A 112,643-nucleotide genomic window follows, 5' to 3' on the forward strand; every position below is an offset into this window, starting at 1 on the left:
GCGCGACAAGAAGACCGGCGTCCCGCACATCTCCGGGACGACCCGCTACGGCACGGAGTTCGGCGCCGGGTACGCCGCGGCGCAGGACCGCCTGTGGATGATGGACCTGTTCCGGCACGTCGGCCGCGGCCAGCTGACCTCGTTCGCCGGCGGCGCGCTCGCCAACCAGGGCCTGGAGCAGCAGTTCTGGCGGGCCGCCCCCTACACCGAGGCCGATCTGCAGACCCAGATCGACTGGATCGCCTCCCACAACGGCGCCCGCGGCCAGCAGGCCTACGCCGACGTCACCGCGTACGTCGACGGCGTCAACGCCTACATCGCCGCCTCCGACAGCGGCCGCTACTTCCCCGGTGAGTACGTGCTGACCGGCCACAAGGACGCGATCACCAACGCCGGCACCATCGAGAAGTTCAAGCCCACCGACCTGGTGGCGCTCGCCTCCGTCATCGGCGCCCTCTTCGGCACGGGCGGGGGCGGCGAGGTGACCAACGCGCTGTCGCTGCTGGCGGCCCAGGAGAAGTACGGCGTCGAGGAGGGCACCCGGGTCTGGGAGTCCTTCCGCGAGCGCGACGACCCCGAGGCGGCGCTCACCGTCCACAACGGCGAGAGCTTCCCGTACGCCGTGCGCCCCGACAGCCCGCGCGGCACGGCGATGCCCGACGCCGGCTCGGTGACCGAGGAGCCCCTGGTCTACGACCGCACCGGCACCGGCGCGACCGCCAAGGCCGCCGCCGCGTCGAAGAGCGCCGCCCGGACGGCCCTGTCGGCCAACACCCGGGGCATGTCCAACGCCCTGCTCGTCAGCGGCGCGCACACCGCCAGCGGCCACCCGGTCGCCGTCTTCGGCCCGCAGACCGGCTACTTCGCGCCGCAGCTGCTGATGCTCCAGGAGATCCAGGGCCCCGGCATCAGCGCCCGCGGCGCCTCCTTCGCGGGCTTGAGCATGTACGTGGAGCTGGGCCGCGGCCCGGACTTCGCGTGGAGCGCGACGACCTCCGCGCAGGACATCACGGACACCTACGCCGTCGAGCTGTGCCAGGACGACGTGCACTACCTCTACCACGGCACCTGCACGCCCATGGAGAAGCTGGAGCGCAGCAACTCCTGGACGCCGACGACCGCCGACGGCACGGCCGCCGGCTCGTACCGGATGCAGGTCTACCGGACCAAGTACGGCACCGTGGAGTACCGCGGGACCGTCGGCGGCAAGAAGGTGGCGTTCACCAGCCTGCGCAGCTCCTACATGCACGAGGCCGACTCGGTGGTCGGCTTCCAGATGCTCAACGACCCGTCCGCGGTCACCGGGCCCGCCTCCTTCGAGGAGGCCGTGCAGCACATCAACTACACGTTCAACTGGTTCTACGCCGACTCCCAGCACACGGCGTACTACAACAGCGGCGACAACCCGGTCCGGCAGCCCGGTGTCGACGCGACCTTCCCGGTGCGCGCCGAGAGCGCGTACGAGTGGCAGGGCTTCGACCCGGCGCACAACACGGCCGACTGGACGCCGCCCGCCGAGCACCCGCAGTCCGTCGACCAGGACTACTACGTCTCCTGGAACAACCGGCAGGCCAAGGGGTACGACGCGGCCGGCTTCGGCAACGGGTCCGTGCACCGCGGCGACCTGCTCGACGACCGGGTGAAGCAACTCGTCGCCGCGGGCGGGGTCACCCGGGCGCAGCTCACCCGGGCGATGGCGGACGCGGCCCTCACCGATCTGCGCGGCGAGGACGTGCTGCCCAACCTGCTGAAGGTGATCCGCAGCAGCGCCGTCTCCGACCCCGCGGCGGCGGCCGCCGTCACGAAGCTGGGCGACTGGGTGACCGCGGGCGCCAAGCGCAAGGAGACCTCGGCGGGTTCGCACACCTACGCCAACGCCGACGCGGTGCGCATCATGGACGCCTGGTGGCCGCTGCTGGTGAAGGCCGAGTTCGAACCGGGCCTCGGCAGCGGGCTGTACGCGGCGCTCACCGCCAACCTGACCGTCGACGAGTCCCCTTCGGCCGGGCACGGGCCGACCGGCGCACACGCCGGGAGCGCCTTCCAGTACGGCTGGTGGTCCTATGTCGACAAGGACATCCGCGCGGTCCTCGGTGAGCCCGTCCAGGGCGGACTGGCCAGGAACTACTGCGGCGGCGGCTCGCTGAGCGGGTGCCGGGACATCCTGATCACCACCTTGAAGCAGGCCGCCGCGAGGACCGCCGCCCAGGTCTACCCGGGCGACGAGAACTGCTCGGCCGGTGACCAGTGGTGTGCCGACACGGTGATCCAGCGGCCGCTGGGCGGCATCAAGCACGGCAAGATCAGCTGGCAGAACCGCCCGACCTACCAGCAGGTCGTGGAGTTCGCCGCGCACCGCTGAGCGGTGACGACCACCCGTACGCGATCCGGGGCCCGGCCGTTTCGGCCGGGCCCCGGCCCGTGCGCGCCGCGGGAGCCGGCTGCGCCGCTCGGGCGATGTCCGGTGCTGCCGCGGGCTTGACCTTCCCTCTCTGTGACCGACCGCTTAGTATGCGAGGGAGCCGTACGAGTCGAAGGAGACGCGATGGAAGCGCTGCGCGATGCCCGGGTGGTCGTCACCGGTGCGGGAGGCGGGATCGGTGCGGCGCTCGCCCGCAGATTCGCCTCGGAGGGCGCTCGTGTCGTCGTCAACGACCTGAACAAGGCCGCCGCCGAGGCCGTCGCCGAGGAGATCGGCGGCAGCTGCGTGGTCGGTGACGCCTCCGGCGTGGTCGGGCCCGCCCGCGAGGCGCTGGGCGGCCGCATCGACCTGTTCTGCGCCAACGCCGGCACCGGCGCCATGGCCGGCCCCGAGGCCGACGACGAGGTCTGGCAGCGGGTCTGGGACGTCAACGTCATGGCCCACGTCCGGGCGGCGCGCGAACTGCTCCCCGAGTGGCTGGAGCGCGGCGAGGGCCGCTTCGTGGCCACCGTCTCCGCCGCCGGACTGCTCACCATGGTCGGAGACGCGGCGTACTCCGTCACCAAGCACGGCGCCCTCGCCTTCGCCGAGTGGCTGGCCGTCACCTACCGTCACCGCGGCGTCCGCGTCCACGCCGTCTGTCCGCAGGGCGTGCGCACCGACATGCTGCGCTCGGCCGGCCCCGTGGGCGAACTCGTCCTCGCGCCCGGCGCCATCGAGCCGGAGCAGGTCGCGGACGCTGTGCTCCAGGGCATCGCGGACGAGCGCTTCCTGATCCTGCCGCACCCCGAGGCCGCCGGGTACTACGCCGCCCGGGCCGGGGACACCGACCACTGGATCGACGCCATGAACCGGGTGCAGCGCAAGGTGGAGGAGGGCGGCGCGGCATGACCTCGTACGACAGCAAGCCCTGGCTCCAGCACTTCCGGGAGGAGCTGCGCGCCCTCCCCGACCCGCCGCCGACGCTGCTGCACGCCTTCCGCGCCACCGTGGACCGCGTGCCCGGCCGCACCGCGCTCGCGTACTTCGACGCCCGGATCGCCTACCGCGAGCTCGACGAGCTCTCCGACGGACTCGCCCGGCACCTCGTCGGACGCGGCTTCGTGCGCGGCGACCGGCTCGCGATCGTCCTCCAGAACATCCCGCAGTTCGCCGTCGCCCTGCTCGCCGCCTGGAAGGCCGGCGGCAGCGTCGTCCCGGTCAACCCGATGTACAAGGAGCACGAGCTCGGCCACATCCTGCGGGACGCCGAGGTGGCCGCGCTGGTGTGCTCCGAGCGGGCCTGGGACGCGTACATCCGCGAGACGGCCGCCGACTCCCCGGTGCGCATCGCCCTGACCACCAGCGAGCTCGACCTGCAGACACGCGACGACCACCGGGTCCTGCCGAAGCAGCGGTACGCCGCCGAGGACGCAGAGGACCTGCTCTCCGCCGCCCACGCCGGCACCGTCGGCCCCGCCCTGCCCGATCCCGGGCTCACCGGCGAGGACATCGCGCTGATCAGCTACACCTCGGGGACCAGCGGCGTCCCCAAGGGCGCGATGAACACCCACGGCAACATCAGCTTCAACGCCGACCGGCAGCGCGCCCACAGCGTGCTGCCGGACGGCGCGACGATCTTCGCGCTGGCGCCGCTGTTCCACATCACCGGCATGGTCTGCCAGCTCGCCGCCGGCATCGCCGCGGGCGCGACGGTCGCCCTCGCGTACCGCTTCGAGGCGGGCGTCGTCCTCGACGCGCTCCGCGAGCACCGCCCCGCCTACATGGTCGGGCCGTCCACCGCTTACATGGCGCTCATGGCCCACCCGGACGCCGTGCCCGAGGACTTCGCCTCCTTCCAGCTGCTGTACTCCGGCGGCGCGCCGCTGCCGCCGGCCCTGGTGGAGGCCTTCCGGGCGCGCTTCGGCCACTACCTGCGCAACGGCTACGGCCTCACCGAGTGCACCGCCCCGGCCACCAGCACCCCGCCCGGCCTGGAGGCCCCGGTCGACCCCGTCTCCGGCACGCTCTCGGTCGGCGTCCCCGGTCCCGACACCCTCGTGCGGATCGTCGACGACCAGGGCGCGGACGTGCCGTTCGGCGAGCACGGCGAGATCGCGGTGCGCGGCCCCATGGTCGTCCCCGGGTACTGGCGGCTCCCCGAGGCCTCCGCCGCGGCCCTGCCCGGCGGCGAACTGCGCACCGGCGACATCGGCTTCATGGACGAGGACGGCTGGGTCTACGTCGTCGACCGCAAGAAGGACATGATCAACGCCTCCGGCTTCAAGGTGTGGCCGCGCGAGGTCGAGGACGCGCTCTACACGCACCCCGCGGTGCGCGAGGCCGCCGTCGTGGGCGTCCCCGACACCTACCGCGGCGAGTCGGTGAAGGCGTACGTCAGCCTGCGCCCGGACGCCGCCGCCTCGGCGGAGGAGCTGATCGCGCACTGCAAGGACCGGCTCGCGGCGTACAAGTACCCCCGCACCGTCGAGGTCCTTCCCGAGCTGCCCAAGACCGCCACGGGCAAGATCCTGCGCCGGGAGTTGCGGGCACGCGCGGACTGACGACATACCGCTCGGTACGCTGTCCCGCGCACCGGAACGGAGAAAGGGCAGGCCATGGCACGGAGTACGACACCACCCAAGGCGGCCGCCACCGCCGTCCCGCAGCGGCTGCTCGCCGAGGCCACCCGGCTCTTCGCCGAGCGCGGCTACGACCGGACGTCCGTGCAGGAGATCGTCGAGGCCGCCGGGGTGACCAAGGGCGCGCTCTACCACTACTTCGGTAGCAAGGACGACCTCCTGCACGAGATCTACGGCCGGGTGCTGCGGCTGCAGATGGAGCGCCTGGAGTCGATCGCCGACCGCGACGAGCCGGTGCAGCGGCGCCTGGTCGAGGCCGCCGCCGACGTCGTCGTCACCAGCATCCAGAACCTCGACGACACCAAGATCTTCTTCCGGTCCATCCACCAGCTGAGCCCGGAGAAGCAGAAGGCGGTGCGCGCCGACCGCCGCCGCTACCACGAGAAGTTCCGCGCCCTGGTGGAGGAGGGACAGCGCGAGGGGGTGTTCCGGGCGGAGGCCCGGCCCGACCTCGTCGTCGACTTCTTCTTCGGCGCGGTGCACCACCTCGGCACCTGGTACCGCGAGGACGGACCGCTGTCCGCCGACCAGGTCGCCGCCGATTTCGCCGACATGCTGCTGCACTCCGTGCGGCAGCCCTGAACAGGAGCCGGGAGCCGACCGCATGAAGGCATGGCGAGTGCACGAGAACGGGGAGCCGCGCGATGCGATGCGCCTCGAGGACGTCCCCGGCCCGCAGCCCGGCCCCGGCGAGCTGCTGCTCACGGTGCGCGCGGCCGCCGTCAACTTCCCCGACGCGCTGCTGTGCCGCGGCCACTACCAGGTGCGCCCGCCGCTGCCGTTCACCCCCGGCGTCGAGTTCTGCGGCGAGATAGCTGCCGTCGGTGAGGGTGTGGAAGGACACCGCGCCGGCGACCGGGTCATCACCCCGGCGGCGCTGCCCGGCGGAGCCTTCGCCGAGCGGGCCGTCGTCCCCGCGGCCGGCGTGCTGCCCGCGCCGGAGGCGCTGGACGACGCGGAGGCCGCCGCCCTCCACATCGGCTACCAGACCGGCTGGTTCGGCCTGCACCGGCGCGCCGCGCTCCGGGCCGGCGAGACCCTGCTCGTGCACGCCGCGGCGGGCGGCGTGGGCAGTGCCGCCGTCCAGCTCGGCAAGGCGGCGGGCGCCACCGTGATCGGTGTCGTCGGCGGCCCGGAGAAGGCCAAGACCGCCCGGGAACTCGGCGCCGACGTCGTCGTCGACCGGCACAGCGAGGACTTCGTGGCCGTCGTCAAGGAGGCCACCGGAGGCCGCGGCGCCGACGTGGTGTACGACCCGGTCGGCGGCGACGCGTACACCCGCTCCACCAAATGCATCGCCTTCGAGGGCCGCATCGTCGTCGTCGGCTTCACCAGCGGCACCATCCCCAGCCCCGGGCTCAACCACGCCCTGGTGAAGAACTACTCGGTCGTCGGCCTGCATTGGGGCCTGTACAACACCCACGACCCGGCCGCCGTCCGGCGCTGCCACGAGGAACTGACCCGGCTGGCCGCCGAGGGCGCGATCAGGCCCCTGGTGAGCGAGCGCGTCCCGCTGACCGGCGCCGCCGACGCCGTGCAGCGCGTCGCGGACGGGACGACCACGGGACGACTGGTGGTCGTCAACAACTGATTACCGCCGGGCAACCTCTGCGTCGTTTCCATCGTCTCTTCTCCAGAGGCCGGACCGCCGAACAGGGGAGAAACGAAACGATGCGGTGGTGCCTTGACGCACGCGGGCAGTGGACGGCCTGGGCGGTGACCCGGCTGCTGCTCGTGGGGGCGTCGCTGCGCCTCGGCCCGTTCAGCGGCCTCGGAGACCTCGACCCGTCGGTCTCGCAGGTCTACACGGGCTGGTACGCGGTGCTGCGCACCGGAGTCTTCCCCGTCGCCGACGTCACCTGGCAGTACCCGCCCGGCGCCGCGCTGCCGCTGCTCGCGCCGAGCCTGGTGCCGGTGCTGGACTACGGCCACGCGTTCATCGTGTGCTGCGCGCTGTGCGACGCCGCCGTGACCGCCGTGCTGCTCCGCAAGGGGCCGGGCACGGCGGCCGCGTGGCTGTGGATCGGCGGCCTGCCGCTGCTGATCACCCTGCCCTGGAGCCGCTTCGACGTCTTCGTGACCGCCATGGCCATGGGCGCGCTGATAGCCGCGGGCACCCGGCGCCGCTGGGCCGACCTCGCCTTCGGCGTGCTCGTCGGGCTCGGCGCCATGGTCAAGGCCTGGCCGCTGCTGCTGCTCAGCGGATTGCGGGCCGGCCCGCGCGCCCGCACCGCGCTGCTCACGGCGGCCGCCACCGCCGCGGCCGTCGCGCTCGGCTTCGCCGTCGCCATGCCCGGGGCCTTCGACTTCCTGGCCGCGCAGCGCGAACGCGGCATCGAGGTCGAGGCGACGGCGGCGCTGCCGTTCCACATCGCCCGGCACTTCGGCTGGTCGGGCCAGTGGATGCCGCGTGACGGCTCCATGGAGTTCGTCGGCCCGTGGATCCGCGAGGCGGTCTGGGTCAGCGAGGCATGCTCGGTCCTCGCCTTCTGCTGGCTGCTGTGGTGGTGGCGGCGGGCCGACCGCAGGGCGCCGTGGGTGCTGCCCGACGCCGCGCTGACGGCGGTGCTGCTCTTCGTCGTCACCAGCCGCGTCCTGAGCCCGCAGTACCTGATCTGGCTGATCGGCCTGGCCTCCGTCTGCCTGCTGCACCGCGGCACCTCGCAGCGGCCGGTCGCCGTCCTCCTGGTCGCCGCGACCGTGCTGACGACGCTGGACTTCCCGCTGCTCTTCCGCGACCTGCTCGACGGCTCCGCCCTGGCGATCGCGGTGCTGACCGCGCGCAACCTGCTGCTGGTGGCCGCCACCGTGCTCTCGGCGACCCGCCTGCTGCGCGCCACCCGCCGCGCCGGTCCCGGCACCGGCGAGGTCCGCCTCATCCCGGAGGCCGAACCGGTCGGCGCGGGCACCCGCGCCGCGTAGCCCGACAGGGCCCCCGTGGCGGGCCCGGCGGGTCCGGTCCGGTGGGTTCCTGATGGTGTGGGGCGAGGACGCTGAAAACGGCCGGGCTTGGGCACCCGGGGCGCGTGGACCGGTCGACCCGGTCGCGGGCTCGGCGGGTTCGGTCCGGCCGGTCCACGACGGCGTGTCGTCCGCACTCCGCGCGAGCGCGTTCCGGCGTGCCGACCCGCGGGCTTGGCCCCTCGGGCAGGCGCACCTCCCCGCAGGGGACAGGAACGTCTCGGTCGGCTCACCCCTGACGCGGTGGCGGGAGAGCGGGAGAGTCGGCCGGTCGCCACAGCCCCGGCGTTCTCCGGGACGGAAATCCGGGGTGAGGCGGCCACGCCGCCCGACGTCAGGCACCGTTCCACGTCCGCAGCCGGCACACGGCCCCGGCCGAAGCCGTACGTCCGCCGGTCCCGACCGGGGGACCGGCGAACGCGTCGACCGGTGTGCGTCGGGCCGCCGGCGGACCGCCGGGGGAACCCCGGACCTCACTGCCGGGGGATGATCGGCCCGAGCCACAGCCCGCCGCAGACGTCGATGCGCTGGCCGGTGACGTAGGCGCCGTCCGGGCCGGCCAGGAAGGCCACCGTGCGGGCCACGTCCTCGGGTTCGCCGAGGCGGCCGAGGGCGGTGATCGCGGCGAGCTGGGCGGCGGCCTCCGGGACCGCGGTGTGCCCTGCCGTCATGTCGGTGCGGATCACGCCGGGCGCGACGGTGTTCACGGTGATGCCGCGGCCGCCCAGTTCGTTCGCCAGCGACGGGGTCATGCTCTCCAGCGCCGCCTTGGCCATGGTGTACGCGATCTGTGTGGAGACCGCGACGCGGGTGGCGGTGGAGGCGATGGTGACGATGCGGCCGCCGTCGTTGAGCAGGGGGATCGCGCGCCGGGTCACCAGGAACGGGGTGCGGACGTTGATCGTGAAGAGGCGGTCGAACTCCTCCTCGGTGACGGCGGCGATCGGGCTGGTGGACGCGATGCCCGCGTTGCCGACCAGGATGTCGAGCCCGCGCTCGCCCAGCCCCGCGGCCAGTTGGCCGAAGAGGCGGTCCGCCGCGTCGGCGGAGGCGAAGTCGGCGCCGACCGGGAACGCCCGGCCCCCGGCCTCGTTGATCAGGGCCACCGTCTCGTCGGCGGCCTCCTTGCCGGTGCCGTAGTGGACGGCGACCAGGGCGCCCTCGGCGGCAAGGCGGCGTGCCACGGCGCGGCCGATGCCGCGCGAACCCCCGGTCACCAGTGCCGTCTTGCCGCTCAGGGCGGTGGAGGCAAGGGATGCGGTCGATGCAGTCATGTCGGGCTCCTCGGTCCGCGGTGCCGGGCCCCTGCGGCCCGTCCGTGGGAACACCGTCGCGTTCCGCGCTGACCGGCCGCGCACCGGCGGCGCACCGCTCCCGCACACGGGGGCGCCCCCGGGTACGGGACCCGGGGGCGCCTCGCCGTCGGTGTGCCGCTCAGCCCTCCTGGGGGGCGTACCGCTTGAGTTCGCGGCGCGCGAGCGACCGCTTGTGCACCTCGTCGGGCCCGTCGGCCAGGCGCAGCGTGCGGGCCGCCGCGTACAGTTCGGCGAGCGGGAAGTCCTGGCTGACGCCGCCCGCGCCGTGCACCTGGATGGCGCGGTCGAGGATCAGGCCCACCTTCGCCGGGGTGGCGATCTTGATGGACTGGATCTCGGTGTGCGCGCCGCGGTTGCCGACGGTGTCCATCAGCCAGGCGGTCTTGAGCACCAGCAGCCGCAGTTGCTCGATCTCCACACGGGCCTCGGCGATCCACTCCTGGACGACGCCCTGCGCGGCCAGCGGCTTGCCGAACGCGACGCGCCCGGTGGCACGCCGGCACATCAGCTCCACCGCGCGCTCGGCCATGCCGATCAGTCGCATGCAGTGGTGGATCCGGCCCGGCCCGAGCCGGGCCTGCGCGATGGCGAAGCCGCCGCCCTCCTCGCCGACCAGGTTCTCCGCGGGCACGCGCACGTCGTGGAAGACCACCTCGGCGTGGCCGCCGTGGTCCCCGTCGTCGTAGCCGAACACCCGCATGCCGCGCCGCACTTCGAGGCCGGGCGTGTCACGCGGCACGAGGATCATGCTCTGCCGGCGGTGCCGGTCGGCGGTGGGATCGGTCTTGCCCATGACGATGAAGATCGCGCACAGCGGGTTCATCGCGCCGGAGATGTACCACTTGCGGCCGTTGATGACGTAGTCGCCGCCGTCCCGCACGATTCGGGTCTCGATGTTCGTCGCGTCCGAGGAGGCCACGTCCGGCTCGGTCATCGCGAAGGCCGAGCGGATCTCCCCGGCGAGCAGCGGCTCCAGCCAGGTCTTGCGCTGCTCCTCGGTGCCGAACTCGCTGAGCACCTCCATGTTCCCGGTGTCCGGCGCGGCGCAGTTGAGGGCGGGCGGGGCCAGGTGCGGGCTGCGGCCGGTGATCTCGGCCAGCGGCGCGTACTGGAGGTTGGTCAGTCCGGCGCCGCGCTCACCGGGCAGGAAGAGGTTCCACAGGCCCAGCTCCCGCGCCTTCGCCTTGAGTTCCCCGACGACCGGGGGCGCCGACCAGACCGCGTCGCCCTCGGCCTCCTCGCGCTGCCGGTGGAAGACCGGCTCGGCGGGGTACACGTGCTCGTCCATGAAGGCGAGCAGCCGCTCGCGCAGTTCCTCGGTCCTGGCGTCGTACGCGAAGTCCATGGTCAGCCTTCCTGAAGGGTGCGCAGGCCGTTGTCGATGAAGGTCGGGACGATGGCGCCGATCCGGTCGAAGCCGGCGCCGACGGTCTGGCCGAGGGTGTAGCGGTAGTGGATGCCCTCCAGGATCACGGCGAGCTTGAAGTACGCGAAGGCCGTGTACCAGGCCACCGACGACACATCGCGCCCCGATCCGGCGGCGTAGCGCTCCAGCAGCTCGGCGGCGGAGGGGTGGCCCGGGGCGCCGCCGGTGACGGACACCGGCGTGCCGGGGGTGGGGCGCAGCTCGCCGTACATCAGCAGCAGGCCGAGGTCGGTGAGCGGGTCGCCGAGGGTGGACATCTCCCAGTCGAGGACGGCTCCGATGGTGTCGTCGGAGCCGACCAGCACGTTGTCGAGCCGGTAGTCGCCGTGCACGACCGCGGGCGGTCCGGAGGCGGGCAGCCGCGCGCCCAGGGCGGCGGCGAGCTCGTCGATGCGGGGCAGGTCGCGGCTGCGCGAGGCGTCGAGCTGCTTGCCCCAGCGGCGCAGCTGGCGCTCCAGGAACCCGTCGGGGCGGCCGAAGTCCCCGAGCCCGGCCGCACCGGGATCGACGGCGTGCAGGGCGACGAGGGTGTCCACCAGGGCCAGCACGATGGCGCGGGTGCGCTCGGGGCCGAGCGCGGTGAGCTGCTTCTCGGTGCGGTACGGCGTGCCCTCGACGAAGTCCATGACGTAGAAGGGCGCGCCCAGGACCTCCGGGTCCTCGCAGAGGATCACGGTGCCGGGGACGGGCACGGGGGTGTCGCGCAGGGCGCTGATCACGCGGTGCTCGCGGCCCATGTCGTGCGCGGTCGCCAGCACGTGGCCGAGCGGGGGCCGCCGGACCACCCAGCGCGCGGTGCCGTCGCCGACGGCGTACGTCAGGTTGGACCGCCCGCCCTCGATCAGCTCGCCGCCGAGCGGGCCGCGCAGCAGGCCGGGCCGCTGCGCGTCCAGGTACCGCCGCAGCCGGTCCAGGTCGAGCCCCGGTGGGTTCTCCGTACCGCTCATCATGCTCCTCGCCACTGCCGTCCCTGTCCCCGACATCATGCCGACCAGTCGGTATGTCGTCCAGTCCGCCGCCGGAACCGGCAGGCGCGCACGCGGGCGCCCGCACCCGGCGCCGCTGCGGGGCTCGCAGCCATGATCCCGCCCACCGCGCCCGGCCGCCCCGCGATCCGTGTCCGGACCTGTGCGTTCTTGACGACTTTGGGGAGGGGACCTAGGGTCCGATTCTGGTAGACGCATCTCAAACATGTATGTGAACGACGAGGGTGGGCGTTGATGACACACCGCAGGGACCTGACGATCACGGACGTACGACTCACCCCCGTCCTGGTCTCCGACCCGCCGATCCTCAACACCCAAGGCGTTCACCAGCCGTTCACGCCCCGGTTGATCATCGAGGTGACCACCGAGAGCGGCGTCACCGGCATCGGCGAGACCTACGGCGACGCCCGCTACCTGGAGCCCGCCCGGCAGCTCGCCGACGCGCTGCCCGGATGCGAGGTCAGCGACCTGAACAACCTGTCGCCGCTTGCGGGACTGGTGTGCGCGCCGCCGCAGGACACCTCGGACGCCGTGGACGCCGGCGGACTGCGCGGCGTGCTGACCGCGGACAAGGTGCTGCTGTCGGTGGTCTCCGGCTTCGAGGTGGCCTGCCTGGACGCGCTCGGCAAGGTGCTCGGGCTCCCCGTGCACGCGCTGCTCGGCGGCAAGGTGCGCGACACCGTCGACTACAGCGCCTACCTCTTCTACCGCTGGGCCGAGCACCCGGACGGGCAGGGCCTCAAGGACGACTGGGGCGCGGCGCTCGACCCGGCCGGCATCGTGGCGCAGGCCCGGCGCTTCGTCCGCGAGTACGGCTTCACGTCGTTCAAGCTCAAGGGCGGCGTCTTCCCGCCCGACGAGGAGATCGCCGCGATCCGGGCGCTGGCCGCGGCCTTCCCCGGCATGCCGCTGCGCCTGGACCCCAACGGCGCCTGGTCGGTGGAGACCTCGCTGCGCGTCGCCGACGCGCTCGGGGACGTCCTGGAGTACCTGGAGGACCCCACCTCCACCACCGCCCGCATGGCCGAGGTCGCCGCCCGCACCGACCTGCCGCTGGCCACCAACATGTGCGTCACCACCTTCGGGGAGATCCCCGACGCCTTCGCCCAGGACGCCGTCCAGGTCGTGCTCTCCGACCACCACTACTGGGGCGGGCTGCGCAACACCCGTGAACTCGCCGCGATCTGCCGCACGTTCGGGGTGGGCGTGTCGATGCACTCCAACACCCACCTCGGCATCAGCCTCGCCGCGATGACGCATGTCGCCGCCACGGTGCCCAATCTGCACCACGCCTGCGACTCGCACTACCCGTGGCAGACCGAGGACGTCATCACCCTGCGCCACGAGTTCCGCGGCGGCCGGCTGGCGGTGTCCGACGCCCCCGGCCTCGGCGTGGAACTGGACCGGACGGCCCTGGAGACCCTGCACCGCCGCTGGCTCGACGACGACGGCGGCCTGCGCGACCGCGACGACGCCAAGGCCATGCGCCGTGCCGAGCCCGGCTGGGTCACCCCCGCCATTCCGCGCTGGTGAGCCCGGGCCTCAGGCCAGGCACTCCGGGACCCGGCCGCCGTTCAGCACCGCCATGTCGGTGATGATCCGCACCAGGTCCAGCGGCGAGCCGGGCGGCAGCCCGTCCAGCTCCGCGTACGCGCGGTGCAGATTGGCGACCAGCCGCTCCGGCTCGCGCAGCGACGCGAACTCGCCGGGATCGGCGGCCCGCGCGACCTCCAGCGGTTCCCGGCCGGCCTTGTGGCCGTCCGCCGCGAGCTCCGTCACGAAGCGCAGGTAGCCCTCGGTCGTGTCGTACACCGACGGGTCGCAGACCTGCCCGTGGCCCGGCACGACGACCTCGGCGTCCAGCGACCGCAGCAGTTCGAGCCCGCGCAGCGAGCCCGCGAGCGAACCCATCGGGACGAAGGGCGCCCCGCCGTTGAAGACCAGGTCGCCGGTGAAGACCACCCGCGGGCCGGGCAGCCACACCACGGTGTCGCCGAGCGTGTGGGCGACCCCGGGGTGCAGCAGCCGCACCTCCTCCTCGCCGACGTGCAGGGTCAGCTCGTCCTCGTAGGTCACCGTGGCGGGGGTGACGGGCACCTCGCCGTAGTCCACGTCCGGCCAGATGGCGTGCAGTTGGAGCCCGGCGGCCAGCTGCTCCTTGACGCACGCCGTGTGGCCGACGATGCGGGCGCCCGGGGTGAACACGCTGTTGCCGTAGGTGTGGTCGCCGTGGTGGTGGGTGTTGACCACGTGGTCGGGCTGCGGCACACCCGCCGCGGTCAGCGCGTCGCGCAGCAGCAGGGCGCGCCGCTCGGTGGCGGCGGTGTCCACCAGCAGGGTCGTGCGGCCGTCGCTGATGAACCCGGCGTTGTTCAGGCACCACCCGCCGTCCGGCTGGACGTAGGCGTGCACGCCCGGCGCGAGCCGGGAGGTGTACGGAGCGTCGGTCTGCGACGGTGACGGAGATGACATGGTTGTGCCCTTTCCTGGTGGTCCGCGAGGAACCTAACAGGGAAGGGCACAGGCCGGACGGGGTGGGGCAGCCCCCGGCGGGGCGGCTACAGGACCAGCGACAGCAGCAGGACGAAGACGATCGCGACCACCGAGATGACGGTCTCCATCGCCGACCACGACTTGAGGGTCTTCGGGACGCTCATCCCGAAGTACTCCTTGACCAGCCAGAACCCCGCGTCGTTGACGTGCGAGAAGAACAGCGACCCGGCGCCGACGGCCAGCACCAGCAGCGCGGAGTGGGTGGAGGTCATGCCCTCGGCGAGCGGTGCGACCAGGCCCGCTGCGGAGATCGTGGCCACCGTGGCGGAGCCGGTGGCCACCCGGATCAGGACGGCGATCAGCCAGGCCAGCAGCAGCGGCGAGATGTGCCAGCCGTCCGACCAGCCGAGGATCATGTCGCCGATGCCGGCGTCGATGAGGGTCTGCTTGAAGCCGCCGCCCGCGCCGACGATCAGCAGGATGCCCGCGATCGGGCCGAGGGACTTCTCGACGGTGGCCGAGATCCGCTCCTTGGTGAAGCCGGCCGCCCGGCCGAGGGTGAACATGGCGAGCACGACGGCGGACAGCAGCGCGATCAGCGGCGAGCCGATGACGTCGAAGATCCGGAAGACCAGGCTGCCCTGGTCGTCGACCAGCACGTCCACCAGGGCCTTGCCGAGCATGAGCACGACCGGCAGCAGCATGGTGGCCACGGTCGGGACGAAGCCGGGCCGCCGGTCCAGTTCGTCCGAGGCCCGGGTGGGGGTGAGGTGCTCGGGCGGCGTGACCTGCACCCAGCGGTCCACGAAGCGCCCGAAGAGCGGGCCGGCTATCGCGACGGTGGGCAGGGCGACGAGGACGCCGAGCGCGAGGGTGGTGCCGAGGTCGGCGTGGATGGCGTCGATCGCGGCGAGCGGGCCGGGGTGCGGCGGGACGAGACCGTGCATGACCGACAGGCCCGCCAGCGCCGGGATGCCGATCCGCATCAGGGAGTGGTTGCCGCGGCGGGCCACCAGGAGCACGACCGGGATCAGCAGCACGATGCCGACCTCGAAGAACAGCGGCAGGCCGATGAGCCCGGCGATCAGCGCCATCGCCCACGGCAGCCGGCGCTCACCGGTCCGCGCGAGGATCGTGTCGACGATCTGGTCCGCGCCGCCGGAGTCGGCCAGCAGCTTGCCGAGGATCGCGCCGAGCGCGATGAGCACGCCGACGCCCGCGACGGTGGTGCCGAGCCCGGTGGTGAAGCTGGTGATCGTCTTCGCGAGCGGCGCGCCGGCGACGGCGCCGAGGACGCCGGTGCCGATGGTCAGGGCCAGGAAGGCATGCATCTTCCAGCGGGTGATCAGCAGGACGATCACCGCGATGCCGACGAGTGCGGCGACGGCGAGCCGGGTGTCACCGGCGCCGGTGATCGGCTCGGTCGCGGCCGGCGCGGCGGCCAGCAACTCGGCGCTGAGTGCGGACACGTTCGTACTCCGTTGTCAGTGGGGGGAGTGGGGGGAGCGGGGGGAGGGGCGCGGCGGGGGAACGGCTCAGTGGGGGAGGGCCGCCAGGGCGCGCTCGGTGATCTGCTGCGGGCCGCCGTCGATCGCCACGACCGCCCCGGCCTCGTCGGGTTCGAGCGGTTCCAGCGCATCGAACTGCGAGTGCAGCAGCCCGGCCGGCATGAAGTGCTGCATCCGCGCGGCCAGGCGGGCGGCGATCAGCTCCTCGGAACCGTCGAGGTGGAGGAAGAACAGGCCGGGCGCGTCCCGGCGGAGCCGGTCGCGGTAGCGGCGGCGCAGGGCGGAGCAGCTGACGACGCCGCCGTGCCCGCCGCGCCCGGTGATCCAGGCCGCTATGGCGTCCAGCCAGGGGGCGCGGTCCTCGTCGTCCAGCGGATGCCCGGCCGACATCTTGGCGATGTTGGCCGGCGGGTGGAAGTCGTCGGCCTCGGCGTACGGGACGCCGAGCCGCCCGGCGAGCAGTCCGCCGACGGTGGACTTGCCCGATCCGGAGACCCCCATGACCACCACCAGGGGGAGACGCGGGCCGTCCTCGGTCATCACTGCTACCTCCTTGTGCGGGTGACGGCCTTCAGGAAACGCCATAGGTACTACTTATTCAAGAGGCCGACATCAAATCGTCATACGAAGCGATGCGACATAGGCTGTCGGCCATGGATCGGCAGGGAGAGAACGGCGGCCTGCACGCCCGGGTCCTGGCGGAACTCGGCCCCGCCATCGCGTCCGGCGTCCACCCGCCCGGCACGGTGCTGCGCATCGACGCGCTCGAGCGCGACTTCGGCGTCTCCCGCACCGTCGTCCGCGAGGCCGTCAGGGTGCTGGAGGCCATGCACCTGGTCGAGTCCCGGCGCCGGGTCGGCATCACGGTGCGCCCCACCGAGGAGTGGAACGTCTTCGACCCCGCCGTCATCCGCTGGCGCCTGGCCGGCGCTGACCGGCCCCGCCAGTTGCGCTCGCTGACCACGCTGCGCACCGCCGTGGAGCCGGTCGCCGCCGGGCTCGCGGCGGTGGCCGCCGACCCGGCCCAGTGCCGCGAACTCACCGTCCTCGCCGCCGAGATGGCGGCGGCCGGCCGCGCGGCCGACCTGGACGCGTACCTCGTCCACGACATCGCGTTCCACCGCACGATCCTCCAGGCCTCCGGCAACGAGATGTTCGCCCGGCTCGGGGACGTGGTCGCCGAGGTCCTGACCGGCCGCACCGAGCACCACCTGATGTTCAGCGCCCCCGACCCCGAGGCGGTCACCCTCCACGTCCGGGTCGCCGAGGCCGTCCGCTCCCGGGACGCCGAGGCCGCCGAGCGGCTCATGCGGGAGATCTGCGTGGGCGCCCTGCGCGAACTGGACATCCTCGCGCCCTGAGACTGCCAGAGGGCTCAGCCCGTGGGCCCGGCATGGCGCAGGATCGTGTCGACGGTCTGCTCCGGGGTCTGCTCGCCGGTGTCCAGCCACAGGCCGATCCGCGGCGTGCCCGAGCGCAGCGCGCGGTCCAGCCGGGCGGGGGTGACGACGTCGTCGTAGACCCGCTTGGCGCGCGCGGCCTCCCGCGCGGCGACCGTGCCCGGAGGCGGGACGAGGACGACGACATGCAGCGGCCTGGTGCGCAGCAGCGCGATCGTGCGCGGCAGTTCGTCGCCGAGGATCACGTCCTGGAGCACGGGCGTGAAACCGGCGGCGGCGTACGCGTCGGCGCTCGCCGCGGCCAGGGTGTGCCGCAGCCGCAGTTGCCGCAGTGTCTCCTCGCCGGGGCCCTCGTCGTCGTGGTCCGCGGGGACCGGTTCCGCGCGGCCGCCCACGATCATCCGCCGGAAGGCCTCCCCGCGGACGTGCGCCGACCTCGGCAGCCGCTCGGCCAGTGCCTGCGCCACGGTGGACTTTCCCGACGCCGGGATGCCGGTGATCAGGAACATGCCCCGCACCGCCGCCCCCGGCGGCCGGCCGGCCACGCGTCGCTCGTCCGATGACGGATCGTCATCAGGGCTTCCTCTCCCGGGCATTGATGTGTCGGAAGCGAATCTACGGTCGTGTGCGGCGGCAGCGGAATCCCCGGTACCGGACGAAGGGAAAACCGGATGACCGGCCGGGCCGGGACATGGTCGACTGGCCGGCATGACCTCACCGCCCGGCGCACGTCCCGCACCGCCGCAGCCCTACCGCTGGACGCTGTCGCGGGCCCGCGACGGACGCCGCCCGGACCGCCTGGGCGCGCTGACCGACGGGGCCGAGCCGCCCCGGCTGTGGTTCCTGCCCGAGCTGACGGACTGCGCCGGCAAGGTGCTGGCCCGCTCCGGCGGCGCCGATCTGTGCTTCGTCGGGCGCTCCCTGGACAGCATGTACGACCTGCTCAGCGGCGCCTTCGAGGGCTCCTCCTGGGACGGGCGGCTGCTGCGCCTCCCGCTGTCGCTGTCCTCGGCCCGTTGGGGCACGGCGCACACCCGCCGGCTGCGTGAGCACTTGGCGGCCGCCGGACTCGCCCCGTACGACCTGGCCCGCCGCACACGGCCGGTCGCACTGGTCGATGTCGTGCACGAGGGCACGACGTACGACGTGCTGCACGGCGCGCTCGCCGCTTGGGCGGCCGAGAGCCGCGAGCCCTGGCCGGTGATCCGCCGCAAGCTGCGCTTCGTCGGCGTGACGATCCGCGAGCGGACCAGCCCGAAGACGTGGCGCTGGCAGCAGCACAGCGAAGGCGGCTGGGCCCGCGCCCTGCCCGCCGGGCACGCCGCGAGCGTGTCACTGGACGGCTGGGTCTGGGCCTACCTCGGCAACGACCAGGACAAGCTGCAGCCCTGCTTCCCGCCGCGGCGGTGGTTCGACGAGTGGGCCGCCGAGCCCTGGCACCGCCCGGGGCTGCCGGCGGCGCTGGCCGAGTCGCTCGCACTCGTCGAGGCGGGCCGCGGCCGTGCGGTGCGCGAGGGCCTGATCCGCGTCATCGGCGCGGAGCCCGGCTTCGCCGACCGCGATGTGCGGGCGCTGGTCGCGCCGCTGCGACGTCAGCCGCGGGCGCGGTCCTCCATGACGGGGCGCAGCCGTTCCAGCAGGCCGTAGAGCGCCTCCCGCTCCCCGGCGTCGAGGACGTCGAGGGCCCCGTGGGTGGCCTGCATCTCGTCGCGTACCCGGCGCATCGTCTCGCGGCCCAGATCGGTGGCGACCACGTTCTTCACCCGGCGGTCGGCGGGGCTCACCTCGCGGCGCACGAACCCGTGGGCCTCGAGGCGGTCGACGATGCCGGTGATGTTGGACGCGTCGCACACCAGCCGCTCGGCGAGACCGCGCATCGGGACCGGGCCGTGCAACTGGGAGAGCACCTTCGCCTGCATGGACGTCAGCCCGTGCCGTGCCGCCGCCGCGGCGAAGTCCTGCCACTGGGCGGTACCGATGACCGCGAGCAGTTCCAGCAGCTGGATCTTCGAGGGCGGATTCGCAGTCGGCGACGTCGGCGAAGTCGGGGCGGTCGGGGCGTTCCGGGCGCTCATGCAGCGAGTGTACTCAGGTACTTGACAATGTGAACCATTTGCTTGATGTGCCCAAGCTTCCGCGTGCGCTGCCGCGCCGCCTCACAGGAACAGCAGCGCCGCCCCGAAGAGGGCCAGGGCCACGACGCACAGCACGGCCCCGGCCGCCCACGGCCCGGTCAGCACCGGCGGCCGGGCGTCGTCCAGCACGGCGATCCTGCGCTGCGCGACCGCCGTGAAGGCCAGCCACACCAGCGCGCACAGCGCCAACCCGCCGATCACGACCGCCGAGACGCCGTGCAGCACCGCCTCGCGCCCGGCCAGGAGCGCCGCCACGGCGAAGGAGAGCGTCGTCCGCCGCCACGCCAGCCGGGTCCGTTCCGGCTGCAACCCGGGATCGCGCTCCGGGGTGTCGCCGGCGTCCATCAGCCGGCCCGCCCCAGCACGGCGGTGAGCAGCAGCGCCACCGCCATCGCGGCGACCACCACCGCCAGCAGCGCCGGGAACCGGGAGACCGGCAGGTCGTCCCCGCGCCGCATCGCCCGCTCGCAGCGCACCCAGTGGTTCACCGCGCGCACCGCGCACATCGCCCCGCCCACGACCAGCACGACGGCGAGCGTCAGCCGGACGGGACGCTGCAGGTCCCGCAGGAACTGGTCCACGGCGAAGCCGCCGCCCACCAGTGCCAGCGCCGTGCGCAGCCAGGCCAGGAACGTCCGCTCGTTCGCCAGCGAGAACCGGTAGTCGGGCGTCGTGCCCTCCGCTCGCACCCGTTCCGGGGCGAACCACAGGCCGATCGCCCGCGCGGTGTTCCGGACAGCGTCGATCACACCGCTCACCCTACCCACGCCGGGACAACCGCCGGCGTCCACCGGCTTCCGCCCGGGCGAGGGGTGCGTGACGCCCGCGAGCGTGGCACCGTACGGGGATCACCGGGGACGGCACGGCGGAGGGCGCTCGATGGACGGCACGGACGGCACGGACAGCAGTGACGACAGGGACACCCCACCGCGCCCGGCCGACGAACTGCTGGACATCGTGGACGAGCACGACCGGGTCGTCGGCCGGGCGACCCGCGGGGAGGCGACCGCCCGCGGACTGCGGCACCGCTGCGTGTTCATCCTGGCCAGGGATGCCGAGGGGCGGATCTTCGTGCACCGCAGGACGCCGCAGAAGCTGGTGTTCCCGTCCCTGTACGACATGTTTGTCGGCGGTGTCGTCGGCGCCGGCGAGGCATACGACGACGCCGCCCTGCGCGAGGCCGAGGAGGAGCTGGGCGTCAGCGGCCTGCCGCGCCCGACCCCGTTGTTCGGCTTCCTCTACGAGGGGACCGGAGCGGCCGCCGGCCACACCTGGTGGTCCCGGGTCTACGAGGTGCGCTGCGACCTGCCGGTCGCCCCGCAGGTGGAAGAGGTGGCCTGGCACGCCTTCCTCACCGAGGAGGAGCTGGAGGACCGGCTGCCCCGCCTCGCGTGGGTCCCCGACGGCCTGGAGGCCTACCACCGGCTGCTCGCCCGGCGCCGCACCGCGGGCTGACCACCGCACACGCGACGGGGGCGCCGGGCTCTTCTGCTCCACCGGTCGCGGCCGGTAGCGTGCCGCTCGCCCGCCCCGGTGTTCCGTTCGCGCCGGGACGGGGCCTGTGCGAGCGTGGCCGGAGGCGTACACGCACACGCCGCGGGTAGGGAATCGGGCCCGAACGGTCCCACGGGAGGCGAGTGATGAACCGACCCAGGATCCTGGTCGTCGGCGGTGGCTTCGCGGGCATGGAGTGCGCGCACCGTCTGGAGCGCCGGCTGTCGCCGGACGAGGCCGACATCAGCCTGGTGACGCCCTGGAGCCACCAGCTCTATCTGCCCCTGCTGCCGCACGTCGCCGCGGGTGTCCTCACCCCGCAGGCGGTCGCGGTCCCGCTGCGCCGCATGCTGCACCGGACCGCCGTGATCCCCGGGCGGGCGATCGGCGTGGACCCGGCGGCCAAGGCGGTGGTCATCAAGAAGATCACCGACGAGGAGCTGGTGGAGGAGTACGACTACCTCGTCCTGGCCCCGGGCAGCGTCACCCGCACCTTCGACATCCCCGGACTCACCGAGTACGGCCGGGGCATGAAGACCCTCGCCGAGGCGGCGTACATCCGCGACCACGTCATCGCCCAGCTGGACCTGGCCTCCGCCACCACCGACCGGGCCGAGCGCGAGTCGCGCCTGCAGTTCGTGGTGGTCGGCGGCGGCTACGCCGGCACCGAGACCGCCGCCGTCCTGCAGCGGCTCACCACGGCCGCCGCCAAGCGCTACCCGCGCCTGGACCCGACGCTCATCAAGTGGCACCTGATCGACATCGCCCCCCGGCTGATGCCCGAGCTCGGCGAGAAGCTCGGCCTGAAGGCGCTCCAGATCATGCGCGAGCGCGGGGTCGACGTGTCGCTGGGCGTGTCCGTCGCCGAGGTCACCCCCGACACCGTCACCTTCACCGACGGCCGCAAGCTGCCCTGCCGCACCCTGATCTGGACCGCGGGCGTCGTCTCCAGCCCGCTGGTGACCACGCTCGGCACGGAGACCGTCAAGGGCCGGCTCGTCACCGACGCCGAGATGCGCATCCCCGGCGCCGACGGGGTGTTCGCGCTCGGCGACTCCGCGGCGGTGCCGGACCTCGTGACCGGCGGCGGCGCCGTGTGCCCGCCCACCGCCCAGCACGCCATGCGGCAGGGCAAGGCCGTCGCGGAGAACGTGGTCGCGGCCCTGCGCGGCCGCCCGCTGGAGGAGTACCGGCACAAGGACCTGGGACTGGTCGTGGACCTCGGCGGTATCGAGGCGGTCTCCAAGCCGCTGGGCGTGCCGCTCAGCGGGCTGCCCGCGCAGGTCGTGGCCCGCGGCTACCACCTCGGCGCGCTGCGCACCTTCCCCGCCCGCTTCCGGGCGGCGGCGGGCTGGTTCCTCAACGCCGTCGCCGGCGACGACTTCGTGCGCACCGGCTTCCAGGCGCGCCGGCCGGCCGCCCTGAAGGACTTCGAGGTCACCGACATCTACCTGTCGCCGGAGGAGATCCGCCGCCACGTGGACTCCCTGCGCGCGACCGCCGCCTGACCGCTCGCCCCGCACCGCACCCCCGCACCACCGCGTTCACCACACCTGAAGACAGACACCGCCGACGGCGAGGGACATGACCCAGCGACGAGACACCCTGCGGATCGCCAACTGCTCCGGCTTCTACGGGGACCGCCTCGCGGCCGCCCGCGAGATGGTCGAGGGCGGCCCCATCGACGTGCTGACCGGCGACTACCTCGCCGAGCTCACGATGCTGCTGCTGTGGAAGGCCCGGCAGCGGGACCCGGCGGGCGGGTACGCGGTCTCGTTCCTCGCCCAGATGGGGGACGTCCTCGGCACCTGCCTGGAGCGCGGCATCAAGGTCGTCGTCAACGCGGGCGGCCTCAACCCGGCCGGCCTGGCCGCCAAGCTCGGCGAACTGGCCGCCCTCGCCGGGCTGAACCCGTCGGTGGCGTACGTCGAGGGCGACGACCTCATCGGGCGCCTGCCCGAACTCCAGGCGCAGGGCCACCGGTTCGCGCACCTCGCCACCGGCCGCAGCCTCGCCGACGCCGGCGTCCGGCCCGTCACCGCCAACGCGTACCTCGGCGCGTGGGGCATCACACAGGCGCTGCGCGCCGGCGCCGACGTGGTGATCTGCGGACGCGTCACGGACGCCTCCCTGGTGGTCGGCCCCGCGGCGTGGGCCTTCGACTGGGCGCCCGGCGACTGGGACCGCCTGGCGGGGGCCGTCACCGCGGGGCACATCATCGAGTGCGGCGCCCAGGCGACCGGCGGCAACTACTCCTTCTTCACCGAGATCGAGCGCCCCGTGCACCCCGGCTTCCCCATCGCCGAGATGCGCCCCGACGGCTCCGCCGTCATCACCAAGCACGAGGGCACCGCCGGCGCCGTCACCGTCGAGACGGTCACCGCGCAGCTGCTGTACGAGATCGACCGCCCCGCCTACCTCAACCCGGACGTCGTCACCCGCTTCGACACCGTCACCCTCGAACAACTCGGCCCCGACCGGGTCCTGGTGAGCGGCGCCCGCGGCGAGCCCGCCCCCGACACCCTCAAGGTGTGCGTCAACCACCACGGCGGCTACCGCAACACGGCGACCTTCGTGCTGACCGGTCCCGACATCGAGGCCAAGGCCCGGTTCGCGGAGGCGTCCCTGCTGGACGCCACCGGCGGGCCCGAGCGGTTCGGGACGTACGACGTCCACCTGGAGCCGACCGCGTCCGGCGCCCGGCTCACCCTCACCGTCAAGGACGCCGACAAGGACAAGGCCGGCCGCGCCCTGTTCTCCGCGGTGGTCGGCACCGGCCTGTCGACGGCACCCGGCCTGCACATGGAGCACTTCTCGCCCAAGGCCACCGAGTACGGCGTGCACTGGCCCGCCCTGGTCCCGGCCGAGGCGGTCCGGCACGAGGTGGTGCTCCACGACGGCACCCGCGTCCCCGTGCCGCGCCCGCCGTCGTCCGCCGCCGCGCCGGAGCCGGTCGCGGTTCCCGCGCCCGCCGTGCCCGCGCCGGGCGGGCCCACCGTACGCGCCCCCCTGGGCCTGCTCGTCGGGGCCCGCTCCGGCGACAAGGGCGGCGACGCCAACGTCGGCCTGTGGGCCCGCAGCGACGCCGCGTACGCCTGGCTGCGGGACTGGCTCGACGTCGAACGGCTCCGCGCGCTCGTGCCGGAGGCCGCCGGGCTCCGCGTGAGCCGCTGGGAGCTGGCCAATCTGCGCGCGCTCAACTTCGTCGTCCACGGCCTGCTCGGGGAGGGCGTCGCCGCGTCCACCCGTCCCGACCCGCAGGCCAAGGGGCTCGGGGAGCACCTGCGCGCCCTGGAGGCCGACATCCCGGCCGCACTGCTCCCGGCGCCGCGCCGGGAGGAGTGATCAGCCTGGACCGAGCGCCACGGCCGAACGCGCCTTCCGGAGCGCTTCCAGAGCCCCCGGCCCGGGGGGCAACGCTCGCGCCCCCGCGAGGCCTCACACCCGGAAGACCGAGCCGACGAACTCCGTCAGCAGCCGCTCCTTGAGCCGGCCCGGCAGGGCGTCGAGCAGCATCAGCACCGGTGCCGTCCGGCGCGGCAGGCCCGTACCGCCGCCGAGGCCCGCGAAGGCCAGGACCCCCGCGACCTCCTCCGGTCCCAGGGTGTCCGGGTCGAGTCCGGCCGCGAACTGCGCGAGCGCCGGGTCCACGGTCACCGGGGCCAGGGCCCGCGCCGCCTTCAGGGCCGCGTCCAGGTCGGCGAGCAGGGCGTCGACCAGCCCGGCCGACGCCGGGGTCAGGGTGAGGTGCAGATTCGGCGGGAGCCCGTCGAACGACAACTGGGGCTGGAGGTACCAGCCGCGGTCGCGCATCTCGTCGGCCAGGTGCAGCAGCAGGCTCAGATCGGGCGCGCCGTCCGCCCCCAGCAGGGTGAACGCGACCAGTGCGGCCCGCGGTTCGCCCAGGACTCGTACGCCCTCCACGGCGCGCAGCCCCGGCAGCAGCCGGTCGCCCGCCTGGGCGGTCCGTTCGGCGAGCTCCCGGTAGCCGTCCTCACCGATGTGCCGCTGCACCGCCCACGCCTGTGCCAGCAGACCGGCCGACTTGGTGCCCTGCACCGTCGGGTTGACCACGGGGTAACCCGGCCAGCCCGCGTGCGCGAAGTACTGGTGGCGGCGCAGCTCGGCGTCCCGGTACAGCACCACGGACGCGCCCTTGTCGGCGTAGCCGTACTTGTGGAGGTCCACCGACAGCGAGGTCACCCCGGGCACCGACAGGTCGAACGGCGGCACGTCCCGCCCCGCCCGCCGCAGATGGGGCAGCAGCCAGCCGCCGATGCAGGCGTCCACGTGGCAGAGCACCCCGCGCATTGCCGCCGCGGCGGCGATCTCCGGCACCGGGTCGACCACCCCGTGCGCGTACGAGGGCGCCGAGGCCACGACGAGCGCGGTACGGCCGGTGATCGCGGCGGCCATGGCCGCCGGGTCGGCCCGCAGGCTCTCCCGGTCCACGGGAACGGTCACCGTCTCCAGGCCCAGGTAGGAGGCGGCCTTGTGGAACGCGGCGTGCGCGGTCGAGGGCAGCAGGAGCTGGGGCTCCGTCACCTGGCGCACGGCGCGGGCGTGGTCGCGGGCGGTCTTCACGGCCAGCAGGATCGACTCGGTGCCCCCGCTGGTGAAGCTGCCCTGCGCGCCGGGTGCGCCCAGCAGGACCACGGCCGCGCCGACGACGTCGTTCTCCAGCCGGGCCACGCTGGGGAAGACGGTCATGTCCAGGCCGTTGACGGTGGCGAACTCCGCGTACGCCGCCGCGGCGAGCCCGTCGACCCCGGCCAGCCCGGAGTCGTAGACATAGGCGAACGTGCGCCCGCCGCGGGTCGGGGCGTCCTGGGCGCGCAGGGCCCGCAGTGCGGACAGCACCTCCCCGGCGGGCCGGCCGGACGGGAGCGCGGGGGAGGGAACGGGCTCAGTGGGCATGGTCGTTCGTGTCCTCTGACGGCTCGGCGGATCGGTCGGGTTCGGGCGCGGCAACTGACGGGACCGGGGGCTCCTCGCGGTAGCCGCGCAGGAGCCACAGGCTTGCCGCGGCGAGCACGGCGGGCAGCAGGCTCATGCCCCACGAGATGCCGGTCAAGGCGGCGGCGGGCTGGTCGACGCGGTGGGCGGCGTCCGAGGAACGGAACCCGGTCACCGCCAGGACCAGGGCGAAGACCCCGGCCCCCAGGGCGAGCGCCAGGGTCTCGGCGGCGGTCCACAGGCCCGTGAAGGTCGCGGCCCGGCGCCGCCCGGTCCGTGCCGCGTCGGCGGCCAGGGTGTCGGCCAGCATCGTCAGCGGCAGCAACTGCAGCCCCGCGTAGGCGATCCCCACGGCCGCCACCGCCGGATATCCCAGCGCCGGACCCGCCAACGGGGTCAGCGCGAGCAGCGCCGCCGCGCCGGCGAACAGCACCGAGGCGCACACTTGCGCGTACTTCGCGCCGCGCGCCCGTGCCAGCCGGTTCCACAACGGCATCACCAGCACCAACGGGCCGATCATGCAGGCGAACAGCGGGGTGACGGCGCCCGCCGCGCCGAGGGTGTACGTGGCGAAGTACTGCACCCCCGCCAGCATGGTCCCGACGGCGAGCGCCTGCAGCGCCCACATCCCCACCAGGAAGCCGAACGCCCGGTTCTCCCGGGCGACCGCCAACTGCGCCCGCAGGGAGGGCTCCGCGGCGCTGCGGGCGACCGAAGGGGCCCGCCGCGTGAAGTGCCAGGCGCCGAGCGTCCCGGCCAGGAGCAGCAGCGCCACCACGACCCCCATCAGCCGGTAGCTCCCCGGGGTGTCGCCCCTCTCGTGCGCGATCGCGGGGGCCAGCGCGCCCGACAGCAGGATCGCCACGCCCAGGAACCCCACCCGCCAGCCCAGCACGCGGGCCCGTTCGCCGGTGTCCTCGGTCATCTCGGCGGGCATGGTCACGTACGGGACCTGGAAGACCGCGTAGGCGGTCGCGGCCAGCAGGAAGAACACCGCCACGTACCCGGCCGCGGCCGCGCCCCGCAGCGGCGGCGCCGCGAAGACCAGCGCGAACAGCGGCGGCAGGGTCAGCGCCCCGGCCAGCAGGAACGGCCGCCGTGAACCCCCTTGCAGCCGGCTGCGGTCGGCGGCCGCCCCCACCAGCGGGTTGATCAGCACGTCCCACGCCTTGGGCAGGAAGACCGCCGCGCCCGCCACCGCCGCCGGCACGGCCAGCACGTTCGTCAGGTAGTACAGCAGGATCAGCCCCGGCACCGTGCCGAACGCGCCCGTGCCCAGGGACCCCAGGCCGTACCCGATCCGCACCGCGCGCGGCAGCGGCGCGGCGGGCACGCGACCGGTGTCCCCCAAGGGGGCGGCGGGCGGCGTCTCGGGCATGGGTTCCCTGCGGGGCCGGGGTGCGGACGGCGGAGCGACAGGGTCAGGAGATCACAGCGGCCCGGCGCACCGACAGATCCCGGAACGGCCCAATTCCCGCCCGCCGCCGAGGCCTTACCGCGACGTCGGCGCGGCCGCCACCCGGCCCGTCACCTCGCCGAAGCCGATCCGCGTGCCGTCCGGCCCGGGAGCGGTCGCCGTGATCACGACCTCGTCGCCGTCCTCCAGGAAGCTCCGCCGCGTCCCGTCGGCGAGCACCAGCGGCTCCTCGCCGTTCCACGACAGCTCGATCAGCGCGCCGCGCTGCGCCCGCTCGGGCCCGCTGACGGTGCCCGAGGCGAAGAGGTCCCCGGCCCGCAGGGAGGCGCCGTTCACCGTCATGTGGGCGAGCATCTGCGCGTACGTCCAGTACATCGTGGCGAACGGCGGACGCGAGACCACCTCCCCGCGCAGCCGCACCTCCAGCGCGATGTCCAGGCCGCGCGGCGGGGCGGAACCGTCCTGGTCGTCGAGGTAGGGCAGCAGCGCCGCGTCACGGACCGGCGGGGCGACGCGCGCCACGTCGAGGGCGTCGAGGGGGACGACCCAGGGCGAGACGGAGGTCGCGAAGGACTTGCCGAGGAACGGGCCCAGCGGCACGTACTCCCACGCCTGGATGTCGCGCGCCGACCAGTCGTTGACCAGGCAGACGCCGAAGACGTGCTCCTCCGCGTCGGCGAGCGGCACGGGCGAGCCCTGCGCGGTCGGACCCCCGACGACGAAGCCGATCTCCGCCTCGACGTCCAGCCGCCGCGTCGGGCCGAAGTCCGGGACCGCCTCGCCCGGCGCCCGCCGCTGGCCGCTCGGCCGTACGACGGGCGTGCCGGACACCACCACCGTGCCGCTGCGGCCGTGGTAACCGATCGGCAGGTGCTTCCAGTTGGGCGGCAGCGCCGCGCCGTCCGGCCGGAAGATCCGGCCGACGTTGGTCGCGTGGTGCTCCGAGGCGTAGAAGTCGACGTAGTCCGCCACCTCGAACGGCAGATGCAGCGTCACCTCCGGCCGCGGCAGCAGGTGCGGCTCGACCGCGGGCCGGTGGGCCGGGTCGGTCAGCCACGCGGTGAGCAGCGCACGCACCGCCGTCCACGCGGGCCGCCCCGCCGCCAGCAGCGCGTTGAGCGACGGCGCCGCCAGCAGCGCTGCCATGTCGTCCCCGGCCTGCCCGGCCGCCACCGCGCCGGCGTCGAGCACGTGATCGCCGATCGCCACACCGATCCGCCGCTCGCCCGGCCGGTCCCCGGTGGTGAACACCCCGTACGGCAGGTTGTGCACGCCGAAGAGGGAGTCGTCCGGCACGGCGACCCAGGTGGGGGCGGCCATGGCACCTCCATACGCGTCAGGGCCGCGCCTCCTCGCGCGGCCGGCCCACCCTAGCGCCCAGCGTGCCTGAGGCCGCCGGACGGCTCGCGTCGGTAGTGTCGCAAACGCCGCATTCAACGCAAACGGCGCACGGCAACGAGAGGGGAAGGCGATCTCCGGGACCGCGAACCAGCCGCAGGAAGCCGACCAGTTGCGGACCCTGCTGCGCCAGCCGCACTACCGCAGGGCGCTGTTGTCCTCCGCCGTGCTCGGCATCCCCGTGTCCTTCCTCGCTTTCTGGTTCCTCGTCGCCCTCCACGAACTGCAGAAACTGGTCTGGCAGGACTGGCCGCGGCACCTGGGCCACGCCCAGCCGCCCTGGTGGTGGCCGATCCCGCTGCTGGCCGTCGCCGGCCTGGTCGTCGGCCTGGTCGTCACGCGGCTCCCGGGCGGCGGCGGCCACATCCCGGCGTCCGGCCTGCACTCGGGCGGCGCCACCGCCGCGGCGGTGCCCGGGGTCGTCGTGGCCGCCGTCGCGAGCCTGCCGCTGGGCGCCGTCCTCGGTCCCGAGGCACCGCTCATCGCCTTCGGCGGCGGCATCGCGCTGGTCTTCCGCAACCTCGTCCGCGCGTCCCCCACCCCGACCGGCAACGTGCTGCTGGGCGCCGCCGGGTCCGCCGCCGCCATCGCGACGATCTTCGGCAACCCGCTCGTGGCGGCCGTCCTGCTCATGGAGGTCGCCGGCGTCGGCGGACCGCAGCTGTTCGCCGTCATGCTGCCCGCCCTGCTCGCCGCCGGCGTCGGCGACATCGTCTTCACCGGGTTCGGACGCTGGACCGGCCTCAAGACCGGCAGCCTGGACATCGGACTGCCCCGGCCGCCCGCGCTTGACGTCGGCGACGTCGTGTGGGGCGTCCTCATGGGCCTGGTCGTCGGGATCGCCGTCCACTGGATCGTCGTCGGCGGCCGGCACGCGGCGGTCTTCGTCTCCCGCCGCCCCCTGCGCAACACCGTCGCCTGCGCGGTCGCCGCGGGCGTCTGCGTCGCCGCCTACGCCCTGCTGACCGGCCGTTCACCCGCCGAGGCGGCGCTGTCCGGGCAGAGCACACTGCAGCAGCTCGCCTCGGACCCCCACGCGTGGCCCGTCACCGCCCTGATCGCCGTACTGGTCCTCAAGTCCCTCGCGTACGCCCTCTGCCTGGGCAGCCTGCGCGGCGGCCCCATCTTCCCCTCCCTCTTCCTCGGCGGCGCCTGCGGCGCACTCCTGGCCCCCCTCCCGGGCTTCGGCCTCGTGCCCGCCATGGCCGCGGGAATGGCCGCCTCCTGCGCCGCGGCGATGCGGCTGCCCGTCAGCACGGTCGTGCTCGTCGTCCTGCTCCTGGGCAACGCCGACACGGTGCCGGTCGTCGTCCTGGCCGCCGTCGTCGCCTTCGTCACCACCGAACTGCTCCCGCAGGGCCCTGACATCCCGGCCTTCGGCCGCGTCGACTGAGGGGCCCGCGGGCGGCGGGGCGCAGCCGGGGCTCGGCGGGCATCAGCAGGCCCGTGGCGCGCTCCAGGCGGTCGATCTCGCCGAGGGGGCGCAACTGGCGGGCGGCGGTGGGAGTGAGCGTGACGGCCACCCGCCGGCCGCGGGCGAGGGCGGGCAGCACGAGTCCGTCGCGCAGGGACTCGACGCCGCCGGCGGCCGAGCCGACGACGGCGAGGACTCCGCGGGCCGGTTGAGGGGGCATGGACGGGGGCCAGGATTTCCGAGCGTTCGGCCGCCTGGACTGAGGGGCCCGCGGGGCGTTCCGGCGGTCCGGCCGGAGCGGCGCCGGGCGTCAGCGGTCGTCCGTAGGGCCCGGTCCTCCGGGCGTCCGGCCGGGTCGGCTGAGCGGATCGCGCGCGGTCCCGGCGGTCCGGCCGAAGCGGCGCCGGGCACCTCGGTGTTCGGCCGCGTCCGCCCGGAGTGGCGCCGGGCGTCGGTGGTGGCCGCCGTCGTGGCCGTGGTTGTCGGCGAGTTGCTGCCGCGAGGTCCGGACGTCCGGGCGTTCGGCGGTGCCGACTCAGCGGATGGGGCGGCCCGGCCGGTCCGGCTGGTGCCGGGCCGGGCGTCAGGCGGCCGGCTGGGCAGTGCGGGGTCGGTACCGGTGGCCGTACGGCCCATGTCGTCGCCTCGTCAGCGCCGAAGTGCTTCCGCAGGGCCCGGACAACCCGGCGCTCGGCCGCGTTCGGCCGTGTCCGGCCGGCGCGGTGCCGGGCGTCGGTGGGCGTGCCCCGGGCCCGAACATCCCCGCCTTCGGCCGCGCCGACGGGGCGTTCCGGCACACCGCCCCGCCGGGCCTCAGGCGGACCGTGTGGTGACGCGGCCGGTGCGTGCCGCGTCCAGGAGGGCCTGGTGGTCGCGCTCGTTCTGGTCGGCGTACCGCTCGGCGAACTCCGCCAGCGCCCGGTCGAAGACGTCGCCCCCGCCCAGATAGGCCGCGATCGCGATCCGGTCCCCCGAGCGGGCGTGCGCCCGGGCCAGCGTGGCGCCGCACACGCGGCCGAAGACGCCCATCACCTCGGGCGACATCGTCTCGGCCACCACGATGCCCTTCCAGTCGCGCAGTTGGCGCACATAGAAGTCCCGCCGGCGGCCGTCGATGCCGTGGACGCGTTCCCAGCCCAGGAAGATGTCGCTCGTGGCCTGCATCAGCCGCTGCCCGGCCACCACCCGCTCGCCCTGCGTCCGCTGGAGGCACGCGCCCACGTGCCGGGCCAGCACCGACTCGTCGGCCTCCTTGGCCTGGAGGAACAGCGGGTCCTCGTCGTCCTTGCCGAGCAGCAGGACGATCCAGCAGCGCGTCCCCACGCTGCCCACTCCCACCACCTTGCGGGCGATGTCGGCGACCCGGTACTGCTCCAGCAGCGTGCGGCGGTCGGACTGCAGGGTGTGGCCGTAGCGCTCCATCAGCCGTGCCAGTTCGCGCTCCACCCCGGCGTCCAGCGCCTCCGGCAGGTCGCGAAGCGGCGTCAGCAGCGGCGGATCGGCCGCGATGCGCCGCCGGCCGTCCACCACGTGCGTGAGTTTCTCGAACGCCTGGAGCGTGTCGTGCGACCGTGCCCGTTCCTGCGAACGCTCCCAGCGCGCCCGGTCCCGCGCGCCGAGCAGGGGCGCGAACCGCTCCTGCAGCCGGTCCGCCTCGAAGTGGGCGTACCAGACGTCGAGATCGCCCATCCGGGCGAAGCGGCGCATGTACGCGCGGTAGCCCCCGACGGCCGCCAGGACGGTCGCCGTCCGCTCCCCGGCGGAGAAGCCGGCCGCCCGGCCCGCGATCACGAGGCTGGCGGCCAGCCGTTTGACGTCCCACTCCCACGGGCCGGGCAGCGTCTCGTCGAAGTCGTTGATGTCGAACATCAGCCGCCGCTCGGGCGAGGCGAGCAGCCGGAAGTTGAGCATGTGCGCGTCCCCGCAGAGCTGGGCGCGCAGCCCCGTCACCGGCGTGCCCGCGAGATCGGCCGCCATGACGGCCGCCGCGCCGCGGTAGAAGCGGAACGGCGACTCGGACATCCGGCCGTACCGGATCGGGACCAGTTCGGGCACCCGGCGGGCGGACTGCTCCTCGATCACGTCGACCGGGTCGGCCCGCAGCGGCGAGGGCGCCCACTCCGCGTGCCGCGACCGGGGCGTGGTCCGCCGTGCGGCCCTGCCGAGCGCGGCCCGCTCCCGCGGCGTGCGGTACGCGCGCCCGCCGGGCACCGCGGCCGGGTCGTCCTTCCCGTCCGTCATGGCGGCCGTCCCTGGTGCTAGTGGCTTCCGCCGACCACGGTGAAGCTCTTCCAGGGAGCCTGGCCGGGCACACCCGGGTCGCTGGTCTGCGAGGACAGGTAGAACTCGCTGGTCCCGGTGAGGTTGTGGCAGTCCTCGCGGGTGTAGAGGATCACGTCGTTGACGGTGTTGTTGTCGACCGACTTCGCGCCGGGGGCCGTCAGCGGGTGGCAGCCGTCGACCGAGGGGCTCTCGATCTGCTGCGGTTTGCCGTCGGTGGTGGTGTAGACCAGGTTGCCCACGGCCTGATGGGTCATACCGGAGCACGCCGCGGTGCCGAGGAGCAGGAGCAGGGCGCCGGCGTGGAGGCCGGGCCGGCAAAGAGCGGCCATGGTGAGCGTCCTCGTCTGTACGGGGGACCGGTACTGAGGGCAACGCTGCCGCCTGCGCCGCCCCCTGTCACCCGCAGCGCGACCAGTCGGCTGAATCGGCGGCGCCATTCACACCGCCGCGGGCCTGCGCCCCGGGGCGGTGCACAGGGCCCACAGGGCGACGCCGTCGAGGAGGATCATCGCCAGCGCCCAGAAGGGGATGTACGGCAGCCACATGAAGTTCGCCAGCATGGCGAGCCCGACGAGCGCCACGCCCACCTTGCGCGCCCACAGCGCGCCCCGCAGGAGCAGCAGCCCGACGAGCACGATCAGCACCCCGAGCACGAGATGGATCCAGCCCCAGGCGCTCAGGTCGAACCGGAAGGTGTAGTTGCCGGTCACGACGAAGACGGTGTCCTTGGCGATCGCGGAGGCGCCCTGGAGGATCGCCGAGATGCCACCGAAGATCATCAGAACGGCGGCGAGGACGATCCGTCCGGAAGCCGCGGAGCCGTCCGTTCGCGAAGTGGCCATGGTGGGCTCCTTACTCTTCGGAACCAGCGTGCCACGGTCCGCAGCGGACGGCATGCGGAGCGCCCGGGAGTTCAGGACCCGAACGCGCCGGCGCCCGCAAACGCCGATGGGCGGTACCGCCGTACTCCGGCCGTACCGCCCACAGGCTTCACATGGTGTCCGAGGGGGGACTTGAACCCCCACGCCCGATAAAGGGCACTAGCACCTCAAGCTAGCGCGTCTGCCATTCCGCCACCCGGACAAGGTGTCCGCCGCCTGGCTCTCGGGCCCGGCGACGTGGAAAACAATAGCAAACATCCGGGGCCCCTCGATCAACCCGCCCGCCGGGGCCCTCGTGACGCCCGTGGGAACCGTGCGAAGGGGGCCCGGGGGGCCTCGCGGCCCGGTGGGGGAGCGGGGGAGGATGGGGAGATCGACCAACGAAGGAGACAGCGTGAGCGAGTCGAGCTCGGACGCCCGTACGACCACCGGTGAGGACGAGGTCGCCGGCCTCTGCCGCGACCTCATCCGGATCGACACCAGCAACTACGGCGACCACTCGGGTCCCGGCGAGCGGGCCGCCGCGGAGTACATCGCCGAGAAGCTCGCCGAGGTCGGCCTCGAACCACAGATCTTCGAGTCGCACCAGGGCCGGGCCTCCACCGTCGCCCGCATCGCCGGCGAGGACCCGTCGCGGCCCGCGCTGCTCATCCACGGCCACACCGACGTCGTGCCCGCCAACGCCGCCGACTGGACGCACCACCCGTTCTCCGGCGAGATCGCCGACGGCTGCGTGTGGGGCCGCGGCGCGGTCGACATGAAGGACATGGACGCGATGACCCTGGCGGTCGTGCGCGACATGCTCCGCAGCGGGCGCCGCCCGCCGCGCGACATCGTGCTCGCCTTCCTCGCCGACGAGGAGGCCGGCGGCGTGTACGGCGCCCGCTACCTGGTCGACAAGCACCCCGAGCTCTTCGAGGGCGTCACGGAGGCGATCGGCGAGGTCGGCGGCTTCTCGTTCACGGTCAACGAGGACGTGCGGCTCTACCTGATCGAGACCGCCCAGAAGGGCATGCACTGGATGCGGCTCACCGTGGACGGCACCGCCGGCCACGGCTCCATGACCAACACCGACAACGCGATCACCGAGCTGTGCGAGGCGGTCGGCCGGCTCGGACGGCACCAGTTCCCGGTGCGGGTCACCAAGTCCGTCCGCGGCTTCCTCGACGAGCTGGGCGACGCCCTCGGGATCGAACTCGACCCCGAGGACATGGAGACGACGCTGGCCAAGCTGGGCGGCATCGCGAAGCTGATCGGGGCCACGCTGCGCAACACCGCCGCACCGACCATGCTGGGCGCCGGCTACAAGGTCAACGTGATCCCCGGCCAGGCCACCGCGCACGTCGACGGCCGCTTCCTGCCCGGCTACGAGGAGGAGTTCCTGGCCGACCTCGACCGCATCCTCGGCCCCCGGGTCAGGCGCGAGAACGTGCACGCCGACAAGGCGCTGGAGACGACCTTCGACGGCGCGCTCGTCGAGGCCATGCAGGCCGCGCTGAAGGCCGAGGACCCGATCGCGCGGGCCGTGCCGTACTGCCTGTCCGGTGGGACCGACGCCAAGTCCTTCGACGACCTGGGCATCCGCTGCTTCGGCTTCGCGCCGCTGCAGCTGCCGCCGGACCTCGATTTCGCCGGGATGTTCCACGGTGTCGACGAGCGGGTGCCGGTGGACGGTCTCAAGTTCGGCGTGCGCGTGCTCGACCGCTTCCTCGCGAGCAGTTGAAACGACTCGCCAATTATCGACATTTCCTGCCGCTTAGCCGAAAAGAGTGAATGAATCCCAGCGGCAGTAGCGCGCCTTGTGTCCACTCGTTGGTTCCTGTGCGGTCCGAAGTTGGGGCCGTTTTGCCAACGAGGAGGAAAAATGATCAAGAAGGTCGTCGCTGCTGCCGTGGTCACCGGTGGGCTCGTGGCTGCGGGTGCCGGCGTGGCCGTCGCCGACTCCGGAGCTCAGGGTGCCGCTGTCGGCTCCCCGGGCGTGCTGTCGGGCAACGTGATCCAGGTTCCGGTGAACATCCCGATCAACCTGTGCGGCAACACGATCAACGTCGTGGGCCTGCTGAACCCCGCCGTCGGCAACGTCTGCTTCAACAGGTGACATCGCGTCGGGCCCTCTCCAGGGCCTGACCCGGCCGGCCCCGTGAAGCCCTGAACGGGCTTCGGGGCCGCCCCGGCTGGGGGAGTGCCGGTTTTCATCTCCGGGGGGCACTCATTCCCCCGGCGGGTACCGCCCGCCGGTTTCCGTATCCGGAAAAGCAAGGCAAGGAAACTCAATGCGACAGGTTGCAAAGAAGGCGCTGATCACTGCGGTTGCGGCCGGCGGTGCGCTCGCCGTCACCGGCGGCATGGCCCACGCGGACTCCCACGCGTCCGGCGTGGCCGCCGGTTCGCCGGGCGTGCTGTCCGGGAACCTGATCCAGGTCCCGGTGAACATCCCGGTCAACCTCTGCGGCAACACCATCAACGTGGTGGGCCTCCTCAACCCGGCGGCGGGCAACGTCTGCATCAACGGGTCCTTCGGGCACCGTGAGGTCCGGGTCTACAAGAAGGGTGGCTTCCACAAGGCCATCGGTGGCTACCGCGACAAGGACGGCTACGCCGACAAGGACGGCAAGTGACGTTCTCTCAGGCCTCTTCCGAGGCCTGAAACCGGTCGGCCCCGGAAATGCCCTGTGCGCTTCCGGGGCCGCCCCGGCTAGGGGGAGGCAAAAGTTCTGACGTCCGGGGGGGCGACCATTCCCCCGGCGGGCTCTGCCCGCCGGTTTCCGTATCTGGAAAAGCAAGGCAGGGACAATCCATGCGACAAGTCGCGAAAAAGGGGCTGCTCACCGCGGTCGCGACCGGCGGCGTGCTCGCCGTGACCGGCGGTATGGCCGCCTACGCGGACTCCAACGCGTCCGGCGTCGCCGCCGGTTCGCCGGGCATCGCGTCCGGCAACGCGATCCAGGTTCCCGTGAACATCCCGGTGAACGTCTGCGGCAACACCATCAACGTGGTGGGCCTGCTGAACCCGGCGGCCGGCAACACCTGCGTCAACGGCTCCCCCGGCCACCGCGAGGTCAAGGTCTACAAGAAGGGCTTCCGCAAGCCCGTCGGCGGCGGCTACCGCGACAAGGACGGCGGCGGCCGCGGCGGCTCCACCCGCGGTGTCGACTCGGCGTTCGGCAGCCGCGGCAACGACGGCGGTCACGGCTTCGGCGGCAACGACGGGGGCCGCGGCTTCGGCGGCGACCGTGACGGGCGCGGCTACGGGCACGGCGGCGCGTCGGCCCACGGCGCGGCTGTCGGCTCGCCCGGCATCCTCTCCGGGAACGCGATTCAGGCGCCGGTGAACATTCCGGTCAACGCCTGCGGCAACTCCGTCAACGTCATCGGCCTGCTCAACCCGGCCGTCGGCAACACGTGCGTGAACGCCGGCGGCTACGGCGGCGGCCACCACTACGGCGGTGGCGGCAAGGGCCACGGGCACCACCCGCGCCCGCCGCACCGCAACGTGCCGCGTGACCACGACAACTACCCGGAGCACAACAACCCGGAGCCGGCCGGCGTGCCGGGCGGTGGCGGCCCCAGTCTGGCCCAGACCGGTACCGAGGACCTCGGCACCGCGCTGCTCACCAGCGCCGGCCTGCTGCTCGGCGGTGCCGTGCTCTTCCGCCGCGCCCGCGCGGTCCGTCGCTGAACGCCTCTGTCTCCCCCATGGGGCGGCGTATGAGGAAAGGGGCCCCGCCGATGCGGGGCCCCGCTTCATGTGTGGCGTACGTCACCATGTGGCGCGGACCTGGCGGATGATTCTTCGGCGCAGCCGTACCCGGCGGCTGCCGTCCGGGTAGAGGCGGAGACGGTCCAACTCCCAATGCCCGTACTCCGCGTGGTCGGTCAGAAGCCGCTGGGCCTCCTTGCGGGAGACGCCCCGAGGCACGTACACATCTCTGAATTCGTATTCAGGCATCGCATCTATTGTGCGGGGAGCGCCCCAGTACGGATAGCGTCTTCCGCATGTCTGATGCCGCGCAGCCCACTGTTGCCGAGGTACGAGCCGCCGTCGAGGCGGTGAAGGCCGCTCTGGACCGCCACCTGGCCGCCGTCGAGCACCGGACCGGGGAGGACGATCCCGCGGTCTACCAGGCCTTCGAGGCCCTCGCCTCGGCCGCCGAGGCCTACGACGAACTGCTCTACGACACCTATGACGAGGTCACCCCCTTCGAGGTGCCGCTCGGGGACACGCTTCCCGAGTACAACGGTCCCGAGGAGCCGGAGGCGATCAGCGTCCTGATCCGCCGCGACTACACCGTGGGCGATCCGGAGCGGCTGGTGCAGCAGGCGGAACGCGTCGCCGACGCGGGGCAGGAGGCCGGCACCGATGTCGCGGCCGCGATCGGGGCGCTGTTCGGGGAGTACGAGCCCGACGAGATCGCCGAGCGGCACAAGGAGTTCGGCCTGGAGGAGGGCGACTCCACGGTCTGGGTGACCGCGGTGGAGGCGGCCGAGCCGGGGGAGTGGCTGGCCACCCCCTTCGAGCAGGCCGATCCGCGCCACCTCATCTGCCGGTTCGACGTCAGCGCGGTCTTCGACGACGAGAGCGACGCGCTCGGCGAGGAACGCGATCAGGCATGACGCCCCGCACGGGGGCCCGGCACCTCCGGGCCCCCGTGCCGTGCGCTACTGCGCCGAAGCCGATGCCGCCTGCTCGCGCAGGATGTCGCGCAGCCGCGTGGTGCGGTCCCGCGCCGGGACCTCGGCGACGGCGTGGGGCAGCGCCTGGTCGACGCCGTGCACGACGGAGAGGTGCCGCTCGCCGCGGCCGAAGGCGGTGTAGACCCAGGCCCGGGTCAGGGTCTGCGCGGCGTCCCCCGGCAGCACGACAACGGCGGCCGGCCAGCGGCGGCCGGCGGCCTGGTGGGCGGTGACCGCCCAGCCGTGGCGCACCTGCGCGGCGACGGCGTCGGGCGCGACGACGACGGCGGTCCCGTCGCAGTCCACGTGCAGCCCCTCGTCCCCGCCACCGGTCACCGTGCCCGGCACGGCAGTGCCGGGGCCGGGGCCCACGAGCACACGGTCGCCGGGGTCGAAACCGCCGAAGCGGCCGGGGCCGGGGTTCAGCCGTTCCTTGAGCGCCGCGTTGAGCACCCGGGTACCGGCGGCGCCGCCGTGGCCCGGGGTGATGACCTGGGTGCTGCCGGCGGGCACCCCGATGACCCGGGGCACGGAGTCCGCGACCAGCTGCACCGTGCGGTGGACCGCCTCGCCGGCGTCCCGCACCGGGACGATCACGACCTCCTTCTCCGGTGCCTCCACCTGCGCGAGCTCACCGATGCCGATCCCGGAGACCAGCTCGCCGATCGGCCCCGGGTCCGGTGTGCGCGAGGCGACCTGCGGGCACACCTTGGCGGCCGCCAGGTCGGCGAAGACCCGCCCGGGTCCGGCGGACCACAGCGCCATCGGGTCACCGGAGAGGACCAGCCGCGCGCCGTCGGGCACGGCCTCGACGAGCGTGGCGGCCGTCTCCACGTCCAGCAGGGGCGCGTCCAGGACCGCCAGCAGGTCGAGCGCCAGCGTCCCGTCCTCGTCCCGTCCGGGCCCCTCCTGGCCGGCGAGCAGGCCCGCGACGGTGGCCACCGCGTCCTCGCCCGCGCCCGCCGCGACCAGCCGCCTGCGGCCGTCCTCGGTGGCCGCGGCGGCGTAGGCGCGCAGGCCCAGCGTCCGGGCGGCCGCCACGAGGGCGGCCGGTTCGGCACGGGCCTCCTCGGCGCCCTGGTGCACCACGAGTCCGCTCTCCGCGGCGGCGCGCACGAGGGCGCCGGCGGACGGCGAGGGCGCCGCGGCGGCCGCGCCCTCCCAGTCCGGCCCCTCGTCGGGGGAGAAGGTGTTGAGCAGCCGCATGAGGCCGTCGGCGAGGCTCTCCTCCGCCATCGCCCACCGGTCCAGCCCCAGCAGCAGCCGCACCGGCTGCTCGGCGTCCTCGTCGGCGTCGCTGTCGCCGCCCGTGGCGCGGGCCGGTCCGGCGCTGTCGTCGGGAACGTGGAAGAGCAGCGCCACACCGTCGGTGACGGCCGCCTTGAGCGCGTCGTCGGCGGCCGTGACCGCGTGCCGGCCCAGGGCCGCGCCGAGCACGGACCATTCCACCGCGGTGTGCCCCTGCTCGGCCGCCTGCTCCAGCAGCCGGACGACCAGGGCGCGCACCCGGCGCTCGTCCTCCGGGCCGGCGGCGCCGCCCAGCAGGGCCTTGGCGAAGCCGTCGGCCTGGTCCACCCGCACGCCGGGCACCGACAGCACCTGCCACGGGTCGTCGCGCAGCGCCTCGCCGGCCCGCTCCCCGAGGGCCGCCACGGCCGCCTCCGCCAGCCCCTCCGGTGCGCCGCCCGCGGCGAGCACCGTGCGCGCCGCGGCCACCGCGTCGCCGCTCAGCAGGGCGGGCACGGGCGCCGGTGCCATCGCGGCGGGGGCCGGCGCGGGCACGGCTGGGCGCTCCGGAGCGGGCCGCGCCGGGGAGGTGCGGTCCCGGGGCACGGCCGCCGGACGCTCACCGCGCTCGATGGCCCGCACCGCGGCCGCCAGGTCCGTCAGCTCATCGGGCAGCTGCGAGCCGACGCCCTCGGTGGACGGGCGCGGGCGCCGGGGCCGCGGCGCGTCCTCGCCGGGTTCGTCCGCGGCACCGGCGGACTGCTCCGGCGCCGCGTCGGCACCGGGCGGCGTCCCCGCTCCGCTGCGGTCCTCGCGGTCGCGGTCGTCGCGGTCCTCGGTCACGGTGGCCTCCGTAGGTGGGCGGACTACCGCCGGAGGACGCTCACAGCGTGCTCCAGTCGTGGTCCGGATAGCGGTGCAGCGGCGCCGAAACGTCGTCCAGCGCCTGGCAGATCTCTTCCGGAAGACTAAGGGCCTCCACTGACAACGCCGCCGCCAGCTGCTGGGCGTTGCGCGCACCGACGATGGGCGCGGCGACGCCGGGGCGGTCCCGCACCCAGGCCAGGGCCACTTGGAGGGGCGAGGCGGCCAGTCCGTCGGCCGCTATGGCCAGCGCGTCCACGATGAGCCGGGCCGTCTCGTCGAGGTAGGGCGCGACGAAGGGCGCCATGTCCTCCGACCCGCCCCGCGAGTCCGCCGGGGTGCCGTGCCGGTACTTGCCGGTCAGCACGCCCCGTCCGAGCGGGGAGGAGGGCAGCAGGCCCACCCCGAGGTCCAGCGCGGCGGGCAGCACCTCGCGTTCGATGCCGCGCTGCAGCAGCGAGTACTCCATCTGCGTACTGGACAGCGGCGTGCGGGTCTGCACGGCCCGCTGCCAGGTGGCGGCCTTGGCGAGCTGCCAGCCGCAGAAGTTGGAGACGCCGACGTAGCGGGCGCGGCCCGAGGTGACGGCGAGGTCGAGGGCCTGCAGGGTCTCGTCGAGCGGTGTCGTGGGGTCGTACGCGTGCACCTGCCACAGGTCCACGTAGTCCGTCCCGAGCCGCTGCAACGAGGCGTCCAGAGCGGCCAGGAGATGACCGCGGGAGGCGTCGAAGCGCCGGTCGGGGTCGGGGACGCTGCCGGCCTTGGTGGCGATCACCAGGTCCGCGCGCGGCACCAGGTCCTCGACCAGCCGGCCGAGCAGGTACTCCGCGCCGCCGTCGCCGTACACGTCGGCCGTGTCGACGAGCGTGCCGCCGGCCTCCCAGAAGGCCTTGAGCTGGTCCGCGGCGTCGAGTTCGCCCGTGTCGCGTCCCCACGTCAGCGTGCCGAGCCCGAGCCGGGACACACGCAGTCCGGTACGGCCGAGGTGCCTTTGCTCCATGAGGGGTGAGATTACTGGTCAACGGCAGTATTTGGGCCCGAGTGACGTACCCGACAGGCGCCGTGCCGCCGTCAGGGCGATATGGTCCGGGGAACAAGGACGTTACTCGTTGGTAAGGGGAGCGCTATGCGGCTCGGGATCAACCTCGGCTACTGGGGCGCCGGGATGGACTCTGACAACCTCGCCGTCGCGCGGGAGGCGGACCGCCTCGGGTACTCGGTGTGCTGGGCGGCCGAGGCCTACGGCTCGGACGCGCCCACCGTCCTGGCCTGGGTGGCCGCCCAGACCGAGCGCATCGACGTCGGTTCGGCCATCTTCCAGATCCCGGCCCGCACGCCCGCGATGACGGCCATGACCGCGGCCACCCTCGACTCGCTGTCGGGCGGCCGCTTCCGCCTCGGCCTCGGCGTCTCCGGGCCGCAGGTCTCCGAGGGCTGGTACGGCGTCAGGTTCGACAAGCCGCTGGCCCGCACCCGCGAGTACGTGGAGATCATCCGCAAGGCGATGTCCCGCGAGCGGCTGACCCACGAGGGCGAGCACTGGACGCTGCCGCTGCCGGACGGCCCCGGCAAGGCCCTCAAGCTGACCGTGCACCCCGTCCGCGAGCACATCCCGCTGTACATCGCGGCCATCGGCCCGAAGAACCTGGAGCAGACCGGCGAACTGGCCGACGGCGCCCTGCTGATCTTCCCCTCGGCCGAGCACCTGGAGGAGACGGCCCTGCGCCCCATCCGGGCGGGCCGCGAGAAGGCCGGGAAGACGATGGAGGGCTTCGACGTCTGCCCGACCGTCCCGGTCGCCCTCGGTGAGGACGTCGACGCGCTGGCCGACATCTTCCGCCCCTACACCGCGCTGTACGTCGGCGGTATGGGCAGCCGCAAGCAGAACTTCTACAACAAGCTGGCGCAGCGCATGGGGTACGAGAAGGAGGCCGCCGAGATCCAGGACAAGTACCTGGCCGGCGACAAGGACGGCGCCGCGGCCGCGGTCCCGCGCGAGCTGATCGACTCCACCACCCTGCTCGGGCCGGTGGAGCGCATCGCCGACCGCATGCAGGCGTACGCCGAGGCCGGCGTGACCACGCTGACCCTCGCCCCGGCGGGCTTCACCCTGGACGAGCGGATCGCGGCCCTGCGCGCCGGCGTCGAGGCCCTGGAGCGGGCGGGGCTGGCCGACTAGACCCGGCAGGCACCGCGCGGCGGCGGCCGGTTCCGGCTCAGCCCGGGACCAGCCGCCCCAGCAGCCGTCCGAAGGCGGTCAGGCGCGCTATCTGCCCCGGGCCGCCGTCCTCCAGGGACTTGCTGAAGCGGAAGGCCTCCGGCCGGAACCGGGCCGAGGCGATCGTCCCGTCGGCGTCCCCGCGGACCGCGCTCAGCTCGTGCGGCATGGCGGTCGCCAGCACCACGTACACCCCGCGGTCGACGCGCCGCCCCTCCTCGTCGTGGCCCACCAGGGTGCGCATCCCGACGTGGCCGATGGTCTCCAGGGGGAGCACCTGCACGGAGGAGTCCAGGACCCGGCCGCCGGGGGCGTCCTCGTCGGCGACCTCCTCGCTGTGCCAGAGGATCAGCCGCCGCCCGTCGCAGACCGCGGCCTCCTGCCACACCGAGGTCCCGGCCTCCGTGAGGTCCACCACGCGTTCGAGGGTGAAGCCGCGTACCCGGCGCCGGCCCAGGACCCCGCCGATCGCCTCCAGGGCCACGTCGGCATGGAGGAAGTAGGCGTGCGCCGCGTCGTCCAGGCGCGCATAAGGGGCCCAGTCAGAACCCGCGGGGCCCGCTGGACGCACCGTCGAGCGGCTCCGCGTCGCCTTGCTGAACATGTCTAGGTAGTGACCCCTCCGAGGGGCTATGAAATCACGAGCACCCGGTCCGGCCGCAGGACCCCTCGGTTTTCGCGGCCGTGGTGGGGGCTCGGGGGTCTTCCCCGCCACGGCCGTCAGCAAACTCAACGCGGGGAAGCGCCAAGGGTTACGCACCCCTCACCCGTTCGTCCTCATCCGTTCGGCCGAGTTGACGCGCGGGCCTGTTGCCACCGGCTTTCCGGGGCATTTGACTCTTCATTTACGCATGGTCGATTTATTGAGTTATCCGGTGGTCCATCCGGTTCGCGCAGGAGGTTCCCGCATGCTCTCCGCCCGGAGTCTGTTCCAGGAGATCCTCGACCACGACGAGTCCTTCCGGCTCTTCTGCTCGATCGCCGCCAGCGGCGAGGCCCAGGGCGGCTGGGAGAACGGCCGCATCGCCGCCCTCGTCCCCGAGCAGGAGCGCGCCCTGGCCCCCAAGATCGCCCGGCACGGCGCCGACGAGGACAAGCACGGGCGGATCTTCAACGCCCTGCTGCGCAGGCGCGGCCTGGACCCCGTGCCCGTGCCCGCGGACACCGACTACACGATGCTGCTGGAGCGCGGCGGCATCGGCCTCGCCCACGACAAGCTCCGCCGCGACGAGCCGCTGACCGTCGGGGACGTCGTCACCTACCTCGCCCACAGCCGCGTCACCGAGCAGCGCGCCTCCGAGCAGATGGCCCTGCTCGCCCGGCACTTCGCCGGCCACCCCGACATCGGCCGCGCCGTCCGCATGATCTCCCAGGACGAGGACAACCACCTCGCCTACTGCCACGAGGAGCTGCTGCGCCTGGCCGCCGCCGGGCACGGCCGCGCCATCCGGCACACCCTGCGCGTCTGCGCGCTGGCCGAGATCCGCGTCCACCGCGACGTCAGCCTCGCCGTCATGGCCCACATGGGACGCGCCCTCGGGTGGTCCGGGGGCCGGTCCGCGCTGCTGCGTGCGGGCATCCACGCCGTGTACGTCTACGAGCGCCTGGGCGGCTGGCGGCGCATGGTGCGGCTGTCCATGCCGCAGCGGCGCGACGCCCTCGGCGGGCCGGCCACCGCGGCCGAGGCCGCGGTCTAGACGCGGCAGGGCCGGGCGGGGGCGTCGCGGCGGGCCGTCACAGCCAGCCGTGCCGCTTGAACGTCCGGTAGAGCAGGATCTCGGCCACCACGATCACCGCCAGGACCGCGGGATAGCCCCACACCTGGCGCAGTTCCGGCATGTGCTCGAAGTTCATCCCGTACACGCCGGTGATCATGGTCGGCACGGCGGCCATGGCGGCCCAGGACGAGATCTTGCGCATGTCGTCGTTCTGCCGCACGCCGACCTGGGTCAGATGGGCGCCGAGGATGTCGCTGAGCAGCCGGTCGAGGCCGTCCACCAGTTCGTTGGCCCGGGTGAGGTGGTCGGCGACGTCCCGGAAGAACGGCTGCGTGCTGGACGCCACATGCGGCACCGTGCCCGCGGACAGCCGGATCATCGGCTGCGTCAGCGGCGAGGCCGCCCGGCGGAACTCCAGCAACTGGCGCTTGAACCCGTAGATCCGGCTGGCCGTGCTCTCCGCGCCGCGCCGGGCGGCCGTCCGCCGCAGCTCGGGCGCGAACACCTCCGTCTCCAGCTCCTCCAGGTCGGCCTGGAGATCGGCCGCCACCACGATGTAGTCGTCCACCACGGTGTCGCTGATGGCGTACATCACAGCGCCCGGACCGTGCTTGAGCACCTCGTGCTCGGCCTCCAGCCGGTGCCGGATCTCCCCGGGGGCGATGCCCTCGCCATGGCGCACGGTGACGACGAAGTCCTTCCCGACGAACACCATCAGCTCGCTCGCGGTGACCGTGTCCCGCGCGTCGTCGTACGCCACCGGCTTCAGCACCAGGAACAGCGAGCCCTCGTAGACCTCCAGTTTGGGGCGCTGATGCGCGCTGAGGGCGTCCTCCACCGCCAGCGGATGAAGGGTGAACTCGCGGCTGACGAGGTCGAACTCCTTCTCCGTGGGCTCGTACAGGCCGATCCACACAAAGGCGCCGTCCATCGCCCGCGCGGTCTCCAGGGCCTCGGCCACGTCGGTGGGGGTCGCCGCTCGCTCGCCGTCTCGGTACACGGCACAGTCCACGATCACGTATGTCTCTTTCCGCGAATCGCCGCCGACACACCGGTCCCGCGGCGGCCGTATGGTGGCGGTCATGTCCACCGTGATCCTGGTCCGGCACGGCCGGTCCACCGCCAATTCCGAGAACGTGCTGGCCGGACGGCTCCCCGGAGTCGCCCTCGACGAGACCGGCCGCGACCAGGCGGCGGACCTCGCCGCGCGGCTCGCCGCCCTGCCGCCCGCCGCCGTCGTCACCAGCCCGCTGCAGCGCTGCCGCGAGACGGTCCAGCCGCTGCTGGACGTACTGCCCGACGTGCCCCTGCACGTCGAGGAGCGAGTCTCGGAGTGCGCGTACGGCGACTGGAGCGGCCGCAAGCTCGCCGAACTCGCCGACGAGCCCATGTGGGGCGTCGTGCAGCGCTATCCGTCGGGCGCCGTCTTCCCCGGCGAGGGCGGCGAGTCGATGCGCGCCATGCAGATCCGCGCGGTCGACGCCGTACGCGAGTGGAACGCCCGCATGGAGGAGGCCCACGGGCCCGACGCGCTGTGGGTGCTGTGCTCGCACGGCGACGTCATCAAGGCGATCGTCGCCGACGCGCTCGGCATGCACCTCGACCTCTTCCAGCGCATCGCCGTCGACCCCTGCTCCGTGACGGCCATCCGCTACACCTCGGAACGGCCCTTCCTGCTCCGCCTCGGGGACACCGGCAGCCTCGACGGGCTCCGCCCGCGGGAGAAGCCCACGGCCGCCCCGGGGGACGCGGAGGTCGGTGGTGGTGCGGGCGCACCGTGATCAGCTTCCGCAGTAGGGTGGACCGGACCTCCACGACACCGAGCAAACGGAGCAGGACGTGCCTCGTCAGGTGTTCCTCTACGACAAGCCCGATCGCTTTGTCGCAGGCACCGTTGGCCAGCCAGGACAACGCACCTTCTTCCTGCAGGCCAGCGCGGCCGGCCGGACCACCAGTGTCGCCCTGGAGAAGACCCAGGTCGAGGCGCTGGCGGAACGCATCGACGAACTCCTGGACGAGGTCGTCCGCCGCACCGGCGGCGCCGCGCCCGTGCCCGCCGTGGCCCCCAGCGAGCTGGCGGACAACGCACCTCTCCAGGCCCCGGTCGAGGAGGAGTTCCGCGTCGGCACCATGGCCCTGGCCTGGGACGGCGCCGAGGAGCGCATGATCCTGGAGGCGCAGGCCCTCGTCGAGATCGAGGCGGACGACGAGGACGACCTCGAGGCCGCGGAGGAGATGCTCCTCCAGGACGAGGAGAACGGGCCGCCGCTGCTGCGGGTGCGCCTGACCGGCGCCCAGGCCCGCACCTTCGCCAAGCGCGCCCTGGACGTGGTGGCCGCGGGCCGGCCCCCGTGCCCCCTGTGCAGTCTGCCCCTGGACCCGGAAGGACACGTATGCCCGCGTCAGAACGGGTACCGGCGATCGGCGACGGCCTGAGCGGCGACGCCGTCGGCGGCATAACCGGGGCGGAACTGCTGACGCACGGCGAACTGACCGTGCTCGGGCGGCTGCGCGACGCCTCCAACGCCGTGCTCTACTGCGAGATCGCCCACGAGGGCGTCACCGCGCACTGCGTCTACAAGCCGGTCGCCGGCGAGCGGCCGCTGTGGGACTTCCCCGACGGCACGCTGGCCCAGCGCGAAGTGGCCGCCTACCTGGTCTCCGAGGCGACCGGCTGGGGCCTGGTGCCGCCCACCGTCCTGCGCGACGGGCCGTACGGCGAGGGCATGTGCCAGCTGTGGATCGACACCCCCGGCGAGGACGGTGAGGACGCTGACGACGGGGACGGCCTGCTCGCCCTTGTCGACGCGGAGGAGCCGGCGCCCGGCTGGAAGGCCGTCGGCTTCGCGGAGGTCGGCGAGGGCCGCACCGCGCTGCTGGTGCACGCGGACGACGAGCGGCTGCGGCGGCTCGCGGTGCTCGACGCCGTGATCAACAACGCGGACCGCAAGGGCGGCCACCTGCTGCCGGCGGCACAGGGCGGCCTCTACGCCATCGACCACGGTGTGACGTTCAACGCGGAGAACAAGCTGCGGACCCTTCTGTGGGGATGGGCGGGGGAGCCGCTGACCGAGGAGGCCGTGGAGGTCCTCGGCAAGCTGGCGGCCGAGCTCGGCGACGGCGGCCTCGGGGCGAGGCTGGCCGGGTTGATCACCGCCGCGGAACTGGCCGCGTTGCGCGAGCGGGTGGCGGACCTGCTGCGCACGGGACGGCACCCGGAGCCCTCCGGGGAGTGGCCGGCCATCCCGTGGCCCCCGATCTGAGGCGGGCGAGAGGGCCCCGGCCCCGCGGCAAGCTGGCGGCCGAGCTCGGGGACGGCGGCCTCGGGGCGAGGCTGGCCGGGTTGATCACCGCCGCGGAACTGGCCGCGTTGCGCGAGCGGGTGGCGGACCTGCTGCGCACGGGACGGCACCCGGAGCCCTCCGGGGAGTGGCCGGCCATCCCGTGGCCCCCGATCTGAGGCGGGCGAGAGGGCCCCGGCCCCGCTGAATGCTCCGGCGTCCCCGCCCTTCCGGGCACGGGGACGCGATCCTCGTCCCCACGACGCCGCGACGGGTGGCCCCTTCACCCCGGGCCCGGTCCGGTCGCCCGCATCGCCGTCCGAGGGGCCCCGGGCAGGTCCGCCGGGGCGCCGCAGTGGGCGATGGCACAGTCCCGGGGGACCCCAGCGGTCGTTTGCCGATCACCCGGGCGGTTAATCTCATGACATGCATGCCTGGCCCGCTTCCGACGTCCCCGCCCTCCCGGGCACAGGACGCGATCTTCGTCTCCACGACACCGCGACCGGTGGCCCGGTAACCCTGGACCCCGGTCCGGTCGCCCGCATCTACGTCTGCGGGATCACCCCCTACGACGCCACCCACATGGGGCACGCGGCCACCTACAACGCGTTCGACCTCGTGCAGCGCGTGTGGCTCGACACGAAGCGCCAGGTCCACTACGTCCAGAACGTCACCGACGTGGACGACCCGCTGCTGGAGCGTGCCGAGGCCACCGGCCAGGACTGGACGGCCCTCGCCGAGCGCGAGACCACCCTGTTCCGCGAGGACATGACCGCCCTGCGGATGCTCCCGCCCGCCCACTACATCGGCGCGGTCGAGGCCATCCCCGGGATCGTCCCGCTCGTCGAGCGGCTGCTCGAGGCGGGCGCCGCCTACGAGCTCGACGGCGACATCTACTTCCACGTCGAGGCCGACCCGCACTTCGGCAGCGTCTCCCACCTCGACGCGGCCGCCATGCGCGCGCTGTCCGCCGAGCGCGGCGGCGACCCGGACCGCCCCGGCAAGAAGAACCCCCTCGACCCCATCCTGTGGCTCTCGGCCCGCGAAGGGGAGCCCAGCTGGGACGGCGGCAGCCTCGGCCGGGGACGGCCCGGATGGCACATCGAGTGCGTCGCCATCGCGCTGGACCACCTCGGCATGGGCTTCGACGTCCAGGGCGGCGGCTCCGACCTCGCCTTCCCGCACCACGAGATGGGCGCCTCCCACGCCCAGGTGCTCACCGGCGAGTTCCCGATGGCCAAGGCCTACGTGCACGCCGGCATGGTCGCGCTCCACGGCGAGAAGATGTCGAAGTCCAAGGGCAACCTGGTCTTCGTCTCGCAGCTGCGGCGGGACGGCGTCGACCCGGCCGCCATACGCCTCAGCCTGCTGGCCCACCACTACCGCTCGGACTGGGAGTGGACGGACGCCGTGCTGGAGCGCGCCGTCGAGCGGCTCGGCGAGTGGCGCGCGGCCGTGTCGCGCCCCGACGGGCCGTCCGCCGACGCGCTGGTCGAGGAGATCCGCGAAGCACTGGCCGACGACCTCGACGCGCCCGCGGCGCTCGCCGCGGTGGACCGCTGGGCGGCGCTCCAGGCCGCCGAGGGCGGCACCGACACCGGCGCCCCGGGGCTGGTGTCGCGTGCGGTGAACGCCCTGCTCGGCGTGGCGCTGTGAGCTGACCCCGGCAACGCCGAAGGCCGTTGCCCCCCGCGGGGGGCAACGGCCTTCGGCATTCGTGCGGCGCCCGGCTCACTCGTCGTTGTCGGTGTTCCCGGTGTCCTCGGTGTTCTCGCCGTCGGTGTCGGCCGCGCGGTCCTTCCCCGCCTCGTCCCGGTCGGCCCTCGGCAGACCGCCGCCGGTGCCGCCGCCGCCGGCGGTGCCGGTGTCCGGCTTCGGCGAGGTCTCCCGCAGGTACGGGCCGGCGGCGTCCTGGTCGCCCGCCTGCGGGTCGCGGCGCCGCAGGTAGCGCTCGAACTCGCGGGCGATGGCCTCGCCGGAGGCCTCCGGCAGTTCGGCCGTGTCGCGGGCCTCCTCCAGGGTCTGCACGTACTCGGAGACCTCGCTGTCCTCGGCCGCGAGCTCGTCCACCCCGACCTGCCAGGCGCGGGCGTCCTCGGGCAGCTCACCCAGCGGGATGCGCAGGTCGAGCAGGTCCTCCAAGCGGTTGAGCAGCGCCAGCGTGGCCTTCGGGTTGGGCGGCTGCGAGACGTAGTGCGGCACGGCGGCCCACAGGCTCACCGCCGGGATGCCCGCGTGGGTGCAGGCCTCCTGGAGGATGCCGACGATGCCGGTCGGGCCCTCGTAGCGGGACTCCTCCAGGCTGAGCGCGGTCGCCAGGTCCGGGTCCGAGGTCACCGCGGTGACCGGGACCGGACGCGTGTGCGGCGTGTCGCCGAGCAGGGCGCCCATCACCACGACCATCTCGACACCGAGCTCGTGGGCGAAGCCCAGGATCTCGTTGCAGAACGAACGCCAGCGCATGCTGGGCTCGATGCCCCGGATCAGGACCAGGTCGCGCGGCTTGGGGGTCTCGATGCGGACGACGGACAGCCGGGTCGTGGGCCAGGTGATCTGGCGTACGCCGCCGTCCATCCACACCGTGGGACGGTTGACCTGGAAGTCGTAGTAGTCCTCGGCGTCCAGCGCCGCGAACACCTCACCCTTGAACTCCCGGTCCAGATGCCCGACCGCGGCGGAGGCGGCGTCCCCGGCGTCGTTCCAGCCCTCGAACGCGGCCACCATGACCGGGTCGATCAGCTCGGGAACTCCCTCGAGCTCGATCACCCAGCGCCTCCTTCCGGCCGGAAGGGAGATGGTGTCACCCCCGCCGGCTGCCGTTCCTTCGCGTGCTGCACCAGCCTACGGCTTCACGGGACAGGTGCCGCCGCCTTCGTAGGGGGATGATCCCCACCGTCACCGGTCGTACGCGTCCCGTCGTCCTCCGGCCCCCACGCGGAGCGGAACGCGGCCCAGTCGTCCGCGGTGGCGTGGAAGTCGACGTACAGGGCCAGCCCGAAGCGCTCGCGGGCCGGATCGTGCCGGGCCAGGCCCAGCCGCGCGCCGCGGGCGGCGGCCGCGACGGTCTCGGCCCACGCGTGGTGGCCCAGGTTGTTGGTGTGGTAGCCGGGCAGCCCGATCAGCAGGTCGGTGGACGGCGGGGTCACCTCCAGGGCCAGCGCGGTCTGCTGCGCCACGTATCCGCCGAAGAGGCTCTCCAGCGGCATGGCGGTGTCGTAGGCCATGACCGCGACCTGGTCGACCCGGCGGGCGACCTCCCCGAAGTAGGCCTGCGACCACCACTTGGGGTGGTGGAACAGCGCGCCGGCCGGCACGTGCAGGGACGGCAGCGGGTCGATCTGGTGCGTCGCGACGGACAGGACGGCGCCCCGCCGGGCCGTCAGCACGCGCACGGAGTCCAGGACGTCGAGGAAGCCGCGGTCGCCGGAGTACATCGGCTCCAGGTCCAGGTGCACCCCGTCGAAGCCCGCCGCCAGCGCCTGCCCGGCGCTCGCCCCGATCCGGGCCCGCGTCGCCGGGTCGTCCAGATGCAGCCCCTGTTCGCCGTGGTGCGAGACCACCTGTCCCAGCCACGCCTGCACCCGCACCCCGGGCAGCGCGCGGTGCGCCTCCCGCACCAGCGACGCGGCCCCCGGGTACAGCCCCGGATCCAGACTGCCGTCGAACTCCAGCGGACCGGTGTGCACATACAGGTCACGGGTGCCGCTGCCGCGCAGCTGCCGGCCGAGCGCGGCCAGGTCGGCCGCGTCCCGGCGGCCGTCGACCCAGGCGTGGCCGAGCCAGACCGCGTTGCGGCCGCGGTCGGGGCCCGAGCCGGAGGGGTCGCCGGCGAACTCCAGGCGCAGCGCGACGCCGGCGGCCAGCACCGGCAGCAGCACGGCGAGCGCGACCACGAGGGCGCCGCGCCGCAACGTGCGGCGGGAGGGGCGGCGGAGCCGGAGGCGCGGACGGGGCCCCGGGGTCGCGCGGACAGGGCGGCCCGTGCGGGCAGCCGGGCGGGAGAGCAGGCGTGGGCGTGGATTCATCCGATCCCTTTTGTCGATCACTTCTTCGAAGGATCGGACGCGCGCGGGGCCGTCCCCGGTTCGCAGCCGGACGGCCACTCAGAGTGTCGAGCGCAGCCACTGCTCGACGCTGGCGACATGCACCGTCGCCCACGACCGGGCCGCCTCGGCGTCGCGGTCGCGCAGCGCGCCCAGGATCGCCCGGTGCTCGTGCAGGGTGCGGCTGACCGCGTCCTCCTGGGTCAGCCCGCGCCAGATCCGCGCCCGCGTGGTGGGCCCGGACAGCCCGTCGAGCAGCGAGCACAGCACCGAGTTGCCGGCCGCCTGCACGATGCCGCGGTGGAACTCCAGGTCGCACGCGACCAGTTCCTCGACCGACGGGTCCGTGCCCAGCGCCGCCAACTGGCCCTCCAGGGCGTCCAGCTGGGACTCGGGGATGATCGCGGCCGCCATGGCCGTCGCCGCGGGCTCCAGTATGCGGCGCACGGCCAGGAACTCCAGCACGGTGTCGTCGCGGTGGAAGTCCACCACGAAGCTCATGGCCTCCAGCAGGAGTTGGGGGTCCAGGCTGGTGACGTACGTGCCGTCGCCCTGCCGCACGTCCAGGATGCGGATCAGCGAGAGCGCGCGCACCGCCTCGCGCAGCGAGTTGCGCGACAGTCCGAGGTCCGCCGCCAGTTCGCTCTCCTTGGGGAGCCGGTCCCCGGGGCGCAGCGCACCGGAGACGATCATCCCCTTGATCTTCTCGATCGCCTCGTCGGTGACTGCCATGACCGCCCTCGCCTCCAGGACATCCGATGTATCGGGCCATTATGCCCGCACCACCCGGAGCGGGAGCCGCTCTCGCGAGGTCCGGTCCCCGGCAACCCTGAGCAAGCGGCGGGCCACTGGGCAGACTGCCCTTGGTGCGAGGGCAGTTCGGTCCGAGGGGCTGCGGTGTGCGACGCCCCGTCACCGTCCGCGACCGGCTCCGGGGAGGGGCTGATGTCCGTGCGACGGCTGAGGAGGCGGCTTCCCGCCCACGTCCCGCTGCCGGATCCCGTCACGACGGAGGAGTGCGCGATGCGAGCTGTGCCCGACGCACGAAGGCCTTGCCCCACCGGAGTGGAGCAAGGCCCTGAGCTGCGGATACGTTCGCAAGCACCGTCGGGACGACAGGATTTGAACCTGCGACCCCTTGACCCCCAGTCAAGTGCGCTACCAAGCTGCGCCACGTCCCGGTGCGGACCGGCCGGGGCGGTGCCCCGGAAGATCACGTAAAGAGGAGAATACCCGAAGGTCGCTGATCAGCCGAATCGCTCGATGCGGATCCGCCCGGCCGGCTGCCCGCCGTCCACCAGGAGCCGGGAGGCGTGCTCCGCGAAACCGTTGCCGCCGCACACGTACGCCTCCCAGCCGCCCGACGGAGGGTCGGCCAGGTACGGGGCCAGATGCGCGGCGCCCAGCCGGCCCTGGGAGCGGGTGAGGACGACGGTGGTCTCCGCCCCGTACTCGCCGGCGTAGATCAGGTCCTCGCGCGTACGGGCCGAGACGATCAGCCGCAGCGGCACGTCGAGCCCGCGCAGCCGGTGGTGGCGGATCATCGACATCAGCGGCACGACCCCGGAGCCGGCGCCGAGCAGCAGCGCGGGCCGGTCGCCCGACCAGGCGAAGAAGCCGCTGTGCGGGCCGCGGACCTCGACGGTGTCGCCGGGGCGGGCGACGGTGTGCAGATGGCCGGAGACCTCGCCGTCCGGGACGTGGTCGAGGGTGAGCTCGATGTGGCCCGAGCCGTCCGGCGCGGAGGCGAGGGAGTAGTTGCGCTGGGCCGTGTAGCCGTCGGCCGCCGTCAGGCGCAGCGTGAGGTACTGGCCCGGCAGGTGCCCGGCCCAGCCGGGCACCGCGAAGCGGAACGTCGCGGCGCGCGGGGTCTCGCGGCGGACCTCGGTGAGCGTGGCGCGCCGCCACATCGCGGCGGCGGCCTCGCCGACCGCGACGCGGCCGGGCACGGCGAAGCGCGTCGGCGGGACGAAGGCGGGTACGGCGAGGTCAGTCATGGGCGTAGCGCTGCTCCTGCCACGGATTGCCGCGGGGGTGGTAGCCGTTCTGCTCCCAGAAGCCCGCCTCGTCGTGGTCGAGCAGGCGGATGCCCGCGATCCACTTGGCGCTCTTCCAGAAGTACAGGTGCGGCACGACCAGCCGGGCCGGGCCGCCGTGCTCGGGCGCGAGCGGCGCGCCGCCGTACTCGAAGGCGATCCAGGCCCGGCCGCCGGTGACGTCGGCCAGCGGCAGGCCCGCGGCGTAGCCGGTGTGCGCGTACGCCACGACGTGCGTGGCCGCGGGGGAGGGGCGCACCGCCGCCAGGAAGGCGTCCAGCGACACCCCGCCGAAGTGCACGCCGAACTTCGACCACCCGGTCACGCAGTGGATGTCGCCGCGGTAGGAGGACGGGGGCAGGGCCCGCGCCTCGTCCCAGCTCCAGGTGCGCGGCGCCGCCACCAGGCCGTCGACGCGCAGCGTCCACTCCGCCGCCGCGATCCGCGGGGTGACCTCGGCCGACAGCACCGGCCAGTCGTCGCGCGCGTCGTACTGGCCGGGCGGCAGCCGCGGGTCGCGGTCGACGGCCCGGGCGCGGCCGGTGAAGCCGCGGGTGGGTTCCAGCGCGGAGGTCACGCCGGGTGCTCCTGCTCCAGCGCCTCCAGCGCGCGCAGCGCGGCCGGTTCGTCCAGGGTCAGCAGCGTGCGGTCGCGCATCAGGACGCGGCCGTCCACGACGGTGTCGCGGACGTCGGCGGCCGCGGCGGCGTACGCGAGCATCGACCACGGGTCGTGGCGCGGGGCCAGGTGCGGCCCGCCCAGGTCGAGGACGACGAGGTCGGCGCGCTTGCCGGGCTCCAGGGAGCCGAGGTGGGCCGCCAGGCCGAGGGCCCGGGCGGACTCGATCGTCGCCATCCGCACGGCCTGCTCGGCGCCCACGGCGGTGGGGTCGCCACCGGCCTTGTGGACCAGCGCGGCGGCCCGTACCGCGCCGAGCACGTCGAGGGTGTTGGAGCTGACGACGCCGTCGGTGCCGAGTCCGACGGTGACACCGGCGGCCAGCAGGTCCGGGACGCGGGCAATGCCGCAGCCCAGCTTCAGGTTGGAGACCGGGCAGTGCGCGACGGCCGTGCCGGTCCTGGCCAGCGCGGCGATCTCGCCGTCCGTGAGGTCCACGGCATGTGCGAGGAGCACGTCGGGGCCGAGGACGCCGAGGGAGTCCAGCAGTTCCACCGGGCGCTTGCCGTGGCGTTCGACGACCATGGCGACCTCGGCGGCGTTCTCCGCCGCGTGGACGTGCAGCAGCGCGCCGTGCTCGCGGGCCAGCGTGCCGACTGCCACCAGCTGGTCGGGGTCCAGGGTGTACGCGCTGTGCGCGAAGACCACCGGGCGGGTGCCCGGCGCGTGCGCGACGCGTCCCGCGAGGTCGGCGGCGGCCCAGGCCATGCGGTCCTCGTAGGGGCGGCCGTCCGGCGGGCCGGGGACGTCCATGAACGTCGGGCCGGCCAGCAGCCGCCAGCCCGCCTGCCGGGCCGCTTCCTCCGCGGACTCGTGGAACCAGTACATGTCCAGGCCGGTCGTGACGCCCGCGCGCACGCTCTCCGCCACCGCGACCCGCACCCCGGCCGCCACCGCGCCCGGCGACAGCAGTTCGGCCTCGCGGGGGATCACGCGGGCCAGGAACTCCTGGAGGTCCACATCGTCGGCGCAGCCCCGCAGCAGGGTCATCGCCAGATGGGTGTGGGTGTTGATCAGGCCGGGCAGCACCAGGCAGCCCGCCGCGTCGATCTCCTCGGCGGCCCGGTACGCGGCACGCACCTCCGCCGCCGGGCCGACGGCGACTATTGCGCCGTCGCGCACCGCGACCGCCCCGTCCGATACGACGGTGCCCGCCGCGTCGACGGTCAGCACATCGCCGCCGTGCACCAGCAGATCGGCGTCCTGAACGCTCACCTGTTTTCTCCCAGGATGCCCGGGCCTTCAGGCCGGGGAGGAATGGGTCCTCGGGTCGGAGCCGCGAAGCGGCGGAGTTGGCTGCGCATCTGTTCTGACCTGCGCTCTCTTTCGTTGTCGGTGGCGGCTGTTACGTTCCGTGGCATGACGATGACCGTGATGGCGGGGCGGGGGTTCGGGCATGCCCGGTACACCTTCCGGCTGCGGGTGTCGTCGACGGCGCGTGCCGGTCTGGAGGCGGAGTGGGCGCGGTGCCGGTGGGTGTGGAACGAGTGCGTGGCCGTGTCCCGCAAGGTCCACGCCCTGAACCGGACCTCCGGGCAGAAGATGACGTGCGGCCCGGCGCAGCTCGACAGGATGCTGACCCAGGCGCGGCGGTCGATGGCGTGGCTGCGGGACGGCAGTTCGGTTGCGCAGCAGCAGACGATCCGGGACTTCGGCACGTCCCGCGCGAAGGCGTTGAAGGACATCACGGCGCGGCTGCCGATGCGGCAGCGGGCCGGAATGCCCCGCGTCAAGCGCAAGCGCCAGGCCGACCCGACGCTGAACTACACCACCCGCGGCTTCCGGCTCAAGGACAGGCGCCTGCACCTGGCGGGCGACATCGCCCTGACGGTGGTGTGGTCCCGCGACCTGCCCGCCGCCCCCACCTCCGTCCGCGTCCACCGGGACAGCCTCGGCCACTGGTACGCCAGCTTCGTCGTCGCCGTCCACGTGCAGCCGCTGCCCGCCACGGGAGCGGTGATCGGTATCGACTGGGGGGTCCGCGAGACCGCGACCACGACCAGCGACCTTTATGACCTGCCCCACCCCCAGCACGGCAAGAGTGCCGCGGCGAAGCTCGCCCGCTACCAGAAGATGATGGCCCGCCGCCGCACCCCGAACAACAAGCCCGACACCGCCGGCTACCGCAGGGCTCGCCGGGCCGCGGCAAAGGTGTCGAAGAAGATCGCGCGCCAACGGCAGGACACGGCCTGCAAGTGGGCCAAGCGCGTCGTCCGTGACCACGACGTCATCGCGGTCGAGGACTTCCGGCCGAAGTTCCTGGCGAAGTCGAGCATGGCGCGCAAGGCGGCGGACGCGGCGATCGGGGCCACGAAGACGGCCCTGATCGAGATGGGCCGCAAGCACGGGCGGGACGTCCGCCTGGTGCATCCCGCGCACACCACCATGGACTGCGCGTCGTGCGGAGCGAGAACCAAGCACGCACTTCCTCTTTCGGAACGTACCTACACCTGCACCCCGTGCGGAGCCGTCTCGTCCAGGGACAAGAACTCCGCCCGCGTGATGCTGGTCCGGGCTGGCCTCAACCCGGCTGGTGCCGATCGTGCAAGAGCTGGCGGACCGCTGGTCCCCAGCCCACGTGAGCCAGGAATCCCCGTCCTTCAGGGCAGGGAGGATGTCAATTCACGTCGCTTCCGTACTCGTGGCCAGCAGATGCAAGGCGTCCAACGTTACCCGGCTGCCGCGGGCCACCCCCTCGGCGACCACTGAGCGGTACGGGTCGTAGCCGCCGGTCGCCTCGACGTCGACGAGGTCGTCCGCGTTCGCCCCGTCCACGACCAGCGCGCCGCCCGCCACCAGCCCCCGCGTGGACGCGAGCACCAGCAGCGCCGACAGCTCCATCTCGATGGCCGCGATCCCGGCGGCCGCGTACGCCTCGCCCGGCAGCGGGAGGAAGCCCGGCTGGAAGGCCGCCCGCGTCCAGACCACGCCGCGGTGGTGCGGCGCGTCCAGGGCCCGGGCCGCACGCTCCAGGGCGAGCACCGCCTCCGGCGTCGCGAACGCCGGGTACTCCGGCGGCAGCAGCTGCTGTGTGACCCCGTCGTCGCGTACGGCCGCCTCGGCGATCACCAGGTCGCCGTCGCCGATCCCGGCCCTGATCGCCCCCGCGGTGCCCAGCCGCAGGATCGTACGGACCCCGGCCTCCACCAGCTCCTGGAACAGCAGCATCGCCCCCGGCGCGCCCACCCCGTGCGAGGCGACCACCACGGCAGTGCCCTTCCACGTGCCGGTGAAGGTGCGGTACTCGCGGTGGTGCGCCACCTCGCGGGCCCCGGCCAGCATCCCGGCGACGTCCGCCGCCCGCGCCGGGTCGCCCACGACGACCGCGTGGGCGGGCAGTCCCGAGCGGGGGATGCGGGTGATGGGCTGCGGATCGGTGGTCATCGGTCCTCCAGGCGCGGTCGGCAGTGCTCCCGGACGGTACACGGAGGGGGAGTCCGGCCGGTTCGACCGGCCTGCTCAGGCGACCCGGCGCCGGAGCAGCGCGAAGGCGGCGACGCAGGCGAGGGCGGCCAGGGTCAGGACGATCGCCGTCTCCACTCCTTGCATCGGCCAGAAGTGAGAGGCGGGATGGCCCACGGCGTAGGCATCCGTGTAACCGTGGTCCGCCAGGCACCGCCGGAACTCTCCCGGCACATCCATGTTGCACTCGGGGCCGGCCACGTATTTCCCTGCGGCCGTGATGACGCCGATCTCGAACCGGTCGGCCGTGTGGGGCAGACGGGCCGCCTCGAAGCCGGTCCACCGGGTCGTCGGCCACAGATGCGACCGGAACATCGCCAGGACGACCTCCACCAGCAAGGTGGCGAAGAAGGCGAAGCCGAGACCGCTGAGTGCGCGCCGCATCAGCAGGCCGCTCAGGGCGCCCACTGCCAGCCCGAGCAGGACATGGGCGATGCCGGCCGGGCCGCCGGCGAGGAAGATCGCGTCGTCGTACCACGGGGGTGCCGCGCTGCTCGGACCCGCGGTCCAGACCCATCGGAAGAGCAGCGACAGGACGGCCGTGCCGGCGGTGAGCAGCGCGGCGGGCACGGCGAGTTTGGCCGCCAGCCAGCGGGCCGGACTGACCGACTGGGTCCAGGCGAGGGCGGCGGTGCCGTTCTCCAGCTCGCGGCCGATGAGCGCGCCGCCCGCGAAGGCGGCGGCAGCGAACGGGAGGAGGGCCATCGCCTCGCCGGCCAGTCGGAGGCCGGCGTCGTCGGCGGGAAGGCCGCCGAGTCCCCCGGACGTGCCGCTCAGCCGGTGCGACCACACCAGTCCACCGATTCCGGCGGCTACAACGGCGGTCCAGATCCACAGGGCCGTACGGTGCACGCGCAGCACCGACCAGGTCAGGCCGTACGAGCCCCGGAGGCGGAGCGGGGGGAGCGTCAGGGCGGTCATGCGGCGGCCTCCTGCCGGGACATGGGATCGGCGCTGCCGGTGATCAGGGCGGGCGCCCCGGGATTGCGCAGGTGGGCGAGGACCAGTTCTTCCAGTCCGGGGTTCTCCACCAGCCAACTGCCGCTGTCGACCGCTCCGGCGGGGCGGACCAGCGCGGTGCGTCCCCGGCCCGAGGCGCGCTCCTCGATGACGGTGTGGGTTCCGAGGTCCTCGCCGACTCCGGTCAGGAGGCGGTGGGCCGCGAGGAGGTCCTCGATGCCTCCGGCCAGCCGGATCCGTCCGCCGCCGAGCAGGAGCAGGTGATCGCAGGAGTTCTCGAGTTCCGGGACGACATGGGAGGACATCACGACCGTGGTGCCGTGCTCCACCGCCTCGGCCAGCAGGATGCCGGTCAGTTCGTGCCGGGCCCGCGGGTCGAGTTCGGACAGCGGCTCGTCCAGCAGGAGCAGTTCGGACCGTTTGCCGAGCGCCAGGGCGAGGGCGACGCGGGTGCGCTGACCGCCGGACAGGCCGCGGATCCGGGCGCTGGGGGACAGCCCTCCGGCCTCCACGACCCGCAGCGCCACCTCGTGGTGCCAGCGGCCGGGGTTCATCTCCGCGCCGAGGCGCAGCGTCGCGGCGACGGTGAGGTGCGGGTGCAGGGGCTTGTCCTGGGCGACGTACGCGACGCGGGCACGGGCGGTCGCGGGCGTCGTGCCGAGCACGCGCATCTGCCCCTCGGCCGGCCGCAGCAGCCCCGCGGCCAACGCGAGGAGCGTCGACTTGCCCGCGCCGTTGGGCCCGACAAGTGCGCAGATCCGGCCCGCGGGCAGCCGGAACGAGCAGTCCCGCAGGACGGGTTCGCGGCTCCACGGGTAGCGCACCGTGAGCCCGGACGCCTCGAGAGCGGCCGGTTCCTCGTTCATTTCTCCCCCTCGATGAACTCCTGGTCCAGCACGGAGTGGAACAGCGCGGACGCGTCCTCGCGGTCGAGCCCGCTCTCGCGCGCCCGGCGCATCCAGCCGGCCAGCTCAGCGGCGAGCGGCGAGTCGGCGGGCGCGGCGCCGAGCGATTTCTGCACGAAGGTGCCGAGGCCGCGTCGCGCGACCACCAGCCCCTCGCGCTCCAGTTCGCGGTAGGCCTTGAGCACGGTGTTCGGATTGACCACGGTCGTCTCGACCACCTCGCGGGCGGTGGGAAGCTGGTCGCCGGGCCGGAGCAGCCCGAGTCGCAGGGCCTGTTTGGTCTGGTGGACGATCTGCAGGTAGGTGGCGACCCCACTGCGCCGGTCGATGCGGAACTCGACCATGCGTCAACCCCCCTTTAACTAATCAAGTAGTTAAAGAGTGTTTCAGGAACGCGCCGATGTCAACCCGGCGCCAAGACGTCCTGCCGCGGGGCGGGTTGGAACGCCAAAGGCCCGGGTGGGCTGCGCGACCAGCGCAGCCCACCCGGGCCCGTGGGTGCGGGCGTCAGCCGCGCCGGGCGGCCAGGACGGCCTCCACGCGGGCGCGGACGTCCGCGGTGTCCAGTCCCCGCACCGTCACGGTGGTGCGGCGGCGCAGCACGTCGTCCGCGGTCTGCGCCCACTCGTGGTCGCGGGCGTAGACGACCTGGGCCCAGATCTCCGGGCCGTCGGGGTGGATGCGCTCGCCGAGCGCGGGGTCCTCGTTCACCATGCGGGCGATGTCGAAGGACAACGCGCCGTAGTGGGTGGCCAGGTGACGGGCCGTCAGCGGGTCGATGCGGTGGCCCGGGTCGCGGTCGACCAGCAGCCGGTGGGCGACCGCGTTCGGGTTGGCGACCCCTGGCAGGGGCACCCGGCGCGGCAGGTGGTCCAGCGGCTCCATGTCCTCGTTCAGCGGGCCGCCGGGCAGCTTGGCGAGCTTGCCCATGACCGTGCGCCCGATGTGCCGGTACGTCGTCCACTTGCCGCCCGCGACCGACAGCATGCCGCCGCTGCCCTCGGTCACGACCGTCTCGCGCTTGGCCTTCTCCACCCCGCCGGGGCCGCCCGGCAGCACCCGCAGACCCGCGAAGGCGTAGGTGATCAGGTCGCGGGACAGGTGCTCGTCCCGTACGGAATGGGCGGCCTCGTCCAGGATCTGCGCGATGTCGGCCTCGGTGGCCGCCACGTCGGCCGGGTCGCCGGTGTACTCCTCGTCCGTGGTGCCCAGCAGCAGCTGGTCCTCCCACGGCAGCGCGAAGGTGATGCGGTACTTGTCGATCGGCGTCGCCATGGCCGCCCGCCACGGCGCCTTGCGCTTGAGCACGATGTGGGCGCCCTTGGACAGCCGGATGCTGGGCGCGGCGCCCTTGTCCTCCATCCGCCGCAGGTGGTCGACCCAGGGGCCGGTGGCGTTGAGCACCAGCCGAGCGTCGACGCCGAACTCGGTGCCGTCCAGCCGGTCCTTGAGGTCGGCGCCCGTGACGCGGCCGTGCGTGAAGCGCAGCCCGGTCACCTCGGCGTGGTTGAGGACGACGGCGCCCGCGTCGACCGCGGCGCGCACCGTCATCACGGCCATGCGCGAGTCGTTCATCTGGTGGTCGTAGTAGACGGCCACCGCCTTGAGGTCGTCCGTGCGCAGCGCCGGGTTGGCCGCCGCCGCCCGGGACGGGGAGATGATCCGGCCCACTCCGTCGCCGAAGGCCGACAGCGCCGAGTAGGCGAAGACGCCGGCGCCGAGCTTGGCGGCCCCGACCGGGCCGCCCTTGTAGACCGGCAGGTAGAAGGTGAGCGGGTTCACCAGGTGCGGGGCCACGTCCCTGGCCAGCACCCGGCGCTCCATGTGGTTCTCCGCCACCAGCTTGACCGCGCCGGTCTGGAGGTAGCGCAGACCGCCGTGGACGAGTTTGGAGGAGGCCGAGCTGGTGGCGCCGGCGAAGTCGCCGGCGTCCACCATCGCCACCCGCAGCCCCGACTGTGCGGCGTGCCAGGCCACGGAGGTGCCCAGGATGCCGCCGCCGATCACCAGCAGGTCGTAGGTGGCGCGGCTCAGCAGTTCCCGGGTCTCGGCGCGGCCCGGGTTCCGGCCGGCGGTCGGATGCGTCCCGAGGGCCGGGACGTGCTGCGTGGTGGTCATGTTCGGTTCAGTGCTCCTCTTCGATCCAGCCCATGGTCCGTTCGACGGCCTTGAGCCAGCTCTTGTACTCGCGGTCGCGGACGGCGGCGTCCATCCGCGGGGTCCATTCGGCGGCCCGGCGCCAGTTGGCGCGCAGCTCGTCGGTGTCCGACCAGAAGCCCACCGCCAGGCCGGCGGCGTAGGCGGCGCCCAGGCAGGTGGTCTCGGCGACCAGGGGGCGCACGACGGGCGCGTCCAGGAAGTCGGCGAGGGTCTGCATCAGCAGGTTGTTGGCGGTCATGCCGCCGTCGACCTTGAGCGCGGTGAGCTCCACGCCCGAGTCCTTGGTCATCGCGTCGACGATCTCGCGGGTCTGCCAGGCGGTCGCCTCCAGCACCGCGCGGGCGATGTGCGCCTTGGTCACGTAGCGGGTGAGGCCGGCGATCACACCGCGGGCGTCGGAGCGCCAGTACGGGGCGAACAGGCCGGAGAAGGCCGGCACGAAGTAGGCGCCGCCGTTGTCCTCCACGGACATGGCCAGCGTCTCGATCTCGGCCGCCGTCTTGATCAGGCCCATCTGGTCGCGCATCCACTGCACCAGCGAACCGGTGACGGCGATGGAGCCCTCCAGGGCGTACACCGGCTTCTGGTCGCCGATGCGGTAGCCGACGGTGGTGATCAGGCCGTTGTAGCTGTTGATCGGCTTGTCGCCGGTGTTCATCAGCAGGAAGGTGCCGGTGCCGTAGGTGGACTTGGCCTCGCCCTCCGAGTAGCAGGTCTGGCCGAACAGCGCGGCCTGCTGGTCGCCGAGCGCGGAGGCGACCGGCACGCCCGCCAGGGCGCCGGAGGCGGCCTCGCCGTACACCTCGGCGGAGGATCGGATCTCCGGGAGCACCGCGGCCGGGATGCCGAGGGAGGACAGGATCTTGTCGTCCCAGTCCAGGGTGTGCAGGTTCATCAGCAGCGTGCGGGAGGCGTTGGTGACGTCGGTGACGTGCCGTCCGCCGTTGACGCCGCCGGTGAGGTTCCAGATCACCCAGCTGTCCATGGTGCCGAAGAGGATCTCGCCGGCCTCGGCGCGCTCGCGCAGGCCCTCGACGTTGTCGAGCAGCCAGCGGATCTTCGGGCCGGAGAAGTACGAGGCCAGGGGCAGGCCGGTCTCGCGGCGGAAGCGGTCCTGGCCGACGTTGCGGCCGAGCTCCTTGCACAGGGCGTCGGTGCGGGTGTCCTGCCAGACCAGCGCGTTGTGCACCGGCTCGCCGGTCGCCTTGTCCCACAGCAGCGTGGTCTCGCGCTGGTTGGTGATGCCGATCGCCTTGACGTCGGCGGCGGTGATGCCCGCCTTGGAGACGGCCTCGGCGACGACCTCCTGGACGTTGGTCCAGATCTCCGCGGCGTTGTGCTCGACCCATCCCGGCTTCGGGAAGATCTGCTCGTGCTCCTTCTGTCCGACCGAGACGATGCGGCCGTCCTTGTCGAAGACGATGCAGCGCGAGGACGTGGTTCCCTGGTCGATCGCGGCGATGAAGGGGCCTTCGGTGTGGGCGTTGGTCACGGTGTGCTCCTCAAGTCCAGTGGGGTCGTCGGCTGCTACTGCTCAGAATGCGATCCGGTGGAGGCCGGCTGCGAGGACCGCGCCCACGATCGGGCCGACAACCGGTATCCAGGCATAGCTCCAGTCTGATCCCCCTTTGTTCGGCAGCGGCAGGAGCGCGTGCACGATGCGCGGACCGAGGTCGCGCGCGGGGTTGATGGCGTAGCCGGTCGGGCCGCCGAGCGAGAGGCCGATGCCGACGACGACCAGGGCGACCATGAGGGTCCCGGTACCGGAGACGGTGAGTCCCTTGGTGAGGCCGAGGGTCAGGATGAACAGCACGAGGACGAAGGTGCCGATGATCTCGGTGGCCAGGTTCTGCGCCACGTTGCGGATCTCGGGGCCGGTGGAGAAGATCCCCAGCACCGGGCCGGGAGCGGCGGCCGCCCGCTTGCCGGAGGCGGTGGTTGCGGTGGCCTCGGCGCCCTCGGTGGTGTGGGGGCCCTCGATCGCGCCGGTGGTCTCGGGGTCGGTCAGGTGGGCCTGGAACTGACCGGCGTAGGCGGCCCACACGAGGGCGGCACCGATCATCGCGCCGAGCATCTGGCCGGCCAGGTAGACCGGGACGTCGCTCCAGTCGCCGCTGTCGACGGCGAGGCCGATGGTGACGGCCGGGTTGAGGTGGGCGCCGGAGAGGCTGCCCGAGATGTAGGCACCGGTCAGGACGGCGAAGCCCCAGCCGAAGGTGATGGCGAGCCAGCCGGCGTTGCGCGCCTTGGAACTCTTGAGGGTCACGGCCGCGCAGACGCCGCCGCCGAGAAGGATCAATATGGCGGTACCGATGGTCTCGCCGAGAAAGATGTGCTCACTGGACACGTGCGACTCCTTTGTCCTTCGTCCAGGGGAGAGCGAACCCTTGTCCCGTTCAGGGGTTCGCGAGCCTGTCACCAGGCCCCCCGGCGGTCCCACGGCCACGTACACCGTACCGACTCCGTCGGCTGCTGTTCGACAATGTCGACCGCCGAACGAGAGTGTTCTCCTGCGCGACGGGATGCGTCAAGAGTTCGACAGGTTGCGGAACGGTCTCCCGGCCGGGCTCGGAGCCGGCCGGGCTCAGAACCGCCCGGCGCCCAGGTCGCGGGAGACCGCGCGGGCACAGTCCCGCACCGCGGCGACCAGGTGGGCCCGGATGTCGCCGTCCTCGCAGACCCGCTCCACCGCGCCGGTGACGGCGACCGCGCCGACCGGCATGCGGTGCCGGTCGTGGATGGGCGCCGCGATCGAGGCCACGCCGTCCCAGGTCTCCTCCAGGTCCGCCGCCCAGCCGCGGGCCCGTGTGAGGTCGAGCACGCCCTCGAACTCCGCCGCCCCGGTGACCGTGCGCGCGGTCAGCGGCTCGCGCGCCATCTCGGTCACCTCGCCGTGCGCGACCGGGTCGTACGCGGAGAGCACCTTGCCCAGCGCGCTGCTGTGCAGCGGGTGCATCGCGCCGACCTCCAGCACCTGGCGGCTGTCGTCGGGCCGGAAGACGTGGTGCACGATGAGCACGCCCTGCTGGTGCAGGACGCCCAGGTAGACGGCCTCGCCGCTGGAGCGGGCCAGGTCGTCGGTCCACACCAGGGCGCGGGCGCGCAGCTCGTGCACGTCCAGGTAGCTGTTGCCCAGCCGGAGCAGCTCGGCCCCCAGCTGGTAGCGGCCGGATACCGGGTCCTGCTCGACGAAGCCCTCCTGCTGCAGCGTGCGCAGGATGCCGTGCGCGGTTCCCTTGGCCAGGCCCAGCGAGGAGGCCACGTCCGACAGGCCGAGCCTGCGCTCCCCGCCGGCCAGCAGCCGCAGGATCGCAGCCGCGCGGCTGAGCGACTGGATGGGACCTGGCATGAACAACCCCTCTGTCAGGAACGATCATGAACGAGTCGACAATGCTGAACACTGTCAGACGATGCCGACCATCATCATCCCAGAGACGAGTGTGTCACCACGGTCCGCCCTTCGGAATGCCGGAGGCGGATTCCGGCGGCCCGGCTACGCTGGCCTGGTGCGTACCAGCGACAGCCGGTGCGCGCCAAGCCGACAGCCGTCGCACTCAGGGAGCACATCCATGGCCCAGCCGTCGTCGTACGCCTCTTCCTCCGAGGGAACCTCCCCCGCACACGCCCGCGCAACGGCCCTCCGGGAGGCCTTCGCCCAGCGGGTCGTGGTCGCCGACGGGGCGATGGGCACGATGCTCCAGTCGAAGAACCCGACCATGGACGACTTCGAGGGCCACGAAGGCCTGAACGACATCCTGAGCATCTCCCGCCCCGACATCGTCCGCGCCGTGCACGAGGCCTACTTCGACGCCGGCGTGGACTGCGTGGAGACCAACACCTTCAGCGCCAACTACGCCGGCCTCCTGGAGTACGGCATCGAGGAGCGCGTCCACGAGGTCGCCGAGGCCGGCGCCCGGGTCGCCCGCGAGGTCGCCGACCGCTACTCCACCCCCGACCGCCCCCGCTGGGTGCTCGGTTCGATGGGCCCCGGCACCAAGCTCCCCACCCTCGGCCACGTCGCGTACGGCACGCTGCGCGACGCCTACGAGCAGAGCGCCGCGGGCCTGCTCGCCGGCGGCGCCGACGCGGTGATCGTGGAGACCACCCAGGACCTGCTGCAGACCAAGGCCGCCCTCATCGGCGCCCGGCGGGCCCTGGACGCCGCCCACTCCGCGGCGCCGCTCATCTGCTCCGTCACCGTCGAGACCACCGGCACCATGCTGCTGGGCTCCGAGATCGGCGCCGCGCTCACCGCGCTGGAACCGCTCGGCATCGACATGATCGGCCTCAACTGCGCCACCGGGCCCGCCGAGATGAGCGAGCACCTGCGCTATCTCGCCCGGCACGCCGGCATCCAGCTGTCCTGCATGCCCAATGCCGGTCTCCCCGTCCTCGGGAAGGACGGCGCGCACTACCCGCTGAGCCCCGGCGAACTCGCCGACGCGCAGGAGGTCTTCGTCCGCGAGTACGGGCTCTCCCTGGTCGGCGGCTGCTGCGGCACCACCCCCGAGCACCTGCGGCAGGTCGTCGAGCGGGTGCGCGGCCACGAGGTGGCCGCCCGCGAGCCGCGCCCCGAGCCGGGCGCGTCCTCGCTCTACCAGACGGTCCCCTTCCGCCAGGACACCGCGTACCTCGCCATCGGCGAGCGCACCAACGCCAACGGTTCCAAGAAGTTCCGCGAGGCCATGTTGGACGGCCGCTGGGACGACTGCGTGGAGATGGCCCGCGAGCAGATCCGCGAGGGCGCCCACTTCCTGGACCTGTGCGTCGACTACGTCGGCCGCGACGGCGTCGCCGACATGAACGAGATCGCCGGCCGGCTCGCCACCGCCTCCACCCTGCCGATCGTGCTGGACTCCACCGAGCCCGAGGTGCTGCGCGCGGGCCTGGAGAAGCTCGGCGGGCGCGCGGTGATCAACTCGGTCAACTACGAGGACGGCGACGGCCCCGAGTCCCGCTTCGCCCGCACCACCCGGCTCGCTGTGGAGCACGGCGCCGCCCTCATCGCCCTCACCATCGACGAGGAGGGGCAGGCCCGCACGCCGGAGGCCAAGGTCGCGATCGCCGAACGCCTCATCGCGGACCTGACCGGCACCTGGGGCATCGCCGAGAGCGACATCATCGTCGACTGCCTGACGTTCACCATCGCCACCGGCCAGGAGGAGTCCCGGGGGGACGGCATCGCCACCATCGAGGCGATCCGCGAACTCAAGCGCCGCCACCCGGCCGTGCAGACCACGCTCGGCCTGTCCAACATCTCCTTCGGCCTCAACCCGGCCGCCCGCACGGTGCTCAACTCGGTCTTCCTGCACGAGTGCGTGGAGGCCGGCCTGGACTCGGCGATCGTGCACGCGTCCAAGATCGTGCCCATCGCCCGCATCCCGGAGGAGCAGCGCGAGGTCGCCCTCGACCTCGTCCACGACCGCCGCCGCGAGGGCTACGACCCGCTGCAGCGCTTCCTGGAGCTGTTCGAGGGCGTCGACACCAAGTCGGTGAAGGCGGGCCGCGCCGAGGAACTCGCCGCGCTCCCCCTGGAGGAGCGGCTGCAACGGCGCATCATCGACGGCGAGAAGAACGGCCTGGAGGCGGACCTCGACGAGGCGCTGAAGGCGCGCCCGGCCCTCGACATCGTCAACGAGACCCTCCTGGAGGGCATGAAGGTCGTCGGCGAGCTCTTCGGCTCCGGCCAGATGCAGCTGCCCTTCGTCCTGCAGTCCGCCGAGGTGATGAAGACCGCGGTCGCCCAGCTCGAACCGCACATGGAGAAGTCCGACGCCTCCGGCAAGGGCACCATCGTGCTGGCCACCGTCCGCGGCGACGTGCACGACATCGGCAAGAACCTCGTGGACATCATCCTGTCCAACAACGGCTACAACGTGGTCAATCTGGGCATCAAGCAGCCGGTCTCGGCGATCCTCGACGCCGCCCAGGAGCACGCGGCGGACGTCATCGGCATGTCGGGCCTGCTGGTGAAGTCCACCGTGATCATGAAGGAGAACCTGGAGGAGCTCAACCAGCGCGGTCTGGCCGCCCGGTTCCCGGTCATCCTCGGCGGCGCCGCCCTCACCCGCGCGTACGTCGAGCAGGACCTCCACGAGATCTACGAGGGCGAAGTCCGCTACGCCCGCGACGCGTTCGAGGGCCTGCGGCTGATGGACGCGCTCATCGCGGTCAAGCGCGGCGTGCCCGGCGCCGCGCTGCCCGAACTCCGGCAGCGCCGCGTCGCCCGCCGGGACGGGCAGGCGGCCGCGCCGGAGGAGACCGAGGAGAACCGCGGGCAGATCCGCTCGGACGTGGCCACCGACAACCCCGTGCCCACCCCGCCGTTCTGGGGTTCGCGGATCGTCAAGGGCATCCCGCTCAAGGACTACGCGTCCTGGCTCGACGAGGGCGCGCTGTTCAAGGGCCAGTGGGGCCTGAAGCAGTCCAGGACCGGCGGTCCCGGCTACGAGGAACTGGTGGAGACCGAGGGCCGGCCGCGGCTGCGCGGACTGCTGGACCGCATGCAGAGCGAGGGCCTGCTGGAGGCGGCGGTCGTCTACGGCTACTTCCGCTGCGTCTCCAAGGGCGACGACCTGATCATCCTCGGCGAGGACGGCGCGGAGCGGACCCGCTTCACCTTCCCGCGCCAGCGCCGCGGCCGCCGGCTGTGCCTGGCCGACTTCTTCCGCCCCGAGGAGTCCGGCGAGACCGACGTGGTCGGCCTCCAGGTGGTGACGGTCGGCAACGCGGTCTCCGAGGCCGCCAACAAGCTGTTCGCCGCCGACGCCTACCGCGACTACCTGGAGCTGCACGGCCTGTCCGTCCAGCTCGCCGAGGCGCTCGCCGAGTACTGGCACGCCCGGGTCCGCGCGGAGCTGGGCTTCTCCGGGGAGGACCCGGGCGCCATGGAGGACATGTTCGCGCTGAAGTACCGCGGCGCCCGCTTCTCCCTCGGCTACGGGGCCTGCCCCGACCTGGAGGACCGCGCCAAGATCGCGCAGCTGCTGGAGCCCGAGCGGATCGGCGTGCGGCTGTCGGAGGAGTTCCAGCTCCACCCGGAGCAGTCCACCGACGCCATCGTCATCCATCATCCGGAGGCAAAGTACTTCAACGCGCGGTAACGGGTCATACGTCGTACACTGGACGATCCGAACGGCACCTGGCCGGTCCCACGCCCCCATCACCCTGGGGCGCGAGGCGACCGGCCTTTGTGCCCCCTGGACTGTGAAGGATGTGGGGCGCATGACCAGCGGTATTCCCGTTACCGAGACCCGGCCGGCCCGGGACGCAGGCCTGCAGGCCGTCCTCCTGGACATGGACGGCACGCTGGTCGACACCGAAGGCTTCTGGTGGAACGCGGAGGTCGAGGTGTTCGCGCAGCTCGGACACGTCCTGGACGACACCCACCGCGAGGTGGTCGTCGGCGGCCCGATGGCCCGCAGCCTGGGACACCTGATCTCGGTCACCGGTACCGACGCCACCCTCGCCGAGCTGTCCGCGCTGATCAACCTGCGGTTCGTCGAGCTCATCGGCCGGGGAGTACCGCTCATGCCGGGCGCGCGGCGCCTGCTCACCGAACTGGCCGCGCACGGGGTGCCCGCCGCCCTGGTCTCCGCCTCCCACCGCCGCATCATCGACGCCGTCATGCTCTCCATCGGCCCCGAGCACTTCGCGTTCTCCGTCGCCGGGGACGAGGTGGCCCAGGGCAAGCCGCACCCCGAGTCCTATCTGCACGCCGCAGCCCGCCTGGGCGCCGACCCCGCGCGCTGCGTGGTCGTCGAGGACACCCCGACCGGGGTCAGCGCCGCCGAGGCGGCCGGGTGCCAGGTGGTGGCGGTCCCCTCGATCGCCCCGATCGAGCCCGCGCCCGGACGGGCCGTCGTGGCGTCCCTCGAAGCCGTCGACGTGCCTTTTCTGCGCTCTCTGATTACGGCCGTTCACTGAGCGTCGCCATAAATTGAGTGGAAACTCTGGGCGCCCGCTCGCTCATTTTCCGTGACCTTTCACAGGTGCCGAATTCTTTACCGGCGCCCGTCGGCGGGCGTGATACTTTTCACGTCGACGGGCGTCGACAACACCCTCCGGACGTGCTTCGGCCCGTCAATTGACGGTGCGTGTAGTGCTGTTGTGTCCGTATTGGGGCGCGGAGGGGCTGTTCGTTCCGCTGTCCGGATATCGGTGCACCACTCCCTGTTATCCGTCTGTGACGCGGGCTCAACTTCTCCGTGTCAGGGGGCGGTCGGCCGGAATGCCGGGCACCGGCAATTCCGGGTATCGTCGCCCCGCTCAGACTGCGCGGCCGAGGGCCGGAAGAGGGAGAACAACGAGCATGAATCGCAAGCTGCTGGTGCTGCCGGCCGTGATGGGCCTCGCCGCGCCCGTACTCGCCGGATGCGGTGATTCGAACGCCGGAGGCGGCGGCGGCGACACGATCGTCGTGGGCACCACCGACCACATCGCCGTGTCCAAGGAACTGCCCTCTCCCGTGGACCCGGCCACCTCGTACGACGGTGGCACGTACACCTTCTTCAACAACACCTTCCAGATGCTGCTGGGTTACCAGCGCAGCGCGACGACCCCGTCCCCGGACGCGGCCAAGTCCTGCGAGTTCTCCGACACCAAGTCCGAGACCTACCGCTGCACGCTGCGCGACGGCCTGACGTTCTCCAACGGGCACGCGCTGACCTCCGAGGACGTCAAGTTCTCCATCGACCGCGTCATCAAGATCAAGAGTGACTACGGCCCGGTCAGCCTTCTGTCGAACATCGAGACCGTCGAGGCGCCGGACGAGAAGACCGTGGTCTTCCACCTCAAGGCCTCCGACGCCACCTTCCCGTACAAGCTGGCGACCCCCGCCGCGGCCATCGTCGACAGCGAGGTGTACCCCGCCGACAAGCCGCTCGAAGGCCTGCAGATGGCCGGCTCCGGCCCCTACAAGCTGGACTCGTGGGAGGGCGACAAGGCCGTCCTCAGCGCCAACCCCAGCTACAAGGGCCTGGTGGGCAAGCTCAACAACAGCAAGGTCGAGGTCCGCTTCTTCGAGACCGCGGACGCGATGCAGAAGGCCCTCGCCGACGGCCAGATCGACATGGTGAACCGCACCTTCACCGCCGACCAGATCGACAGCATCCAGCAGGGCAAGGTGCCGGGCGTCAAGCTGACGGAGGCCTCCAGCCCCTCCGTCCGCTACATGTTCTTCAACGTCGACGACCCGACGGTGAAGGACAAGGCCGTGCGTGAGGCCATAGCCCACGTCATCGACCGCGACGCGCTCACCCGCGACGTGACCCACCGGACCGCGACGCCGCTGTTCGGCGCCGTGCCCGCCGGCATCGTCGGTCACAGCAACTCGTACTTCAACATGTACGGGGATCCCAGCCGCAACAAGGCCGCCGAGGCCCTGTCCGCCGCCGGCGTCAGCACCCCGGTCAAGCTGACGTTCACCTACACCACGGACCGCCCGGCCACGCCGAACAAGGAAGAGGCGGTGGCCCTGCAGAAGCAGCTCAACGCCAGCGGCCTGTTCGACGTGACGCTCAAGGGCGCCCCGTGGAAGACCTTCCTGCCGGGTGCGGTCAAGGGCCAGTGGGCGGCGTACTCGCTCAGCTGGCTCCCCGACTTCCCCGACCCGGACACCTACATCGCGCCGTTCTTCGCCGAAGGCTTCCTCAACCTGAACTACGCCGGCGGCGACATCAAGAGCTCGCTGCTGCCCAGCACCCGCCAGACCGCCGACCGCGGCCAGACGGACAAGGACTTCCTGCAGATGCAGGACATCCTGGCCCGGGACCTGCCGATGATCCCGCTGTACCAGGACAAGCAGTACGTCGTCACCCGCGAGAACATCACCGGTGCCGAATGGCTGCTGAATTCCTCCTCCACCGCCCAGTTCTGGGAGCTCGGGCGCGGCGTGGCAGGATGAGCCCTCGGCTGGTACGGATTCGGGCGTTCCGCGCGGATCCGTACCAGCCGGGCCCATTCGCACCACGAAGTGAGGTACCCCCGTGAGGAACAGAGTCCAGCTACTGGCTCTGCCGCTGTCCGCGACAGCGATATTGACGGCCGGCTGCGGCAGCGGCTCCGGCGACGGGGGAGGTGAGGGCAAATCCGTCACGATGGGGATCACGGACAAGGTCACTGCCGTCGATCCCGCCTCCGGTTACGACGTGGGTTCCTGGATCGTCTTCAACAACGTCTTCCAGTCCCTGATGAGCTTCCCCCGGGGCGCCACCAAGCCCGAGCCCGAGGCCGCCGAGCAGTGCGCGTTCACCGACACGTCCAGCCGGACCTTCGACTGCACCCTGCGCCCGGGACTGACGTTCAGCAACGGTGACGCCCTCACCTCGCAGGACGTCAAGTACTCCTTCGAGCGCACCCTCAAGATCAACGACGCGAACGGTCCCGCGGTCCTCCTCGACTCGATCAAGACGATCGACGCTCCCACCGCCGACCGCGTCGTCTTCCACCTGAAGTACTCCGACGCGACCTTCCCCATGAAGATCGCCTCCGGCGCCGGCTCCATCGTGGACCGCCGCGAGTACCCCGCGGACAAGCTCCGCGACGACAACAAGGCGATGGGCAGCGGCCCGTACCGGCTGGACTCGTACACCGCCGGCGACGAGGCCGACTTCTCGGTCAACGACCGCTACCAGGGCACCGCCGAAGTCCACAACTCCGGCATGACCATGAAGTTCTTCAAGGAGGAGAGCGGCCTCGCCAAGGCCCTCGAGGACGGCGACGTCGACCTCGCCTACCGAGGCCTCGCCGCCAAGGACATCGCCGCCCTCCAGCAGAAGTCGGCCGCCGGGGACAGCGGCATGAAGGTCGTCGAGGGCACCGGCGCCGAGGTCCAGCACCTGGTCTTCAACGTCGACGACCCCGCGGTCGCCGACAAGGCCGTCCGCCGCGCCGTCGCCTACCTGATCGACCGCAAGGCCATCATGCGCGACGTCTACGACCGCACCGCCACCCCGCTGTACTCGATCGTGCCGCAGGGCATCACCGGCCACAACACCGCCTTCTTCGACCGCTACGGCGAGGGCGGCGACACCGCCCACGCCAAGGCCGCGCTCACCGGGGCGGGCATCACCGAACCGGTCCGCTTCACCCTCTGGGCCACCCCCGTCCGCTACGGCCCCGGCACCGTGGCCGAACTGCAGGAGATCGCCAAGCAGCTCAACGCCAGCGGCCTGTTCGACGTCGACGTCAAGTCCACCGACGCCGACCAGTACGCCAAGGACATCGCCGCCGGCAAGTACGCGGTCTACGTCCGCGGCTGGGTTCCCGACTACCCGGACCCGGACAACTTCACCGCGCCCTTCTTCGGCGACGGCAACGTGCTGTCCAACCACTACGTGAACCAGCGGATCACCGACGAACTCATCCCGCGCACCGCCGCCGAGGACAACCGCGCCTCCACCACCGCGGACTTCGAGGAACTGCAGGACGCGGTCGCCGACGACGTCCCGATCATCCCGCTGTGGCAGGGCAAGCAGTACGTGGCCGCCAAGGACACCGTCAACGGCCTGGAATGGACCCTCGACCAGTCCACCGTCTTCCGCTTCTGGGAAATCCAGAAGGTCGACCAGGCCGGCTGACCCGCGCGACGCCTCCGGCCTCCCCGACGGCCGGACGTCCCCCCGCCCCACCGGGGGACGGCTACTGCGCTCCTGGCCGCACCAGACCGCTCTCGTACGCGTACACCGCCGCCTGCACGCGGTCCCGCAGCGCCAGCTTCGTCAGCACATGTCCCACATGGGTCTTGACCGTCGTCTCGCTCACGAACAGCTCCGCCGCGATCTCGGCGTTCGACAGTCCCCGCGCGACCAGCTTCAGCACCTCGACCTCACGGTCGGTCAGCGTGTGCAGCGCCTGCGGCACCGGCTCCTCGCCCGACGGCAGCCTTCCTGCGTACTTGTCGAGCAGCCGCCGCGTGATGCTCGGCGCGAGCATCGCCTCGCCCGCCGCGACCACCCGGATCGCCTGCACCAGTTCGTGCGCCGGGGCGTCCTTCAGCAGGAAACCGCTGGCCCCCGCGCGCAGCGCCTCGACCACGTACTCGTCCAGGTCGAACGTGGTCAGCACCAGCACCTTCGCCGGGCCGTCCCGCCCGGGACCGGTGATCTGCCGGGTGGCCTCCACCCCGTCCATCCGCGGCATGCGGATGTCCATCAGCACGACGTCCGGCTGCAGGGCCCGCACCTGCTCCAGAGCCTGCTGGCCGTCCCCCGCCTCACCGACCACCGCGAGTTCCGGCTCCGCCTCCAGGATCATCCGGAAACCGGTGCGCAGCAGCGGCTGGTCGTCAACCAGCAGAACGCGAATGGCCACGTGATCTCCTCAGCTCAGGAATCCCCATTCTTCCCCACCACCGCCAGCGGGTACGGCGGGGGAGTGCCGCCGAACGACGGGCAGACCGCCTGGTGGTCGCACCAGTCGCACAGCCGGCTCGGACGCGGCCGCCAGTCGCCGGACTCGGTCGCCCGCCGGATCGCCTGCCACAGCGCCTCCAGCTTGCGCCCCACCGCCAGCAGGTCCTCCTCCGACGGGTCGTACGTCATCACCTCGCCGCTGCCCAGGTAGACCAGCTGCAGCCGGCGCGGCACCACCCCCCGCAGCCGCCACAGCACCAGCGCGTAGAACTTCATCTGGAACAGCGCCTCGTCCGCGTACTCCGGGCGCGGGGCCTTGCCCGTCTTGTAGTCCACCACCCGCAGATCGCCGGAGGCCGGGGCCACGTCCAGACGGTCGATGTAGCCGCGCAGCGTCAGCCCCGACTCCAGCTCCGTCTCCACGTACAGCTCGCGCTCCGCGGGCTCCAGCCGCGTCGGGTCCTCCAGCGAGAACCACCGCTCCACCAGCCCGGCCGCCCCCTCCAGCCACTCCGCCAGCTCCTGCCCCTCCCCGGCGGGAAACAGCTGCGACAGCTCGGGGCGCTCCTCCAGCAGCCGCCGCCACTGCCCCGGAACCATCGCCCGCGCCCGCTCCGCCGTCCGCTCGCCGGCCGGAGTGTCGAAGAGCCGCTCCAGCACCGCGTGCACCACCGTGCCCCGCGCGGCGGCCGGACTCGGCTTCTCCGGCAGCTTGTCGATCACCCGCAGGCGGTACAGCAGCGGACACCGCATGAAGTCGGCGGCGCGCGACGGCGACAACGACGACGGAGCGGCCGGCGGCCTCGGAGGCGTCGGCGGAACGGGTTCGGTGCTGGTGCCCATGGCAGGACCCTACGGGTTCGCACCGACAGCCGGTGTCGGCTCCGGGCAGCCGGGCAATACCATCGACGTCGGACCGACAGCCGACCGAGGGGAACCAGTGAGCGAAAGCCAGCAGCCGCGCGAACGCGGCGGGCGCACCCCCGGAGCCGACGACGGCACCGGCAAACGCCCCGCCGGCCCCGGCGGCGGCATCCTCATGGGCCGCATCTTCGGCGTGCCCGTGTACGTCGCCCCCAGCTGGTTCCTGGTCGCGGCCCTGATCACCTGGGTCTTCGGCGGTCAACTCGACCGCGTGCTGCCCGAACTCGGCGCCCTGCGCTACCTCGTCTCGCTCTTCTTCGCGGTGGCCTTCTACGCCTCCGTCCTGGTGCACGAACTCGCCCACACGGTCGCCGCGCTCCGCTTCGGCCTCCCGGTGCGCCGCATCCAGCTCCAGTTCTTCGGCGGCGTCTCCGAGATCGAGAAGGAGTCCGACACCCCGGGGCGGGAATTCGTCCTCGCCTTCATCGGCCCGCTGCTCTCGCTCGTCCTGGCCGGGGTGTTCTACCTCGGCATGCAGGGCGTCGACCCCGGCACCGTCCCCGGCGTCCTGCTCGCCGGACTGATGATCAGCAACCTCCTCGTGGCCGCGTTCAACCTGCTGCCCGGGCTCCCACTGGACGGCGGCCGCATGCTGCGCGCGGTGATCTGGAAGATCACCGGCAAGCCCATGACCGGCACCGTCGCCGCCGCCTGGATCGGACGCGCCCTCGCCCTCGCGGTCCTGATCGGCCTGCCCCTGCTGTCCTACGCCGGCGGCCTCAGCGACGGCACCGGCGACGCCACCGGCTTTGACTCCCTCACCGACGCCCTGCTCGCCGCCATCCTGGCCGCGATCATCTGGACCGGCGCCGGCAACGCCCTGCGCATGGCCCGGCTCCGCGAACACCTCCCCGAACTCCAGGCCCGCACCCTCACCCGGCGCGCCCTGCCCGTCGCCTCCGACACCCCCCTGTCCGAAGCCCTGCGACGCGCCAACGAGGCAGGCGCCCGCGCGCTGGTCGTCGTCGACGGCCACGGCACCCCCACCGCCGTCGTCCGCGAGGCCGCGATCGTCGGCATCCCCGAACACCGGCGCCCCTGGGTCGCCGTCTCCGGACTCGCCCAGGACCTCAAGCCCGGCATGAAGGTTTCCGCTGAACTCGCGGGCGAGGACCTCCTCGACACCCTCCGCGCCACCCCGGCCACGGAATACCTCGTGGTGGAGAACTCCGGCGAGATCTACGGCGTCCTGTCCACCGCCGACGTCGAAAAAGCCTTCCTCGCCGCCATGGCCCGGCCCTCTGTTTAAAGGCTCGGTTCACCTCCGGGGCGCCCCCTTTTTTCGGGCGCCTTCGCCTCCGGGGCGCCTTCTGCACCTGTCGACGGTCGACCGTGCTCGACTCCTCGTTCCTCGGAGCCTCCGCGCGCTCTCCCTTTCGACAGGCGCGCGCCCCTTCGGCTCACTCGCCGGCGGCCGTGGTGGACGCTCGAGCGGCACGGCGTGGGCATCAGGCGCTCGCAGGGCTGCAGGCATGCGCCCGTGGTGTCGGCCCGGACAGTGGCTCCGCGAGGGCGAACGCCCCCTGTCGCACCGGCGCCCCACAGGACTACCGCCTGGCGAGTGAGCCGAAGGGGCGCGGCGCCTGTCGAAAAGGAGAACACGCGGAGGTCCCGAGGAACGAGGGACCGAGCATGATCGACTGTCGACAGGTGCTGAAGGCGCCCCGGAGGCGAACGAGCCCTAAAAAAACACGGGTAGGGTGGGGGCATGTCCGAACCGACCGGTGCCGCCCGCCGACGCGGGCCCTTCAAGGTCGGGGACCAGGTCCAGCTCACCGATCCCAAGGGACGCCACTACACGTTCACGCTCGAGGCCGGGAAGAACTTCCACACCCACAAGGGGTCGTTCCCGCATGACGAGCTGATCGGCGCCCCCGAGGGCAGTGTGGTCCGTACCACGGGAAACGTCGCCTACCTTGCGCTGCGCCCCCTGCTCCCCGACTACGTCCTGTCCATGCCCCGCGGTGCCGCCGTGGTCTACCCCAAGGACGCGGGGCAGATCCTGTCGATGGCCGACATCTTCACCGGCGCGCGCGTCGTGGAGGCCGGCGTGGGATCGGGCTCGCTCAGCATGTTCCTGCTGCGGGCGATCGGTGACGAGGGCATGCTGCACTCGTACGAGCGGCGCGCCGACTTCGCGGAGATCGCGACGCAGAACGTGGAGCGCTACTTCGGCGGTCCGCACCCGGCGTGGCAGCTCACCGTCGGCGATCTGCAGGACAACCTCAGCGATGTCGACGTCGACCGGGTCATCCTGGACATGCTCGCCCCGTGGGAGTGCCTGGAGGCGGTCTCCAAGGCCCTGGTGCCCGGCGGCATCCTGTGCGCCTACGTGGCGACGACCACGCAGCTCGCCCGGACCGTCGAGGCGATCCGGGAGCACGGCACGTTCAACGAGCCGTCCGCGTGGGAGACCATGGTGCGCACCTGGCACGTCGAGGGGCTGGCGGTGCGTCCGGACCACCGGATGATCGGGCACACCGGGTTCCTGCTGACCGCGCGCCGGCTGGCGGACGGGGTGGAGCCCCCGCTGCGGCGCAGGCGCCCCGCGCCGGGCGCGTACGGCGAGGACTACACCGGTCCGGGCGCCGGCCGCGCCGCGGGCCGGGCCGCCAAGGGCGCGGAGGCTGCCGAAGCCGTCGAGGAACTCGAGGCCACGGACTGACCGCACGCCACCGAGAGCGCCGCCACCGGGAGACCGGGGCGGCGCTTTTGCGTCCCCTCCGTGTCTCCAGCCACATACGTCATATGACGTACCGATAAAAGATTTGCGACACACGGGACCCGGTCGTACCGGCGCCCTCCGCGCTGTGGCAGCATGCTGGCCACCCCGCTCGACCAACTCCACAGGAGACAGGCGCGTGCAGCCCACGGCAGGACCGGCCCTCCCGCACACCCGGGCCCGTTCGGTGCACTGGATCACCACGGCCGCGGTCATCGCCGCGGTCATAGGCAGCGCCGCACTGGTGCAGCCCGCCGGCGCCTCCACCGCGAAACCGCCGGCCGCCGGTGCGAAGGCCGCCGACCCCGCGGTCCCCGCCACGGCACCGCCGGACCCGAAGGCCGCCCACTACACCATGAACTGCGCGGGCGCGCCGGTGGACGTGGTCGACCAGGCCGCCGGCGACCTGGACGGGGACGGCCGCCCGGAGACCGTCGCGGTCGCGCGCTGCCACTCCGGGACGGGCACCCCGCCCAGCGGCCTGTACGTGGTCTCGGCCGGCACCGCACCCGGCGCCGCGCCGCGGATCGTGGAGACGCTGGTCGACCCGAAGGAGCAGCGGTCCTTCAAGGACCTGCGGATCGAGGGGCGAAAGGTTCGCGCCACGGTCCTCGGCTACTCCTCGCAGGACATCCCCCGCTGCTGCCCCGACCAGATGCGGGACTACAGCTGGGAATGGCGGTCGGGCACCTACTACGAGATCCCCGGACCGCTCGCGAACAGCGTGTGACAGATCACTCCGCGCCGGGTCCGTACAGCTCTACACTGTCCGAAACCCGACGTACATGAATACATTCGCCAGGACATTCCCTGGCCGAATCCACCACATCGGTCAGCAACGGCAGGGGCACCGGGACGGAGGCCCCAGGGGCCTGACGCAGCTCGTCGTCATCACCCTTGACGTAGGCGAGCCCGTCGATGTCCAGCTCGAACACCTCGGGTGCGTACTGCACACAGATGCCGTCTCCGGTGCACAGGTCCTGATCGATCCAGACCTCAAGCGCCTCGACGACTTCGTCGCTCACGGGTATCTCGCCTGCCGTTCGTCGTTCGGGAAGGGACCGCCCCTGACGGGCGTTGACCGAACCGACGATACAACCGGCCGCTTTCGGATGGTGATGGCTGGGTATCTCCCTGGCACGAGGACGTGCGCAAGGGTGAAGATCGGACACACACCGGACGTCTTTGTGATCTAGGGGTTTCAACCCCTACTGGCCCAGGTAGGGTCTGGAAGCGTCCAGCTCCCCTTGGAGGAGGTGAGGACCGTGGCGGCCCACGACGACGACATCAACCGTGGCGGCCGACCCGCTCGTGGATCGGAAGATCCCATGAGCCAGGTCGCCTTTCTTGAGCAGGAGATCGCCGTCCTGCGACGTAAGCTCGCCGACTCTCCGCGACACACGAGGATTCTCGAGGAGCGGATCGTCGAGCTGCAGACCAGTCTTGCGGGTGTCTCCGCTCAGAACGAGCGGCTGGCCAACACCCTCCGCGAGGCCCGCGACCAGATCGTGGCCCTCAAGGAAGAGGTGGACCGGCTGGCACAGCCCCCCGCCGGATTCGGCGTGTTCCTGCAGGCGAACGACGACGGGACGGCGGACATCTTCACCGGCGGCCGCAAGCTGCGGGTGAACGTCTCACCGTCGGTCGAGCTGGACGACCTCCGGCGCGGCCAGGAAGTGATGCTCAACGAGGCGCTCAACGTGGTCGAGGCCATGGAGTTCGAGCGCATCGGAGACATCGTCACCCTCAAGGAGATCCTCGAGGACGGCGAGCGGGCCCTGGTCATCGGGCACACCGACGAGGAGCGGGTGGTGCGGCTCGCCGAGCCGCTGCTGGACGGCACCCTCCGCGCCGGCGACGCGCTGCTGCTCGAACCGCGCTCGGGATACGTCTACGAGCGGGTGCCCAAGAGCGAGGTCGAAGAGCTCGTCCTCGAAGAGGTGCCCGACATCGACTACCGCCAGATCGGCGGCCTGCGGAACCAGATCGAGCAGATCCGCGACGCGGTCGAACTGCCCTATCTGCACGCCGAGCTGTTCAAGGAGTACGAGCTCCGCCCGCCCAAGGGCGTGCTCCTCTACGGCCCCCCCGGCTGCGGCAAGACCCTGATCGCCAAGGCGGTCGCCAACTCCCTTGCCAAGAAGGTCGCCGAGGTCACCGGGCAGCCCCAGGGCAAGAGCTACTTCCTGAACATCAAGGGCCCCGAGCTGCTGAACAAGTACGTCGGCGAGACCGAGCGGCAGATCCGCCTGGTCTTCCAGCGTGCGAGGGAGAAGGCGAGCGAGGGCACGCCCGTCATCGTCTTCTTCGACGAGATGGAGTCGCTGTTCCGGACCCGTGGGTCCGGCGTCAGCTCGGACGTGGAGAACACCATCGTCCCGCAGCTGCTCGCCGAGATCGACGGCGTCGAGGGACTGGAGAACGTCATCGTCATCGGCGCCTCCAACCGCGAGGACATGATCGACCCCGCGATCCTGCGGCCCGGCCGCCTGGACGTGAAGATCAAGATCGAGCGGCCGGACGCCGAGGCGGCCAAGGACATCTTCTCCAAGTACCTCGTCGCGACCCTGCCGCTGCACTCGGAGGACCTGTCCGAGCACGGCGAGTCCGCCGAGGCCACCGTCGACGCCATGATCCAGTCGGTCGTCGAGCGGATGTACTCCGAGTCCGAGGAGAACCGCTTCCTGGAGGTCACCTACGCCAACGGTGACAAGGAGGTCCTGTACTTCAAGGACTTCAACTCCGGCGCCATGATCCAGAACATCGTGGACCGGGCCAAGAAGATGGCGATCAAGGCCTTCCTCGACCACAACCAGCGGGGCCTGCGCGTCTCCCACCTGCTCGCCGCCTGCGTGGACGAGTTCAAGGAGAACGAGGACCTGCCCAACACCACCAACCCGGACGACTGGGCCCGCATCTCCGGAAAGAAGGGCGAGCGGATCGTCTTCATCCGCACCCTCGTCACCGGCAAGCAGGGCGCCGACACCGGTCGCTCCATCGACACCGTCGCCAATACGGGCCAGTACCTGTAACGCGACCACCCTCCGGCTGCGGGTGCCCACGCAGGGGCACCCGCAGCCGGAGCGTTTCACCCCGGCATAACCCAAGAAAGCGCGTAATGATCTCCCCACTGCCGTCATCGCGTTCTAGGCTCATCGGTACCGCCCGAGGGCCACACGCGGGGCGGTACTTGAGCGACCGGGCCGCCACGGTCCGGAGCCGGGCAAGGAGGGCCGCATGACCGTACGGCGAGTAATGGGCATCGAGACGGAGTACGGGATCTCCGTTCCGGGCCACCCGAACGCCAATGCCATGCTCACCTCGTCCCAGGTCGTCAACGCCTACGCGGCGGCGATGCACCGGGCGCGCCGCGCCCGCTGGGACTTCGAGGAGGAGAACCCACTGCGGGACGCCCGCGGCTTCGACCTCGCCCGCGAGGCCGCGGACTCCAGCCAGCTCACCGACGAGGACATCGGCCTGGCCAATGTGATCCTCACCAACGGTGCCCGGCTCTACGTCGACCACGCCCACCCCGAGTACAGCTCGCCGGAGGTCACCAACCCCCGCGACGCCGTGCTGTGGGACAAGGCCGGCGAGCGCATCATGGCGGAGGCCGCCGAGCGCGCCGCCCAGCTGCCCGGCGCCCAGCCGATCCACCTGTACAAGAACAACACCGACAACAAGGGCGCGTCCTACGGCACCCACGAGAACTACCTGATGAAGCGGGAGACCGCCTTCTCGGACATCGTGCGCCACCTGACGCCCTTCTTCGTCTCACGCCAGGTCGTCACCGGCGCCGGACGCGTCGGCATCGGCCAGGACGGACACGACCACGGCTTCCAGATCAGCCAGCGCGCCGACTACTTCGAGGTCGAGGTCGGCCTGGAGACCACCCTCAAACGGCCGATCATCAACACCCGGGACGAGCCGCACGCCGACGCCGAGAAGTACCGCCGGCTCCACGTGATCATCGGCGACGCCAACCTCGCCGAGCTCTCGACCTACCTCAAGCTCGGCACCACCGCCCTGGTGCTGTCGATGATCGAGGACGGCTTCATCAACGTCGACCTCGCCGTCGACCAGCCGGTCCGCACCCTCCACCAGGTCAGCCACGACCCCGCGCTGCGCCGGCTGGTCACGCTGCGCAGCGGGCGCACGCTCACCGCCGTGCAGCTCCAGATGGAGTACTGCGAGCTCGCCCGCAAGTACGTCGAGGACCGCTTCGGCACCGACGCCGACGAGCAGACCAAGGACGTCCTCGGACGCTGGGAGGACGTGCTCAACCGGCTCGAGAGCGACCCGATGAGCCTGTCCCGCGAGCTGGACTGGGTCGCCAAGCGGGAACTGCTGGAGGGCTACCGGCGACGGGACGGCCTCGAGTGGGACGCGGCGCGCCTCCACCTGGTCGACCTGCAGTACGCGGACGTGCGCCCCGAGAAGGGCCTGTACAACCGCCTGGCCGCCCGCGGGCGCGTCCAGCGGCTGCTGACCGACGAAGAGGTCGACCGGGCCATCGGCAAGCCCCCGGAGGACACCCGCGCGTACTTCCGCGGGCGCTGCCTCGAACAGTACGCGGACGACGTCGCCGCGGCCTCCTGGGACTCGGTGATCTTCGACCTGCCCGGCCGTGACTCCCTGCAGCGGGTGCCCACCCTGGAGCCGCTGCGCGGGACGCGCAACCACGTCAAGGAACTGCTGGACCGCTGCCGTACGGCGGAGGAGCTGGTGCGGATCCTGTCGGGCGGCTGATCAGGGCTGAAATCCTCCCGAACTGGGAATCATGGGGGTGGCCCCCGGACGTTGCGGAATACCGGGGGCCGATGTCAGGCCCTCCTTGTAGGGTCTGATCTTGTAGGACATGGAACCGAGCGGGGTGAGGGACACATGGCTACCAAGGACACCGGCGGTGGGCAGCAGAAGGCCACGCGTTCGACCGAGGAGGTCGAGGAGACCGCGCAGGACGCGCAGGGCACCTCGGACCTCAAGGACCGCCACGAGAAGCTGTCGGACGACGTGGACTCCGTGCTGGACGAAATCGATGATGTGCTCGAGGAGAACGCAGAGGATTTCGTGAGGTCATTTGTTCAGAAGGGTGGGGAGTAGTCCATAAATGTCCGAATTGCACCAAGGTAAGCAATGCTCCCGGTGCAAGCGGACATTGCCGCAGGACTCGTTCGCCAGTAACAGGTCCGCGCAGGACAGGCTCCAGGCGTATTGCCGGGAGTGCTCCGCGGAGTACTACCGGCAGCGCCAGGAGGCAAAGGGGCGTGTGGTCCGTCAGAGGATCGCGGTTCCGTCCGGGCGCAAGCGTTGCCCCCAGTGCGGTGAGATCAAGCCGCACGGCGAGTGGGAGCGCAATGCCACCTCTTCGGACGGCTTTGCCAGCTACTGCAAGGTGTGTCGCGCCGAACGCAACCGCGCGAGCTACTTCAAACGCAAGTACGGCATCACCACGGCCGAACTGGACGCCATGATTGGTGAGCAGTTCGGTATTTGCTGCATTTGTTTGGATGCCCCGGCCGAACATGTGGATCACGACCACAGGACGGGTAGGGTCCGTGGCGTACTGTGCTTCAGCTGCAATGCCGCGCTGGGGCAGTTGAGGGATCGGCCCGACGTCATACGGCGGGCGGCCGCCTACGTGGAAGGAAACGTGTGGAAGCCAACACTCGTAGCACCGGGCGTCTACCAGCTGCCTTCCTGACGCCCGGGTCGTCCTCGTTCGTCGACTTCCTGGGCGCGCACGCGCCGGAGATGCTCCCGGGCAACCGTTCGCTGCCGGCGGTGCAGGGTGCCATCGAACTGCCGCACGGCACCACGATCGTGGCGGCGACGTTCGCCGGGGGCGTGGTGCTCGCCGGTGACCGGCGGGCCACGATGGGCAACATCATCGCGCAGCGCGACATCGAGAAGGTGTTCCCCACCGACGAGTACTCGGCGGTGGGCATCGCGGGCACGGCGGGTCTGGCCGTGGAGATGGTCAAGCTCTTCCAGCTGGAGCTGGAGCACTACGAGAAGATCGAGGGCGACGTCCTGTCCCTGGAGGGCAAGGCGAACCGCCTGTCGACCATGATCCGGAGCAACCTCGGCATGGCGCTGCAGGGCCTGGCCGTGGTCCCGCTCTTCGCCGGGTACGACACCGTTCGCGAGAAGGGCCGCATCTTCTCGTACGACGTGACGGGCGGCCGTTCCGAGGAGCACGGCTTCGCCGCCACCGGTTCCGGTTCGGTGTTCGCGCGCGGCGCGCTGAAGAAGCTCTACAAGCCCGATCTCACCGGCGAGCAGGCGACCACGCTGGTCGTCCAGGCGCTGTACGACGCGGCGGACGACGACTCGGCGACCGGTGGTCCCGACCTGGCCCGCCGTATCTACCCGATCGTCACGGTCATCACCGAGGACGGCTTCCGCAGGCTCACGGAGTCCGAGAGCCAGGAGATCGTCCGCGCCATCCATGAGCGGCGGATGGAGCAGCCCGACGGCCCGCGCGCCGAGCTGCTCTGAATCCGGACGTCCTTCGATGGACCCGCACACGACAGAAAGGGACGGATAGCCGGTGTCGACGCCGTTCTATGTCTCACCTCAGCAGGCCATGGCCGACCGCGCCGAGTTCGCCCGCAAGGGCATCGCGCGCGGGCGCAGCGTCGTCGTTCTGCAGTACACCGACGGCATCGTCTTCATCGCCGAGAACCCGTCCCGCGCGCTGCACAAGGTGAGCGAGATCTACGACCGCATCGCGTTCGCGGCGGTGGGCAAGTACAACGAGTTCGAGAACCTGCGGATCGGCGGGGTGCGCTACGCCGACCTGCGTGGTTACACCTACGACCGTGACGATGTGACGGCCCGCGGTCTGGCGAACGTGTACGCGCAGACCCTGGGCACGATCTTCTCCAGTGTCGGCGAGAAGCCGTACGAGGTGGAGTTGATCGTCGCGGAGGTGGGTGCCGATCCTTCCGAGGACCAGATCTACCGGTTGCCGCACGACGGCTCGATCGTCGACGAGCACGGCGCTGTGGCGGTCGGCGGCAACTCCGACCAGATCGGCAGCTATCTGGACCAGCGCCACCGTGACGGGATGACTCTGGCGGAGGCGCTGAAGCTGGCGGTGGAGTCCCTGAGCCGGGACACCAACGGCAGTGACCGGCAGCTCACGGCGGAGCAGCTGGAGGTGGCGGTGCTGGACCGTACGCGGCCGCAGCAGCGCAAGTTCAAGCGCATTCTCGGCCGGCAGTTGTCGCTGCTGCTGGAGGACGGGGGTGCCGGTGGTGCGGCGGGCAAGGCGGCGCCGGCCACCGCGACCGATGATGACGACGAGCTTCCGGAGCTCGACGAGGACGTGTGAGTCCGCGCGTCCTGCGCCTTCCCGGTGCTCTGCCCGCGCCCCGGCCGCCCCAGTGGTGGCCGGGGCGCGGGCGTGTGTGCCGTCAGGTGTCCCGCGGTGGGGCCGTGGAGCCGCGGACGACGAGGTGGACGGGGAGTTCGGCGCTGGTGGCGGGGCGGTCCGCCAGGGCGTCCAGGAGGGCGGTCATGCCGCCGGCGCCGACGGCCTCGGCGGGCAGCCGGACGGTGGTGAGTTCGGGGTCGATCGCGCCGGCCAGCGCGAAGTCGTCGTAGCCGGTCACCGAGATGTCGTCGGGGACCCGTAGCCCAAGGCGTCGCAGGGCCTTGCAGGCGCCGACGGCGAGGACGTCGTCGTCGCAGACCAGGACGGTGGGGCGGGTGCCGGGGCGGGCGAGGAGGCGTTCGGTGGCCTGGCGGGCGGCTTCGATGTCGAGGGCGCAGTGCTCGGTGGTGGGTGTGGTGCCCAGGACGTCGGCGAGGGCGCGGGCGCGTACCCGGAAGGTCCAGGTGTCGATGCCGGCGGCGAGGTGGGCGACGCGTTCGGGGCGGTGGCCGAGGGCGCGTACGTGGTGGGCGATCTGCCGCATCCCGTCGGCGATGGCGAGGTTGACGGTGGCGGCGGGGCCGGGTGTGTCGGGGTCGGCGTCCAGCATCACCAGGGGCAGTCCGCCTTCGCCGATCGCGGCGAGGGCGTCGGCGGCCATGGAGGAGGCGATGATGCCGTCCAGTGCGGCGCGGGCGGAGCCGAAGGGGTCGCGGGCCGGGCCGACGCCTTCGGGGGAGGGGTAGAGCACGACGCCGAAGCCGTGTTCCTCGGCCACGCGGGCGGCGCCGGTGTAGACGCGGGCGAAGTACTCGTTGGTGATGGAGGGGACGACCAGCAGGGCGGTCCGGGTGCGGCCCAGGCGCAGGTTGCGGGCGGCGATGTTGGGCCGGTAGCCGAGTTCGCGGGCCTGTGCGCGGACGGTGTCGGCGGTGCGCTCGGACACCCGCCCGTGCCATTTGCCGCCGAGCACGAGCGAGACGGTGGCTTGTGAGACCCCCGCGGCCCGTGCGACGTCCCGGGAGGTCGGACGCGTTGTGCCGGTCACCGTCGGGGGCCCCTTTCGCTGTGTTCGCGCGGTGCCACGGCTGGACCGGCGGACTGCGGCCATGGTACGTATGACCCGCGACGTTATACGTACAACTTGACGAAGGGGCGGCCATGGCGACGGGCTACGCGGACCTGCTGCGCGCTCCGCACGCGATGCGGCTGCTGGCCGGCACCCTGATCGGCCGCCTGCCCAACGCCACGGCCGCGCTCGGGATCGTGCTGCTCACCCGGGCGCAGGGCGGTGACTTCGCCCTCGCCGGCGCGCTGTCGGCGGTCTACGGCATCGCCAACGCCGTCGGCCAGCCGCTGCTGGGCCGGGCCGTCGACCGGCTCGGGCAGCCCCGGGTGATGCTGCCGGCCGCGCTGGCCTCCGCCGCCGGGATGGCGGTCTTCGCGCTGGCCGGGCTCCGCCCGCTGCCGACGGCGTACGCGGCGATGCTGGTCGCCGGGTTCTTCACCCCGCCGCTGGAGGGCGGTCTGCGGGCCCTGTGGCCCGGGGTGCTGAAGCGTCCCGACCGCGTCCACGCGGCCTACGCCCTGGACGCCGCCGCTCAGGAGGTCATGTTCGCCGTCGGGCCGCTGCTGGTGACCCTGCTGGTGGCGGGCTTCTCGGAGTCGGCGGCGCTGCTGTGGATCGCGGCCGTCGGTGTGGCGGGGGCGGTGAGCGTGGTGGTCTCGGCGCCGTCGCGGGTGTGGCGCTCGGAGCCGCGTGTCCCGGACTGGCTGGGGCCGTTGCGCTCGCGAGGCATCGTCGTCCTGGTCGCCTCGTTCTTCTTCGTGGGACTGTCGCTGGGTTCCATCGCGGTGGCGGCCGTCGCGTACGCCGACGGCCACGGCGGTGGGATGGTCTCCAGTTACGTGCTGTCCGGCACCGGGTTCGGCGCGCTGGTCGGCGGCGTGGCGTACGGCGCGCGGCAGTGGCCGGGGGTGCCCGAGCGCAGGCTGCGGCTGCTGATGGCGGGCCTCGCGGTCTGCTACCTGCCGCTCGTCCTGGTGCCCGGCGTGGCTCTCATGACGGCGCTCGCGGCGCTGTCGGGACTCTTCCTGGCGCCGTCGCTGGCCTGTGCGTTCGTGGTGGTGGACCGGCACGCCCCGGCGGGCACGGTCACCGAGGCGTTCTCATGGATCGTCACCGGGTTCGGTGTGGGCGCGGCCGTCGGCACCGCCGCCTCCGGGCCCGCCGCCCAGTACGGCGGGGCGGTGGCGGCGTTCACGGTCGCGGGGGCGGGCGGACTGGCCGCGCTGGCGGTCCTGCTGGCCGGCGGCAGTCGCCCGCCGGCCCCGTCAAACCCGGCAAGCGGGACAGAAAAAGATCGAATCGCCACGGCCCAAGACGGTTTGAGGTCCACGCATCAGGCGTAAGGTCTCAGCATGGACCGCCGCATTTTCGGGCTGGAGAACGAGTACGGCGTCACGTGCACGTTCCGGGGACAGCGGCGTCTGTCCCCGGACGAGGTGGCGCGGTACCTCTTCCGCCGTGTCGTGTCATGGGGTCGTAGCAGCAACGTCTTCCTGCGCAATGGCGCCCGCCTCTACCTCGACGTGGGGTCCCACCCGGAGTACGCCACTCCCGAGTGCGACAACGTGACGGAACTCGTCACCCACGACAAGGCGGGTGAGCGCATCCTCGAAGGGCTCCTCGTGGACGCCGAACGGCGCCTGCACGAGGAGGGCATCGCGGGTGATGTCTACCTCTTCAAGAACAACACCGACTCCGCCGGCAACTCCTACGGCTGCCACGAGAACTATCTCGTCGCCCGCCACGGGGAGTTCTCCCGCCTCGCGGACATCCTCATCCCGTTCCTGGTCACCCGGCAGCTGATCTGCGGCGCCGGCAAGGTGCTGCAGACCCCGCGCGGCGCGGTCTACTGCGTCAGCCAGCGGGCCGAGCACATCTGGGAGGGCGTCAGCTCCGCCACCACGCGCTCCCGGCCCATCATCAACACCCGGGACGAGCCGCACGCCGACGCCGAGCGCTACCGGCGCCTGCACGTCATCGTCGGCGACTCCAACATGTCCGAGACGACCATGCTGCTCAAGGTCGGCGCGACCGACCTGGTGCTGCGCATGATCGAGGCGGGCACCGTCATGCGGGACCTCACGCTGGAGAACCCGATCCGGGCGATCCGCGAGGTCTCCCACGACATAACGGGACAGCGCAAGGTGCGCCTCGCCTCCGGCCGGGAGGCCTCGGCCCTGGAGATCCAGGAGGAGTACTACTCCAAGGCGGTGGACTTCTGCGAGCGCCGCGGCATCCGCAGCGGGGTCATCGAGCAGGTCCTCGAACTGTGGGGCCGGGCGCTGGAGTCGATCGGCAGCGGTGATCTGGACCGCATCGGCACCGAGATCGACTGGGTGATGAAGTACCGGCTGATCGAGCGGTACCGGGCCCGCGACAACATCACCATGTCGCACCCGCGCATCGCGCAGATAGACCTCGCCTACCACGACATCCACCGCCGCCGCGGGCTGTACTACCTGCTGGAGAAGCGCGGTCAGGCCAAGCGGATCTGCAACGATCTCAAGATCTTCGAGGCCAAGTCCGTGCCCCCGCAGACCACCCGGGCGCGGCTGCGCGGCGACTTCATCCGCCGCGCCCAGGAGCAGCGGCGCGACTTCACCGTCGACTGGGTGCACCTGAAGCTCAACGACCAGGCGCAGCGCACGGTGCTGTGCAAGGACCCCTTCCGGTCCGTTGACGACCGGGTGGAGAAGCTGATCGCCGGGATGTAGCACAAGAGCGTGAAGGCAGGCGCGGGGCCCCGTCGGTGTTCGTACGGGGCCCTACGCACGCCGTAGAGTGGCGCGCACGCCAGATAGACAAGATCGACCTGATGGGGATCCCTGTGCGCCGACGTTCTCTCCTCCTCGCCGTGCCGGCCGGCCTGCTCACCCTCGCGGGCTGCGGTGACGACAAGTCCGACAAGGTCAAGCCGGGCGCCTCCCCATCGGATGCCGGCTCCGCGCCCGCGGCCACCGTCAACATCGTCAGCGGCCCGCTGCCGGACATCACCGCCGGCACGAAGTTCGGCGAGAAGCCGACCGTCGCCAAGGGGCCGGGCGAGCCGAGCAGCGACCTCGCGGTGAAGACCCTCATCGCGGGCAAGGGCGCCGTCGTCGCCAAGGGCGACTTCCTCCAGGCGAACTATCTCGGCCAGATCTGGAGCACCGCCAAGGTCTTCGACAACTCCTACGACCGCGGCGCGCCGGCCATCTTCCCGATCGGCGTCGGGCAGGTCATCCCCGGCTGGGACAAGGCCCTGGTGGGCAAGAAGGTCGGCGACCGCGTGGAGCTGGCCATCCCGCCGGCCCTCGGCTACGGCGCCCAGGGCAACGCCCAGGCCGGCATCAAGGGCACCGACACGCTGGTGTTCGTCGTGGACGTGGTGAACACCTTCGGCGGCAAGAGTTCCGCGCAGGGCAAGGCCGTCGCGCAGGGCAACGCCGCGCTGCCCAAGGTGGGCACCAACACCGACGGCCAGGCCCCCTCGATCGACGTCCCCAAGGCCGCCGCGCCGGCCAAGCTGGTCTCCGAGTACGTCATCGAGGGCACCGGTGCCGAGGTGAAGGCCGCCGACAACCTGCTCGTGCAGTACAAGGGCGTCCTGTGGGACGGCGGCAAGGAGTTCGACTCCACGTACTCCCGCGGCCAGCTCGCCAACTTCTCGCTCCAGCAGGTCATCAAGGGCTGGCAGGACGGCCTGGCCGGCAAGAAGGTCGGCAGCCGCGTGCTGCTCGTCGTGCCGCCGGCCCAGGGGTACGGCGACAAGGCGCAGAGCGGTATTCCCGCCAACTCCACGCTGGTCTTCACGGTCGACATCCTCGCCGTGATGTAAGACTGTGCAGGTTGTCCGCCATTTCAAGAGGAGCACGTACGTGAGCATCGACAAGCCCGAGATCGACTTCCCGGGCGGCGAGCCCCCGGCCGACCTGGAGATCAAGGACATCTGGGAGGGCGACGGCGCCGAGGCCAAGGCCGGACAGAATGTCACCGTCCACTACGTGGGCGTCGCGTTCAGCACCGGCGAGGAGTTCGACGCGAGCTGGAACCGCAACTCGCCCTTCACCTTCCCGCTCGGTGGCGGCCGGGTCATCAAGGGCTGGGACCAGGGCGTGCAGGGCATGAAGGTCGGCGGCCGTCGTCAGCTGACGATCCCGGCGCACCTCGCCTACGGCAACCAGAGCCCGACCCCGGCCATCAAGCCGGGCGAGACCCTGATCTTCGTCGTGGACCTGCTCTCGGTCTGACGGACCGTAGGGCGTCCTTCGCCCAGTGGAGCCCCCGCCGTACCGGTACCGCCGGAGCGACGGGGGCTCCGCCGTGTCCCGGCCTCGCCGGGGGACCCCCGGCGAGCAGGTCGCATTCGCTTTTGCCGGGCGGCGCCGTCGCGGTACGGTCTCGATCGAGAGCCGAAGAGGAAGAAGGTTGCGTCGAGTGGCCATTGCCAAGGCCGAGCGGCTGATGAACCTGGCGCTGTGCCTGATGAACACCCGGCGCCCGGTCAGCAAGCGGGAGCTGCGCGCTTCCATCGAGGCCTATCACGAGATCGGTTCCGACGAGGCGTTCAACCGCATGTTCGAGCGGGACAAGGACGACCTGCGTGAACTCGGCATGGTCATCGAGACCGTGGAGAGCATCGACGGCGAGATCGGCTACCTGGCCCGCAGGGACCGCAACCGCCTTCCGGAGATCGCCCTGGACGCCGAGGAGGCCGCCGCGCTGAGCCTGGCCGCCAAGGTGTGGCAGCAGGCCCGGCTCGCGGAGGCCGCCAGCGGCGCCCTGCAGAAGCTGCGCGCCGCGGGCGTGCCGTTCGACGATGCGGACGCAGACGACGCAGCAGATGCGGCCGATACGGACGCCGGCTCGCGCGATCCCGCCGTCTCCGGGCACAGCGCCCTGGAGCCCCGCATCCCGGCGCCCGAGCCGGCCTTCGAGCCGCTGATGCTCGCCACCCGCGACCGCCGGCCGGTCGTCTTCGACTACCGCAAGGCCAACGCGGTCCGCCCCGAGCCCCGCCAGGTCGAGCCGTGGGCGCTGGAGTGCTGGCGCGGCCACTGGTACCTGGCCGGCTGGGACCGCGACCGCGGCGCCGTCCGGGTGTTCCGGCTCTCGCGGATCACCGGCCGCGTGCGCACCCGCGGCGGCACCTTCACCGCCGACGTGCCCGACCACGTGGACGTGCGGGCCGCCGTTGCCAGCTGGGCCGGCGAGGGCGCGACCGCAACCGCCCGGATCCGGCTGCGCCGCGACTCCGGCTATCCGCTGCGGGCGCGGGCCGTGGAGACACTGCCGGTGGACGCGGACTGGGACGAGCTGGAGATCCCGTACGGGCACGGACTGGACGCCTGGCTGGTGGAGTTCGGGCCGGACGTGGTCGTGCTGGAGCCCGCCGAACTGCGGGCCGACGTGGTGGACCGGCTGCGCGCCGTCGCCAAGGGCTGAGCGGGGGAGAAGGACGAGATGGCGAACGCGATCGACCAGACGCGACGGATGCTGTCCCTGGTCACGTATCTGCGCGAGCGCCCCGGCGCCCGGGTGACCGACGTGGCCCGTGCGTTCGGGGTCACCGAGGCCGAGCTGATCGGCGACCTCAACGTGCTCCCGCTGTGCGGCACGAGCTTCCGCGGCGGCGACCTGCTCGACATCGACACCGACGGCGAGCGCATCTGGTGGCACAACGTGGACGACGTCGCGCAGCCGCTGCGGCTGGCCGCCGACGAGGCCGCCGCGCTGCTGGTGGCCGCCCGCGCCGTCGCCAACCTGCCCGGGCTGCGCGAGAGCGACCGGCAGGCGCTGCTGCGCGCGACCGCCAAGATCGAGGGCGCGGCGGGCGAGGCCGCCGGCGCCTCGGCGCGGCTCTCGGTGACCTTCGAGTCCGAGGGCAGCGTCTTCGCCGACGTCGACCGGGCCATCGCCGAACGCCGCCGGCTGTGGATCCGCTACTACTCGCCGGCCCGGGACGAGCTCACCGAGCGCGAGGTCGACCCGATCCGGCTGTTCGCCGTGGGCCACACCTACTTCGAGGGCTGGTGCCGTCTGTCGGAGGACCGGCGCACCTTCCGGCTCGACCGGGTCGCCGAGATCCGGCTGCTGGACGAGCCGAGCGACCCGCCGCGCATCGAGCCGCGCGACCTGTCCCAGGGGCTGGTGCAGCCGGCCGGCGACGACCCGGAGGTCGTCGCCGAGGTCGGGCCCGGCGGGCGCTGGGTCGCCGAGTACTACCCGCACGACCGCGCCGAGGAACTGCCCGACGGGGGCCTGCGGATCACCCTGCGCACCCCCGACCCGGGTTCGCTGCGCCGGCTGGCGCTGCGGCTCGGCCGCGACGGCCGCATCGTCTCCCCGCCCGACCTGGTCGCCAGCGCCCGGGACGCGGCCGCCCAGGCCCTCGCGGCCTACGGCGAGTGACGGGGGACCGCGCATGACGGACACGGCGGACCGGGCGGAGACGCCCGGCACCTCCGGCGAGGACGATCCGGCCCCCGGCGACGATCCGGCGCCCGGCGCGGTCTTCCGGGCCTCCTGCACCGAGTGCCGGGCGAGCTTCGAGCTCACCGCGGGCGACCTGCGGCTGGCCATCGGCGGCAGCCACCGGACGACCTTCTACTCCTTCACCTGTCCCGACTGCGGCATCTCCGTCCGCAAGCCCGCCGGCGACCGCATCGTGGAACTGCTCACCGACGGCGGTGTGCGCACGATGCGGCTCCACTTGGGCTGAACCGCTACGCTCGGCTGCCATGTGGTGGCTCTACCTGTACGTCGGCCTCGCGACCGCCGGCATCCTCGTGCTCGGCGTCCTCGGCATCCGCGTGTACGCCGAGGTGCTCGGCCTCGCCCGTCAGGTGGGGCGCAGCGGCGCCGAACTGACGCGCGCCGCCGACGACTTGCAGCGGGCGGCGGCTCCGCTGGCCCGGGAGGCCGGTGAACTGTCCCGGTCGTGACCCCCGGCGGGCCGGCCATCGTCACCACCGTCCGACGGGCTCTCGTTCTCAGCGGTTCCGGGAGGTACGCTGCAGTTCGCGGCCCCGGAAGAGCGCGGCGGGGGCAGCAACTGTACGGATGCCGGGTGATTGCCACACGTTTACTCCCGCACGTTACGATCGCTGGCAGAGTGGTCGGTGGGTGTACTGCGCCCGCAGATCACAGACAGGTACCCATGCCGCCTCGGTGAGAAGGTAGACGCACATGTTCGGACGGCTCGGCCCCACCGAGATCATTCTCATCCTCGTCGTCATCCTGCTGCTCTTCGGCGCCAAGCGGCTGCCGGACATGGCGCGCGGCCTCGGCAAGTCGATGCGCATCCTCAAGAGCGAGGCCAAGGCGATGAAGAACGACGACGCCGCCCCGGCCGCCGAGCAGCCGGCGGACGCCCCGCAGGCCGCGCCCCGGACGATCCAGGCCGCGCCCGGCGACGTCTCCAGCGCCCGCCCGGTGAACGAGGCGCCGCAGCAGCAGACGCAGCACACCCAGAGCTGACCGCACGGCACAGGTACGCGGAAGCCGACCGGGACGGCGGCGACCGCCCGAATTGAGGACGTGGGTTGCTCAAGTCCGCCCGCAAGCAGGAGAGGGACCCCGAGGGGCGCATGCCCCTCGTGGAGCACCTGCGTGAACTGCGCAACAGGCTCTCCAAGGCGCTGCTCGCGATCATCGTCGTCACGGTCGTCGCCGCCTTCTTCTACAACGAGATCATCGAGTTCTTCACCAAGCCGGTGCTGGAGTCCGTCGGCTGCGGCAGCTCGTTCACCGAGCTGAGCAAGCAGACGGAGGGCACCTGTGCCCGGATCACCATCAACGGTCTGCTGACGCCGTTCACCCTGGCGCTGAAGGTCTCGCTGATGGCCGGCGTGGTGCTCGCCTCGCCGATCTGGCTGTACCAGCTCTGGGCGTTCCTCGCGCCGGGCCTGCACCGGCACGAGAAGAAGTACGCGCTCTCCTTCGTCGGCGCGGGCTTCCCGCTCTTCCTCGGCGGCGGCTACTTCGCCTACCGGGTGCTGCCGACCACCGCGCAGGTGCTGATCGGGTTCACGCCCGGCGGCGTCGACAACCTGCTTCCCCTGGACGACCTGCTCGACCTCGTCACGCGGATGGTCGTCGTCTTCGGCCTCGCCTTCGAGATGCCGCTGCTGCTGGTGCTGCTGAACTTCGGCGGTGTGGTCACCGGCCGGCGGATGCTCGGCTGGTGGCGCGCCATGATCGTCGGCATCACCGTCTTCGCGGCGGTCGCGACGCCGAGCACCGACCCGCTGACGATGATGGCGCTGGCGGGCCCGATCTGGGTGCTGTACTTCCTGGCCGTCGCCGTCTCGCTGCTCAACGACCGGCGCAAGCACCGGGCCAACCCCGACGCCGACCTGGACGACGACGAGGCGTCGGAGCTCGACCTCACCCCCGAGCCCGTCGGCGCGCCGGTGCCCGAGCAGGCGTCGCCCGTCGAGGACGACATCCGGCCGAGCGGACGCGGCTTCGACGACGCCACCTGACACCGGCGGTGACGCGCGGTAGGGTCCGCGCGTGACCAGCGAGATCACCCTCATCGTCAATCCCACCGCGGGCCGCGGCCGGGGCGCGCACGCCGCGTCGCCGGCCGTCCGCGCCTTGCGGAACGCGGGCCACCACGTCCGCACGGTGACCGGCGCCGACGCCGCGGACGCCCTGCTCAAGGCCCGCAAGGCGGTCGAGGGCGGTACCGGCGCGCTGGTGGTCGCAGGCGGCGACGGCATGGTGTCGCTTGCGCTGCGCGCGGTGGCCGGTACCGGCACCCCCATCGGCGTGGTGCCCGCCGGCACCGGCAACGACTTCGCCCGCGCCGCCGGGCTCCCGCTCGGCGACCCCGCGGCGGCCGGGCGGCTGATCGCGCGGGCGCTGGAGGAGGGGCGCACCCGGGAGATCGACCTCGGACGGGTCGGGGAGCGGTGGTTCGGCACCGTCCTCGCCTCCGGCTTCGACTCCCGCGTCAACGACCGGGGCAACCGGATGCGTTACCCGGCTGGCCGGCTGCGCTACGACGTGGCGATGCTCGCCGAACTGGCGGCGCTGCGGCCCTTCCGCTACCGGATCGCCCTCGACGACGGCCCGGAGCGGGAGATCGAGGCGACGCTGATAGCCGTGGGCAACGGGTCCTCGTACGGCGGCGGCATGCGGATCTGCCCGCAGGCCGCGATGGACGACGGGCTGTTCGACATCTGTGTGGTGGGTGCCTGCTCCCGGGCCACGCTGCTGCGCGTCTTCCCGCGGGTCTTCCGGGGCACCCACACCACGCACCCCGTGGTCACCGTGCACCGCGCGGCCAAGGTGACGCTGGCGGCCGCCGACCTCACGGCGTACGCCGACGGCGAGCGCCTCGGGCCGCTGCCGCTGACCGCGGTCACGGTGCCCCGGGCGGCGCGCCTGCTCGCCGGGGTGTGAAGCTCCTTCACGGCGGATGCGCGAGCCGCGTCAGAGGTCCAGGACGAGGTCCTCGGGCGGCTGCGCGCAGCAGATGAGGACATCGCCCTCGCCGGGCGGCTCGACCGGGTCGGGCTCGTAGCGGACGCGGCCCGACAGCAGCGCGGTCTCGCAGGTGTGGCAGACACCGGTGCGGCACGACCAGCGCGTGGGCACGTCGCAGGCCTCGGCGAGTTCCAGCAGGGTGCCGTAGCCGGGGTCCCAGGGCACGTTCAGGCCGCTGCGGGCGAAGGACACCATGGGGCCGGTGGCCGCACCGGGCGGGTGCGCGGGCTGGTGCGGGGCCTTCGCCGGGCCCTGGGCGATGCCGGGTGTGATCGCGGACTGCGCCCCGAACGCCTCCGTGCGGATGCTGCCGGCCGCGAGCCCGCAGGCGCGCAGGGCCTCGGTCATGTCGGCCATGAAGGCGTCGGGACCGCACACATAGGCCTCCGCGTCGGCCGGCGGGGCCAGTGCGCGCAGCACGTCCGCCGTCAGCCGGCCCGCCGCGGTGTAGTCGGTCCCGGGGCGGTCCTGCGCGCGCGGCCTGCTGTACGCGACGTACGCACGGCTGCCGGGCAGGGCGGCCAGCAGGTCGCGCGCCTCGGCCGCGAAGGGGTGGTGGAGGCCGTCCCGGGCGCCGTGCACCCACCACACCGGCCGCCGGGTGCCCGCGTCGGCCAGCGCGTGCAGCATCGCCAGCACCGGCGTCGCCCCCACTCCCGCGGACACCAGCAGGACCGGCGCGGTTCCCTCGGCAAGGGTGAAGGCGCCGCGGGGGGCGGCCACTTCGAGCACGTCGTCCACCTTCAGGTGCTCGTGCACATAGGTGCTCGCCGCGCCGTGCGGTTCCTGCTTCACGCTGATGCGGTAGGCCGCCGCGCCCGGCCGGCCCGACAGCGAGTAGCTGCGGATCACCGGCGGCGCGTCCGGGCGGGGCCGCATCCGCACGGTGAGGAACTGCCCGGGCAGCCCCGGCGGTACCGGCCGGCCGTCGGCCGCGGCGAGCGTCACCGAGGAGATGCCCTCGCTCTCCGGGACGATCCCGGCCACCCGCAGCGTCCGGAAGCCCGGCCACGCCGGCGGGGGGCCGACGCTTCCCGCGGTCAGCCCGGCGTTGCTCCTGGCCGTCCCCGGCTGGCGGCCGCCGTCCGCCTCCCCGGCCGCGTCCGCGAGCAGGGCCCGCATCGAGCCCTGCCAGCCGGGACTGAGCGCCGGGATGCGCAGCGCGCGCTCCACCTGGGACCGTTCGTGGCCCGGCAGGTAGAGCACCGCGTCGATCTCCGCGACGGTCATCGCCTCGGGGCCCGTGGCGACCTTGACGATCGCGTCGCCCGCCGTCACCTCGCCCTCGGTCAGGACGCGGAAGTAGAAACCGGGCCGGGCGTGGGCGACCAGCAGCGCCGCCATCCGCGGCTCCTCCATCCGCAGGCCCACCCGGTAGCAGGTCACCCGGGGCTGGGTCACCTCGAACTCCGCGGTGCCGATGCGGTAGCGGTCGCCGATGCACACCTCGTCGTCGGGCAGTCCGTCCACGGTGAAGTTCTCGCCGAACTGGCCGTAGGTGAAGTCGTCCCGCTTCAGCTGCTCCTGCCAGTGGCGGTAGGAGTCGAGCTGGTAGACCAGCACCGCCCGCTGCTCCCCGCCGTGCCCGGCGAGATCGCCCTGGCCGTCGCCGTCCACATTGAGCCGCCGCACCGTGAGCGGGCCCGTGACGGGCCGTTTCCAGACACCGGTGCGGGTGATCCGCCCGCGCCACTCGACGTCCTTGGGCAGTCCGACGTTCACGGAGACCAGGGTGGCCATGAGGTCCCTTCCTCGTCGGCGTCCGGGCCGGGGCGGCGGTCCGTGCCTGCCACGCTAGTGCCGGTCCGGTTCTTCGCAAACCGGACACGGAGCGGCCCGCCGGGGCGGCCGTGGTGCGCGGACGGTAAAAGATCAGTCGGGTGTCAGTGGTGCCGGGTAGTCTCGTTTTCAAGATGAACGACGAGATGTCTCCCGCCGAGCGCTACGCGGCGTCCAAGGCCCGGGCCGCCGAGCAGGCCACCGCACTCGCGGGCTTCCGCGAGCTGTACGACTTCGCCCTGGACCCCTTCCAGATCGACGCCTGCCGGGCGCTGGAGGAGGGCAAGGGCGTGCTGGTGGCCGCGCCCACCGGATCGGGCAAGACCATCGTGGGCGAGTTCGCGGTCCACCTGGCCCTGCGCGAGGGCCGCAAGTGCTTCTACACCACGCCCATCAAGGCCCTGTCGAACCAGAAGTTCACCGACATGGTCAAGCGCTACGGCGCCGAGCGCGTCGGCCTGCTCACCGGCGACAACAGCGTCAACGGCGATGCGCCGATCGTGGTCATGACCACCGAGGTGCTCCGCAACATGCTGTACGCGGGGTCCCAGGCGCTCGACGGCCTCGGCTACGTGGTCATGGACGAGGTGCACTACCTCTCCGACCGCTTCCGCGGCGCGGTGTGGGAGGAGGTCATCATCCACCTCCCGCAGTCCGTGACGCTGGTCTCGCTCTCCGCGACCGTCTCCAACGCCGAGGAGTTCGGCGACTGGCTGGACACCGTGCGCGGCGACACCGAGGTCATCGTCTCCGAGCACCGCCCGGTGCCGCTCTGGCAGCACGTCCTGGCCGGCCGCCGGATGTACGACCTCTTCGAGGAACGGCAGGGCGCCTCCGGCCCCGCCCCCCAGCGCTCGGTCAACCCCGACCTGGTGCGCCTGGCCCGCATGGAGAACCAGCGTCCCTTCAACGGCCGCGACCGCCGCGCGGGCAAGATCCGCGAGGCCGACCGCGAGCGGGACCGGCGCCAGCAGCGCCGGATCTGGACGCCCAGCCGGGTCGAGGTCATCGAGCGGCTGGACGCCGAGGGGCTGCTCCCCGCGATCACGTTCATCTTCAGCCGGGCCGGCTGCGAATCGGCCGTCCAGCAGTGCCTGTACGCCGGGCTGCGGCTCAACAGCGAGGAGAACCGGGCGAAGGTCCGGGCCATCGTCGAGGAGCGCACGAAGTCCATCCCCGACGAGGACCTGCACGTCCTGGGCTACTTCGAGTGGCTGGAGGGCCTGGAGCGGGGCATCGCCGCGCACCACGCGGGCATGCTGCCGACCTTCAAGGAGGTCGTCGAGGAACTCTTCGTCAAGGGCCTGGTCAAGGCGGTGTTCGCCACCGAGACGCTCGCGCTCGGCATCAACATGCCTGCCCGCTCCGTCGTCCTGGAAAAGCTCGTCAAGTGGAACGGCGAGACCCACGCCGACGTCACCCCCGGCGAGTACACCCAGCTCACCGGGCGCGCCGGGCGGCGCGGCATCGACGTCGAGGGCCACGCCGTGGTGCTGTGGCAGCGCGCCTTCGACCCGGCGCACCTGGCGGGACTCGCCGGCACCCGCACCTATCCGCTGCGGTCGTCCTTCAAGCCCTCGTACAACATGGCCGTCAACCTGGTCGGCCAGTTCGGGCGGCACCGCTCGCGCGAGCTGCTGGAGACCTCCTTCGCGCAGTTCCAGGCGGACCGCTCGGTGGTCGGCATCTCCCGGCAGGTGCAGCGCAACGAGGAGGGACTGGAGGGCTACAAGGCCTCCATGACCTGCCACCTCGGCGACTTCGACGAGTACATGTCGCTGCGCAGGCAGTTGAAGGACCGCGAGGCCGAACTGTCCCGGCACGGGGCCAACCAGCGCCGCGCGGCCGCCGCGCAGGCCCTGGAGAAGCTGCGGCCCGGCGACATCATCCACGTCCCGGCCGGCAAGTTCGCGGGCCTGGCCCTGGTCCTGGACCCCGGTGTGCCGGCCGGCCGCAGCCCCGGCCACCACGGCCGGCAGGACCAGTTCCACCAGGACGGGCCGCGCCCCCTGGTGCTGACCGCCGAGCGCCAGGTCAAGCGGCTGGCGCAGATGGACTTCCCGGTGCCGGTCGAACCGCTGGACCGGATGCGCATCCCGAAGTCCTTCAACCCGCGCAGCCCGCAGTCCCGCCGCGACCTCGCCTCCGCCATGCGCTCCAAGGCCGGTACGGCGGGCATCGCGCCGCAGCGGCCGCGCCGCGAACGCTCGGCCGCCGCGGACGACACCGAGATCGCCCGGCTGCGCACCGCCATCCGCGCCCACCCCTGCCACGGCTGCGACGAGCGCGAGGACCACGCCCGCTGGTCCGAGCGCTACCAGCGGCTCGCCCGCGACACCAAGCAGCTGGAGCGGCGCATCGAGGGCCGGACGAACACCATCGCCCGCACCTTCGACCGCATCTGCGCCCTGCTCACCGACCTGGGCTACCTGGAGGGCGACCAGGTCACCCCCGACGGACGCCGGCTCGGCCGGCTCTACGGCGAACTCGACCTGCTCGCCAGCGAATGCCTGCGCGACGGCGTGTGGGAGGGCCTCGACGCGGCCGAACTCGCCGCCTGCGCCTCGGCCCTGGTCTACGAGGCGCGCTCCGCGGACGACGCGATGCCGCCGAAGCTGCCGTCCGGCAGGGCCAAGGAGGCACTCGCCGAGATGGTCCGCATCTGGGGCCGGCTGGACGCGCTGGAGGAGGAGCACCGCATCAACCAGGCCGAGGGCGTCGGCCAGCGCGAACCCGACCTCGGCTTCGCCTGGTCCGCCTACCGCTGGGCCTCCGGCCACGGCCTCGACGCGGTGCTGCGCGACGCGGACATGCCGGCCGGCGACTTCGTGCGGTGGACCAAGCAACTCATCGACGTGCTCGGCCAGATCGCCGGCGCGGCCCCGGAGGGCGGCGAGGTGCGACGCAACGCCCGCAAGGCGGTCGACGGCCTGCTGCGCGGCGTCGTGGCCTACTCCTCGGTGGGCTGAGGTCTTCCGGGGGCGGGCGGCCGGGGACACCCCGCGGTGGCCCGGCCCGCCCGCACCGCGGGACGGCCGGGCATTCCGGGTCGGCCGATGTCCTGACCGGTGGTGGTGACTCCCGGTCCGAGGGCGTGATCCCGACCGCGGCGTCCGCCCGGCCCCGTCGTGGACCGGGCCGCGCCCGGGAGGCCTGTGCGAGGATCGGGGGATGAGCAGCACGGGACGGCGGGTCGGACGGCCGCGGGCGCTGGTGCGGCCGGAGACCGGGCTGTCCACGCGCGAGGAGCTGCTGGAGGCGGCGGCGGAGCTGTTCACGACGCGGGGCTACGCGGCCACCACGACGCGCGCCGTCGCGGAGCTGGCCGGCATGCGGCAGGCCTCGATCTACCACTACTTCGCCGGCAAGGAGGACCTCCTGGCCGCGCTGCTGGAGGGCACCGTCCGCCCCTCCCTGACGCTGGCCGGTGACCTGACCGGCCGGGACGACGTGCCCGGCGAGGCCCGGTTGTGGGCGCTGTGCCGTGCCGACGTGGCGCTGCTGTGCGGCGGCCCGCACAACCTGGGCGTGCTCTATCTGCTTCCCGAGGTGCGGGCCGAGCGCTTCGCCGGGTTCCGGGCGGTACGGGAGGAGCTGAAGGCCGCCTACGCCGCGCTGCTGGCCGCCACCTCGGCCGGTGCGGAACTGCCGCCCGCGGCGTTCGCCGTCCGTGCCGACCTCGTCTTCGGCCTCATCGAGGGCGTCATCCTGATCCGCCGTGAGACCCCGATCCCCGACGCCGCGGCGTTCGCCTCGGCCGCCGCGGATGCTGCCCTGCGGGTTGCCGGGTGCCCTGAGGAGGCCATGGCGGGGTTGCGCGCGGAGGGCGAGGCGTTGCGCGTCCGGTGAGTCGCGGGGTCCAGGTCCGTTGCGCCGGGAGATCCGTTCGGTCCCTCGTGCGGGGACGGTGTCGGCGGCTGCGGATGCCGCTCTGCGGGTTGCCGGGTGTCCCGGGGAGGTCATGGCGGGGAGGCGAGGCGTTGCTGGTCCGGTGAGTCGCGGGGTCAGGTCCGTCGCGCCGGGCGATCCGGGCATGGGCACGTGCGGGGACGGTGTCGGGTGTCGCTCTGCGGGTTGCGCGGTGTCCCGGGGAGGTCATGGCGGGGTTGCGCGGGGAGGGCGAGGCGTTGCTGGTCCGGTGAGGCGCGCGGTCAGGTCGACCAGGTCGGCCGTGCGCAGGACCCGGCCGGGCCAGCCGGGCATCGGCACGTGCAGGGGTTCGGTCCACCGTGCGGGGACGGCGTCGAGCCCGTGGACCGCGCCGGCGAGGGCGCCGGTGACCGCGGCGACCGTGTCGGTGTCGCCGCCGAGGTCGATCGCGGCGCGCACCGCGTCCTCGTAGGAGCCCGTCGTCCGCACCGCCCAGAGCGCGGAGCCGAGGCAGGGCCAGACGGCGCCGTTGAACTCCGTGGCCAGGTCCGGGTGCCAGTGCGGCGCGAGCACGACCGCCCAGCGTTCCCGGTACGGTTCGGGCACCTGGGCCAGGGCGTCCGCCACGGCCTCCGGTGCGACCGGGTCGCCGCCGTCGAGGGCGACACGTACGAGGTCGTGCAGGATCGCGCTGCCCTCCCAGGCGGCGCGGTCGCCGTGGGTGAGGGCGGCGATCCGGCGGGCGGCGTCGAGCGAGACCGCCCGGCCCTGCCCGGCGAAGTGGACGGCGGCGGGGGCGGCGCGCATCAGGGCACCGTTGCCGGCCGCCCGGTCGTGCGTCTGGTAGTGCAGTGCGGCGGCCAGGTTCCAGGGATCGCCCGAGGTCAGGACGGTCTCGGTCTGGATCCCGATGTCCTTGGGACCCGCCGCCGACCAGCGCCGGAACCGCGCGAAGATGTCGGGAAGGTCGAGCGTTCCGCGTTCCAGCAGGGAGTCCGCGACGAGCACGGCCATCTGCGTGTCGTCCGTGGCCTCGCCGGGGTCCCAGCCGGCGCCCCCGCGCATCTCGCCGCCGCCGCCCGCCCGCGGGAAACGCGTGCTGAACGCGCCCTCCGGACCGAACTCGAAGGGCGCGCCCAGCGCGTCGCCGACCGCCGAACCCACCACGGCGCCGGCTGCCTTTCGCACACGATCCGTCACGCCGTCAGCCTACGAGCACTCAGGCCGGACGGACCGCAGGTGGTCAGCAGTAGCGGTTCCAGCCCGAGCGGTAGCCGTCGCGGTAACCCTGGCGGTAGTCGCGGTCGTTGCGCCGGGGATCGTAGGACTCCCGGTAGTCGCGGCAGCGCGGCCGGGAGTTCCGGGAGTCGTACCGCCCGTCGTCGTAGCCGTCCCTGAAGCCCCGCCGGTAGCGGTCGTTGGACGACTGCGGGGCGACCGTGCCGGAGGACGGGGCCGCGACGGCCGCCGCCGGGCCTGCCGCGGCCGCCGGCGACGCCGCGGCGGGCAGGAACGCCACGGCGCCTGCCGCGGCCGGGGCGACGAGCAGGGCGAGAAACTGCTGTGCGCGCATGATGTCCCCTTCCGGAAGCCGGAACGCGCAGGTGACGCGCCGTCCTGGCCGAGGCGGCCGATGCGGCGGCCGGCCGGGCGGACGCGGTGGAGAAGCCGAGGTGTGCCATCGCGAGGAGGGGGCCGGAGCCGTGCTCCGCGTGGCCGGATCACCGTCGGCGCTGTCCGTTCTTCGACCGTAGCGAGACGGGTGTGATGTGTCCACTTGTGGGGCTGTTGCGGTGCGGGGAGGGCGTGTTGACGCTGTGACCGCTGCGGCGGGGGCGTCGGTTCGTTGCGGCCGTGTGTGCCGTGGGGGGGCATGGAAAAGCCCCTGGAGCCGACTCCAGAGGCCTTCTGCCGTGAGCCGCAGGCGTCTTGACGCACCCGCCCGGAATCCGGGCGGTGCGACCTCGCCACAGCGGGTGGCGGCCCGTTCACGGGCTTGGTGTACCGGCCTTGGCGAACGGGCCGCCGAACGCTGGTGTACGCGGGGCTCGTCAGCCGAATTCGCCGTCGCGCACGCCGTCCCGGAACGCCGCCCACTCGTCCGCGGTGAACCGCAGTGCCGGCAGGTCGGTGTTGTCCGAGTCGCGGATCGCGACGGCGCCGCCGCCGATGTCCGCCACCTCGACGCAGAGCTCCCGGTAGGGGCTCCTGGTGCTCTTGACCCAGCGCGCTTCCGTCAGGTCACGTGCGTACAGGTCGGACTTTCGCGCTTGCATGGGAAACTCCGTTCGATACTCGATCGGATCTTCCCTTCCCACCCTTGTCCCGTCCTCACCGGTCCGCAACCGCGGGAGCTGAAGGGGATTCAGATCGGCCCGGACCTGGTGGCGCGGTGCCGTGCGCGGCCCTGCGGGCCCGGTGTGCCGCCGCATCCCCGCGGCCGAAATTCGCGATGTATCGCGCTTGTCAGGTCGCGATACTCGCGATATGTTCGGCCACGGATATACGGAAGCGAGGTGTACGGACATGGCGGCGCGGCGCAAGCTCGGCAACCCCCTGGCACTGGCGGTGATGGCGACGCTCGGCGAGCGGCCCATGCATCCGTACGAGATCGCGCAGGTGCTCCGGCAACGGGGCAAGGAGCAGAGCATCAAGATCAATTACGGCTCGCTCTACACGGTCGTGCAGAACCTGGAGAAGCACGGATTCGTCGAGGTCACCGGCGTTCAGCGGCAGGGCAACCGCCCCGAGCGCACGCTGTACGGCCTCACCGACGCCGGCCGCGAGGAACTGCACGACTGGCTCTCCGACCTGGTCGCCGTCCCCGTCCGCGAGTACCCGTCCTTCGAGGCCGCCCTCTCTCTGCTGCTCGTGCTCCCCGCCGACGAGGTGGTCGGGCTGCTCACCGAGCGGGTGGCCAAACTGGAGGTCCAGGCGGCCGCCGTGCACGGCGTGCTCGCCCGGCTCCGCCGCGACCTGCCCCGGGTGTTCCTGCTGGAGACCGAGTACCAGGTGCACATGATCGAGGCCGAGGCGGCCTGGATCCGCGCCTTCCTGGACGACCTCGAACGGGGTGCCGTCTCCGGCGCCGCCGAGTGGCGGCAGTGGCAGGCGACCGGCGAGATGCCGGACACCTGGAGCGGGATCGACGACCTCACCCGGGACGGCGCGGCCGCCCGCCACTTCAGGGAGGAACTGGGCAAGCTCACACCCCCCACGTGAAAGAACCCCCGGTGGGCCGCTGCGGGAACAGCGGCCCACCGGAGGTGAATCCCGGACCGGACACCCTCGGGAACGGATGCCAGGCGACCGAGGTGCAGCACACCCAGGGTAGCCCGGCACTCCTCCCGTCGAACGGTCCGCACCGGCACGCCGGTGCCCATCGGCACCGGCTCCGACCGACACCGATCGACACGACAGGCGGAGGAATCTGTCATGAGCACCCGCGCGCCCGCGATCGTGGCGCACGACCTCGTCAAGACCTATCCCGGGGACGTCCGGGCACTGGACGGCATGGGCATCACCGTGGAGCCCGGCACCGTCTTCGGACTGCTGGGCCCCAACGGCGCCGGCAAGTCCACCACCGTCAAGATCCTGACCACCCTGGCCCGGCCCGACTCCGGGACCGCGATCGTGGCGGGCCACGACGCGCTGCGCCACCCCGACCGGGTGCGGCGCGCCATCGGCGTCGTCGCCCAGAGGTCCGGCGCCGACCCGGTCGCCACCGGCGCGGAGAACCTGCGGCTGCAGGGCCGGCTGTACGGCCTGCGGGGCGCGGGCCTCACCGGCCGGGTCGACGAACTCCTCGCCCGGTTCGACCTCGTCGACGCCGCCGGGCGCCCGGTCAGGACGTACTCCGGCGGCATGCAGCGGCGGCTGGACGTCGCGCTCGGCCTGGTCCACCGGCCCGAGGTGCTCTTCCTCGACGAGCCGACCACGGGGCTGGACCCGGAGGCGCGCACCGCCATGTGGGACGAGATCGCCCGGCTCGCCGGCCACGAGGGACTGACCATCCTGCTCACCACGCACTACCTGGAGGAGGCCGACCGGCTCGCCGAGCGTGTCGCGATCGTCGACCGCGGCCGGGTGGTCGCCGAGGGCACACCCGACGGGCTCAAGGGCGAACTGCGCGGCGACGCCGTGCACGTGGAGCTGACCCGGCCGGCCGGCCCGGTCGACGCGCATCTGCTGGAGACCGCGCTCACCGAGTTCGCGGGTGTGCGGGAGGCGGTGCTCGACGGGCGCCGGCTCAGCGCCCGCGCGGACGACGGCGGTGCCGCCGTGCCGCGGGTGCTCGCCGTCCTGGAGCGCGAGGGCGCTGCCGTCGCCTCGGTGACGGTCGCCCGTCCCTCCCTGGACGACGTGTACCTGCGGTACGCAGGACGCCGCTTCGCCGACGCCGACACCGGATCGCCGGCGGCCGCCTCCGGCGCCGTCCCCGCGAGCGCCGGAGGTGCGCGATGAGCACGACGACCGCGCCGGGCAACGCCCTGACGCAGACCTGGTACATGACGCAACGTCAGCTGATGGCGGTACTGCGGCAGCCCGCCTACCTCCTCATCACCCTGGTGCAGCCGGTGATCTGGCTCTTCCTCTTCGGCGGGCTCTTCCGCCGCGTCGTGGAGCTGCCCGGCTTCGGCGGGACGTCCTACCTGGACTACCTCGTGCCGGGCGTTGTCGTGATGAGCGCGCTGTCCTCCAACATGTGGGCCGGGATGGGCACCTTGGAGGAGATCGAGCGCGGCACCCTCAACCGCTTCCTGACCACCCCGGTCAGCCGGGCCGCCCTGATCAACGGCAACGTGGTCTCGCAGGGGCTGAGCACCGCCCTGCAGTCGGTCGTCATCGTGGCGCTGGGCCGGCTGGGCGGCGCCGACTACCCCGGCGGGGCCGGCGGACTGCTGGTGCTCGTCGCGGCGTCGGTGCTGCTCGGCACCCTGGTCGGCGCGTTCTCCAACGCCATGGGCATGCTGGTGCGGCAGCGGGAGAGCATCATCGGCATCAACACCTTCCTGCTGCTGCCGCTGACGTTCCTGTCGTCCGCCTTCATGGCGCCCGCGCTGATGCCGGCCTGGATGCGGCACGTCGCGGACGTCAACCCGGTGAACTGGGCGCTGGTGGCGGGCCGTTCGGCGATGGCGGACACCCCCGACTGGGGCGGCGTGCTCAGCCGGGGCGGCGCGCTGGTCGCGGTGGCGGTCGCCGCGGTGTGGCTGTCGACCCGCACCTTCCGCTCGTACCAGAAGTCCGTCTGAGTCCGGCCCGGCACAGACAGCGAGGCGTGACCCCGTCGCGGGGTCACGCCTCGTGCGTGTGCAGTGGTTCGCGGTCTCAGGAGGCCAGGGCCCGCGGGGTCTCCTGCTCCTCCTCCACCCGGCGGTTCCAGTCCGCCTTGGAGGCCTGCCAGCCGTCCTCGTCGTGGCCGGTGCGCCAGTAGCCGGAGATCGACAGCCGCTCGCGCGGCACCCCGTGCTCGACGCGCAGCAGCCGCCGCAGCTGCTTGACGAAGCCCGCCTCGCCGTGGACGAAGGCCTGGAGGTCCCCGGGCGGGAACTCCAGGGCGAGCACCGCGCGGAGCAGGGCCTCGCCGACGCGGCCGGTGCCGCGGTGCACCCAGGTGATCGCGGCGTCACCGGGCGTGGGGAGCTTCTGCTCCTCCTCCGGCCCGGCGACCTCCACGAAGACATGGGCGCGGGCGCCCTCCGGCAACCGTTCCAGCGACGCGGCGATGGCCGGCAGCGCGCTCTCGTCGCCCACCAGCAGATGCCAGTCGGCGGCCGCATCCGGCATGTACGCGCCTCCGGGACCGAGGAAGAGGATCTCCTCGCCGGGCCGGACGCGGGCGGCCCAGGGGCCGGCCAGGCCCTCGTCGCCGTGCAGGACGAAGTCGACGGTCAGCTCGCACGACTCGGCGTCCCAATGGCGCACCGTGTACGTCCGGGTGCGCGGCCACTGCTCGCGCGGGAACTCCGCGCGGATCGCCTGGATGTCGAAGGGCTCGGGGTAGCGGACGCCCTCGGCGGGGAAGAGCAGCTTGATGTAGTGGTCGCTGCAGTCGCCCACGGGAAAGCCCTGGAGCGACCCGCCGCCGAGCACCACGCGCACCATGTGCGGGGTCAGTCGTTCCACGTGCTGCACCCGCGCGCGGTTGAGCTGCGGCTTCCTGCGCACCGGACGGTCTGCCATGAACACACTCCCTCACGACGGTTAGGCAAGCCTAACCCATTGCTCCCCCGGAAGGCGACGACTCCCGGAACGCGCGCGCTGCCGGGCGGGCCGCGGGAGCCGCGCCGCCTCAGCCGGCCTGCGCCGCCCCGAGCACCGTGAGCAGCCGCTGCAGCGCGCCGCCGAGCCCCCACCGCTCGGCCAGGGCCGACAACTCCTGCGGGTGGCGCGGCTCGCGCGGGAGCCGCGGCTCGAAGACGGGCAGCGGCACGTCGCCGGCGACATGGACGACCTTGGGCGCGACGGCGACATAGTCCGCCGCCTCCTGGAGGCGCTTGCGCTGCGCGGGGGTGATCCCCGACGCGGGGTCGTGGGCGGCGGCCATGATCCCCGCCAGGTCCCCGTACGCGTCCAGCAGCTTGGCCGCGGTCTTCTCGCCGATGCCCGGCACGCCCGGCAGGCCGTCGCTCGGGTCCCCGCGCAGCGTGGCGAGATCGGCGTAACCGGGGCCGTCCACCCCGTACTTGGCGCGCAGCCACGCCTCGTCGACCACGTCGAGCGCGCCCACGCCCTTGACCGGGTAGAGCACGCGCACCCCGCGCGCGTCGTCCACGAGCTGGAACAGGTCGCGGTCGCCGGTGACGATGTCCACCGGACCGGCCGCCCCGCACGCCAACGTCCCGATCACGTCGTCGGCCTCGTACCCCGCGACCCCGACCCGGGCGATGCCGAGCGCGTCCAGCACCGCCTCGATCACCGGCACCTGCGGCGACAGTGTGTCCGGCACCTCCTCCACGTCCGAGCCCTCCGGGACCTCCTCGGCCACCCGGTGCGCCTTGTACGAGGGGATCAGATCCACCCGCCACTGCGGACGCCAGTCGGCGTCCATGCACGCCACCAGGTCGCCGGGGGAGTGGTCGGCGACCAGGCGGGCGATGAAGTCCAGCAGTCCGCGCACGGCGTTGACCGGCGTGCCGTCCGGGGCGCGCACCGAGTCGGGCACCCCGAAGTACGCGCGGAAGTAGAGGCTGGCGGTGTCGAGGAGCATCAGGCGTCGAGTCACACGCCGATGATGCCGCAGACCTCGGACACCGCGGACACCGTGACCTCGGTCACGGAACAGTTTGCTCCGCTTGTGTCGGGGCAGCCGCCGGTCCGGAGCGGGCCAGGAACGCTCCACGACCTGGGTGCGGGGGCAGCAGGTCGTCCTCCGTACGACCCCAGAGGTGTATGTGTACCGGTTGCAGGCAGAGCATCTGTACAAAGTGTTCGGCCCCGATCCCGAGGACGGCGTGCGCCGGCTGCGGGACGGCGCCGGACGCGAGGAGCTGCGCGCCGACGGCACGACCGCGGCCGTGATCGACGCGGGCTTCGACGTCCACGAAGGTGAGATCTTCGTCGTCATGGGACTGTCGGGCTCCGGCAAGTCCACCTTGCTGCGCACCCTCAACGGGCTGCTCCCCCCGACCTCGGGGCGGGTGCTCTTCGACGGCCGCGACCTCACCGCGCTCTCCCCGCGCGAGCTGCGCCGGGTGCGCTCGCACGGCATCAGCATGGTCTTCCAGCACTTCGCGCTCTTCCCGCACCGCACCGTGCTGGAGAACGCCGCGTACGGCCTGGAGGTGCAGGGTGTCGGCCGCAAGGAGCGCGAGGAGCGCGCCGCGCGGGCCCTGGAGCTGACCGGACTGGCCGGCTGGGGCGGCTCCTGGCCCGACGAGCTGTCCGGCGGCATGCAGCAGCGCGTCGGCCTGGCCCGCGCGCTGGCCACGGACGCCGACGTGCTCCTGATGGACGAGTCCTTCAGCGCCCTGGACCCGCTCATCCGCCGCGACATGCAGGACCAGCTCCTGGAACTCCAGCGCGCCCTGAAGAAGACCATCGTCTTCATCACCCACGACCTCAACGAGGCGATGCGCCTCGGGGACCGCGTGGCCGTCATGCGCGACGGCCGCATCGTGCAGACCGGTACACCGGAGGACATCCTGCTGCGCCCCGCCGACGACTACGTCGCCTCCTTCGTGCACGATGTCGACCGCTCCCGCGTGCTGACCGCCGGCACGGTCATGGAGCCGCCGTCCCGCCCGGACGCCGGCGACTGCCGCTGCGAGAGCGTCGACCCGCGGACCCCGCTCGCCGACGTCCTGCCCGTCAGCGCCCGCGTGCCGCACCCGGTCGCCGTCCGCGACCGGAACGGCGACGTGGCCGGTGTGATCACCCGGGAGCGGCTGCTCGCCCGACTCGGCGCGTACGACGGCCCGCCCGCCCCCTGCACCGACGAGACGGCGCCCGAAGTGCCGGCGCGGGTCCGGAAGGAGGCGGCGCGTGCCTAGGCTGCCCCTCGGCGACTGGACGGACAGCGCCGTCACCTTCCTGCGCGACCACTTCGGCCCGCTCTTCGACGTCATCAGCGCGATCGTCTCCGGCATGTACGACGGCCTGGACGCCGTGCTCCAGGCCCCCGCGCCGCTGCTGCTCGCCGGGATCCTCGCCGTCCTGGCCCTGTGGCTGCGCGGCGCGACCGCGGGCGTGCTGTCCTTCGCGGGCCTGGCGGTCGTCATCTCCGTCCAGCAGTGGGACGAGGCCATGGACACCCTGTCCCTCGTGCTCGTCGCCACCGTCGTCACGATCGTGCTGGCCGTGCCGCTGGGCATCTGGTCGGCGCGCAACCGCACCGTCTCCGCCGCACTGCGCCCGGTGCTGGACTTCATGCAGACGATGCCCGCCTTCGTCTACCTGATCCCCGGCATCTTCTTCTTCGGCGTCGGCCAGGTGCCCGGCATCATCGCCACCATCGTCTTCTCCCTGCCGCCGGGCGTGCGGATGACGGAGCTGGGCATCCGCCAGGTCGACGGCGAACTCGTCGAGGCCGCCGAGGCGTTCGGCACCACCGCGCGCAACACCCTGCTGCGGGTGCAGCTGCCGCTCGCGCTGCCCACGATCATGGCGGGCGTCAACCAGGTGATCATGCTGGCGCTGTCCATGGTCGTCATCGCCGGCATGGTCGGCGGCGGCGGCCTCGGCGCCTCCGTCTTCACCGCCATCAGCCAGGTCGACATCGGCCTCGGCTTCGAGGCGGGCCTGTCGGTGGTCGTCCTCGCGATGTACCTCGACCGCGTCACCGGCGCGCTCGGCAGCCGCGTCTCGCCGCTCGGCCGGCGCGCGCTCGCCGCGGCCGCCGCCCCGCGCCGGTCCCGGCTGTGGACCTACCGTCCGCACACCTCCGTGGCCGTCGTCGGTGTCGTCGTCCTCGCCCTCGTCGCCGGCGGCATGAACGTCCTCGGCGGCGGCGAGGACGACACGCCCGCGGTCTCCGGAGCGAAGAACGTCGGCAAGGGCCGGCAGGTCGACCTCGGCTACATCCCCTGGGACGAGGGCATCGCCTCCACGTTCCTGTGGAAGGAGCTGCTGGAACGCCGCGGCTACCGGCCGAAGGTCACGCAGTACGACGTCGGCGCGCTCTACACCGGCATGTCCGCCGGGCGGGTCGACGTCGAGACCGACTCCTGGCTGCCCGTCACGCACCGGTCGTACTGGGAGAAGTACCGGGACCACCTGGACGACTACGGCTCCTGGTACGGCCCCACCTCCCTGGAGCTGACCGTCCCCTCCTACGTCAAGGGCGTCGACTCGCTCGCGGACCTCAAGGGGCAGGGCAAGCGGTTCGGCGGCCGGATCATCGGCATCGAGCCCGGCGCGGGGATGATGTCGATGCTGAACGACACGGTGCTGAAGAGGTACGGGCTGGAGGGCGAGTACAAGGTAACCACCGGCTCGACCGCGAGCATGCTGGCCCAGCTCGACCGTTCCATCAAGGCGAAGGAGCCCGTCGTGGTGACCCTGTGGTCCCCGCACTGGGCCTACAGCGAGCACTCGCTGAAGAAGCTGGAGGACCCGCTCGGCGCCTGGGGCAAGGGGGACGGCATCCACACCCTCGCCCGCGACGGCTTCGCCGCGAAGGAACCCGCCGTCGCGCGCTGGCTGAAGGGCTTCCGGCTCAGCGAGAAGGAGCTCACCGGGCTGGAGGGCGCCGTGCACGGCGCGGGCCAGGGCCACGAGCAGGACGGCGTCCGCGACTGGCTCGCCGCGAACCCGTCCGTCGAGAACCGGCTGGCCCCGGTCGGCTGACCCGGCCCCCCAGCCCCGCGGCCCCACGCACCCCGGACGGCGCGGTACCCGGATCCCCCTCCCTCAGTTCCGGCGGCCGCGCCGTCCGGCCGTCCTCGCGCGCCGGGGCTCGATACGGTGGGCATATGACCCGTCGCGAGTCCGGCCCGGCACGGCGTGTGGTGTCCCTCGTGCCCTCGCTCACCGAGGCGGTGGCGACCACGGCCCCCGCACTCCTGGTGGGCGCGACCGACTGGTGCAGCCACCCGCCCGACCTGCGGGTCACCCGGGTCCAGGGGACCAAGAACCCCGACATCGAGCAGATCGTCCGGCTGGCCCCGGACCTGGTGATCGCCAACGAGGAGGAGAACCGCGCGCCCGACCTGGGGGCGCTGCGGTCCGCCGGGCTCGACGTGCTGGTCACGGAGGTGCGCAGCCTGCCGCAGGCCTTCGAGGAACTGCACCGCGTGGTGGTCGGCGCCCTGGGCCTGCCCCGTCCCGCGTGGCTGGACGCCGCGGAGAAGGCCTGGGGGACGGTGCGGCCCGTGCCCCGGCCGCGCCGGGCCGTGGTACCCGTCTGGCGCCGCCCCTGGATGGTGCTCGGCCGGGACACCTTCGCGGGCGACCTGTTGGCCCGGCTCGGCGTCGAGAACGTCTACGGCCATCACCAGGAGCGCTATCCGCGGGTCCCGGTGCGGGAGCTCAACACCGCGGGGGCCGATCTCGTGGTCCTGCCCGACGAGCCGTACCGCTTCACGCCGGACGACGGGCCCGAGGCGTTCCCGGGCCTGCCCTCGGCGCTGGTCAGCGGCCGTCACCTCACCTGGTACGGCCCCTCCCTCGCGGAGGCCCCGGCGGTCCTGGCGGCGGCACTCGACTGACGGCGGGCGCCGCGTCACCGCAGCGGGAAGGGCCCCGGCGCACGCGCCGGGGCCCTTCGTGTGCGAGGGGCGTGCCCCTCGGGTCAGCCGCGGCCCACGGACGTGAACGCCGTACGCCCCGATCCGACGCGGTACACCGCCCGCCCGTCCTGGACGCCCAGGTACGCCGCGCGGCCGCCGGACACGGTGTAGCGGCCGCCGTCCACCACCGGCAGGGCGACCGTCGCCGTGACGTTGACCGGCACGTCGACCGAGGCGTCCACGCCGTGCCGCTTGCGCGCCCAGCTCACCCCCACCGTGCCGCGCTCGGTCCACTGCGTGCCGGAGGCGTGGCTCACCCCCGCGTCCGCCGGGGCGATCCGCACCGACGAGCCGCCGGAACCGGTGACGGTCAGGCCGAGCACGCCCTCGAGCACCCCGACCGCTCCGGCGCCGCCCCAGCCGTGCGACATGCTCTCGCTGTTGCTCTGCGAGACCTGGCTCCCGGTGCAGGAACTCGTGGCGCAGCCCGGCGTCCACTGCTCCCACATGAAGGTGCCGCCCTCGGCGAGGACCTGGGCCGGGCCGTCGGCAGAGGGGTCGGT

104 protein-coding genes, 2 tRNA genes and 1 pseudogene (2 of these 107 running past the window's edge) are annotated in these 112,643 nt (G+C 72.7%); 58 read left to right on the forward strand and 49 right to left on the reverse strand.

Features of this window, described 5'->3' with window-relative positions:
- From ABZ883_RS16135 to ABZ883_RS16160, 6 genes are all read left to right on the forward strand, one after another.
- Positions 1-2,362, forward strand: the 3' portion of a protein-coding gene (locus tag ABZ883_RS16135; RefSeq protein ID WP_360906261.1) for a penicillin acylase family protein. The gene continues 392 nt to the left of window position 1, outside the view; 2,362 of the gene's 2,754 nt are visible here — the last part of the coding sequence; its start codon lies off the left edge, out of view; the stop codon is at positions 2,360-2,362.
- 183 nt (positions 2,363-2,545) lie between these two features.
- Positions 2,546-3,313 (forward strand): SDR family oxidoreductase, encoded by a 768-nt coding sequence (locus tag ABZ883_RS16140; RefSeq protein ID WP_360906262.1) that lies wholly within the window; start codon positions 2,546-2,548, stop codon positions 3,311-3,313.
- Positions 3,310-4,965, forward strand: a complete 1,656-nt coding sequence (locus tag ABZ883_RS16145) for a long-chain fatty acid--CoA ligase (protein ID WP_360906263.1) — start codon at positions 3,310-3,312, stop codon at positions 4,963-4,965. Before ABZ883_RS16140 ends, ABZ883_RS16145 begins: the two co-directional genes overlap by 4 nt.
- A gap of 54 nt (positions 4,966-5,019) precedes the next feature.
- A complete protein-coding gene (locus tag ABZ883_RS16150; RefSeq protein WP_360906264.1) occupies positions 5,020-5,625 on the forward strand; it encodes a TetR/AcrR family transcriptional regulator in 606 nt (201 codons plus the stop codon).
- A gap of 22 nt (positions 5,626-5,647) precedes the next feature.
- Complete coding sequence (locus ABZ883_RS16155) at positions 5,648-6,634, forward strand: NADPH:quinone oxidoreductase family protein (protein WP_360906265.1); 987 nt, start codon at positions 5,648-5,650, stop codon at positions 6,632-6,634.
- Positions 6,635-6,714: 80 nt separating this feature from the next.
- The gene (locus ABZ883_RS16160) at positions 6,715-7,965 is read left to right on the forward strand and encodes a glycosyltransferase family 87 protein (protein WP_360906266.1); all 1,251 of its coding nucleotides are present in this window, start codon (positions 6,715-6,717) and stop codon (positions 7,963-7,965) included.
- Between the two features lie 512 nt (positions 7,966-8,477).
- Here ABZ883_RS16160 and ABZ883_RS16165 read toward each other — a convergent pair.
- The 3 genes from ABZ883_RS16165 to ABZ883_RS16175 all read right to left on the reverse strand — a co-directional run bounded on the left by ABZ883_RS16165 (position 8,478) and on the right by ABZ883_RS16175 (position 11,693).
- Positions 8,478-9,278 (reverse strand): SDR family oxidoreductase, encoded by an 801-nt coding sequence (locus tag ABZ883_RS16165; RefSeq protein WP_360906267.1) that lies wholly within the window; start codon positions 9,276-9,278, stop codon positions 8,478-8,480.
- A gap of 160 nt (positions 9,279-9,438) precedes the next feature.
- On the reverse strand, positions 9,439-10,665 hold the full coding sequence (locus tag ABZ883_RS16170) for an acyl-CoA dehydrogenase family protein (protein WP_360906268.1): 1,227 nt from the start codon (positions 10,663-10,665) through the stop codon (positions 9,439-9,441).
- A 2-nt stretch (positions 10,666-10,667) separates the two neighbouring features.
- Positions 10,668-11,693 (reverse strand): phosphotransferase family protein, encoded by a 1,026-nt coding sequence (locus tag ABZ883_RS16175; protein ID WP_360906498.1) that lies wholly within the window; start codon positions 11,691-11,693, stop codon positions 10,668-10,670.
- A 273-nt stretch (positions 11,694-11,966) separates the two neighbouring features.
- On the opposite strand from ABZ883_RS16175, the gene ABZ883_RS16180 reads away from it, so the two are divergent.
- On the forward strand, positions 11,967-13,265 hold the full coding sequence (locus ABZ883_RS16180) for a glucarate dehydratase family protein (protein ID WP_360906269.1): 1,299 nt from the start codon (positions 11,967-11,969) through the stop codon (positions 13,263-13,265).
- Between the two features lie 9 nt (positions 13,266-13,274).
- Here ABZ883_RS16180 and ABZ883_RS16185 read toward each other — a convergent pair whose 3' ends face one another.
- The 3 genes from ABZ883_RS16185 to ABZ883_RS16195 all read right to left on the reverse strand — a co-directional run bounded on the left by ABZ883_RS16185 (position 13,275) and on the right by ABZ883_RS16195 (position 16,273).
- On the reverse strand, positions 13,275-14,204 hold the full coding sequence (locus ABZ883_RS16185) for an MBL fold metallo-hydrolase (protein WP_360906270.1): 930 nt from the start codon (positions 14,202-14,204) through the stop codon (positions 13,275-13,277).
- Positions 14,205-14,290: 86 nt separating this feature from the next.
- On the reverse strand, positions 14,291-15,694 hold the full coding sequence (locus ABZ883_RS16190) for a gluconate:H+ symporter (protein ID WP_360906271.1): 1,404 nt from the start codon (positions 15,692-15,694) through the stop codon (positions 14,291-14,293).
- 66 nt (positions 15,695-15,760) lie between these two features.
- On the reverse strand, positions 15,761-16,273 hold the full coding sequence (locus ABZ883_RS16195) for a gluconokinase (RefSeq protein ID WP_360906272.1): 513 nt from the start codon (positions 16,271-16,273) through the stop codon (positions 15,761-15,763).
- A gap of 113 nt (positions 16,274-16,386) precedes the next feature.
- On the opposite strand from ABZ883_RS16195, the gene ABZ883_RS16200 reads away from it, so the two are divergent.
- Complete coding sequence (locus ABZ883_RS16200) at positions 16,387-17,094, forward strand: FCD domain-containing protein (protein WP_360906273.1); 708 nt, start codon at positions 16,387-16,389, stop codon at positions 17,092-17,094.
- A 14-nt stretch (positions 17,095-17,108) separates the two neighbouring features.
- Here ABZ883_RS16200 and ABZ883_RS16205 read toward each other — a convergent pair whose 3' ends face one another.
- The gene (locus ABZ883_RS16205) at positions 17,109-17,642 is read right to left on the reverse strand and encodes an AAA family ATPase (protein ID WP_360906274.1); all 534 of its coding nucleotides are present in this window, start codon (positions 17,640-17,642) and stop codon (positions 17,109-17,111) included.
- Between the two features lie 199 nt (positions 17,643-17,841).
- Between ABZ883_RS16205 and ABZ883_RS16210 the strand changes: the two genes are divergently transcribed.
- On the forward strand, positions 17,842-18,780 hold the full coding sequence (locus ABZ883_RS16210; RefSeq protein ID WP_360906275.1) for a hypothetical protein: 939 nt from the start codon (positions 17,842-17,844) through the stop codon (positions 18,778-18,780).
- On the opposite strand, the gene ABZ883_RS16215 is transcribed toward ABZ883_RS16210, so the two are convergent.
- The 3 genes from ABZ883_RS16215 to ABZ883_RS16225 all read right to left on the reverse strand — a co-directional run bounded on the left by ABZ883_RS16215 (position 18,726) and on the right by ABZ883_RS16225 (position 20,017).
- A complete protein-coding gene (locus tag ABZ883_RS16215) occupies positions 18,726-19,208 on the reverse strand; it encodes a MarR family transcriptional regulator (RefSeq protein WP_360906276.1) in 483 nt (160 codons plus the stop codon). The genes ABZ883_RS16210 and ABZ883_RS16215 overlap by 55 nt on opposite strands.
- Before the next feature lie 81 nt (positions 19,209-19,289).
- Positions 19,290-19,613: a DUF202 domain-containing protein gene (locus tag ABZ883_RS16220; protein ID WP_360906277.1), complete on the reverse strand. Its 324-nt coding sequence runs from the start codon at positions 19,611-19,613 to the stop codon at positions 19,290-19,292.
- On the reverse strand, positions 19,613-20,017 hold the full coding sequence (locus ABZ883_RS16225) for a DUF202 domain-containing protein (protein ID WP_360906278.1): 405 nt from the start codon (positions 20,015-20,017) through the stop codon (positions 19,613-19,615). Before ABZ883_RS16225 ends, ABZ883_RS16220 begins: the two co-directional genes overlap by 1 nt.
- A gap of 130 nt (positions 20,018-20,147) precedes the next feature.
- On the opposite strand from ABZ883_RS16225, the gene ABZ883_RS16230 reads away from it, so the two are divergent.
- The 3 genes from ABZ883_RS16230 to ABZ883_RS16240 all read left to right on the forward strand — a co-directional run bounded on the left by ABZ883_RS16230 (position 20,148) and on the right by ABZ883_RS16240 (position 24,107).
- A complete protein-coding gene (locus tag ABZ883_RS16230) occupies positions 20,148-20,723 on the forward strand; it encodes an NUDIX domain-containing protein (protein WP_360906279.1) in 576 nt (191 codons plus the stop codon).
- A gap of 185 nt (positions 20,724-20,908) precedes the next feature.
- Positions 20,909-22,270, forward strand: a complete 1,362-nt coding sequence (locus ABZ883_RS16235) for an NAD(P)/FAD-dependent oxidoreductase (protein ID WP_360906280.1) — start codon at positions 20,909-20,911, stop codon at positions 22,268-22,270.
- Positions 22,271-22,346: 76 nt separating this feature from the next.
- Positions 22,347-24,107: an acyclic terpene utilization AtuA family protein gene (locus ABZ883_RS16240; protein WP_360906281.1), complete on the forward strand. Its 1,761-nt coding sequence runs from the start codon at positions 22,347-22,349 to the stop codon at positions 24,105-24,107.
- 93 nt (positions 24,108-24,200) lie between these two features.
- Here ABZ883_RS16240 and ABZ883_RS16245 read toward each other — a convergent pair whose 3' ends face one another.
- The 3 genes from ABZ883_RS16245 to fahA form a co-directional block, all read right to left on the reverse strand.
- Positions 24,201-25,679, reverse strand: coding sequence for an aminotransferase class V-fold PLP-dependent enzyme (locus tag ABZ883_RS16245; protein ID WP_360906282.1), 1,479 nt, complete (start codon positions 25,677-25,679; stop codon positions 24,201-24,203).
- Complete coding sequence (locus ABZ883_RS16250) at positions 25,669-27,096, reverse strand: MFS transporter (protein ID WP_360906283.1); 1,428 nt, start codon at positions 27,094-27,096, stop codon at positions 25,669-25,671. The genes ABZ883_RS16245 and ABZ883_RS16250 overlap by 11 nt, the downstream gene beginning before the upstream one ends.
- Before the next feature lie 114 nt (positions 27,097-27,210).
- On the reverse strand, positions 27,211-28,455 hold the full coding sequence (fahA, locus tag ABZ883_RS16255) for a fumarylacetoacetase (RefSeq protein ID WP_360906284.1): 1,245 nt from the start codon (positions 28,453-28,455) through the stop codon (positions 27,211-27,213).
- 190 nt (positions 28,456-28,645) lie between these two features.
- Here fahA and ABZ883_RS16260 point away from each other — a divergent pair, with 190 nt between their 5' ends.
- Positions 28,646-29,926, forward strand: coding sequence for a chloride channel protein (locus tag ABZ883_RS16260; protein WP_360906285.1), 1,281 nt, complete (start codon positions 28,646-28,648; stop codon positions 29,924-29,926).
- Here the strand turns inward: ABZ883_RS16260 and ABZ883_RS16265 are convergent.
- The 5 genes from ABZ883_RS16265 to ABZ883_RS16285 all read right to left on the reverse strand — a co-directional run bounded on the left by ABZ883_RS16265 (position 29,868) and on the right by ABZ883_RS16285 (position 33,313).
- A complete protein-coding gene (locus tag ABZ883_RS16265) occupies positions 29,868-30,167 on the reverse strand; it encodes a hypothetical protein (protein WP_360906286.1) in 300 nt (99 codons plus the stop codon). The two genes, ABZ883_RS16260 and ABZ883_RS16265, sit on opposite strands and share 59 nt — an antisense overlap.
- A 593-nt stretch (positions 30,168-30,760) precedes the next feature.
- Positions 30,761-32,188, reverse strand: a complete 1,428-nt coding sequence (locus ABZ883_RS16270) for a DUF2252 domain-containing protein (protein WP_360906287.1) — start codon at positions 32,186-32,188, stop codon at positions 30,761-30,763.
- A gap of 17 nt (positions 32,189-32,205) precedes the next feature.
- Positions 32,206-32,559 (reverse strand): hypothetical protein, encoded by a 354-nt coding sequence (locus tag ABZ883_RS16275; RefSeq protein ID WP_360906288.1) that lies wholly within the window; start codon positions 32,557-32,559, stop codon positions 32,206-32,208.
- Between the two features lie 108 nt (positions 32,560-32,667).
- Complete coding sequence (locus tag ABZ883_RS16280; protein WP_360906289.1) at positions 32,668-33,072, reverse strand: hypothetical protein; 405 nt, start codon at positions 33,070-33,072, stop codon at positions 32,668-32,670.
- Between the two features lie 153 nt (positions 33,073-33,225).
- Positions 33,226-33,313: transfer RNA gene (locus ABZ883_RS16285), tRNA-Leu, on the reverse strand.
- 192 nt (positions 33,314-33,505) lie between these two features.
- Here ABZ883_RS16285 and ABZ883_RS16290 point away from each other — a divergent pair.
- From ABZ883_RS16290 to ABZ883_RS16305, 4 genes and pseudogenes are all read left to right on the forward strand, one after another.
- On the forward strand, positions 33,506-34,834 hold the full coding sequence (locus ABZ883_RS16290) for a M20/M25/M40 family metallo-hydrolase (RefSeq protein ID WP_360906290.1): 1,329 nt from the start codon (positions 33,506-33,508) through the stop codon (positions 34,832-34,834).
- Positions 34,835-34,975: 141 nt separating this feature from the next.
- Entirely contained in the window at positions 34,976-35,209 is a 234-nt protein-coding gene (locus tag ABZ883_RS16295; RefSeq protein WP_360906291.1) for a chaplin, read from the forward strand.
- A 175-nt stretch (positions 35,210-35,384) separates the two neighbouring features.
- Positions 35,385-35,627, forward strand: a pseudogene (locus ABZ883_RS16300) (chaplin); the annotation flags it as partial.
- Between the two features lie 281 nt (positions 35,628-35,908).
- On the forward strand, positions 35,909-36,790 hold the full coding sequence (locus ABZ883_RS16305; RefSeq protein WP_360906292.1) for a chaplin: 882 nt from the start codon (positions 35,909-35,911) through the stop codon (positions 36,788-36,790).
- 81 nt (positions 36,791-36,871) lie between these two features.
- Here the strand turns inward: ABZ883_RS16305 and ABZ883_RS16310 are convergent, their stop codons facing one another.
- On the reverse strand, positions 36,872-37,060 hold the full coding sequence (locus ABZ883_RS16310) for a DUF5703 family protein (RefSeq protein WP_319661956.1): 189 nt from the start codon (positions 37,058-37,060) through the stop codon (positions 36,872-36,874).
- A gap of 47 nt (positions 37,061-37,107) precedes the next feature.
- Here ABZ883_RS16310 and ABZ883_RS16315 point away from each other — a divergent pair, with 47 nt between their 5' ends.
- Entirely contained in the window at positions 37,108-37,725 is a 618-nt protein-coding gene (locus tag ABZ883_RS16315; protein WP_360906293.1) for a hypothetical protein, read from the forward strand.
- 45 nt (positions 37,726-37,770) lie between these two features.
- On the opposite strand, the gene ABZ883_RS16320 is transcribed toward ABZ883_RS16315, so the two are convergent.
- Positions 37,771-39,855, reverse strand: a complete 2,085-nt coding sequence (locus tag ABZ883_RS16320) for a helix-hairpin-helix domain-containing protein (RefSeq protein WP_360906294.1) — start codon at positions 39,853-39,855, stop codon at positions 37,771-37,773.
- A gap of 40 nt (positions 39,856-39,895) precedes the next feature.
- Complete coding sequence (locus ABZ883_RS16325) at positions 39,896-40,876, reverse strand: aldo/keto reductase (RefSeq protein WP_360906295.1); 981 nt, start codon at positions 40,874-40,876, stop codon at positions 39,896-39,898.
- A gap of 126 nt (positions 40,877-41,002) precedes the next feature.
- Between ABZ883_RS16325 and ABZ883_RS16330 the strand changes: the two genes are divergently transcribed.
- Complete coding sequence (locus ABZ883_RS16330) at positions 41,003-42,055, forward strand: LLM class F420-dependent oxidoreductase (protein WP_360906296.1); 1,053 nt, start codon at positions 41,003-41,005, stop codon at positions 42,053-42,055.
- 37 nt (positions 42,056-42,092) lie between these two features.
- Here the strand turns inward: ABZ883_RS16330 and ABZ883_RS16335 are convergent, their stop codons facing one another.
- A complete protein-coding gene (locus ABZ883_RS16335; protein ID WP_360906297.1) occupies positions 42,093-42,698 on the reverse strand; it encodes a hypothetical protein in 606 nt (201 codons plus the stop codon).
- Between the two features lie 304 nt (positions 42,699-43,002).
- Between ABZ883_RS16335 and ABZ883_RS16340 the strand changes: the two genes are divergently transcribed.
- Positions 43,003-43,791: a ferritin-like domain-containing protein gene (locus tag ABZ883_RS16340; protein ID WP_360906298.1), complete on the forward strand. Its 789-nt coding sequence runs from the start codon at positions 43,003-43,005 to the stop codon at positions 43,789-43,791.
- Positions 43,792-43,828: 37 nt separating this feature from the next.
- On the opposite strand, the gene ABZ883_RS16345 is transcribed toward ABZ883_RS16340, so the two are convergent.
- Positions 43,829-44,830 carry a magnesium and cobalt transport protein CorA gene (locus ABZ883_RS16345; protein ID WP_360906299.1) on the reverse strand — a complete coding sequence of 334 codons (1,002 nt, stop codon included), beginning with the start codon at positions 44,828-44,830 and terminating at the stop codon, positions 43,829-43,831.
- Between the two features lie 64 nt (positions 44,831-44,894).
- Here ABZ883_RS16345 and ABZ883_RS16350 point away from each other — a divergent pair, with 64 nt between their 5' ends.
- The 5 genes from ABZ883_RS16350 to mshC all read left to right on the forward strand — a co-directional run bounded on the left by ABZ883_RS16350 (position 44,895) and on the right by mshC (position 48,749).
- Positions 44,895-45,593: a histidine phosphatase family protein gene (locus ABZ883_RS16350; protein WP_360906300.1), complete on the forward strand. Its 699-nt coding sequence runs from the start codon at positions 44,895-44,897 to the stop codon at positions 45,591-45,593.
- Between the two features lie 58 nt (positions 45,594-45,651).
- Entirely contained in the window at positions 45,652-46,248 is a 597-nt protein-coding gene (locus tag ABZ883_RS16355; protein ID WP_360906301.1) for a DUF3090 domain-containing protein, read from the forward strand.
- Complete coding sequence (locus ABZ883_RS16360) at positions 46,206-47,075, forward strand: SCO1664 family protein (RefSeq protein WP_360906302.1); 870 nt, start codon at positions 46,206-46,208, stop codon at positions 47,073-47,075. The genes ABZ883_RS16355 and ABZ883_RS16360 overlap by 43 nt, the downstream gene beginning before the upstream one ends.
- Entirely contained in the window at positions 47,060-47,272 is a 213-nt protein-coding gene (locus ABZ883_RS16365) for a hypothetical protein (protein ID WP_360906303.1), read from the forward strand. The genes ABZ883_RS16360 and ABZ883_RS16365 overlap by 16 nt, the downstream gene beginning before the upstream one ends.
- Positions 47,273-47,519: 247 nt before the next feature.
- Positions 47,520-48,749 (forward strand): cysteine--1-D-myo-inosityl 2-amino-2-deoxy-alpha-D-glucopyranoside ligase, encoded by a 1,230-nt coding sequence (gene mshC / locus ABZ883_RS16370; protein ID WP_360906304.1) that lies wholly within the window; start codon positions 47,520-47,522, stop codon positions 48,747-48,749.
- A 75-nt stretch (positions 48,750-48,824) separates the two neighbouring features.
- Here the strand turns inward: mshC and ABZ883_RS16375 are convergent, their stop codons facing one another.
- The 7 genes from ABZ883_RS16375 to ABZ883_RS16405 all read right to left on the reverse strand — a co-directional run bounded on the left by ABZ883_RS16375 (position 48,825) and on the right by ABZ883_RS16405 (position 55,065).
- The gene (locus ABZ883_RS16375) at positions 48,825-49,859 is read right to left on the reverse strand and encodes a PAC2 family protein (protein ID WP_360906305.1); all 1,035 of its coding nucleotides are present in this window, start codon (positions 49,857-49,859) and stop codon (positions 48,825-48,827) included.
- Positions 49,860-49,942: 83 nt separating this feature from the next.
- Positions 49,943-51,118 carry a hypothetical protein gene (locus ABZ883_RS16380; RefSeq protein ID WP_360906306.1) on the reverse strand — a complete coding sequence of 392 codons (1,176 nt, stop codon included), beginning with the start codon at positions 51,116-51,118 and terminating at the stop codon, positions 49,943-49,945.
- 78 nt (positions 51,119-51,196) lie between these two features.
- Positions 51,197-51,868, reverse strand: a complete 672-nt coding sequence (locus ABZ883_RS16385; RefSeq protein WP_360906307.1) for a FadR/GntR family transcriptional regulator — start codon at positions 51,866-51,868, stop codon at positions 51,197-51,199.
- Between the two features lie 375 nt (positions 51,869-52,243).
- A tRNA-Pro gene (locus ABZ883_RS16390) sits at positions 52,244-52,317 on the reverse strand.
- Between the two features lie 66 nt (positions 52,318-52,383).
- Entirely contained in the window at positions 52,384-53,133 is a 750-nt protein-coding gene (locus ABZ883_RS16395; RefSeq protein ID WP_360906308.1) for a ferredoxin reductase, read from the reverse strand.
- Positions 53,126-53,737 carry a sulfite oxidase-like oxidoreductase gene (locus ABZ883_RS16400; protein ID WP_360906500.1) on the reverse strand — a complete coding sequence of 204 codons (612 nt, stop codon included), beginning with the start codon at positions 53,735-53,737 and terminating at the stop codon, positions 53,126-53,128. The genes ABZ883_RS16395 and ABZ883_RS16400 overlap by 8 nt, the downstream gene beginning before the upstream one ends.
- 8 nt (positions 53,738-53,745) lie before the next feature.
- Positions 53,746-55,065, reverse strand: a complete 1,320-nt coding sequence (locus ABZ883_RS16405) for an amidohydrolase (RefSeq protein WP_360906309.1) — start codon at positions 55,063-55,065, stop codon at positions 53,746-53,748.
- Between the two features lie 144 nt (positions 55,066-55,209).
- On the opposite strand from ABZ883_RS16405, the gene ABZ883_RS16410 reads away from it, so the two are divergent.
- Positions 55,210-56,559, forward strand: coding sequence for a transposase (locus tag ABZ883_RS16410; protein WP_360906310.1), 1,350 nt, complete (start codon positions 55,210-55,212; stop codon positions 56,557-56,559).
- On the opposite strand, the gene ABZ883_RS16415 is transcribed toward ABZ883_RS16410, so the two are convergent.
- From ABZ883_RS16415 to ABZ883_RS16450, 8 genes are all read right to left on the reverse strand, one after another.
- Positions 56,473-57,234, reverse strand: a complete 762-nt coding sequence (locus ABZ883_RS16415; protein WP_360906311.1) for a purine-nucleoside phosphorylase — start codon at positions 57,232-57,234, stop codon at positions 56,473-56,475. The genes ABZ883_RS16410 and ABZ883_RS16415 overlap by 87 nt on opposite strands.
- A gap of 75 nt (positions 57,235-57,309) precedes the next feature.
- Positions 57,310-58,233: an ABC transporter permease gene (locus ABZ883_RS16420; RefSeq protein ID WP_360906312.1), complete on the reverse strand. Its 924-nt coding sequence runs from the start codon at positions 58,231-58,233 to the stop codon at positions 57,310-57,312.
- Positions 58,230-59,138, reverse strand: a complete 909-nt coding sequence (locus ABZ883_RS16425; RefSeq protein WP_360906313.1) for an ABC transporter ATP-binding protein — start codon at positions 59,136-59,138, stop codon at positions 58,230-58,232. Before ABZ883_RS16425 ends, ABZ883_RS16420 begins: the two co-directional genes overlap by 4 nt.
- Positions 59,135-59,521, reverse strand: a complete 387-nt coding sequence (locus tag ABZ883_RS16430) for a GntR family transcriptional regulator (protein ID WP_360906314.1) — start codon at positions 59,519-59,521, stop codon at positions 59,135-59,137. The genes ABZ883_RS16425 and ABZ883_RS16430 overlap by 4 nt, the downstream gene beginning before the upstream one ends.
- A 163-nt stretch (positions 59,522-59,684) precedes the next feature.
- Complete coding sequence (locus tag ABZ883_RS16435; RefSeq protein WP_360906315.1) at positions 59,685-61,295, reverse strand: glycerol-3-phosphate dehydrogenase/oxidase; 1,611 nt, start codon at positions 61,293-61,295, stop codon at positions 59,685-59,687.
- 7 nt (positions 61,296-61,302) lie between these two features.
- Positions 61,303-62,829, reverse strand: a complete 1,527-nt coding sequence (gene glpK / locus ABZ883_RS16440) for a glycerol kinase GlpK (RefSeq protein ID WP_360906316.1) — start codon at positions 62,827-62,829, stop codon at positions 61,303-61,305.
- A gap of 42 nt (positions 62,830-62,871) precedes the next feature.
- A complete protein-coding gene (locus tag ABZ883_RS16445; protein ID WP_360906317.1) occupies positions 62,872-63,684 on the reverse strand; it encodes an MIP/aquaporin family protein in 813 nt (270 codons plus the stop codon).
- Positions 63,685-63,921: 237 nt separating this feature from the next.
- Complete coding sequence (locus ABZ883_RS16450; protein WP_360906318.1) at positions 63,922-64,686, reverse strand: IclR family transcriptional regulator; 765 nt, start codon at positions 64,684-64,686, stop codon at positions 63,922-63,924.
- Positions 64,687-64,906: 220 nt separating this feature from the next.
- Here ABZ883_RS16450 and metH point away from each other — a divergent pair, with 220 nt between their 5' ends.
- The 4 genes from metH to ABZ883_RS16470 all read left to right on the forward strand — a co-directional run bounded on the left by metH (position 64,907) and on the right by ABZ883_RS16470 (position 72,916).
- Positions 64,907-68,440 (forward strand): methionine synthase, encoded by a 3,534-nt coding sequence (gene metH, locus ABZ883_RS16455; RefSeq protein ID WP_360906319.1) that lies wholly within the window; start codon positions 64,907-64,909, stop codon positions 68,438-68,440.
- A gap of 121 nt (positions 68,441-68,561) precedes the next feature.
- On the forward strand, positions 68,562-69,263 hold the full coding sequence (locus ABZ883_RS16460) for an HAD family phosphatase (protein ID WP_360906320.1): 702 nt from the start codon (positions 68,562-68,564) through the stop codon (positions 69,261-69,263).
- 385 nt (positions 69,264-69,648) lie between these two features.
- Positions 69,649-71,241, forward strand: a complete 1,593-nt coding sequence (locus tag ABZ883_RS16465) for an ABC transporter substrate-binding protein (protein WP_360906321.1) — start codon at positions 69,649-69,651, stop codon at positions 71,239-71,241.
- An 82-nt stretch (positions 71,242-71,323) separates the two neighbouring features.
- Complete coding sequence (locus ABZ883_RS16470; protein WP_360906322.1) at positions 71,324-72,916, forward strand: ABC transporter substrate-binding protein; 1,593 nt, start codon at positions 71,324-71,326, stop codon at positions 72,914-72,916.
- 61 nt (positions 72,917-72,977) lie between these two features.
- On the opposite strand, the gene ABZ883_RS16475 is transcribed toward ABZ883_RS16470, so the two are convergent.
- Both ABZ883_RS16475 and ABZ883_RS16480 read right to left on the reverse strand, forming a co-directional pair.
- Positions 72,978-73,649, reverse strand: a complete 672-nt coding sequence (locus tag ABZ883_RS16475) for a response regulator transcription factor (RefSeq protein WP_319661988.1) — start codon at positions 73,647-73,649, stop codon at positions 72,978-72,980.
- Between the two features lie 14 nt (positions 73,650-73,663).
- Entirely contained in the window at positions 73,664-74,533 is an 870-nt protein-coding gene (locus tag ABZ883_RS16480; RefSeq protein ID WP_360906323.1) for a PD-(D/E)XK nuclease family protein, read from the reverse strand.
- Positions 74,534-74,630: 97 nt separating this feature from the next.
- On the opposite strand from ABZ883_RS16480, the gene ABZ883_RS16485 reads away from it, so the two are divergent.
- The 3 genes from ABZ883_RS16485 to ABZ883_RS16495 all read left to right on the forward strand — a co-directional run bounded on the left by ABZ883_RS16485 (position 74,631) and on the right by ABZ883_RS16495 (position 78,066).
- Complete coding sequence (locus ABZ883_RS16485; protein ID WP_360906324.1) at positions 74,631-75,863, forward strand: site-2 protease family protein; 1,233 nt, start codon at positions 74,631-74,633, stop codon at positions 75,861-75,863.
- Positions 75,864-76,322: 459 nt separating this feature from the next.
- Positions 76,323-77,279, forward strand: a complete 957-nt coding sequence (locus tag ABZ883_RS16490; RefSeq protein ID WP_360906325.1) for a tRNA (adenine-N1)-methyltransferase — start codon at positions 76,323-76,325, stop codon at positions 77,277-77,279.
- 196 nt (positions 77,280-77,475) lie between these two features.
- Complete coding sequence (locus tag ABZ883_RS16495) at positions 77,476-78,066, forward strand: hypothetical protein (RefSeq protein ID WP_360906326.1); 591 nt, start codon at positions 77,476-77,478, stop codon at positions 78,064-78,066.
- Positions 78,067-78,070: 4 nt separating this feature from the next.
- On the opposite strand, the gene ABZ883_RS16500 is transcribed toward ABZ883_RS16495, so the two are convergent.
- On the reverse strand, positions 78,071-78,361 hold the full coding sequence (locus tag ABZ883_RS16500) for a ferredoxin (protein ID WP_360906327.1): 291 nt from the start codon (positions 78,359-78,361) through the stop codon (positions 78,071-78,073).
- Positions 78,362-78,601: 240 nt separating this feature from the next.
- Between ABZ883_RS16500 and arc the strand changes: the two genes are divergently transcribed.
- The 6 genes from arc (at position 78,602) to prcA (ending at position 84,675) form a co-directional block, all read left to right on the forward strand.
- Positions 78,602-80,368 carry a proteasome ATPase gene (gene arc / locus ABZ883_RS16505; protein WP_360906328.1) on the forward strand — a complete coding sequence of 589 codons (1,767 nt, stop codon included), beginning with the start codon at positions 78,602-78,604 and terminating at the stop codon, positions 80,366-80,368.
- Positions 80,369-80,573: 205 nt separating this feature from the next.
- Positions 80,574-82,085 (forward strand): depupylase/deamidase Dop, encoded by a 1,512-nt coding sequence (dop, locus tag ABZ883_RS16510; protein WP_360906329.1) that lies wholly within the window; start codon positions 80,574-80,576, stop codon positions 82,083-82,085.
- 135 nt (positions 82,086-82,220) lie between these two features.
- Positions 82,221-82,439: a ubiquitin-like protein Pup gene (locus ABZ883_RS16515; RefSeq protein ID WP_360906330.1), complete on the forward strand. Its 219-nt coding sequence runs from the start codon at positions 82,221-82,223 to the stop codon at positions 82,437-82,439.
- Between the two features lie 7 nt (positions 82,440-82,446).
- Entirely contained in the window at positions 82,447-83,040 is a 594-nt protein-coding gene (locus ABZ883_RS16520) for an endonuclease VII domain-containing protein (RefSeq protein WP_360906331.1), read from the forward strand.
- The gene (gene prcB / locus ABZ883_RS16525; protein ID WP_360906332.1) at positions 82,992-83,837 is read left to right on the forward strand and encodes a proteasome subunit beta; all 846 of its coding nucleotides are present in this window, start codon (positions 82,992-82,994) and stop codon (positions 83,835-83,837) included. The genes ABZ883_RS16520 and prcB overlap by 49 nt, the downstream gene beginning before the upstream one ends.
- 52 nt (positions 83,838-83,889) lie before the next feature.
- Entirely contained in the window at positions 83,890-84,675 is a 786-nt protein-coding gene (gene prcA / locus ABZ883_RS16530; protein WP_360906333.1) for a proteasome subunit alpha, read from the forward strand.
- 82 nt (positions 84,676-84,757) lie between these two features.
- On the opposite strand, the gene ABZ883_RS16535 is transcribed toward prcA, so the two are convergent.
- Positions 84,758-85,765, reverse strand: a complete 1,008-nt coding sequence (locus ABZ883_RS16535) for a LacI family DNA-binding transcriptional regulator (protein ID WP_360906334.1) — start codon at positions 85,763-85,765, stop codon at positions 84,758-84,760.
- Between the two features lie 113 nt (positions 85,766-85,878).
- Here ABZ883_RS16535 and ABZ883_RS16540 point away from each other — a divergent pair, with 113 nt between their 5' ends.
- The 11 genes from ABZ883_RS16540 (at position 85,879) to ABZ883_RS16590 (ending at position 95,176) form a co-directional block, all read left to right on the forward strand.
- Complete coding sequence (locus ABZ883_RS16540; protein ID WP_360906335.1) at positions 85,879-87,129, forward strand: MFS transporter; 1,251 nt, start codon at positions 85,879-85,881, stop codon at positions 87,127-87,129.
- 9 nt (positions 87,130-87,138) lie between these two features.
- On the forward strand, positions 87,139-88,500 hold the full coding sequence (pafA, locus tag ABZ883_RS16545) for a Pup--protein ligase (protein ID WP_360906336.1): 1,362 nt from the start codon (positions 87,139-87,141) through the stop codon (positions 88,498-88,500).
- A 113-nt stretch (positions 88,501-88,613) separates the two neighbouring features.
- Positions 88,614-89,603, forward strand: a complete 990-nt coding sequence (locus ABZ883_RS16550; RefSeq protein WP_360906337.1) for an FKBP-type peptidyl-prolyl cis-trans isomerase — start codon at positions 88,614-88,616, stop codon at positions 89,601-89,603.
- A gap of 40 nt (positions 89,604-89,643) precedes the next feature.
- Positions 89,644-90,015: an FKBP-type peptidyl-prolyl cis-trans isomerase gene (locus tag ABZ883_RS16555; protein ID WP_360906338.1), complete on the forward strand. Its 372-nt coding sequence runs from the start codon at positions 89,644-89,646 to the stop codon at positions 90,013-90,015.
- Between the two features lie 187 nt (positions 90,016-90,202).
- A complete protein-coding gene (locus ABZ883_RS16560; protein ID WP_360906339.1) occupies positions 90,203-91,210 on the forward strand; it encodes a WYL domain-containing protein in 1,008 nt (335 codons plus the stop codon).
- Between the two features lie 18 nt (positions 91,211-91,228).
- Positions 91,229-92,176 carry a WYL domain-containing protein gene (locus ABZ883_RS16565; protein WP_360906340.1) on the forward strand — a complete coding sequence of 316 codons (948 nt, stop codon included), beginning with the start codon at positions 91,229-91,231 and terminating at the stop codon, positions 92,174-92,176.
- A gap of 13 nt (positions 92,177-92,189) precedes the next feature.
- The gene (locus tag ABZ883_RS16570) at positions 92,190-92,486 is read left to right on the forward strand and encodes a hypothetical protein (RefSeq protein ID WP_360906341.1); all 297 of its coding nucleotides are present in this window, start codon (positions 92,190-92,192) and stop codon (positions 92,484-92,486) included.
- 19 nt (positions 92,487-92,505) lie between these two features.
- Positions 92,506-92,709, forward strand: coding sequence for a hypothetical protein (locus tag ABZ883_RS16575; RefSeq protein ID WP_360906342.1), 204 nt, complete (start codon positions 92,506-92,508; stop codon positions 92,707-92,709).
- Between the two features lie 244 nt (positions 92,710-92,953).
- On the forward strand, positions 92,954-93,244 hold the full coding sequence (gene tatA / locus ABZ883_RS16580) for a Sec-independent protein translocase subunit TatA (protein ID WP_360906343.1): 291 nt from the start codon (positions 92,954-92,956) through the stop codon (positions 93,242-93,244).
- Positions 93,245-93,309: 65 nt separating this feature from the next.
- Positions 93,310-94,251, forward strand: a complete 942-nt coding sequence (gene tatC, locus ABZ883_RS16585; protein ID WP_360906344.1) for a twin-arginine translocase subunit TatC — start codon at positions 93,310-93,312, stop codon at positions 94,249-94,251.
- Between the two features lie 31 nt (positions 94,252-94,282).
- A complete protein-coding gene (locus tag ABZ883_RS16590; RefSeq protein WP_360906345.1) occupies positions 94,283-95,176 on the forward strand; it encodes a diacylglycerol kinase in 894 nt (297 codons plus the stop codon).
- Positions 95,177-95,206: 30 nt separating this feature from the next.
- Here ABZ883_RS16590 and ABZ883_RS16595 read toward each other — a convergent pair whose 3' ends face one another.
- Complete coding sequence (locus ABZ883_RS16595) at positions 95,207-97,000, reverse strand: MOSC and FAD-binding oxidoreductase domain-containing protein (RefSeq protein ID WP_360906346.1); 1,794 nt, start codon at positions 96,998-97,000, stop codon at positions 95,207-95,209.
- 173 nt (positions 97,001-97,173) lie between these two features.
- Here ABZ883_RS16595 and ABZ883_RS16600 point away from each other — a divergent pair, with 173 nt between their 5' ends.
- Positions 97,174-100,008 carry a DEAD/DEAH box helicase gene (locus ABZ883_RS16600; RefSeq protein WP_360906347.1) on the forward strand — a complete coding sequence of 945 codons (2,835 nt, stop codon included), beginning with the start codon at positions 97,174-97,176 and terminating at the stop codon, positions 100,006-100,008.
- Between the two features lie 202 nt (positions 100,009-100,210).
- The gene (locus tag ABZ883_RS16605) at positions 100,211-100,888 is read left to right on the forward strand and encodes a helix-turn-helix domain-containing protein (protein ID WP_360906348.1); all 678 of its coding nucleotides are present in this window, start codon (positions 100,211-100,213) and stop codon (positions 100,886-100,888) included.
- A gap of 246 nt (positions 100,889-101,134) precedes the next feature.
- Here ABZ883_RS16605 and ABZ883_RS16610 read toward each other — a convergent pair whose 3' ends face one another.
- The 3 genes from ABZ883_RS16610 to ABZ883_RS16620 form a co-directional block, all read right to left on the reverse strand.
- Positions 101,135-102,109: an ADP-ribosylglycohydrolase family protein gene (locus ABZ883_RS16610; RefSeq protein ID WP_360906349.1), complete on the reverse strand. Its 975-nt coding sequence runs from the start codon at positions 102,107-102,109 to the stop codon at positions 101,135-101,137.
- A 43-nt stretch (positions 102,110-102,152) separates the two neighbouring features.
- On the reverse strand, positions 102,153-102,482 hold the full coding sequence (locus tag ABZ883_RS16615) for a hypothetical protein (RefSeq protein WP_360906350.1): 330 nt from the start codon (positions 102,480-102,482) through the stop codon (positions 102,153-102,155).
- Between the two features lie 478 nt (positions 102,483-102,960).
- A complete protein-coding gene (locus tag ABZ883_RS16620; RefSeq protein ID WP_360906351.1) occupies positions 102,961-103,185 on the reverse strand; it encodes a DUF397 domain-containing protein in 225 nt (74 codons plus the stop codon).
- 250 nt (positions 103,186-103,435) lie between these two features.
- Here ABZ883_RS16620 and ABZ883_RS16625 point away from each other — a divergent pair, with 250 nt between their 5' ends.
- The 3 genes from ABZ883_RS16625 (at position 103,436) to ABZ883_RS16635 (ending at position 106,164) form a co-directional block, all read left to right on the forward strand.
- A complete protein-coding gene (locus ABZ883_RS16625) occupies positions 103,436-104,131 on the forward strand; it encodes a PadR family transcriptional regulator (protein ID WP_360906352.1) in 696 nt (231 codons plus the stop codon).
- Between the two features lie 213 nt (positions 104,132-104,344).
- Entirely contained in the window at positions 104,345-105,373 is a 1,029-nt protein-coding gene (locus tag ABZ883_RS16630) for an ATP-binding cassette domain-containing protein (protein ID WP_360906354.1), read from the forward strand.
- Complete coding sequence (locus ABZ883_RS16635; protein WP_360906356.1) at positions 105,370-106,164, forward strand: ABC transporter permease; 795 nt, start codon at positions 105,370-105,372, stop codon at positions 106,162-106,164. The genes ABZ883_RS16630 and ABZ883_RS16635 overlap by 4 nt, the downstream gene beginning before the upstream one ends.
- Positions 106,165-106,240: 76 nt before the next feature.
- On the opposite strand, the gene ABZ883_RS16640 is transcribed toward ABZ883_RS16635, so the two are convergent.
- Together ABZ883_RS16640 and ABZ883_RS16645 are read right to left on the reverse strand one after the other, a co-directional pair.
- On the reverse strand, positions 106,241-107,095 hold the full coding sequence (locus ABZ883_RS16640; RefSeq protein WP_360906359.1) for a siderophore-interacting protein: 855 nt from the start codon (positions 107,093-107,095) through the stop codon (positions 106,241-106,243).
- Positions 107,096-107,204: 109 nt separating this feature from the next.
- Positions 107,205-108,122 carry a 5'-3' exonuclease gene (locus tag ABZ883_RS16645; RefSeq protein ID WP_360906502.1) on the reverse strand — a complete coding sequence of 306 codons (918 nt, stop codon included), beginning with the start codon at positions 108,120-108,122 and terminating at the stop codon, positions 107,205-107,207.
- Between the two features lie 184 nt (positions 108,123-108,306).
- Here ABZ883_RS16645 and ABZ883_RS16650 point away from each other — a divergent pair, with 184 nt between their 5' ends.
- The 3 genes from ABZ883_RS16650 (at position 108,307) to ABZ883_RS16660 (ending at position 112,059) form a co-directional block, all read left to right on the forward strand.
- A complete protein-coding gene (locus tag ABZ883_RS16650) occupies positions 108,307-109,404 on the forward strand; it encodes a glycine betaine/L-proline ABC transporter ATP-binding protein (RefSeq protein WP_360906361.1) in 1,098 nt (365 codons plus the stop codon).
- Positions 109,397-111,199 (forward strand): ABC transporter permease/substrate binding protein, encoded by a 1,803-nt coding sequence (locus tag ABZ883_RS16655; protein WP_360906363.1) that lies wholly within the window; start codon positions 109,397-109,399, stop codon positions 111,197-111,199. Before ABZ883_RS16650 ends, ABZ883_RS16655 begins: the two co-directional genes overlap by 8 nt.
- Before the next feature lie 125 nt (positions 111,200-111,324).
- Positions 111,325-112,059 (forward strand): helical backbone metal receptor, encoded by a 735-nt coding sequence (locus ABZ883_RS16660; RefSeq protein WP_360906365.1) that lies wholly within the window; start codon positions 111,325-111,327, stop codon positions 112,057-112,059.
- Between the two features lie 83 nt (positions 112,060-112,142).
- Here the strand turns inward: ABZ883_RS16660 and ABZ883_RS16665 are convergent, their stop codons facing one another.
- On the reverse strand, positions 112,143-112,643 hold the 3' portion of the coding sequence (locus ABZ883_RS16665) for an alpha-L-rhamnosidase N-terminal domain-containing protein (RefSeq protein ID WP_360906367.1). Its footprint extends 2,577 nt past the window's final position; the window shows 501 of its 3,078 coding nt (coding positions 2,578-3,078); its start codon lies beyond the right edge, outside the window — the gene reads right to left on this strand; it ends in the stop codon at positions 112,143-112,145.

The organism is Streptomyces sp. NPDC046977, assembly GCF_040644455.1.
Classification (GTDB): domain Bacteria; phylum Actinomycetota; class Actinomycetes; order Streptomycetales; family Streptomycetaceae; genus Actinacidiphila.

What these genes read in the sequence shown, in the direction of transcription:
- ABZ883_RS16140 (WP_360906262.1), top strand. Translation starts at nt 2,546, where the DNA reads ATGGAAGCGCTGCGCGATGCCCGGGTGGTCGTCACCGGTGCGGGAGGC.
- ABZ883_RS16145 (WP_360906263.1), top strand. Translation starts at nt 3,310, where the DNA reads ATGACCTCGTACGACAGCAAGCCCTGGCTCCAGCACTTCCGGGAGGAG.
- ABZ883_RS16150 (WP_360906264.1), top strand. Translation starts at nt 5,020, where the DNA reads ATGGCACGGAGTACGACACCACCCAAGGCGGCCGCCACCGCCGTCCCG.
- ABZ883_RS16155 (WP_360906265.1), top strand. Translation starts at nt 5,648, where the DNA reads ATGAAGGCATGGCGAGTGCACGAGAACGGGGAGCCGCGCGATGCGATG.
- ABZ883_RS16160 (WP_360906266.1), top strand. Translation starts at nt 6,715, where the DNA reads ATGCGGTGGTGCCTTGACGCACGCGGGCAGTGGACGGCCTGGGCGGTG.
- ABZ883_RS16165 (WP_360906267.1), bottom strand. Translation starts at nt 9,278, where the DNA reads ATGACTGCATCGACCGCATCCCTTGCCTCCACCGCCCTGAGCGGCAAG.
- ABZ883_RS16170 (WP_360906268.1), bottom strand. Translation starts at nt 10,665, where the DNA reads ATGGACTTCGCGTACGACGCCAGGACCGAGGAACTGCGCGAGCGGCTG.
- ABZ883_RS16175 (WP_360906498.1), bottom strand. Translation starts at nt 11,693, where the DNA reads ATGAGCGGTACGGAGAACCCACCGGGGCTCGACCTGGACCGGCTGCGG.
- ABZ883_RS16180 (WP_360906269.1), top strand. Translation starts at nt 11,967, where the DNA reads ATGACACACCGCAGGGACCTGACGATCACGGACGTACGACTCACCCCC.
- ABZ883_RS16185 (WP_360906270.1), bottom strand. Translation starts at nt 14,204, where the DNA reads ATGTCATCTCCGTCACCGTCGCAGACCGACGCTCCGTACACCTCCCGG.
- ABZ883_RS16195 (WP_360906272.1), bottom strand. Translation starts at nt 16,273, where the DNA reads ATGACCGAGGACGGCCCGCGTCTCCCCCTGGTGGTGGTCATGGGGGTC.
- ABZ883_RS16200 (WP_360906273.1), top strand. Translation starts at nt 16,387, where the DNA reads ATGGATCGGCAGGGAGAGAACGGCGGCCTGCACGCCCGGGTCCTGGCG.
- ABZ883_RS16205 (WP_360906274.1), bottom strand. Translation starts at nt 17,642, where the DNA reads ATGTTCCTGATCACCGGCATCCCGGCGTCGGGAAAGTCCACCGTGGCG.
- ABZ883_RS16210 (WP_360906275.1), top strand. Translation starts at nt 17,842, where the DNA reads ATGACCTCACCGCCCGGCGCACGTCCCGCACCGCCGCAGCCCTACCGC.
- ABZ883_RS16215 (WP_360906276.1), bottom strand. Translation starts at nt 19,208, where the DNA reads ATGAGCGCCCGGAACGCCCCGACCGCCCCGACTTCGCCGACGTCGCCG.
- ABZ883_RS16220 (WP_360906277.1), bottom strand. Translation starts at nt 19,613, where the DNA reads ATGGACGCCGGCGACACCCCGGAGCGCGATCCCGGGTTGCAGCCGGAA.
- ABZ883_RS16230 (WP_360906279.1), top strand. Translation starts at nt 20,148, where the DNA reads ATGGACGGCACGGACGGCACGGACAGCAGTGACGACAGGGACACCCCA.
- ABZ883_RS16235 (WP_360906280.1), top strand. Translation starts at nt 20,909, where the DNA reads ATGAACCGACCCAGGATCCTGGTCGTCGGCGGTGGCTTCGCGGGCATG.
- ABZ883_RS16240 (WP_360906281.1), top strand. Translation starts at nt 22,347, where the DNA reads ATGACCCAGCGACGAGACACCCTGCGGATCGCCAACTGCTCCGGCTTC.
- ABZ883_RS16245 (WP_360906282.1), bottom strand. Translation starts at nt 25,679, where the DNA reads ATGCCCACTGAGCCCGTTCCCTCCCCCGCGCTCCCGTCCGGCCGGCCC.
- ABZ883_RS16250 (WP_360906283.1), bottom strand. Translation starts at nt 27,096, where the DNA reads ATGCCCGAGACGCCGCCCGCCGCCCCCTTGGGGGACACCGGTCGCGTG.
- fahA (WP_360906284.1), bottom strand. Translation starts at nt 28,455, where the DNA reads ATGGCCGCCCCCACCTGGGTCGCCGTGCCGGACGACTCCCTCTTCGGC.
- ABZ883_RS16265 (WP_360906286.1), bottom strand. Translation starts at nt 30,167, where the DNA reads ATGCCCCCTCAACCGGCCCGCGGAGTCCTCGCCGTCGTCGGCTCGGCC.
- ABZ883_RS16270 (WP_360906287.1), bottom strand. Translation starts at nt 32,188, where the DNA reads ATGACGGACGGGAAGGACGACCCGGCCGCGGTGCCCGGCGGGCGCGCG.
- ABZ883_RS16275 (WP_360906288.1), bottom strand. Translation starts at nt 32,559, where the DNA reads ATGGCCGCTCTTTGCCGGCCCGGCCTCCACGCCGGCGCCCTGCTCCTG.
- ABZ883_RS16280 (WP_360906289.1), bottom strand. Translation starts at nt 33,072, where the DNA reads ATGGCCACTTCGCGAACGGACGGCTCCGCGGCTTCCGGACGGATCGTC.
- ABZ883_RS16295 (WP_360906291.1), top strand. Translation starts at nt 34,976, where the DNA reads ATGATCAAGAAGGTCGTCGCTGCTGCCGTGGTCACCGGTGGGCTCGTG.
- ABZ883_RS16305 (WP_360906292.1), top strand. Translation starts at nt 35,909, where the DNA reads ATGCGACAAGTCGCGAAAAAGGGGCTGCTCACCGCGGTCGCGACCGGC.
- ABZ883_RS16310 (WP_319661956.1), bottom strand. Translation starts at nt 37,060, where the DNA reads ATGCCTGAATACGAATTCAGAGATGTGTACGTGCCTCGGGGCGTCTCC.
- ABZ883_RS16315 (WP_360906293.1), top strand. Translation starts at nt 37,108, where the DNA reads ATGTCTGATGCCGCGCAGCCCACTGTTGCCGAGGTACGAGCCGCCGTC.
- ABZ883_RS16325 (WP_360906295.1), bottom strand. Translation starts at nt 40,876, where the DNA reads ATGGAGCAAAGGCACCTCGGCCGTACCGGACTGCGTGTGTCCCGGCTC.
- ABZ883_RS16330 (WP_360906296.1), top strand. Translation starts at nt 41,003, where the DNA reads ATGCGGCTCGGGATCAACCTCGGCTACTGGGGCGCCGGGATGGACTCT.
- ABZ883_RS16335 (WP_360906297.1), bottom strand. Translation starts at nt 42,698, where the DNA reads ATGTTCAGCAAGGCGACGCGGAGCCGCTCGACGGTGCGTCCAGCGGGC.
- ABZ883_RS16340 (WP_360906298.1), top strand. Translation starts at nt 43,003, where the DNA reads ATGCTCTCCGCCCGGAGTCTGTTCCAGGAGATCCTCGACCACGACGAG.
- ABZ883_RS16350 (WP_360906300.1), top strand. Translation starts at nt 44,895, where the DNA reads ATGTCCACCGTGATCCTGGTCCGGCACGGCCGGTCCACCGCCAATTCC.
- ABZ883_RS16360 (WP_360906302.1), top strand. Translation starts at nt 46,206, where the DNA reads ATGCCCGCGTCAGAACGGGTACCGGCGATCGGCGACGGCCTGAGCGGC.
- mshC (WP_360906304.1), top strand. Translation starts at nt 47,520, where the DNA reads ATGCATGCCTGGCCCGCTTCCGACGTCCCCGCCCTCCCGGGCACAGGA.
- ABZ883_RS16380 (WP_360906306.1), bottom strand. Translation starts at nt 51,118, where the DNA reads ATGAATCCACGCCCACGCCTGCTCTCCCGCCCGGCTGCCCGCACGGGC.
- ABZ883_RS16385 (WP_360906307.1), bottom strand. Translation starts at nt 51,868, where the DNA reads ATGGCAGTCACCGACGAGGCGATCGAGAAGATCAAGGGGATGATCGTC.
- ABZ883_RS16395 (WP_360906308.1), bottom strand. Translation starts at nt 53,133, where the DNA reads ATGACTGACCTCGCCGTACCCGCCTTCGTCCCGCCGACGCGCTTCGCC.
- ABZ883_RS16410 (WP_360906310.1), top strand. Translation starts at nt 55,210, where the DNA reads ATGACGATGACCGTGATGGCGGGGCGGGGGTTCGGGCATGCCCGGTAC.
- ABZ883_RS16415 (WP_360906311.1), bottom strand. Translation starts at nt 57,234, where the DNA reads ATGACCACCGATCCGCAGCCCATCACCCGCATCCCCCGCTCGGGACTG.
- ABZ883_RS16420 (WP_360906312.1), bottom strand. Translation starts at nt 58,233, where the DNA reads ATGACCGCCCTGACGCTCCCCCCGCTCCGCCTCCGGGGCTCGTACGGC.
- ABZ883_RS16425 (WP_360906313.1), bottom strand. Translation starts at nt 59,138, where the DNA reads ATGAACGAGGAACCGGCCGCTCTCGAGGCGTCCGGGCTCACGGTGCGC.
- ABZ883_RS16430 (WP_360906314.1), bottom strand. Translation starts at nt 59,521, where the DNA reads ATGGTCGAGTTCCGCATCGACCGGCGCAGTGGGGTCGCCACCTACCTG.
- ABZ883_RS16435 (WP_360906315.1), bottom strand. Translation starts at nt 61,295, where the DNA reads ATGACCACCACGCAGCACGTCCCGGCCCTCGGGACGCATCCGACCGCC.
- ABZ883_RS16450 (WP_360906318.1), bottom strand. Translation starts at nt 64,686, where the DNA reads ATGCCAGGTCCCATCCAGTCGCTCAGCCGCGCGGCTGCGATCCTGCGG.
- metH (WP_360906319.1), top strand. Translation starts at nt 64,907, where the DNA reads ATGGCCCAGCCGTCGTCGTACGCCTCTTCCTCCGAGGGAACCTCCCCC.
- ABZ883_RS16460 (WP_360906320.1), top strand. Translation starts at nt 68,562, where the DNA reads ATGACCAGCGGTATTCCCGTTACCGAGACCCGGCCGGCCCGGGACGCA.
- ABZ883_RS16465 (WP_360906321.1), top strand. Translation starts at nt 69,649, where the DNA reads ATGAATCGCAAGCTGCTGGTGCTGCCGGCCGTGATGGGCCTCGCCGCG.
- ABZ883_RS16480 (WP_360906323.1), bottom strand. Translation starts at nt 74,533, where the DNA reads ATGGGCACCAGCACCGAACCCGTTCCGCCGACGCCTCCGAGGCCGCCG.
- ABZ883_RS16490 (WP_360906325.1), top strand. Translation starts at nt 76,323, where the DNA reads ATGTCCGAACCGACCGGTGCCGCCCGCCGACGCGGGCCCTTCAAGGTC.
- dop (WP_360906329.1), top strand. Translation starts at nt 80,574, where the DNA reads ATGACCGTACGGCGAGTAATGGGCATCGAGACGGAGTACGGGATCTCC.
- ABZ883_RS16515 (WP_360906330.1), top strand. Translation starts at nt 82,221, where the DNA reads ATGGCTACCAAGGACACCGGCGGTGGGCAGCAGAAGGCCACGCGTTCG.
- ABZ883_RS16520 (WP_360906331.1), top strand. Translation starts at nt 82,447, where the DNA reads ATGTCCGAATTGCACCAAGGTAAGCAATGCTCCCGGTGCAAGCGGACA.
- ABZ883_RS16540 (WP_360906335.1), top strand. Translation starts at nt 85,879, where the DNA reads ATGGCGACGGGCTACGCGGACCTGCTGCGCGCTCCGCACGCGATGCGG.
- pafA (WP_360906336.1), top strand. Translation starts at nt 87,139, where the DNA reads ATGGACCGCCGCATTTTCGGGCTGGAGAACGAGTACGGCGTCACGTGC.
- ABZ883_RS16565 (WP_360906340.1), top strand. Translation starts at nt 91,229, where the DNA reads ATGGCGAACGCGATCGACCAGACGCGACGGATGCTGTCCCTGGTCACG.
- ABZ883_RS16570 (WP_360906341.1), top strand. Translation starts at nt 92,190, where the DNA reads ATGACGGACACGGCGGACCGGGCGGAGACGCCCGGCACCTCCGGCGAG.
- ABZ883_RS16575 (WP_360906342.1), top strand. Translation starts at nt 92,506, where the DNA reads ATGTGGTGGCTCTACCTGTACGTCGGCCTCGCGACCGCCGGCATCCTC.
- tatA (WP_360906343.1), top strand. Translation starts at nt 92,954, where the DNA reads ATGTTCGGACGGCTCGGCCCCACCGAGATCATTCTCATCCTCGTCGTC.
- ABZ883_RS16595 (WP_360906346.1), bottom strand. Translation starts at nt 97,000, where the DNA reads ATGGCCACCCTGGTCTCCGTGAACGTCGGACTGCCCAAGGACGTCGAG.
- ABZ883_RS16600 (WP_360906347.1), top strand. Translation starts at nt 97,174, where the DNA reads ATGAACGACGAGATGTCTCCCGCCGAGCGCTACGCGGCGTCCAAGGCC.
- ABZ883_RS16605 (WP_360906348.1), top strand. Translation starts at nt 100,211, where the DNA reads ATGAGCAGCACGGGACGGCGGGTCGGACGGCCGCGGGCGCTGGTGCGG.
- ABZ883_RS16615 (WP_360906350.1), bottom strand. Translation starts at nt 102,482, where the DNA reads ATGCGCGCACAGCAGTTTCTCGCCCTGCTCGTCGCCCCGGCCGCGGCA.
- ABZ883_RS16620 (WP_360906351.1), bottom strand. Translation starts at nt 103,185, where the DNA reads ATGCAAGCGCGAAAGTCCGACCTGTACGCACGTGACCTGACGGAAGCG.
- ABZ883_RS16625 (WP_360906352.1), top strand. Translation starts at nt 103,436, where the DNA reads ATGGCGGCGCGGCGCAAGCTCGGCAACCCCCTGGCACTGGCGGTGATG.
- ABZ883_RS16630 (WP_360906354.1), top strand. Translation starts at nt 104,345, where the DNA reads ATGAGCACCCGCGCGCCCGCGATCGTGGCGCACGACCTCGTCAAGACC.
- ABZ883_RS16635 (WP_360906356.1), top strand. Translation starts at nt 105,370, where the DNA reads ATGAGCACGACGACCGCGCCGGGCAACGCCCTGACGCAGACCTGGTAC.
- ABZ883_RS16640 (WP_360906359.1), bottom strand. Translation starts at nt 107,095, where the DNA reads ATGGCAGACCGTCCGGTGCGCAGGAAGCCGCAGCTCAACCGCGCGCGG.
- ABZ883_RS16645 (WP_360906502.1), bottom strand. Translation starts at nt 108,122, where the DNA reads ATGCTCCTCGACACCGCCAGCCTCTACTTCCGCGCGTACTTCGGGGTG.
- ABZ883_RS16660 (WP_360906365.1), top strand. Translation starts at nt 111,325, where the DNA reads ATGACCCGTCGCGAGTCCGGCCCGGCACGGCGTGTGGTGTCCCTCGTG.